Here is a 115,343-nt window from a genome sequence, read left to right as displayed (position 1 = left end):
CCCAACCCAGCGCCTCGGCCATATCCGCCACCGAAGTAAAAATCGAGGCCTTGTGGTCGCGGATCAGAAAGTTGCAGCCTTCCGATTGCGGCTCATGTATAGCACCCGGTACTGCAAACACATCCCGATGGTAGTTCTGTGCAAACTCGACGGTAATCAGGCTCCCTCCGGTACGCCCCGATTCCACTACTATGGTAACATCACTGAGCCCCGCAATAATTCGGTTGCGCGCCGGAAATCTCATAAAATCCGGCTTCGTCCCCAACGCGTTTTCCGTGACGATCCCTCCATTATCCTGCATTTCAAGAGCAGTCCGCTGGTGGACCGCCGGATAGATCACATCCAACCCGCTCGCCATAACACCCAGCGTCGCCATGTTGTTACGCAGGCAATGCCGGTGTGCAGTGATATCCACACCATAGGCCAGTCCGCTGACCACAAGCGGCTGGTACGGCGCCAGGTCGCGAATGATATTTTCCGTCACGGCCTTCCCGTACTCGCTGATTTTCCGGGTGCCTACGATACCTACCGTACGCGGCCAGTTAAAATCCGTGTTCCCTCTGGCGTACAAAGCAATTGGCGCATCGTAAAGCGGCCGGAGGCGCGCCGGGTATTCCGGCTCGTTGAAGAAAAGTAATTGCGTTCCGGTCTTGCGGCATTGCGAGAGCTCTCTTTCCGCCAGTTCCAGAGTGTTTTTACCCAAAACGGCCTTCACGATCTTGTCGCCGATACCCGGAATTTTGATAAGCTTTTTGTAATCCGCATGAAAAACCTGGGAAGCGCTGCCACAGTAGCTGATGAGTTGGCGGATCGTCACGGCCCCGATGCCGGGGGTATGCATTAATGCGAGAATGCAGATTTTCTCTGCGTCGGAGGATGGTTGCATGATATAGTGTGTTGGTTGAGTTTGTGGACGCCGACGCCTGGCATGCATTTTGCGCATATACGTCAGCAGTTCATTTCAAAAATAAAATAATAATCTGAAAACCAAATATGGAAAACCTCGAAACCGACGTAGCCGAAACCGAGCAACATTATGAAGGCATGGGCGCCACCTGCCATCCCGAAGGAGTTTATTACCGTGTATGGGCGCCACACGCCGAAAGCGTTTCGGTCATTGGAAGTTTCAACAACTGGAATAGTACCGCCACTCCACTGCAACCGGAAGAGAATGGCATGTGGGGTGCGCTGGTTGAAAATTCAAAGGAGGGGGATGAATACAAATTCGTCCTCAAAACACCTGCCGGCGAGCTCTACCGCAACGATCCTTACGCGCTGAAAATGACCAATTCCGCAGGTAACTGCATTGTTTACAACCACGAGTCATTCGACTGGCAGGATGTAAATTTCCAAATGCCCGGTTGGCATGAGCTGGTTATCTACGAGCTCCATGTTGGTACTTTTAATGTAAAGCAGCAAGGGCAGGTCGGCACATTCTACACGGCTATCGAGCGCATTCCCTATTTAAAAGACATGGGTTTCAATGCGGTAGAGCTGATGCCCTGTTCCGAATTTCCCGGTTCAAGGTCGTGGGGCTATAACCCTGCCAATCCCTTTGCCATTGAATCCGACTACGGTGGTCCGGACGGCTTGAAAGCGTTTGTTAAAGCCGCGCATGAAGCGGGTATCGCCGTAGTCCTCGACGTGGTATACAACCATTTCGGCCCGTCGGACCTCGATCTCTGGCAGTTCGACGGCTGGCAGGAAAACGATGGCGGAGGCATTTACTTTTACAACGACTGGCGCTCCGAAACACCCTGGGGCAATACCCGCCCCGATTACGGTCGCGGTGAAGTGCGGCAGTACATTCACGACAATGCCCTGATGTGGCTCCGCGATTATCGCATCGACGGCCTGCGCATGGACATGGTGCCCTACATACGCAACGTAAAAGCCAACGGCAATCCCGGGGACGACATCGCAGAAGGCATTTCGCTCATGCAATGGATCAACAAGGACATTCGCGACAGCTGTGGCAATTGCATTACCATTGCCGAGGATATGCATTCATTGGATTTCATCACCAATTCGGTCGAAAATGGCGGCCTGGGCTATGGGTCACAGTGGGATGCGGAATTTGTGCATTCTATCCGCGACGCTGTTATTACGGCAAACGACCAGGACCGCAATATGGACAGCGTCGTCGCAGCCATTACCAACCGCTACAATTCCGACGCTTTCCAGCGGATTATCTACACCGAATCACATGACGAGGTAGCTAATGGAAAGGCGCGCGTCGCAGAGGAAATTGCCGATGGTGATGTAAATAACTGGTATTCCAAAAAGCGGGCGGCATTGGGCGTTGCGTTGGTACTTACTTCGCCCGGCATCCCGATGATATTCCAGGGACAGCCATTGCTGGAAGACAAATGGTTTTCCGACAGCGACCCGATCGACTGGTCGAGGCTCGAAAAATTCAGCGGCTTCGCGGCCTTGCACCGTGACATGATCCACATCCGCCGAAACTGGTTTGGCGTCACCAAAGGCCTTCAAGGCCAGAATGTCGGTATTATCCGGCAGGATAATGAGAAAAAAGTGATCGTGATGCACCGCTGGGACGAAGGCGGCCCGAAAGACAGTGTGGTGGTCGTATTCAACTTTTCAACCGAAACTTTCTCGGATTACAAAGTCGGATTTCCCCGGGCAGGCAAATGGAACCTGCGGTTCAATAGCGACAACGAATATTACGACGCCGATTTCTCGAATCTGGGCGTTTTCGATGTAGACACTATGGACGGCGAAATGGATGGCTGCGGGCAATTCGCGTCGTTACAAATCCCGCCGTATTCGGCTTTGATCTTTTCCCAGGAAGAATAGAAGATAGAGGTAAGGGAGGAAGGAGTAAAGGGACACCATCCTCCCTTTTCTCCCTTTCCTCCATCTTCTATTCTTCCTTTAATCAATCGTTCTAAAAATTCTGTCCCATCGAATCTTTTTGAGGAAGCTGGTCGGGTTGGGATCGATGGACATCCATACGAAAACCGCCTTTCCTACAACATGGTCTTTTGGGACAAACCCCCAATAACGCGAATCGGCGGAATCGTGGCGATTGTCGCCCATCATGAAATAGTAATCCTGTTTGAATGTGTAGTTACTGATCTGCTTGCCTCCGATCGTGATTTTGTTCTTTTCCACGATCACATTTTCGTTACCATCGAAATTCCGGATAATATCGCCGTAAAGCGCAATGTTCAGCTCGGTTAATGGTACGGTCATCCCGGCTTTCGGCACCATGATAGGCCCGTAGTTATCCTTATTCCAGTCGATTGCGTCACTTGAAGGGAAGAGGTAAGGCTCTTTCAAACCTTTTTCCATAAGCACGGGCTGTACGCGCTTTACGAAGTCGTAGGTTTTTAGCTTCTCGGCCAATGCGGCGGTCGTTTTTACGATGTAGCCTGGCTCATCGTTGGAGGCAATGCTATCGCCGAATGTCTCGGTAAACTGTGCGTAGTCGACAATTCCGTTCTTGTGGAACACATTCTCTTCATTTACAGTGGTTTTTACAGACACAAAATACTCGTTCTGCATACGCGGGGGCAGCACCTGCGCCTGCCCGTTCACGTAAACCTCCCCAAGCCTGACTTCCAGTTTATCGCCTGGAATACCCACGCACCGCTTAATGTAGTTCGAACGCAGGTCTGTCGGATGGGGATGCAGGTCAGGGAGTACGTTACCATATTTCTGATACATATCCGGATGCTCGACGGGTAGATAGAACACGACCACATCGCCATTTTTAATATCCGTGAAACCCGGTAAGCGGTATTGTGGAAGCCTGATCCAGTCGAGGTAGGAAGGAATGCTGGTACCCCAGATCGTCTGATGCGTAAGCGGTACCTGCAACGGCGTAATTGGTGTGGTTGTGCCATAATGCAGCCTGCTTACAAACAGGTAATCACCTACCAGCAGGCTATTCTCCATCGAAGGCGTGGGAATTACGAATGCACTGAAAAACAACCAGCGGATCAATACGGCTGCGACGACTGCAAACAGTATTGAGTCGAACCATTCCCGGAAGGCTGATTTCCTTTTCGGAGCACTCTGGGGTTTTGAAACTATTTCTGCTACGGACATGAAACTATTGATTTAGCGAGGTATTCTATGCAATATACCCGTTATCTCTATAAACTAATAATTATTATATAATATTAATTTATATATAATATCCAAAGAAAAGGGAAGAACCTTTCAGTCCTTCCCTCTGTATGGATGCGATTCCAGATTCTTAGTTGATAACCCGGAAAATGCGGCTCCAACGAATTTTGTTAAAGAAGCTGGTCGGGTTCGGGTCAATGGACATCCAGACAAACACAGCCTTACCAACAATATGGTCCATTGGAACGAAACCCCAGTAGCGCGAATCGGCCGAGTTGTGGCGATTATCTCCCATCATAAAGTAATAGTCCTGCTTGAATGTGTAGCTGGTAATAACCTTCCCGCCCACTTTCACCGATTTTTCATCGACGACTACATCTTCGTTATCCTCGTAGTTCTTGATAACCGGGCCATACATTGCTACATTTTCAGGTGTGAGTTGTACGGTCATCCCTTCTTTGGGAACGGTAATCGGTCCATAATTATCGCGGTTCCATTTGAAAAGCGACGAATTGGGGTACAGCATCGGCTCGCTGATACCGTTATCCGTTTTCACCAGTGTAATGCTTTTCACGAAATCATAGGTTTTTAGCTTCGCAGCGATTTCCGTGGTCGTAAAAACCAGGTAGCCCATTTGCTCATTTCCTCTAATGGTGTCGTTCTCACCGTCGGTAAAAGCATTGTATTCCGAAATTCCGTTTTCACGGAACACCTTTTCTTCATTCACCGCAGTGGTAGTTGCCACAAAGTACTCATTCTCCATTCTCGGAGGATTTTCCATTGCCTGGCCGTTGGCGTATACCTGCAAATCGCGCACCTCTACCTTGTCGCCCGGGATACCCACGCAGCGTTTGATATAGTTGGTTTTCAGGTCAACCGGATGCTGCAATTCAGGCGGATAATTGAACACCACCACATCGCCCCTCTTCACTTCACTGAAACCCGGCAGGCGGTATTGCGGCAACTGGATCAGGCTGGTGTAAGAAGGAATGTTGGTTCCCCAGATCGTCTGGTGCGTGAGCGGAACCTGCAACGGCGTTTTCGGCGTACGTGTTCCATAATGCAGCTTGCTCACGAAAAGGAAATCGCCCACGAGCAGGCTGTTCTCCATCGATGGAGTCGGGATGGTAAATGCTTCAAAAAACAGCCAGCGGATCAAAGTTGCGGCGACTACCGCGAATAAAATGGAGTCGAACCACTCCCTTGCCGGTGACTTCTTCTTTTTGGATTCAACTGAACTGGAAGTCAACTCTTTATTAACAGCCATGCGATGATTGATAGTTAGAATACTTTAAATTTTGAGGAGGTCATTCATCCCGAACACTCCGAATTTGCCCGGAAGCCATTCGGCAGCTACTACCGCACCGAGCGCAAAACCCTGGCGATTATGGGCCGTGTGGGATATTTCGATGGTATCCACTTCCGATTCGTAACGAACAATGTGGGTACCAGGCACTTCCCCGCGGCGTTCGGCCAGGATTTGCAGATAACCTTCTTCATTTTCAGGAGCCAGCTTCCATCCGTCGACATTTCCCATTTCCTCGATAATGCCTTCTGCGAGCGTAATGGCCGTACCGCTTGGCGCGTCGAGTTTGTGAATGTGGTGAACTTCCGTCATCGAGCTCTGGTATTCGTGGCCGTTCATCAGCCGCGCCAGCATGCGGTTCAGCCGGAAAAACAGGTTGACGCCTATACTGTAATTGGAAGCGTAGAAAAACGAACCCGACTGGGCCTTGCAAAGCGCTTCCACTTCCGTGCGGCGGTCGAGCCAGCCCGTGGTGCCGCACACGATCGGCCAGCCTTTTTTGAGGCAGTAAATAATATTTTCAAATGCGGACTCTGGTGAGCTGAACTCGATGGCTACATCCACGTCGGCAGTTTGCAGCTTGTCCATATCCGCACGGTTTTGCACATCAATTTTCCCTACAATCGAATGTCCCCGTTCAATGGCAATCTGTTCGATCGTCTTCCCCATCTTTCCGTACCCCAGTAATAGTATTCTCATTAATCTGTTATTTGAAAATCAGTACTCTTTTAAATCACTTAAAATTGAACACCATGCGTAAACCCGGCGTAGGGGTCTGCATAGCGGGCTGGTTCAGTTTCGGGCTCACATTCAGGGTCAGGTCGTCCGAAAGGTCGAATGTCTTCAAATGCGCCGCCACATTGGCCTCGATGATCGACAATGTGTAAATCAGGCCCGTTACGATAATGGCAAAGCCACGGTTCCGGCGCCAGTAGTTCTTTTGCCGGACAATCTGGCTATGTGTCGCGTCCCGGTACTCGCTGCTCGTGTTCAGCAGGTTTCTGACCCTCACATTCACGGTGGCGTCGTCGCTTGCCAGTTCTTTTTTACGGTGTCCGTAATCCGGATCGTTCTTGTCCAGCACATAAAACGACTTATATGCATCGAGAAAATCGTGGTACTTGATCGTATTCAGGTAATAGGTATAAAGTCCTCCGCCGAATGCCAGGTATACGATAGGCGCCTTCCAGTAATCCCGGTTATAAATCTGCCCGGCGCCCGGTATCAATGCCAGCTTCGTAGCCGTTTTCGGCACCGGCATCCATTTCTTTTTAACGTTTTTTAACGAATCTGCCTGGGCCAGAGTAGTGCTGTCCAACGCGACAGCCGGCAATTTTTCGGTTTTCAGACTATCCTTTTTACCCTCTGTCTGTGCTGCAATCCGGCCTGAAACCAGCAAAATCAACCCTAACAATACCCAGTTTTTCAACGTTTACTTAAATTTCAGTGTTTCTAAAATCTTTTTCAGTTCGTCCTGAGAGCCAAAAGGGATCTTAATCTCACCCTTGTGCTGCTCATTGGCTTTTACCGATACTTTTGCCCCGAAATAGGACGAAAGCTGGAACTGTAACGACTTTATTTCCTGATTAATTGTCGGTTGTTTTTTCGACTCAATGGGGATATTACTCATCATTCCGAGCTTCCGTACCTCGTCTTCGACCTTCCTTACCGACCATCCTTCCTCGATGATCTGGTTGAAAATTTTCAACTGGCTCTGGTCGCTGTTGATCGTGATTAGCGCCCGGGCATGGCCCATACTGATCTTATCGTCGCGCAATGCCGCCTGGATCACCGGCGGCAATTTGAGTAAGCGGATATAGTTATTGACGGTCGTGCGGTTCTTGCCCACGCGCGCGCCGAGTTCTTCCTGTTTGAGGCTGCATTCAAGGATCAGTCGCTGGTAGCTCAATGCAATCTCGATCGCATTCAGGTTTTCGCGCTGGATGTTCTCGATGAGCGCCATTTCCAGCATCTGCTGGTCGTTGGCGGTACGAATGTAGGCCGGGATGGTGGTCATTCCGAGCGAGCGCGAGGCTTGCAAGCGACGTTCCCCGGAAATCAGCTGGTAGGAATCCTCCGAAAGCTGTCGTACGGTAATCGGCTGGATAATCCCCTGGACCCGGATCGAATCGGCAAGTTCTTCCAGTGATTCCTGGTCGAACTTCGTCCGGGGCTGGTAAGGGTTTGCCTCGATCTGGCTCACGTCGATCTCGTTCATCGAGCCGATGATTTCGGCTGGCGAAATGCGCGTGTTAGCCCTGGGCGTGTTGATTTTCTCGGAGTCTTGCAGAAGAGCGCCTAATCCTCTTCCCAGTCCGGTCATTTTTTTCGTCTTGCTGCTATTCTCCATTGCCTGTTCGTACTATCGTGATCAGTTCACCCTGTCGGAGAGCAAACCGTTTTTACTGAGAATCTCTCTTGCAAGGTTCAGGTAGCTAACGGCCCCTTTGCTGTCCGAATCCTGTGCCATGACAGGGATCCCGAAGCTCGGCGCCTCACTGATGCGTACGTTACGAGGGATAATGGTATTGAAAACAAGAGATTCGAAGTGATTGGTAACCTCGGTCACCACCTGGTTGGACAGACGCAGGCGGAGGTCGTACATCGTGAGCAGGATACCCTCGATGATCAGGTTGGTATTCAGTCGCGACTGAATGATCGTAATGGTATTCAACAGTTTACCCAAGCCTTCCAATGCGAAATACTCGCATTGCACGGGAATAATCACCGAGTCGGCTGCGGTAAGGCTGTTGATCGTGATAAGACCAAGCGAAGGAGAGCAGTCGATGATAATGAAGTCGTACTCATTACGCACCTCTTCGATAGCATCCTTCATCCGGTGTTCCCGGTTTTTAAGGTTAATCATTTCGATCTCCGCCCCTACCAGGTCGATATGCGACGGCAGCAGGTTCAGGTTGGGAAAATCGGTTTGCAGGATGATTTCCGAAGTCTTCGCCTGCTCCACCATGCATTCGTAAATGCTGTTCTCCATCTCCTGCGGATTGAAACCGAGCCCCGACGTAGAGTTGGCCTGCGGGTCGGCATCGATAATGAGTGTGCGGAATTCTAGCGCGGCCAAACTGGCCGCAAGGTTAATAGCAGTGGTGGTTTTCCCTACGCCTCCCTTTTGGTTTGCAATTGCAATTACTTTGCCCATGTATTCATTTGAGTTACCAATGTCAAATTTCTATTATTCGGGGCAATCTACCAAAAAATGTTCCACGGAGTTTTCAAGAAAACACCAAACTAGCTGATAATGAGATTTTTAAATGATATTATTATTTAATTAAAAATAATTTGGACTGAAAAAAGGCGAATGTTTCACGCCCACACCTGCGTTCCTTCCGTACAGTTCTTGCACATCTCTATCTCTGAACGAGATCGGATCAACGAAGCCCGGAAATCGCGGTACTTCTTCCCTTTCCAAAGCTGCCGGAACGTGGATGTTTTCATATCGCCCAGCTTGTACTCGGCGTCCTTGTCGAAACAGCACGGCACCACGGCACCGTCCCAGGTGATCACGCACGAGTGCCACATTTTCCAGCAGTGATCTACGAATTTGTTTTTGATGGAATACTTCCCGTCAGATTGCACCTGGTAGCGCGAGTATTTTTCAATGGTAGGGATCAGGTCGGAACCTTCTTCGTAATCGTAAATCTGCGCAGTTTTCAGGCCTACTTCATCCACGCCCATTTCCTCGGCCAGCTTTTTCACATCTTCAATCTGATGCTCATTGGGCTTTACGACGAGAAACTGGAATATCACATGCGGCGTCGCAGATTTAAGCTCCTTCTTCCATTTAATGATGTTGCGCGTTCCTTCCAGTACTTTTTCAAGGTTTCCACCGACGCGGTATTGCTGGTAAACGTCCTGCGTGGTACCATCAATAGAAATGATCAGTCGGTCAAGACCCGATTCCACCGTTTTGCGCGCTTTCTCGTCGGTGAGGTAATGCGCATTAGTGGAAGTGGCCGTGTAAATGCCCTTCTTATGCGCATACTGGACGAGTTCGAAGAATTTGGGGTGGAGATAGGGCTCGCCCTGAAAGTAGAATATCAGGTATAATAAAGTATCCGCGAGCTCGTCGATGGTTCTTTTATATAACTTTTCTTCCATCATTCCCGTCGGTCGCGTGAACGAGCGGAGGCCGCTGGGGCATTCGGGGCAGCGTAGGTTACAGGAAGTAGTCGGCTCGAAAGAAATCGCGATCGGCATTCCCCAGTGCACCGGGTTACCCGTCATTTTGGAATAAAAATAGCTTCCCAATATCTGCATCGCATTCCACGCCCGCTTCGGCGTCACTTTCGACATCAGGTTCAGGCCATCCTTAAAATTCTTGTTCATATGCTGTGCATTCATCGATCAGCGCGCGCCTACCGGCCTGATGATCAGTTTAAATAGCGTTGATAATTACAATACAGCGATTCCGGTGGTGTACTTGATTTCGGAAATTACGAAATAACTGCTGATGTGTAACACGCTCGACAGGGCAGAAAGTTTATGCTGGTAAAACTGATTGTAAGCCTCGCCATCCTCGACGACCACTTTCAGCATGTAGTCGAAGTTACCCGACACGACCGAGCATTCGAGCACTTCGGGCATTTTTACAATGGCCTGATTGAAGTCCTCGAAGCTCTCTTTCCGCTGTTTATCCAAAGTAACATTGCAGTAAACCACCAGACTTTTCCCCAACTTCCGACGGTTCAACAGGCACACATATTTATCGATAAACCCTTCTTTTTCAAGCTTTCGGATACGCTCATGCACGGGCGTGACTGACAAATTGATCTTGCTCGCGATCTCCTTGATCGTCATTTGGGCATTCTGCTGCAACAAATCCAGGATTTTTCGGTCGGTCAGGTCGGGTTGCATAAAGTATTTTTTGTGGCTGAACGTAGGCTGTGAACGTTCCCGGCAGGAATTTTTCTTATCAATGAGATCAAAAATAGTTTTCTTTTCTGTCTTTTTTAGCCCTCATAGTATGTTTTTCTGCCAAAAATTAATTTTGACCCATTAATCTAAACTATAAACACTACACATACCGATGATCATTGGTGTCCCAAAAGAAATCAAGAACAACGAAAACCGGGTAGCTTTAACGCCCGCAGGAGTCACAGAGCTGCGTAAGCACGGACACGCGGTGTACGTGCAGACAGAAGCGGGCAAAGGCAGCGGGTTTACCGACGAACAATACACACAAGCCGGAGCAAGCATTCTCCCAACCATCGAAGAAGTTTACGGCATCGCCGAAATGATCATTAAAGTAAAGGAGCCCATTGAGAGTGAATATCCGCTCATTAAAGAAAATCAGCTCCTCTTCACCTACTTCCACTTCGCTTCCTCCGAGCCCCTCACCCACGCCATGATCGGGCGCAAGGCAGTCTGCCTCGCCTACGAAACCGTCGAAAAAACAGACAGAAGTCTCCCGCTTCTCGTTCCGATGAGCGAAGTAGCAGGCCGTATGGCCATACAGGAAGGAGCCAAATACCTCGAAAAACCGATGGGCGGATTTGGCATCCTGCTCGGCGGCGTGGCGGGTGTGAAACCGGCGAATGTACTCGTCCTCGGCGGCGGCATTGTAGGAACACAATCGGCGAAAATGGCGGCAGGACTTGGGGCCAACGTTACGATCATGGATATCAGTCTGGCGCGACTCCGTTACCTGGAAGACATTATGCCGGCCAATGTGGACACGGTCATGTCCAACGAATACAACATCCGCGAGCTGATCCAGGGTGCGAACCTGATCATCGGCGGCGTGCTGATCCCCGGTGCCAAAGCGCCATCGCTCATTACCCGCGATATGCTCAAACTGATGAAGCCCGGTACAGTGATGGTGGACGTAGCTATTGACCAGGGCGGATGTTTCGAAACTTCGAAAGCTACCACACACGAACATCCGATCTACGAAGTCGACGGCGTGGTGCATTACTGTGTAGCCAACATGCCGGGCGCGGTACCTTACACCTCCACGCTGGCGCTCACCAATGCAACCCTCCCATATGCATTGCAATTGGCTAACCAGGGCTGGAAACAGGCTTGTTCGTCCAACGAGGAGCTACGCAAAGGCTTGAATGTCGTTCACGGAAAAGTAGTATTTAAAGGTGTTGCCGAAGCATGGCATTTACCTTATACGGACGTCAAAGAATTATTCTGAATCAGCAAACCTGACTAGATAAACCCGGCCATTTTTAATGCGCCGGGTTTTTGTTTTCTAAAAATATTACAATTACTTTCTTCAAAGCATTGCGATTACCAATTATTGTTCTTACTTTTGCGTCACGATTTGAAGGAACATCCGTTCGCTTCTCTGCTCATAAACGGTCTAGTACATTTATAGATCACCTGCCAGCCTCAAAATTTGTCCCGGCTGGACCTACCGTTCACACGCAGAGCCCCACGGATGGTTAGTGGTGGGCTTTGTGCAATCCCTTTCAATTATTTACGATTACAGCCGGAATGCCGGCGATATGGTCCGATTTCAGTCGGAACTAATGCATTTGCTGGGCTCGTCCCGCAGGATCATTGTGTTGTTTCCAGCCATCATCGCCCCTCTTCCGCAAAACCGTTCAATTCAAGAATTAATACTAAAAGCAATAGAATGACTACTGAAACTTTTCAAACTTTCGAAGAGCTTGGACTCAACGAAAACATCCTGAAAGCCTTGCAAGAAATGGGTTTTGAAAAACCCTCACCGATACAGGCACAGGGAATCCCGGCAGTTTTGCAGGGCTCTGACGTAATTGGTCAGGCTCAGACCGGTACCGGTAAAACTGCGGCATTCGGTATTCCCGTGCTGGAAAGAATAGATCCATCTGTTAATGCAGTTCAGGCCCTGATCCTTTGCCCTACCCGTGAATTGGCGGTGCAGGTATCGGAAGAACTCGGCCGTCTGTCCAAATTTATGCGTGGCGTACGCATCGAAGCCATCTACGGTGGCGACTCGATCGACCGTCAGATCCGCTCTTTGAAAAAAGGGGTACATATAGTAGTAGGAACTCCGGGCCGTGTAATGGACCACATGGAGCGCCGCACCCTGAAATTCGACGAAGTACGCATGATGGTACTCGATGAGGCTGACGAAATGCTCGATATGGGCTTCCGTGAGGACATCGAAAGCATCCTGGCCGACATGCCGGAAGATCGTCAGACGATCCTTTTCTCGGCAACCATGTCGAAGCCGATCATGTCGATCACCAAGCGCTTCCTGAACGACCCTACCCTGATCAAAGTCGTTCGCAACGAGCTGACCAACCAGAATATCGAGCAGGTTTACTTCGAGGTGAAGCCACAGGCGAAAGTCGAGGTAATGACCCGTCTGATCGATATGTACCACATCAAATCCCTACTGGTTTTCTGTAACACCAAACGTAAGGTGGACGAGATCGTCGAAGACCTGCAATTGCGTGGTTATGCATCGGAAGGCATCCACGGCGATCTCCGCCAGCAGCAACGCAGCAATGTAATGAGCAAATTCAAGGCAGGTGTTACTACTATCCTTGTTGCTACCGACGTTGCAGCGCGTGGTATCGACGTAAGCGGCCTGGATGGCGTGATCAACTACGACATTCCGATGGACGAAGAATATTACGTACACCGTATCGGTCGTACCGGCCGCGCAGGAATGTCCGGTAAGGCGTTCTCCCTTGTGGCACGTGACGAAAAGTACCGTCTGAAATCCATTGAAGGTTATACCAAAGTTAAAATCGAAAAAGGGGTTATTCCTTCATTCGAAGATATCGTGGGCGTTCGCAAGGCTCGTTTTGTGGAGAATATTTCAAATTCCATCAAAGACAGCAACGACGAAGAACTGTACAACGACGTACTCGAAATGCTGCACCACAGCGGTTTCTCTACCGAGCAAATCGTTGGCGCAATGGCGAAGCAGATCATGGGTGTTCAGAAAAACGAGTACTCCGACAGCAACCTGGCATGGGAAGAGCGTCGCAGCGACCGTCGTGAAGGTGGTAACGACCGTTTCGGTGACGACCGCCGCGGCCGTGGCGATCGTCGTGAAGGCGGCCGCTTTGGCGAACGTCGTGAAGGTAGCCGTTTTGGCGACCGTGGTGGTGATCGCGGTGGCGACCGTTATGCACCACGCGGCGAGCGCGGTGACCGTGGCGAAAGAGGTGATCGCGGCGAACGTCGCCAATCGACTCCTGAGCCAGGTATGACCCGTTTGTTCCTGAGCCTTGGCCGTAAAGACCACATTATGCCGAAAGACATCGTGGGAGCTATTGCCGGCGAAGCCAACATTCCGGGCAAGACCATCGGTGCGATCGACATTTATGACAAATTCACGTTTGTAGACGTGCCTGAGCGCGATGCGCGCGCGGTATTGCGTGCGATGGATGGCAACACCATCAAAGGCAAGCCGGTGCAAATCGACATTGCAAAATAAATTCTGACAACAATTAGTGCGATAGGGGGCTTGTAAAAAGGCCCCTTTTTCGTTTATTTTCAGCCATGCAAAACAACGACCAACTCGAAGTATGGCTCCGCGGGCCGCTTCCCGAAATACCCGATCTGCTACAACCTGTTGCGCATGCATTGTTACAGGCGCGTGAAGAACTAGGCATATTCACCCACACATTCCCTTCGAAATTGCTTTGGGAAAAACCGGCCAACGTCGCATCGGTGGGCTTCCATTTACAGCACCTCGCCGGCGTGCTCGACCGCCTGTTCACGTACGCGCGGGAGGAGTCCCTGAGCGAAAGCCAAATGGCATTTCTGAAAGGTGAAGGCCAGGAGCCGTTTGAAGACTGCACCTACAACCATTTACTGGACCAGTTCAGCAGCCAACTCGAAATAGCATTAAAGCAACTCCGCGAAACCAATCCGGATACATTAACCGAAATCCGCTACGTAGGCCGCGCGATGGTGCCTTCTACACATTTAGGATTGCTTTTTCATGCCGCCGAGCACACGCAACGACATGTCGGCCAGTTGCTCGTCACCGCTAAAATACTGATCACCAATCACGCACACTAGTACCCCGGAATGACTTGCTACCACCCGATCATATCAGGACCATTAATTATCGGGTTCCGGCCGCACATTCAGAAGCCGCTGTAACCAGGTTTGCTGCCCGGCGGCTTCGGCGTCTTGCTCCGGTTGATCGGGCCCGGCATCAGCCAACAGGCCCAGATCCGGCTGTCCGGCATCGATCCAGCAGGTATACCAGATGTCACTCACCATTTGCACGGAAGCCCGCATTCTCCTTTCCACCTGCCCGGCAAGCATGCGATGATACTTTTCGGAAAATTCGCGCGAATGCAGCCTGGTAAGCACATTGTTCCTCAGCTCGAAGCTGTACTTTTTATCGGTTTTGAATCCTTCCGTCAGTTGCTTTTCAAACAACAGCACCGAATCCATGGCCGCATGCGAGCCTTCGACAACCTTCCATATATCCCGCGCAATGTCCTTTCGATAAGCCACCGGCCCCAGCCACATCTCATAATCTTCCGCAAACAACTCCGGCAGCCTCGATTCCCAGAAACCGTGAATGCCCTCCTGACCTGTAAGCTGGCCATTGTAGTTGCGCGTGGTGTGTAGCGGCACATGGGCATCGGCAATGTAATGCCCGATGTCCGCCGAAATACGGAGAATGCGGGAAACATTCTTGTCTTTGAATGCGACTGTGAGTTGGGAAGCAGCTGTTTGAACATGCCACGGCACAATACCGTGTTTGCGCAGGCTGTCTTCTCCTATTTTCTGCACTGCGGCCTGCCAATGTTTGGGAAGCAATGCAAGCGCGCTGTCGCCATACACATCCAGGTCTATAAAATGCCGCTCCGCTTCCCCTACCACGGCATACCGCCGCTTGTCTGGATTAACAGCATTCTCCGACAGGTAGTCGATGTACTTTTTATAGAAAACCTGCATTTCTACCGGCAGCCTGAAAACCGCCAAACGGTTGATCCGCTTATGCGCCCAGAAGCCCCAATGGCCTTTTGCACCGCTTTGAAGCAGCAAAAACAGGGCAAGCAGGCTGAAATTCAACGCATTTTTGAAAAAAAATCGATTTTTTTCAGATTTTTTTTCCCGTGAAAGGATAAATGACGCCATACAATCTTCGGAAGGTGTTTTTAACAGTTTTTACACCTGTTGAGACGTCATTTGCAAAAAAAGGTAACAAAAACCGGCCTTTTTGAAACTTGTTTTTCCCAAACGGCAATTTTTTACTTCCGAACGACCCGATAGCTACCTGAGGGACAGCATTATTAGAAAATTTTACAAAAAATTACCCTCAGAATAATATTTCGAAAAGTAGATTTCCGATGGTTGTTTCTTTTCTTATTTATTAAATTTTCAAAATTATTTATATTTAATATCCAAATAATACAATAATCGATTTATATTTTACCTTTGTAGCAAGAGAAATAGATAATTGCATTTATTGAATTTGCTATAATGAAGACGAGAAATAAAACATTAGGATATTTAGTCCCCATTTTCGCGCTTTGCGTGTTCATGCTGGTTATTTACGGCGCTTACGTGCCACACAAACCGGCCGAAATTCAGCGAGTGGTTTGTATCAAGTTTAAACCTGGTACCACTCCTCAGGAAGTTGAAAAACACCTGCGCGATTTTGCGACAATGAAAAAAGCAGTAAAAGATGTCGTAGCCTACTCGGCCGGGCATGTGCAGAAGTCGGGCAACAACGGTGAGCAGTTTGATGTGATCCACTACCTGACTTTCCGTACCAACGAAGCTGCCCAGGAATACACATTGAATGCCGACAGGGTCGCATTTGTGAAGGCCAACGAAGGTCACTGGGACAAAGTGTTGGAGATGAATTCCAACATCGAGAAGTAATTAATAATAGTAATAGGAGTGAAAATCTTAAAGAGAGCCGGGCATCCCGGCTCTCTTTTTATTTGCACGATTACCAGTTGATCGGGTCGAGGCCCTTGCTTTCCAGGTATTGATTAGCCTTACTGAAATGCTTTGTCCCAAACCATCCGCCGCCATTGGCCGACATTGGCGAGGGATGCTTGGCTTTCAGCACACAATGCTTCGAAGCGTCGATCACCGCCCCTTTCTCCTGCGCGTACCTGCCCCACAGCATGAAAACGACATGGCTTTTTTCGTCGGAAACGCATTTGATCACAGCATCGGTGAAACGCTCCCAGCCTTTGCCCTGGTGCGAACCGGCAGAGGCTGCCTGCACGGTTAATGTCGCATTTAAAAGCAGGACGCCTTGCCTGGCCCAACGTTCCAGGTTGCCCGATTGCGGGAACGGTTTACCCAGGTCCTGCTGAATTTCCTTGAAAATGTTGATCAGTGAAGGCGGCATCCGCACGCCATCGTTCACCGAGAAGCAAAGGCCATGCGCCTGGCCGGGACCGTGGTAGGGATCCTGTCCAAGAATTACCACTTTGCATTCGTCGAAGCTGCAATAATTAAATGCGTTGAATATCTGTTTGGCAGGCGGAAATATCTGTTTGGTCCGGTATTCTTCCCTTACAAAAGCCGTGAGCGAGGCGAAATACGGCTTCTCAAACTCGGGGGCGAGCCGCTCTTTCCACGACTGCTCAATTTTTACATCCATGCTGTTGAATTTGTTTTGGAAAACCAAATTATGTGTTTTTTGATTTGGTTTTATCAGCAATTGATTACTATTTTCGTTCCTATTACTTTCCAACACCCTCGATCTATATGGTTTCCAAAGTTACAGATGGTGTCAAAGTCACCGTTTTGACGGAATATCAGCCCGATTACTCCAATCCGGGTCAGGATCACTTTGTGTTCACGTACAAGATTCTGATTGAGAACCATAGTGAGCACACTGTCAAGCTGTTGAGAAGGCATTGGCTCATTTACGACGCCAATGGAACCGTGCGCGAGGTAGAAGGAGCGGGTATTGTGGGGCTTCAACCCGTGTTGGAACCCGGCGATGTCCATGACTATGTATCGGGATGCAACCTGCGCACCGACATGGGCAAAATGGCCGGTACCTATCTCATGGAACGTGTCCTGGACGGCCGGCAGTTTCGCGTCGTAATTCCCGCATTTTCGCTCGTCGCCCCCTATCGCCTCAACTGAATCACCCGCCGGGTAACGGCCCATTCTAAAATTCCATTGCATTGATTGCTGCTTATATCAAGTACCTTTTGCGCTCCGGAAACGAGCATTCTATCCATTCCCCATTTCTGTTCGAGCTTTATAACAATGTGATCGCCGTCCGGAAGGACGATAATCCCGAATATGAAGCCATCCGCTCGCTGCGCAAAGAACTACTGCGTTCGGACGAGCAAATTGAAATCCTGGACCTGGGTGCGGGCTCGCGTGTAAACAAATCCAACCTGCGCAAGATCAGCACGATCGCAAAAAACGCAGAAAAGCCCGCTAAATTCGGCCGGCTTTTTTACCGGCTAATCCGGCGTTTCCAACCGGCAACCATTCTGGAACTCGGGACCTCATTGGGGTTGACTACCTTATATATGTCCAAAGCCAAGCCCGATGCGCAGCTGATCACTTTCGAGGGCTGCCCGCAAACGGCCGCGAAGGCGCAGCAGCATTTCCAGCGTCAGCATGCGGATCATATCGAAGTCGTGCTGGGCAATATCGACGAGACCCTGCCCAGGCGTCTCGAAGCGCTCGACCGTCCTATCGATTTTGCTTATTTCGACGCCAACCACCGCTACGAGCCTACGGTACGCTATTTCGAACAGTGCCTTCCGCATGTTCAGAACGGCTCGTTGTTCATTTTTGACGACATATACTGGTCTGATGAAATGACCAGGGCGTGGGAATATATCAAGGCACACCCGCAGGTAACTGTCACGGTCGACCTTTTCTGGATCGGCCTTGTGTTCTTTCGAAGCGAGCAGGTAAAAGAGGATTTCACCCTGCGCTTCTAAATATTGTGCCGTTAGATATTCCAATGCCCCTTTAAATAATTCAAAAAGCGAAGCGAAGCGTGGTTCATGGCAAAGTTTGTTAACTTTACCTTCCCTCGTCTCAGTTTCCATGACCACAAAATCAATTCTTAATTCCCTGACAAGCAAGGGAATTATTTCCGACCAGCAGGCCGACACCATCGCTTCTTTTGAAGACGAACAGGCCTTTTCCATTCACTGGGAACTACGATCGGTACTCTATTTGGGTATCCTGCTTTTCAGCTCCGGTGCCGGTATGCTCATTTACGAAAACATCGATACGATCGGCCATCAGGTGATCATTGCAGTTATTGCGCTCATTACGGCGGGTTGTTTTTACTATACTTACAAAAACAGCCTGCCCTATTCACACGAGCAGGTTTCGAACCCGAATAAGCTGATCGATTACGTGCTGCTGCTGGGCTGTTCTACATTTTTGGGGCTTGAAGGTTACCTGCAATACCAGTACAACCTTTTCGGTACCCGGTACGGCCTGGCGGTCATCATTCCCACCATTGTTTTCTTCCTCTGCGCTTACCGTTTCGACCACCGAGGCGCATTGTCCATGGCCATTACCGGGCTGGCCTCGTGGCTCGGGCTTACCATCGCCCCGCTTTCGGTACTGGCCGACAACGATTTTTCGGATGGCAAACTGATCATTCCTGCCATTGCACTCGGAGCCGTGCTTACGGCCGTCGGCTGGATTTCGGAAGAGCAAAACATCAAAAAACATTTTGCATTCACCTATATGCTGATGGGCGGCAACCTGGCTTGTATCGCGGCGCAGATCGGGCTGTTCAGCCATAGCCCTAAAATCCTCTATTTCCTCATTGGCATCGGGCTTTGCTGCTTCTTTATTTACCGCGCGCGACATGCACAATCGCTACTGTTCCTGCTGATGGGCACCGTTTATAGTTACAGTATCATTACCTACACCATTTTCGACAACCTCGGAGCCGATGCTGCATTTGGGTTGAGTATATTCTACTTCTTCTTTTCGAGCATTGGCGTGATTTACTTCCTGTTAAACTTTAAAAAATTCCTTGGGATTAAATCGGGGGTCAAAAAATGAAAAAGGCATACAACGAAACCTGGGTCGAAAACCTGCACATTCAACGCCAGGCCGCAATATGGAAATCAAAAAACCTTCTGACCGGCCAGCAGGAAGAGGAGGTAAAAGCGCAATTTCCCGAGAGATTTTACCGCCCCGGCATATTTGTCAAGATCGGACTCTTCCTTTTTGGCGTACTCGCATGCTCGTTTTTTGTCGGGTTTCTGTCGCTATTCACCTTTGATACACGCTCCGAAGCAGGGTTTTCGACATTGAGCCTGATCTGCTGCGCGTGCTTTGTTTTCACTTTGGAGTATTTAATCAAAACCAAAAACCTATTTCACTCGGGCGTCGACAATGCATTGCTATATGCGGCCATTATTGCCGCAATGGTACCTGTATTCCTGCTTTTTGAACACGCGCCGGTTTGGGCATACTGCCTGATTGCACTTGCTATCGTTGTCCCGGCCACCCTGCGCTATGCCGATCTGCTGAGTCCGGTAGCGATTTTTGGCCTGATATTCACGATCATGGCCGAATTAATGATGAAATTCCCGCTAGGCAAAGCCCTGTTGCCCTTTGCGGTGATGCTATTATCCGGGGTAATTTATGCGCTGGCCCGCAAAAACAAAGACATTTACTATCACGAATGCCGCCAGATTCTCGAAGTATTGGCTCTGGTCACCTTCTATCTCGGCGGAAATTACCTGGTGGTCAGAGAGCTGAATGCATTGATCAGCGATCTGAACGTGTCGGTGGCCCCGCAAATCGCATTCGCCCCGCTGTTCTACTTTTTCACATTCATTGTACCGGTATCCTACGTATTTTTTGGGTTAAAAAGGGCGGACCGCATCCTATTCATTATCGGATTGATAGCCTTTGCTTTCTCTGTTTATACCTACAAGCATTATTTCGGAATACTACCCGTATCGCAAGGGCTCGTACTCGTTGGCTCGCTGATGATCGCGGCGGCGATAGCGCTGATCAAATATCTGCACACGCCTAAACGTGGTATTTCCGACGAGCAAGACCGTAAAAACAGCCTGGAAAACCTGCAAGCGGTCATTGCCGCCCAACAGCTGGGTGCAACGCCAGCCAGCCGCGGGCTCGAATTCGGAGGTGGTACATTCGGCGGAGGAGGCGCTGGCGAGGCTTATTAATCAAACAAAAATTTAGATCTTGCAGCGGTTACATTACCTATCACCGAAACTTTGATCATGAAAAAATTGCTTGCCCTGACACTCCTAACCACTTGCTATTACCATACTTTCGCTCAAACCGCCGCGCAGCGGACCAGCGGTAACCCCGTCTTTCCGGGCTGGTATGCCGATCCCGAAGGTATCATTTTCAACAAGACATTCTGGATCTACCCTACCTATTCGGCGCCTTACAACAAGCAGGTGCATATGGATGCGTTCTCGTCCAAAGACCTGGTAACCTGGGAGAAGCATTCCGGTATTATCGACACGTCGGCCGTTAAATGGGCCAAGCGCGCGATGTGGGCGCCGTCGATCATCGAAAAAGACAAAAAATACTATCTCTTTTTCGGCGCCAATGATATTCAGAACGACAACGAAAAAGGAGGCATCGGCGTGGCGGTCGCAGATCGCCCCGAAGGCCCGTTCAAGGATTACCTGGGCAAACCGCTCATCGACAAGTTCCATAACGGCGCCCAGCCGATCGACCAGTTTGTTTTCAAAGACAAAGACGGCCAGCATTACCTGTTTTACGGCGGCTGGAAGCATTGTAACGTAGCCAAACTGAAAGGCGATTTTACCGGTTTCGTTCCATTTGAAGATGGCACGACATTCCGCGAAATCACGCCGGAAGGATACGTGGAAGGGCCTTTCATGTTTATCCGCAACGGTAAATACTATTTCATGTGGTCGGAAGGCGGCTGGACAGGCCCTAACTACTCCGTGGCCTATGCCATTGCCGATTCGCCGTTCGGGCCGTTCAAGCGTGTAGGTAAAATCCTGCAACAGGACCCCGCGGTGGCAACCGGCGCAGGGCACCATTCGGTAATCCAGGTTCCGGGCAAAGACGAATGGTATATTGTTTACCACCGCCGCCCATTGACAGAAACGGACGGTAATCACCGCGAAACTTGTATAGACGTCATGTCTTTCGATGAAAAAGGGATGATCAACCCTGTGAAAATCACACGGGAAGGGGTCAAACCTGTTCGATTAAAATAAATTACTAAACCCTGTGCTGAAAACTCTCCTCCCTAGGCTCTCCAAAAGGACCGCCACACACTTCTTGTTATTATCCGCCATAACGATACTATCAGTTACTTCTGGCATCGCGCAGCGTTTTAACCCGGTAATGTTCAGCAAGTTGCCGCAGGATTACCAGCTTTACCCGCGGGATGGTGCCAGCGAGGCACGCGTGCCCATAGCAGGCGTTGTGGATGCGGCAGACTGGGAATACGTGTCGGTGCAGGTATTGCGGGACGGCCAACTGTATCAATACCGGCGGGCAAATATTCAGTACCGGGCCAATGCGAAAGGTAATTTCAGTACCGAGGCGAAGATCAAAGCCGAACGGGCGAACTATGATTTCAAGGTTTTTCTTTGCAGAGACGCCGACTCGACGCTGCTCGTTACCCGCAACCGGGTGGTGAGCGGCGATGTCTATATTTTGTCGGGACAATCCAATTCCACCGGTTTTTTCGGAGAAGGCGATACGAGCATGTTTTGCAGGACGTTCGGGAAAATCACCGACAACCTCAACAACGCCAGCTATGATGCGGCCGACACCCTCTGGGCACTTTCCAACATGCATTCCTACAACAACGGTGTCGGAACGATGGGGCTTGAAATTCAGAAGCAGCTCATAGAAAAGTCGGGGGTTCCCAACTGCCTTATCAATGCCGGCTACCACTGGTCTTCGGCCTATTCGCATTCAATACGGACGGAAAGCAACCCCACCGATTTCACCAACGGCTATGGAAGGATGTTGTATCGCGCCCGGAAAGCCGGCGTCGCCGACGCGGTGAAAGCATATATTTTCAGACAGGGTGAAAGCGAGGCATATGGCGAAGGAGGCAATTGGGAAGGTCATTTCGATGTTTTGTACAAAAACCTGAAAATGGATTTCCCCAATTTGCAAAAGTTGTATGTTTTTCAGATTGACATTATCTACCATTCTTCGCTGATAGGCGTTCTGATACGGGACTACCAGCGGCGACTGCCGGCCATGTACCCCGACATTACGAGCATCGCGACTGTCGGCACCACCGGTTTCGACGGCCTGCACTACAACCGGGAAGGCAATAAACAAAGCGGCTTTGAACTTTCGCGCCTGATGCTCCGTGATTTTTACGCATCCGGTGATACAGTCAATATCACCTCTCCCAATCTCAAAAAGGCATTTTACAATTCTGCCGAAAAGAAAAACCTGACGCTTGTGTTCGACGAAGGCCAGGAATTGAAATATCCTGAAACCTACAAACACCCGGGCGGTGCGGTACTGGATTTGAAAGACCTTTTCTACCTCGACCATCAGGCCGGCGCTGTGACAGGCGGGAAAGCGGAAGGTAACCGGGTTATTCTCGACCTGAAAGCTCCGCAAAATGCCGCAACGCTTAACTACCTTCCGCCGTACGTTGAAAAAGAGAGCCCGTATCATCCTTTCACCGGTCCATACCTCGCCAATGCGAAGGGAATGCGCGCGTTTACTTTCTTCAATGTGCCCATTGCTAATGCGTTAGCGGCAACCACGCTTACCGCACGGAATGGAGAAAAAGGCGATATCAGGCTTTCGTGGCAGCCGGTTACCGGCGCTAAGGGCTACATGCTGGAACGCAGGACCGGCGATGTCACTGGCTACACCCCGGTGGCCCAGGTAGGGAGTGGAACCGTGGAATGGCTTGATCAACCCGGAGAATCGGCCGTTCCTATTATGTATAGGCTGATTGCCGTTAACGACGTGGCCGAATCCGCGCCCGCCTACGCGGAAGTAGCACCTACGTTGATTTTGGGCGCGGAGCAGGGCCGTGACGCACTTTTTGAAATATTTCCAAACCCGGCCCTGCGCGGGGAAGAGGTAACCATTAATTTTGCCAGGCCGCAATCAGGAACTATTAGCCTGATGGGCCTGAATGGCCAATATTTAATGGATCGGAATGTCTCAGGTAGTCCGAAGACCTCCTTCATGATTCCGAAACAGCTTTCGGGAATGCATTTGATCCGGTTTGAATCCAATGGCAAAATTTTCACTAAAAAACTATGGGTCAGATAATTTGAACATATAATAGTAAGCGTTGTTAATATTGGAATCCCGGACAGGGGCAACCACCTGCACATCTTCCTGACCGTCCATCGGAAATTCCCGGAATGGAACTCTATTCGGGGAATTCTTACAGGTATTTTTGACTTTAAGGGATAATGGAATGATTTTTGCTACCCGCTAGCAAGGCCAACGTTTCTCTATCCTGTCCGACATTAGCCCTGAAACGACATGCACATTAACAGTTATGAAGAGCAGATAAAACCTGAATTGACCAAATGGCAGCTGAAAATGCAGAAGCGGCCCAATTTCATCGACAGGACCTCCAAGAAATTTCAGGATAAGATCAACGACATCATTCCCGACAAAATACATGAGGTGATCACCGGCACTATCAAACAAATGGTGCGGGGCGTACTCACCGGGGCTGAATACACTACCACGCAATCGATCCCCGGCGCATCGCTGGAAGAAATGGAAACTGCGGTCCGCAAAAAGATCGAATTTTACAAAAAGGCCGGCGCCGCGGAAGGCGGCATCACGGGCGCAGGAGGTTTCTGGCTGGCATTGGCCGAATTTCCAATCCTGATAGGCATCAAAATCAAACTACTTTTCGAGATTGCAGCATTGTATGGAAGGCCCATCAACGATTACAGGGAGCGGCTTTTCATACTCCACATTTTCCAGCTGACGTTTTCGAGCCAGAAAGGCCGGCAAGAGGTGTTTTCAAAAATGATCCAATGGGATTTGCACAGCAAGGATCTACCGACCGATATTCATGAATTCAACTGGAAAACATTTCAGCAGGAGTACCGCGATTACATCGATCTGGCAAAAATGGCTCAGCTGATCCCGGGAATTGGCGCGGCCGTGGGCGTGATCGTCAACTACCGGCTGCTTGATCAACTGGGGAAAAACGCGATGAATTCCTACCGGATGCGATGGTTTGAAGAGCGGATGCTGGGAGCACAAGGAGGCCTGATGACCACAACCGCCTGATAAATAAAGTTTAATACAATTGTACCGATTGAATGAGCGCTAAAAAAAAGCAATTTGTATACGGCAAGAATCTGGATAATGCCTTACTGGCGGTTTATAATGCGTATGTTTTCTTCATCCGTTTTTTCCGCGAGGTTTTTCGGGGCCGGATGGAATTCCAGGAGATTGTCCGGCAATGCTACGCGATCGGGAACAGGTCGTTACTGCTGATCAGTCTTACCGGTTTCATTACCGGGATGGTATTCACCAAACAATCGCGTCCGTCCCTGTCCGAATTCGGGGCTACGTCCTGGCTCCCTTCGCTGGTCGCGATCGCGATCGTGCGCGCATTGGCGCCGCTGGTAACTGCGCTTATCAGCGCGGGAAAGATCGGATCAAGCATTGGCGCCGAACTGGGTTCGATGCGCGTAACCGAGCAGATCGACGCCATGGAAGTTTCAGCCGTTAACCCTTTCAAATTTCTGGTAGTAACCCGTGTGCTGGCCTGCACCATCGCCATTCCAGTACTGATGTTCTATTGCGCGCTCGTCAGTTTGCTGGGCGCATTTCTGAACGTGACTTTGAACGAAGGAACAAGTTTCATCGCCTTTTTCGAGAATGCATTCGAGCAGATCACGTTTTTGGACATCTGGACTTCCGTCGCGAAGGCAATCGCATACGGGTTCACGATCGGCATTGTGGGCAGCTACCAGGGGTATAATGCCAGCAAAGGGACCGAGGGCGTTGGTAAGGCGGCCAACTCCGCTGTCGTGACCTCTATGTTCCTCATTTTCATTGAGGAGGTGATCATCGTACAGGTATCCAATTATTTCAGAATTTAACATGGAAGAAGATTTCAAACCGGGCGAGCCGGTTATCGAGGTACGCGACCTGTACAAATCATTCGGCGATCTGCACGTGCTGCAAGGCGTGAACCTTACGGTGAACAAAGGTGAAAATATGGTGGTACTGGGCCGCTCGGGGACCGGGAAATCCGTCCTGATCAAGATTATGGTCGGTTTGCTCAAACAAGACCGGGGCGATTGTATCGTCCTGGGCAAGGAAGTTTCCAATCTGGATGGTAACGATTTGCGGGATTTACGTCTCAAAATCGGATTTTCGTTTCAAAACAGCGCATTATACGACAGTATGACCGTGCGTGAAAATCTCGAATTTCCGCTCGTGCGTAACATTCCGAACCTCAGCCGGGCAGAGATCGACGAACAGGTAGAATACGTGCTCGACGCCGTGGGCCTGCTGCAAACGATCAACCAGGTACCCGCCGAACTTTCGGGTGGCCAGCGTAAGAGGATTGGTATCGCGCGCACGCTGATCCTGAAACCGGAGGTCATGCTTTACGACGAGCCGACGGCCGGATTGGACCCGATCACCTGTCTGGAAATCAACGAGCTGATCAATGAAGTGCAAAAAAAATACCAAACGACTTCGATTATCATCACACACGACCTCACGTGCGCACGCGCCACGGGCGACCGCATTGCGATGCTCCTGGACGGCAAGTTCTTGAAAACAGGCACTTTTGAAGAAGTATTTGATACCGACGAAGAGCGGATCAAGAGTTTTTACGACTATAATTTTATTCAGTAATAATGGCAACATCAACCAAACGATCCATTAACGTAGGCCTTTTCGTCATCATCGGCATCCTCATTTTCGTGGTAGGGATCCTCACAATCGGCAGTATGAAAAAGGTCTTTTCCTCGGCCATTACCGTCAAATCCATTTTTGATGATGTGAACGGGTTGAAGGTCGGCAACAACATCTGGTATTCCGGGGTGAAGATCGGGACGGTAAAAAGCATCCGGTTCCTGGCCAATTCCAAAGTGGAGGTAATGCTGAACATCGAGGAAAAATCACAGGAGTTTGTCCGTAAGAATGCCAAGGCGAAAGTCAGCACCGACGGTCTGATCGGCAACAAGATTATCGTCATTTACGGCGGCACACAAAAGGTGCCTTCCATTGAGGACGGCGACGAAATAGCCGTCGAGAAAATCGAGAGTACCGAAGAAATGCTAGCCGTGCTTTCGGAAAACAACAAGAATTTGCTGGGCATTACCAGCGCATTCAAGACGATCAGCAAGAATATCCTGGCCGGAAAAGGCACCGTAGGGATGCTGCTGAATGACGAACGGCTTTACAATGACCTCGACCAAACCCTGGGTGCGATGAAAAAAGCTTCTGTGAATGCGCAGGCGTTAACCGCCTCCCTGGCCGGTTACACCTCTAAACTGAACGAAAAAGGAGGTCTGGCCAACGATTTCGCTACCGATACCGTAATTATGAAAGACCTTCGCGGGACAATCGCACGCCTGAACGAAACCGTTTCATCGGCCAATGTGATGGTAAATAACCTGAAAACGGCCAGCGCAGATCTTAACTCTAATAAAACCAGCCCATTGGGCGTCTTGTTGCACGACGAAGCAACGGCGACAAACCTGAAAGAAACGCTGAAAAACCTTGAAAGTACTACCGAAAAACTGGACGAAAACATGACTGCGCTTCGTTCCAATTTCCTTTTCCGCAGGTATTTCCGCAAAAAGGCTAAAGTGGATGCCAAGGAGGACGCCAAGCAACCGGCCAAAGAGGAAGTAAAAGAGCAGGAGAACCAACAATAATGTGATAGTTTTGCAGAAAGCGGTTATATTGTCGAAGTATTTCTTCGAATAATGCCTTACCAATCCCACTAATTCAGCTTCTGAAAAACTTTAACACAAACCGATGGCCTTACAACTCAACCCCGCCCTGGACCTTGCCTACATCGACCAGGCCTACGGAGAAGATCCTGTAATCCTGCACATGATTTTTGATGCATTTCTGAGCGACTCTGTCCCGCGTTGGCAGTCTTTGCAAGGTGCATTGGAGTCAGGCGACCTCAAAGAATCGGCCAGTATCGTGCATGGATTGAAACCTTCGTTCACTATGACCGGCCTCACACGCGTGCGCCCGAAGGTGGAAGTGCTCGAAAAAGCCATCAAGAACGACGATCCTGCTGAACAGCTGATGGAAATGTACCGGAACATTTCGGCGGATATCCAAGAATTGATCCCCATCCTTGAATCGGAATCCGAGCGGCTGAAACAGCTGTAAATTATTTTAAAGAATGAACGAGCGCATGGCCTAAGGCTATGCGCTTTTTCTTTTGGATTTCTCCCAGGCCGCACTCTGCGAACCTTTGAAGTATCGTCGGATACCGGCCAGCACGGCGTAATTCATCATGCAAAAGTAATAGGGCACAAAAAGCGCCTTCACTTTGATCTTTCTCGTTTCGAGCACCCAGCCCGCCAGCGCCAGTCCGTAAAACCCGACTTGTCCCGCCAGCAGAAGCTGGTAAATCATGCCGCCGGACCTGATTACAATTAAAATATTGAGTACCAAGGCAAGAATCATCAGAAACGGCGTCACCGTCCAGCGGAGCACACGGTGGCTGATATATTGGAAGGATAACAGCGGGTCATGAAACGGGTTCAACAATTTCTGTAACCGCAGGATCGACTGGATCCCGCCCGCGGCAATGCGAACTTTCCTTTTCAGCTCTTCCTTGATATTCTCCGACGATAGCTCGGAAGCGTATGCATCCGGTTCGTACACAATCCGATAACCCTGTTCGGCTATTTGCATGGAAATCATAAAATCATCCAGGATCGTGTCGGGCTCCACCGAGCGGTACAGTGATCGCCGGACGCTAAACAGCTCCCCCGCCGCCCCCACCACCGAGTACAACTCGGAATCCCACTTTTTGAGCGTCGACTCATACTTCCAGTAAAAACCCTCGCCCGCCGTCGCATCCGACAATGCGTCCTGCATTACCCGCTTTTCGCCAGAAACCGCCCCGACTCTGGCATCGGCATAGTGCCTGGCAATGAGCAGCAATGCGTCTTTGTTCAGAAATGTATTGGCGTCGGTAAAAACGACCACTTCCGTGCTTACTTCATCCATCGCGCGGTGCATGGCCAGGATTTTACCACGCCGTTCAGGCGTGTGCATGAGTTTGATCTGCGGGTAATTGGCCACCAAATCGGGTGTGCGATCGGAGGATCCGTCAGTCACAAAAATCAGGCTCAGCTTACCTGCGGGGTACGAAAGTTGCAGCGTGTTCGCGATCTTTTCCTCGATGATACTCTCCTCGTTATAGGCTGCGATCACCAGCGTCAGCGTCGGGAATTCCTGATCCAGCCCGGGCGCCAGCCGCCGCCCTTTGAGTGCCCTTCGGATAAGTACTAAAATGTACAGCACAATCCCATAACCTAGGAATGTGTAGAAAACAATAAACAGACTGAGCCAGAAAAGTATCTCCATAAATCAGCGGGTCAACGGGAAGCCAAGGTTTTCGCTATCGGGGTCGTTTTTAAAATGCCAGGTAATGGCGCTCCAAAAAACGGGAATGAAACTATATTCTTTGTTTTTGATGTACTGAATGACATTCCTTGGAACCACCGCCAGCATAAAATAGCAGCAGAACACGAAGAATTTGAAACCAGGCGCATTTCTCCGGATGAACAGAATGCGGTTGCGGTTCATAAAAAACTCCTTCAAGGCAGTCCGCTTGCCCACCGACACCGATTCCTTGTGGTAAATCAATGCATCCAGATTCACATGGACTTCGTAACCAGCCCTTTTGATGCGTTCGCACCAATCGAGCTCCTCGTAATAAAGGAAATAGTTCTCGGCCATTCCTCCCACTTTCTGCCAGGCTTCGCGGCTGATCATCATTGCGGCCCCGTGTGCATAGCCGGTCGGACCGGAGAGAAAATCGTATTGCCCCCGGTCCTGCTCGAACTGACCGATGCATGCATTACGGCAGGTATAGTAGTTCATAGGCGTGTAACCGGTGTATTGCAGCATTCCGGGCTGGTCGAAATAATGGATCTTGGGCGAAATCATCCCGATTTTCGGGTTGGCCTCCATGGTAGCGACCAGTTTGCCGATCAGGTCTGCGGTGACCTCGGTATCATTATTGATCAGGAAAAGATAATCGCCCGTGGCATGCGCCAGGCCGATGTTATTCCCTCCCGCAAACCCGGTATTAACGTCCGAACGGACGAATACGATTTCCGGGTAACGCTCCTGCCATTCAGGCACGGGGTTTGCTTTGCTACCGTTGTCGACGACGATGATTTCCAGATCGGGATAGCTATTGACCTCCGCCAGCGATTTCAATAAGTCTTCGGTAACCTTCGGCTGATTGAAATTCACTGTTACGATGGACACTTTTTTCATGCGCAAAACCGGGCCGCTTGGGTTACAGAAAAAGAAGGAATATTTGTATTGATTTGTAGAACTATTTCAAATTTAACAATAAAAACATAGCTTTAACCAAAATCCGGGAATGATCGCGGTTTTTTACAAAAATCGTCCTGAATGCGTTCCTGACAGCCTTTCTTACGAACAAAACATCCCAGCGTGCAACCCGACCGTAAGCTTAACGACCAAGAATCCGGCGCGAATCCATCCGGTCCCCAGGGACAGGATATCGCGCGGCTGGACAAGAAAGTCGCAGAGCTGATCGAAGCGATTGAGCAAACCGATGTAGAGGGGCATCTTTCAAAACAATATCAGAAACAGATCGCAGATGCCTTCCATCGCTCGGCGGCTACCCAGAAAAAACTGGCGCCGTTCAGGGAACTCGACCAGGACAACAATCTCTCGCGTGAGGAGCTCCTCGAAGGCCTTGAAAAGCTGCTGGCCGAAAACCAGTTCGATAGCCGGATCAATGCACCCAAGCAGAGCGGGATGGTTCAGAAAGGCGTCCTGTTCATCCTCGCGATCCTGCTCATCGTTGTCGGATTTGCGATGATCATCATGCCCGCGCCGCCTAGTTTCGAGCTTTTTACAGTATATTATTTCAATATCAACGACGGGGTCACAATCATGGACCTTGTGTCGCTACTGATTATTTTTGGTGGAGTGCTTTTGTTCGTATTAAACTTCAACAAAAAATGATCAGCTTCCCCGAGCCGCAAACCACCGTTAAAAAGATCCTGCTCGTAGAGGACAACCTGCTTTTCCGCAAGGTGATCGAACATGCCCTATTGAAAGCGGGATACAATTGTGTGCTGTGCGAATCGGCGACCGAGGCATTGAATATGCTGCTGGTGGAAACACCCGACCTGATCCTTTCCGACTACGACATGCCCGAAATGAACGGTTTCGATTTCCGGCAGGCCGTATTACTCAACCCGAATATCAGCGATATCCCGTTCGTTTTCCTGACTTCATTTACCGACAACAACCTGGTACTCGAAGGACTGAATATGTCGGCGTTAGATTTCATTAACAAGGAAACGCCGATCCCGGTGATCATCACCAAGCTCAACAACATCATCAAAACCCTTGAGAACGAACACTTAAGATCGGTAAGGGAATTGAAGGTAGCCGCCGAAACGCTCAATGTCAAATCCATCCCGACGCATGCTCCGGCGGTGAGCGGTTACCGTATTTTTTACTGGCACAAGGGCTACCGCGGCTATCCCGGCGGTGATTTCATCGATTTCGTGCAAGCCGACAGCCGTTTCTGCTTCGCATTTCTGGGTGATATTATGGGTAAGAAATGGAAAGCCTGGTTCTTCACTTTCGGCTTTCTGAGCTACATCCGCGCCGCCATCCGCTTTTGCGTGCTCGACCAGGATTTTGAGCTGGTGACCATCGTCCAAAAGATCAACAAGCTGATCTACCTCGACGAAAGCTTGCAAAACATCCTTTCAAGCCTTTCCCTGCTCCTGCTCGACACCCACACGGGCGAGGTGCATTACACGGGCGCAGGCGACCTTCCGCTCGTAAGCTACTCTTCCGAAACGGGCAGGGCTTCGACCATCCAATCCACCGGGCTGCTGCTGGGTTTGCTGGAAGACGGCCTTTATGACAAGCAGGTCGTTACCATGAAGCCGGGCGACCAGCTGGCTATTTTCACCGATGGGATGATCGACATCCCGTCCAACGGCTCGAAGAAAAGCGACTACCCGTTCTTTGTGGAAAAAATAACCCCATACCTCGGCAAGCCCGATAGTTTCGGGCTGATCACAAAGCATGTGCTCGACCTGATAGACGACAGTAACCAAATGGATGATGCGAGCATCATTTTTATAGAAAAACAATAGCCTTTGTATGATACTGAAAGTTGAGGAATTAAACCGCGTGGTACAGGCCACGATTTTACCGGAAGAGGCCAGTCTTTCGAATGCGGAAGCATTCAAAGAAGAAATGATCACGATTATCGGCAACGGCGTCCGGCTGGTGATCGTCAGTTTTGAAAACGTGAATTACATCGACAGCTCGTTTCTGGGCAGCCTGGTGGTGGCATTGAAATACGCCATGCCGCGCAACGTCGATATTTACCTGGTCTCTCTGAAACCGGATGTTAAGAACCTGCTCACGCTGATCCGGATGGACAAGGTGTTCAGGATATTTAACGATTATGAAGAGGCGCTGGGAACACTTAGCTAGTTTATGAGGGAGGATTCGGATCAGATCACGATAGTTTTCAAAAGCAACCGGGAGGGTATTCCGGGCACGCTGAACCTGTGCCTCGACCATATCCGGCAGAGAACGGGCACTTCCCCACTCCACGAAGACCTCATGGCCAAAATCAAATGGGTCATCATGGAGCTGCTTACCAATGCGGTGAAGCATTCAGGAGAGCGGGAATCGGTGCTCAAAATCGGGCTGACCATGGATGCGGTGATCCTCGAAAAGGAAGACTACGGCAAGCCGCTTGTGCTTACCGGTCAGGATAAGAAAAAAATCATGTGGCCGCTCGAAGAAATGGTGCGGCCGTTGGATTTCCCTATTTACCATAATGGCATGGATTCGCTTTGCGTGCGCACCGACGAATCGGGCCGTGCGATATTCTTCATCGAACAGCTGGCCGAAATGGAAATGCCCGCATTGCTTTCGGATACCAGCGAGCATTTCGGGCTGCTCATCATGACCAAGGCTTCCGACGAATTCGCCTATGAACACGAGCCCGAAACGGGCCTCAACCGGTTTATCAGTACATTCTATTTCTCCCAGCCACTCTCATGAAACACCGCTTCGAAGTTCTGGACATTTTTCGGGGCCTGTTTGCTTCACTTGTGTTCCTGTTCCACCTCGGGCCATTTGCCAATACGCCTATTCTGAACAACCGCTTCGTTGAGAATTCGGATATGTTCGTGGATTTTTTCTTCGTGCTCAGCGGATTTGTGATCGCGTACAGTTACCAGTCGCTGGCCGATTGGGCGCAGTTCAGGCTGTTTCTCAAAAAGCGCATTTACCGCATTTACCCGTTGCATTTCGTGATGCTGCTGGCATTTGTCGGTATGGAGGTGGCCAAAAACATGCTTAACCCGTACATCAAGGTCAACAACCTGGTAAACCCGGCCAACAATATCTACACTTTTTTCACTTCGCTTTTTCTGGTGAACTCCACCCCGGTGCCGGGCGTGAAGGACGTCAGCTGGAATATCCCCAGCTGGTCGATCAGCGCGGAAATGATGGCTTACCTGGTTTTTGGCAGTCTGGTTGTCTACATTCACCGGAGCAACCAGTTTCGCAGCCGCAACGCCTGGTACGGCCTGATGATCGTCGTATCGCTTACCACGCTCTGGTCGGTGTCCAATAGCTTTCAGATCAATTACAGCTTCGATTATGGCTTTTTGAGAGGTATTCTCGGCTTTTTTACCGGGGTACTTTGTTTCAACCTTTTCAGCAGCTCGCACGTCCGCGTACGTGAATGGTCGCCTGTGTTATTTTCGGTGATGGAAGTGCTGTCACTTGCCCTGATCGGCCTCAGCATTTACAACGGAGCGGTCATGAAACCCTGGGGCGCTGTTTTTGAAATACTGTTTTTCATTTGCATTTACACTTTCGCATACGAGAAAGGTATTATTTCAAAGGCGCTGAAAAGCGTAAAGGTGCTGCACAAGCTTGGCCAGTACTCCTACTCCATTTACATGACGCACGCACTGCTGATCAGCCTGTTCAACGTATTGTTTATCCGCATACTGAAATTTTCGCCCGAAGCGTATTCCTACCTGTTCATTTTCAACTTCATACTGATCTATTTCGTCTCGGCATGGACGTACAAGCATATTGAAATGCGCTTTCAATACAAGTCGCCTAAAAAGGTGCGGGAAGGAGAAGTGGCGCGGAAGTAGGTTGCGGCCCTTGTCAGCCGACCGCCGACAACGGACCATTTGTGGACTCTGCTTTAATACAATCGGCGGTCGATGGTCGGCGGTCAACACTCAGGGCTGAATCACCTCATCCAGATGGTAATGAATAATGTCCGCAATGGCGTCTATGCGGTTTTCCCACGTATTCTCGGCGGCGATCGTCACACGCCATTTGCGTTGTTCGGCATTGTCGGTCTGCAATGCGGTATTAATAGCCTGCGAAAAGCGCTCTGCATTTTCACAGAATGTAACAGCGCCTTTGGTAAACTCTTTCAGGTCCGGGTTAAAATCGATGGCCACCACAGGCTTGCCGGCACCCATATATTCAAACAGTTTCAATGGAAAAATCCTGCCGCTCAATTCATCCTTCTTGAACGGCATCAGCGCCACATCGAAGCCTTTGATCACGGCGGGCATATCTTCGTAATCGATCGGGCCGGGGAAATGGACGTTTTCGGCAGCGAAAAACCAGTCCGGTACAAATTCCCTGGAAACAGGGCCTGCAAATGCGAAGCTCTTGTCGGGGTTCGCCAGAATGACTTTTTGCAGTAAATCATAATCCATCCGCCGTTCGATAACGCCCAGATAACCGATTACCGGCTTTTTCAATACGGCAATGGCCGGGTGGACGGGCAAGTCCGGGCTCAATGCCTTGCTGCTGTGGCCCAGATCGGCTGCATTGGCCACAAAGTAGCTGGACGGATTCTGCTTTTTCTTTGCTTCATACAACTGTCTGCTACTGCAAATTACGACGTCGCTCTGTTTTACCAGAATACCCTCCGAAACCACCCCGTGGCGGTTAAACGGCAGCTCCATCGGATCCAGACAATGATACACTTTCAGTTTCGGTGTAAGGCCTTCGGTGAGCGTGGGATAATGAAAGTTGAAAGAATTGATAAAAATATAATCCCTGATCTTGCAGGCTTTGAGAATGCTTTTCAGCTTGGTACGGATCAGGTACTCGTTGAATTTCAAGGCCGCACGAAATAAGCCGTTCTCCGGAAGGAAATTTACCGACAACAATATCGGCGGAATGATCACTTTCAGATTGGGAATATCCGTTTCGATGAGCGAGCATCCGGTGAGCGAAAAATGCTCCTTACGTAACTGGTATTCCGGCGTTTTGCGCAGCCTGAGAAAGTCCCTCAGCATAAATGGGTTCTCGATATAATACACCTTGTTCTCCCGTGCGAGCAGCCTGGCTGTCGTGTAATCAACGGATTCAAAGTGTGCGTCAAATCGGGCTAGGCCAAAGATGATGATCTGATGTCCTTTCAGTTTCATTGGCAAGGCGTATTGGTGGATTTCCGTCAGAGCGTCCGCCCGGAACCGGGCACTGTCGTAATTTAGAAATTTTTACGACATATCCACCAAAGAGAATAGTGCGCCTGCCAGACTCAGTGCCTGTTCGGCCTGATGTATCATTGCGCCTTGTGAATCGCCAGTTTCCCCCACCAGACCCTGACCAGGTTGACTGCCTCGGCATAACCCGTGGTAAATACGCTAAGAATGCCGAACGGCTGAAAACGGTTAAGCCCCCAGTACCCGATGCCTACCCCGATGAGTGTCGGCACCACACCGGCAATCGCCACGCCATAAATGCTCCCTGTCAGGTAAATGCCCGTTACGGATGCCATGACGCTGCCTGCAAGCATGATCAGGACCTTGATGAAATTGATTTTGGGCTGATGAATAACATCGAGTGTCAATGCGAAAAAGCGGTCGAGCGGGTACAGCAGCGCGAATGTCATATACAGGCGCATGATGTTGGCGGCCTCGGAGTTAATGTATTTCTCCCCTCCTATGATGTGAATCGCGACATCGGCGAGGATTACCGCACCAATGCACGCAGGAAGCAATGCCATGGTAATCAGGCCTGCGTAACGCTTCATGGTTTCGATCACCTTCGGGCGGTTGCCCTCATTGTAGGCAGCGGAAAGCTCGGGCATACCGGTAGCGGCGAAGCTTCGGAGTGGGATTTCTATGATCTCCATCAGCCGCTGCCCGAGGTTGAATACCGCCAGGGCAGCCGGCCCGAGCATGAAGTTAATGATCATCGTATTAGATGTCCCGAAAAGATTGGAGCTCAATGTGGTACCTACTGAAAATTTACCAAAATGGAAGATCTCCTTAATGCATTCGCTGCTACGGTCCTTGAAATTGGCGAGCCTGGCCCAGCCCATCAAGATGGTGAAAACGCTTGTGAGTGCTGCGCCGCCTAAATACGCGTAGATGATGTTTTGCAAATTGGCCGTTTTGGTGAATGCCATCACCATTACAAAAAGGATGAAAAACCCCTGGCTCAGAAAGCGGATACAAAGTAGCTGGTCGAACCGCTGCTCGGCCTGTACCACGCATGACGCGATGAAATACGGAAGCGAAGCAATATAGATAATGCCGAACCATTCGACGAAAAGTACCACCGAAGGATTTTTAAACCAGTCCGAAAACAGGAATGCCGGAATATTGATCAGCGCCAGAATGCCCGTGATAGCCCCGCCGATAAACCAGGCCGAACCTACTACCTCGCGCTTGCGCGCCTCGACGGCGCCGGCGTAGAATTTGATGAAAGCCGTGGTAAGGAAACCCGACCGGAAGGTGTCGACCAGGAGTAATATCGACAAAAAGAACACCCACATCCCGATGCTTGCCACCGGCAAGGCGCGGTACAGGATAATCATGTTGAGCATCCCGAGCACCGACATAATGCCGTTTCCGGCCAGCGAAAGAAAATGTTTGTTCCTTAGTTTCTGTAAAAGCTGAAAGGCCATCAGGTCGTAAGCAAGATTGGAACCGAACGCAATATGCGAAGTAATTTTACAATATTTTTGCACAAAGCAGGAATAATGTTTTAACTTTCCTACTAACTGCCCGCCGCATGGGCCGGCTTGATTGTGAAGATGTACAAAACCTACTGATTGCCAGAATATGAGCTTATTGAGCTTACCTAAATGGATTTCACCGCACCTTTTTACAAACAAGCGTTTCGACGACCTTACCGAAAGTGAAATACTGGCCTTGCGGGAACGGATCAGCCGGTTCAAAGACGAAAACCCCGAAGTTTCGGTGGTAATTCCGGCCTGGAACGAAGAAAACAACATCTATCGGACGCTGTCATCACTTTCGGCAAGTAATACGCGGTATAAGGTCGAGATCATCGTCGTCAACAACAACTCTACCGACGGTACTCAGAAGGTCCTCGATACGCTGGGCGTGCGGAGCTACCTGCAAACCGTCCAGGGAACACCCTTTGCCCGCCAAATGGGCCTGGACCATGCGCGTGGCCAATTTCACCTCTGTGCCGACTCGGATACCTTCTATCCGCCCGACTGGATAGACCTGATGGTGGAGCCAATGGCAAAAAACGCGGACATTACGGGTGTTTACGGCAATTACGCATTCATACCACCCGCCGGGCAGGGACGAATGGGCCTTTGGTTTTATGAAAAATTCGCCGGCCTGATGATCCGGATCCGGAAGAAAAACCGGGAATACCTGAACGTCTATGGCTTCAATATGGGTTTTGTGACGGAGGTCGGCCGCAGAACGGGCGGATTCAAGGTAAGCGGGTCGCGGGTTTATGCCAATATCGTGGGAAGTGATTTCCAGAACGAAGCCGAAGATGGCCGCATGGCCCTGAACCTCAAAAAAGAAGGTGATCTCAAACAGGTTACCAGCTCCAAAGCGACGGTTTTCACCTCGCCGCGCCGCCTGCTCGACGACGGCAGCATTTCCAAAGCATTCTTCAATCGGGCCAGGCGACAACTGCAAGGCATGCGCGACTATCTCTCGTAATATGATGCAGCACCATTTCCCCGATACGACCTTACTGATCACTCATTACAACCGCAGCGGCTCGCTCGAACGGTTGCTGGCGACATTCGAGTCGCTCGGCTGTCAGTTTGCGGATATCGTGGTTTCCGACGACGGCAGCAAGTCCGAGCATCTGGAAAACGTGCAGGCGCTCACCGACCGCTTCCGTTTCCGGCTTATTACCACGCCGAAAAACCGGGGGCTTGGCAACAACATCAACAAGGGCCAGGACGCGGTACAATCGGAATATACTTTATATGTACAGGAGGATTTTCAGCCTTCCGATATTTTCCCAATGCATTTCCAGGACGCGCTTACGTTCATGCGCGAGGATCCCAGGTGGGACATTGTGCGGTTTTATGCCTACTTTGCCTACCCTACCCTCAAACCTTTCAAAAAGGGGTATTCTGAAATGGTATACAGGTTCTGGGACATGAACCATCTGAAATTCTACTATTACAGTGACCACCCGCACCTTCGCAGGAGCACATTCCTGCAAAAGTTCGGCCGCTATCCCGAGGGCATTAAAGGCGACCTGACGGAATACAAAATGGCTGTCAGCTTTTTACAGAAAAAAGGCAAAGGGCTGTTTTACAACGATTTCACCCAATTATTTTACCAAAAAAACTCCTCTGACGAGCCCAGTACCATGGAGCGTGCCAACTGGAAACTGAGCGAGAACCCACTGGTGAAGCTTGCCCGGCTGGGCTACCTGCGCTACCGGTGGCTGAAAAATACGCTGGACCTGGTTTTCATGAAATAGACTGCCCACATGAACAAGGAATATTTCTTCGGGGAGGTGACGCTGCTCATTACCCATTACAACCGGAGCCAGTCGCTGGAACAGTTGCTCCTTTCATTTGAAGCGCTGGGTTGCGGGTTCGGCGACATTGTCGTGTCCGACGACGGCAGCAAGCCCGAGCACGTGGATTACCTGCTCCAATTGCAAAAAAAGCATCCGTTCAGGCTCATTACCACGCCCCAGAACAGGGGTTTGGGCAATAATATCAACAAAGGCCAGGACGCCGTTCAGACGCAGCTGACTTTGTATGTACAGGAAGATTTCACGCCAACCGCCATTTTCCCGGAAAGTTTTACACACGCGCTGGACATTATGCGCGAAAAGCCGGCTATCGATGTCGTCCGGTTCTATGCCTATTTCGAATATCCTTACCTGCACAATCCCGAGCACGGCTATTACGAAATGGATTTCAAAGTCTGGAAACGGGGTTACCGCAAATTTTACGCGTACAGCGACCACCCGCATCTGCGCAGGAGCAATTTTTTTGAGAAGTTCGGAAGATATGTGGAAGGCCGGAAAGGCGACTTTACCGAGTACCGAATGATGATGTCTTTCCTTAAAAACAATGGTAAGGCTTATTTTTACAAAAACTATACAGGGCTGTTTGTACAAAAAAATTCCGAATCCGAACCAAGTACCATGTCGCGCGAAAACTGGCGGCAAACCGACCGGTTTCCGGTGAAACAAATCAGGGATCTTTACCGGCACCTGAAATTTAATTTTGATTACCTGACCTGAATATAGTCTCGGTTTATTCCGATCTTGGTTCCATAAAACCCAACGTTCCCACTCCTGAGATATGCCGACCCGTATAACAAATGACTCATTCAGATGGTATTACGCGAGCATTTACCTCGGACTGGCGCTGATCTTCGGTTCCCAGTACTTTACCTATAAAAATGTCCGTGACCTCTCGCTGAACAACGAGCGGCTGAACGTCACGATCGGCGTACTGAATCAGACAGCCAATTTCGGGCTCGTAACGAAGGATTTCCAGTCGAACATGCGTGGATACCTGATCACGCAGAATAACGACCTGCTCAGCGACAACTACCACAAAAAGATCCAGCTCGTAAGCATTACCGACACGCTCTTCAACCTGGTCAAGGACGACCATATTCAAACACAGCGTGTGAAGGATTTGCTTGAAATATCCAGCCAGATCGTCGCCTACTCCCAAAATGTAATCAGCATTTACCGCACCCAGGGTACCCAGCAGGCTTTTTCCAAAATACAGGAGGGTGAAGGGATACGGCTCAACAACCTGCTGACACGCAAGATCAACGAGATCGATGATTACGAGAACCAGAACCTGGATCAGCGGCGGAAGCTCGTCTCCGATACCCAGCATAACTCAATTCTTTTCATCTTGCTGACAGGCGCCGTGGGCTTTATTCTCACCATCCTGTCCATCGTGTTCCTGAATCTCGACAAACGCAAGCAACGGCAGTTCCAGAAGGAAATCAAGGAACGGGAGCGCACGGTGAGCCAGTACCTCGAAGCCATTCCCGACGGCGTGATGGTTATTAATAATGAAAGAAAGATCGAAGTACTGAATGAATCGGGGCGGGAAATCCTGGGTGTAGCCGGCGCGCGGCCCGAGACCCTGGAAGAGCAGGTCGAACGTATCAAGCTGCTAGATCCTACCCGGTACCACGTACGGTTTTCGGCCGACACGCTGCCGGTGGCCCGTGCACTACAAGGCGAAAAGCTGACGGGCAACAAGATCGACCTCGTTAAGAATGACAAGATATACCACCTCGAAACGAATGTACAGCCGGTGATCGGCCTGGACGGGCAGATCAAAAGCGCTATTACCGTTTTCAGGGACATTACAGAGCGCGCCAATTACGAAGCGACGCTTGAAAAAGCGCGCATCCTGGCCGAGAAGTCGGTGCGTGTGAAAGACATATTCCTCTCCAATGTGAGCCATGAGATCAGGACGCCGCTGAATGCGATCATCGGGTTCACCAACCTGCTTCTGGGCGAGGTTACCGATCAGAAAAGCCTCGAATATGTAGGCTACATTCAGTACGCAGGCAAAAACCTGCTGGAACTGATTAACGACATCCTCGACTTCTCCAAGATCGAAGCCGGGCAGATTCATCTCGAAAAAACGCCCGTTTCCATCCGCGAACTAGCCGACTCGATTTCGGCAATCATGCACCACCGCGCGGTTGAAAAAGGTATTGCTTACGAGGCCGTGCTGGAAGACGGGCTGCCGGAATTCGTAGAAACCGATAAATTAAGGCTTACGCAGATACTGCTCAATGTTTGCGGCAATGCCGTCAAATTCACCGAGCGCGGTAGCGTAAAGCTCCACGTAGAGCCGATCGGCGAACCCCTGAACGAGATTCGGAATATCCGTTTCAGTGTGGCGGATACCGGCGTCGGCATTCCCAAAGACAAACTCAAAGAGGTTTTCAATCGCTTTGTGCAGGCAACCGAGAGTACTACCAGGGTATTTGGCGGTACAGGGTTGGGATTGAGCATTGTAAAGTCGCTGGTACAACTTTTTGAAGGAACGCTCAACCTCGAAAGCGAGCTGGGCAAGGGTACGGTTTTCACGATGGACTTTCCATTCAGGATCGTGAAAGAAGCAGAGCTGGAAGAGGAGTTGGAAAAAGAGATCGACGTCAACGCGTCGGTAACTTCCCTGCACATTCTGGCGGCGGAGGATAACTCACTTAACCAGAAACTGCTGCAAGCCATTTTCGAACGGTTGAACATCCCGCTGACAATCGTAAACAATGGTCAGGAAGCGCTCGACAGGCTTCGGCAAGAGACCTTCGACATGGTGTTAATGGACATTCAAATGCCGGTGATGGATGGTTATACGGCCATTAAGGAAATTCGCCGGACCATTTCCACCACCATCCCGATCATCACCATGACCGCCCACGCGATGGTCGGTGAGAAAGAAGAATGCCTGAGTATCGGCGCCAACAGCTATATTTCGAAACCATTTAAGGAAAGTGAACTTTTATATACTATTGCGCATCTTGGAAACAAAGAGAATTACGAAGCACCACAATCCCCAAGTTTTACTCAGCAACCTCCCCAGACTAAAATGACAGACTCTATTCTAAATCTCGACTATCTCGCCGAAATCACCGGAGGGGATCAGGAACTACGCGACGAACTGATCGCGCTATTCGAAAAGGATAGCAAAGTGCAGCTTACAAATATCGCCGAAGCTTCATTGGCCAACGATCTGGAACGACTTCGCCAGGCGATCCATAAATTCCGTTCTTCGCTGTTTTCGGTGGGGCTCCTCAACACCGCCAACCAGTACAAGGAACTGGAAGCCACGCTGAAACAAGGAAACTGGACGAGCGATCTGAGCCAGAAGCTGGTCGATCTGAAGGCGGAAGCGGAAACGGGTTTGGCGCAGCTTAAACAGCTTTAATGGCTTTGTAGATTTCTCCAACGCTGTTTTCCCAGGTGTGCGAGCTGGCAAATGCGCGCCGCGCTTCGGTGCGCGCCTCCGAATTTTCAGTCAGCGCGAGATCGATCAGCCGCACGTAATCTTCCTTTCCTTTGCCAAGATACACATGGTCGGCGAATACGCTCATGGCATCCGTAGCGGTGGCGACCACCGGCTTGCCCACGGCGAGATATTCGTCGATTTTCCGGGGGTAATTACCGATTGTGACCTCGTTGAGCAGCTGCGGGTTTACACACACATCGAATGCATTGATGTAAGCAGGCAGGTCGGCAATATTGCGGGAGCCCGTGAAAGTCACGTTAGGGAGCTTGTGCAGGCTACTTTGTAAAAACTCGTTGTCTTCCGGGCCTACTAGCACGATATTCCATTCCGGGCGCTGCTGCGCGATGTATTCGAGCAACTCCATGTCCAGCCGGATGCTCTGCAGCGCACCCACATACCCGATACGCGGGCGCGCGATCGCGCCTATGTCCACAGGTTCGGCGGCCTGATTTCCCGCCATGAAAATATCCAGGTCGCAACCTTGTCCCACGTAAAACGAATGCCGGTTGTATTTGGCACAATAGTTGGCCAGGTAAGTCGAATTGGCCACGCAAAGATCGCTTTTAGCGATCAGTTCCGGTTCCAGCCGCGCACCATGTTTGCGCCAATAGTCCACAGCCAGCATATAATCGCGGGAGTAGTAAATGGACAGCCGCGGTTTAAGCAGGTCTTTTAGGAAAAAGCTACGGAACATATCATTATCATTAAAATGAATGTTATCCGTAAAGCCCAGCCGCTTGGCAGCACGGGCGATCGATCCCGCGAAGAGCTGGTTATTCCTTTTATTTAAAATATCAAACAGCATTTCCGGCAGCCAGTTGATCGACTCGATCATCTTGTCGGGATATAGTACCCAAAGGTTTTGCTGCACTTCTTCGAGGCCATCGGTCTTGCCGTACACCACTTTTTTGCGCTTCGCTATTTTAGGATCGTCGCCATTTTTGAGCAGACTGATGCGGTCAAGCGGGGAATTGACGTACAATACCCTATGATTCCGGCTGAATTCCAAAGCAATGTTCTTGCAGTTACTCCCGATTTCTACATCCCAGGCCTGCTGGCCCGTAATGACAATATCCATATTTCATTTGCTAATGCGCAGGGGCAATGCCCCCACCCTCGTTGAGATTCGGTTACTTATAGTGATGGTCCTGAATTTTCCTGTCGATCTTCCCCAGCACCGCCGGAAACCGCGCCAGATCGAATTTGCGGGCAAACAGTTTCCCCGATGTCCACATATTTTCCAGATCCTCTTCGGTGAGTACTTTCGGGCTCGCCTGACCTTTCGACCAGTCAATATACCTCAAATTATCGTTCACGAGTGAAGAGCGGAAGGGCGAATTATACAAAATAGTTTGAAACAGGATTTCATCGGGGGCCCAGGTCAGCTTGAAAAACTTCGCCACTCCGGGATGCCCATCCAGATACTCCAGTACGTAACGGACCGCATCCAGCGTCAGGCTCATCCATTGCGACCGCCCCACGGGTTCGAGTCCGGCAGGCATTGTACGCGGGGGAAGCAGCCTGTTCATCCATTTCTGCACCAGGTATTTACCCGGAAAATTATAATTGGTCAGGTGGTATTCAGTCAATCTGGGGATCGCTTCCGTCCATTCGTTGCGGACTGAATAGTATTCCATAAAATTCTCCCCGGTATTCCCGGCGAAAAAATCATGTATTTCCGACGGGGGCCGCAGCGGATAATCCGCGCCGCTAAGCAGGTTGACATAGCCAAAATCAATGCCCGAACCCACAATCGTACGAAAACCGCGCAGCGTTGCCTCCACGATGCTGTAAGCGCCCCAGCCGACGTCCACACGGCCCGACACGAGTATTACCCGCTCTTTGTTCTGCAAGAATGAAAATGCATGAATGTCCGCTTTCTGATCCAGGTGAACAAAAAACCACGCATCCCGGTGTTCGAGCGCATCTATGAGCCTGGACAGTTGGGCCGGTGCCGCGTGCGCGAGTATCAGATGGGCGATCTTCATAGGCTATGCTTCGCTTTCTGCTCCCGTTCGTCGAGAATGCGGGTAATATTAATGATAGCCGCTGCCAGGTAGAAATAGATATTGGAAGGAAACTGTACCAGGGCTTCCTGCGGATAATTGCCCACATTGTAGGCAAACACGACCAATAGCATCGCCAGGCAATAGGTTTTCAGCTCGGGATTCCTGATCAGAAAATAATTGTTAATCCCCTCCCTTAAAATAAAAAACATCAGCAGGCAGAACAGGAACAAGCCTACCCAACCCAGCTCCACCGCAATGCGGACATACCCGCTATCCGGCGGGAAATTGGCCAGGTACGATTGAGGCGCGAAGCGCTGCCCCCACGCGCCGGTCGCGCCCAGCCCGCCCCCGATCGGGTGCGTAAGAATGTAGGGTTGAATGCGTTTCTGGTTGTTTTTACGGGCCTGGAACGAAATGTCATCGTTCGGCTTAAACGCCGTCTGGAACCGGACAATGTTGGAATTGGTAGTGGGGACGAAGATCAGGAAAACAAAAAACAGCCCCGCAACACCCGAAAAAATGAGTACCTGCCGGTTGATCCGCAAAATCACGAAAAGCACCATCGCCGCAGGTATGAGCACATACGCGCCCCGCGTACCCGAAAAAAGCATCGACGAGAAAAACAGCACGATCATCAGCGCGAGCACTATTTTCTGCCAGGTTTTCTTGACGAATGTCAGCAATGCGATGCAGATGATGCTACTCACCACCATATTGTAAGAGAATGCAACCGGGTCGGAAAAGATGGAGAATTTGCGCCAGTGGCCGGCAATGAAAAGCAGGTCGGCCACACCCTCCGAGTCGAGCCAGGCCTGCTCAGCGTCGGAAAAGCCGATGTATTCCTGCTTGTAGGCGTACAATGCGGCAAACAGCGCTAATCCGAGCCAGAGTTTCAGCAAAAAGCGCAGGAACCGAACCGTGCGGATCTGGTACATGAACACGAAATAGGTCAGCATCACGATCGCCACAGCGCGAATCGTGTACACCCAGGCCAGCCGCGATTCGGCCGCCGGATTAGCGACCTGTATCAGGTTGTAAACGATCCAGATCAGGATCATTACGCTGATAGGCCCTTTGAAAACTTTCCAGTCGGGCCTGCGTTTCTGATGAATGAAGAAGCCGAGGATCAGCAATCCCTGGATGCCGTCCATGACGGTTCCAAGCGGAAAATTCACACCAAGCCGGCCTACGAAAAACAGTAAATAAGCCAGCAGTAGCAGCACGGTAATGCCAAACTCGGGAAACGCCACAATGGCGTACACCACGGGCGGGCCGAACATCAGCGCCAGAATACCTATCCCGGCCATAATACCCTGGTAGGCGATCAATGCTCCGAATACGACCGAGATCAACAGTAAAATGACCAGTCCGGTGAGTTTGCGATCAAAGAGCGCGCGCAGTCTTTCCAAACGGCTCAGCCCTTCGCTGCTTTTCCCGGGAATATGAATCTGAATGTCTTCCACTAAAAGAACAATATTTTGACAAACCAGATAAATACGCTCACCAACGCCAGCAGCAATGCCGCCTGACGTATTTTTTGCTGCATGGGCGTCAGCTCGTTGAAGCCTCTTTTCCGCTCGCTGACCTTTTTATCCGGGTAAATTTTCATAGTAACCGGGGATTTTAGCCCTGACTCTTGTTTTCCTGGCGTGTAGCTACCGAAATCTTGTTCGCGCGTCGTGCATTCACCAGCGCCGTGAGCTGATAGAAAATAAACTTCGGGATATTCACCAGCGACTGGTAGATCCTCGGATCGGTAGGCGAGCTTTTCAGGGAAATGTAAAAACCAAGCACAAAAACAACCAGCCCGATCAGCCATACCAGCGACAATACCGGCGCTATCAGCAGATTGAGCAGCATAAAAAACACCGAGAGCAGCAGGAATATAAACAAAGGTGGCCGCAGCAACACCAATCCGAATAGTATCTGATTGAGACTGAAACGGGCAATGCCCCTGAACAGAATTTTAAAGCCGTATGCAAAATACTTGAACCAGGTGTTGATCCAGCGGGCGCGCTGCTTGACCAACTGATCGGAACCTGTCGTTTTTTCGTCGTAAACAATGGCTTTCCCGGCGAATGCAATGCGGTAACCGCGGCTCACAATCCCCTCTTGAAGAACCTTGTCGAAGCCGGCGCCGGTTACGTCCAGATGGCCGAGCACTTTTTCATACAATGCGGTACTGAACGCCATCCCCGACCCTGCCAGCGTGGCCGACGAGCCCGCCCCGAACAGCACTTTCCCATCGTAGAAATGATAGTAAATATCGCGGGCGGCGTCCAGGCAGGCATAAGTGCTATCCAGGTTTTTGGCTTCTCTCACGCCCTGCACGGCCTCATAACCCTGGTTGAAATATACATTCAGCTCGTTCAGGTATTCGGGATCGGTCAGGTTATCGCTGTCGATGATCGTCAGGTGCGTGTGCGGGCGGATGAACCGGCGGATCGCGTAAAAATGTGAGCGGGTATTGCTGCCCAGAACCTGCTCAGGGCGCAGCAATGCAACCTTGTCGACTGGAAAATGCAGGTTACTGATATCGCATTTGTCGGCAACCACATAAATGTGATAGCGATCGTAATTCAATTCAAGCAGCGAACCCACAACGGCAGGCAGTTGCGCGGTGTACTCATAGGCCGTTACGATAATGCCGTAATCGGGCAGCGCGTTGCCGGCCGCCTGTTTCGGGGATGTGAGGGCCTTTCTGATACCATAAATCAGCAGCAAAAACACCGGAAATACGAGATTATACCCGATCGCCGCCTGAATCGCCAGTCCTATCCATTCCAGGATTTTCATGCCTCTACCGGTTTAGCTACTCTTCCGGCCTGTTCGGGAATGCTTTCAGTATTGGTAAGCACCCATCCTGCAAATTTCCCGTTCAAGCCGTCGAGGTACTGTATTTTAGATTGATCTTCCGAGCCGATCGAATGCCCCGCCGCGAAAACGGACACAACCATATCCGAGAAGGTCACCCATTCCTTGGCCCTGTTCATCGCGCGCAGGGAGTCGGTTTCGATCAGGATGATGTCAAAACGTGTTTTCAATGCCTGCAAGCGCTCGCCGATCACTTTTTCGTCGGCCAGTTCAAGCACGGAAATATCGCCGGTTTTAGCGCCCAGAATGGTGATCTGCCCCGGTGTCGCTTCCGGCAGGTTATTGGACTTGACAAAATTTTCAAATGGTGTGCTGTCCGGATTCAGCTTGGAAATATCCGGCTGGGCGAAGTTCCCGTCAATAATAAGTACCGTCTTGTTGATCTTTGAGAATGCCCAGGCCAGCGCGATGACGAATGGGGTCTTGCCTACCCCATAGCCGAGACTGGTGACGGCGATGATCTTGGGATCGCTCATTTCATTGTCGAGCTCGTACCGGATCGATCGCACCAGGTTTTTATAAAGCCTTACAGCCTTGTCGTCGGACGCATTCATCCCCGAAAGGCTCAGGTTCGAGTCCTTATCGAGCACGTTCAGGTAACCGAGCACGGGCTTGCCTGTTTCGTTGGCGAGTTGCAGCGGGTACCGGATCGATTTGTCCAGGTAGAAAAGGATAAAGAATACAAACACGCAGAATGTGAAGCTGATCACCCCGGATAGGATCACCAGCACCATTTTCTTCGAAGCCTGCACCTCGCCAGGCATCGCGCGCTCGATCAGACGCAGGTATACGGGGAAACTGAATTCGAGGCTGGCCTCGTTGTAGCGCTGTAATGCTTCGATGTATTCCTTGCTCGCAATATCGATGGACGTTTCATACTCCTGGATCTTGGCTTCGTTCGGCACCAGCCCGTCGAATTTGCGGTTCAGGCGATCGAGCTCGCCCTGGATCGACGCTACGCTGTTTTTCGCCAGTTCCAGCGATATTTCCATGCCTAGTTTTTGCGTTACCAGGTCCTGCTTGACAACCATCGGATTGTAAGCATATTTATCCGTCGCTTCGTTGATCTCCTCCGAAAGCCGGCTCCGCAACGAATCGAGACTGAATTTCATCCGGTTGTCGAAATTGCTCAGAATGTAGCGTTCGTTCAGCGCTTTCAGGTTGCTTTTGGTGGCAATAATCTTCTGATTAATGTCCGTCAATGCGCTCTCGAAGTACTTGCGCTCCGTCGGGTTGAACCGCCTGTCGATATTGCCGATGGCAGCAGTGTAGGCGATAATATCTTTCTGAGCTATCTGGCGGCGGGTTTCAAAATCGGCCATTTGCCCGTAAATACTCTTGGCCTGTTCGTTCAGGTTCAATACCCGGTTTTGGATCTTGAAGTTTTTCAGTGTATTCATCCGGTCATTCAGCGCCTGTAATTTTTGCTGCATGAAAGCGGCCAGAAAGTCGATCGTCCTCTTGTTGTTCCCCACCACGCGGGAAGAGTTATCGGAAATAAACTCCTGGGCGAGCGTGTTGATCACGTACGCGGCCAGATCCGGGTGTTCCGCTTCATATTGGATGTCGATATAGTCCCCTACTCCCGTGCGGTAAATGATCAGCTTCTCGCGCAGGGTATTCGCGCCGTAGCCCATCTCTGTGATGATGTCGTTCAGCTTTTTTTCTTCGGGTTTCCACAAAAAAAGCTCCTCACGCTTCTGGTACTTCTGGGTAATGAGCGTAATGGCTTTCGCTTTGTCGGCCTTGCTCATTTCTTCCAGCTCACGCACCGGCTCACGCCAGGTAGAGTCTTTCAGTCCTTTCAAGTCATTCAGGATCAACCGGTACGACACCTGATCGAGGGTTCTTTTCAGTCGCATGACCTGGATCAGGCTTTCGAACTTGCGCGCGATCTGCTGATCCTGTTCATCCCTTGCGCGGGTTACTACCTGATCGGTTTTATCGACCAGCCCGGTCGCGATACGCGCATGCGACTCGTAGGTATCCGGCAATCGCCGGACGAGAAAATAGCAGACAATAACGGTGATCAGCGGGACCAGTATAAGTGTGATCTTGTTCCTCTGCAGCAATCTTAAAAACTGTACAACCTCCGTCATTTGATATCTTCTAATTTTTGTCCCAACAATTCTTCCAGGCTGCTTTTGGCAATCAAAACCTCGCTTTCGGTATTGAGCAGGTTCTGCGCGTGATCGGTTTGCATCACCAGCACCTGGTTATATTTTTCCAGCGTCTCCTGTCCCATTTCAAAGCGCTTCTTCACACTTTCGAGCATGCTTTCGACGTCGAGCGCCGCATTCGAGCGCACCCGGTACACCGCTTTTTTCTGAATGTAAGTAAAATACCTCTTCTTGACCTCGGCTTCCATGTTCAAATCAAACGACTGCTTGTCGTACTCTGCCGAGGCGAGTTCGCTCTTGGCCTGTTTCACCATGGCCGGCTTTTGCAGGATAGCCCCGATGTTGACGAAAAACCCAAATTGATAAGTAAAAGGAAATGAAGCAGATACAGGCGTCGCACGGTCATTTTTGGGAACATACAAATAGGAGAAGTTGAAAATATCGAAATACGACAGTTTCGCCTTTCTGACGCCTGTTTCGGCGGCATTGACATGCGCCTGATACATCTTGATTTTGGGATAATTGGCCTTGCAGACGGCAATCAATTTATCCAGGTACGCATAGTCCACATCTTTGCTCAAAGATTCCTGGGCATGGGCGCTTTGGATCGTCAAAAAAAGCAGGAGCCCAAAAGCGGCATGTTTTATCGGCATATCAGGGTAAATATTTATTTAAAATCAGTTTCGCTTGACTTTGCGGCAATACAAAATATTTTTGGTAAAAATATTACTACATCTCACTAATCTAGGCAAAATGTCCTTATCCGCCCAAATCCGGAATAGTCCGGGGTTAAAAAAATTTGTCCACTGGATGCTGATCCCAACCAATCAGGCGCGTCCAAGGCTCTGGGTCCGGGTATTTCTGAACCGTTTCTTTCATAAAAGGGGCAAAAATGTCATCATCCGTCGGTGGGTAAGGATGGACGTGCTGCCTTTCAATCCCTTTTCGATCGGCGACAATTCGATGATCGAGGATTTCAGTACAATCAATAATGGCGTGGGGGCTGTAAGTATTGGTGCCAACTCGCTTGTCGGCCTGGGAAATGTCATTATCGGCCCGGTTACGATCGGCAACGATGTGATCCTCGCCCAACATATTGTTGCCAGCGGCCTGAACCACAATTATCAGGATGTCCGGCAGCCGATCCATAAACAGGGCGTCAGCGTGGCGCCCATTGTCATTGAAGACGAATGCTGGATCGGCGCCAATGCCGTTGTCACCGCGGGTGTTACCATCGGTCGGCATTCGGTAATCGCTGCCGGGGCAGTCGTGACCAAAGATGTACCGCCCTATTCGGTTGCCGTGGGCAATCCCGCACGCGTTATCAAAAAATATGATCCCGAATACAACGACTGGGTAAAGGCGCCCTGACATACGTTTCGCCCCGTCACACATTCTCCGACTGCAACAGCGCTGGGAATGTTTTCAGGATGATTTCCATATCCATTTTAAATGAAAATTCCCGGGCATAGGTAATATCGAGCTGCGTACGTTCCTCCTCGGTCATATCCGACTTACCTTTACCGCGTTTAGTCACCTGCCACAAGCCAGTAAGACCTGCTGGCCCCGCAAAACGCAGGATTTTATCGTCGGTGGTCATTTTTTCCGCTTCATACAAAGGCAGCGGGCGGTTACCTACCAGCGACATATCGCCTTTGAGAATGTTGATCAGCTGCGGCAGCTCATCAATACTCGAATTTCTCAGAAAGCTTCCCAGGCGCGTGATACGCGGGTCGTTCTGAAATTTCATGAATGCGGCCTTCTGATCCTTCTGGAACTGGTAAAGCTTTTCACAAATCTCTTTCCCGTCGTGGAACAACAGGCTTTTGCATTGATTTCCCGCACGACACTCATCGCAAAGCCCCTGTGTTTCGATCTGAGCGACGGGCTCAGCTTTGGAATACATATTCAATGCAGCCATTTTCCGGATCAGCTGGTCGGCGTCGGTCCGCATGGTTCTGAATTTGTACAAATCGAAAATCTTGTAGCCGCTCCCTACCCTTTTTGACTTATAGAAAACCGGCCCCTTTGAGTCCAGCTTGATCAGGATCGCCACAATAATGAACACCGGCAACAAAAGAATGACCGCCGTGCCGGTCGTAGCAACGTCGATCGCCCGTTTCCAAAGCGGCGTCTTGTGTCCTTGTGAACCGATTTTCTGGGATGCTTTATTGGCAACGTACCACTGCCGCTTTTTGAAGTATTTGATACGGGTAATAAGGTCCCCGTCATCGAAGTTTATGGAAAAAACGTCGTCGGCATGCCTGGCCCGCGCCAAATCGATGGCCTGCCGGGAAAGTTTGTCGACCAGTAATACGAAAGGGATGTTACCGAACCCTACACTATTCCGGATCGTGTCGAGCAGATCAACTCCGCCGCTTCCGTCGTGCGCAACGATTACATCAGCCGGATAGTTTTCCCTTAATGCTTCCAGGGCACCGGCAGGCGAATCGAAATACTCCACCTGGAGGTATTCCGCAAAACGCTCTGTAAAACGGAGGTATTCCTGAAAGTCATGATGGACATAAATAACCCTGAACTGGGCAACGTAGGTTTTGCCCGCCGTTACCGTTTCTGTCGTTGTGCCGGCCAGTTCCATGATATCGTCGTTTAAGAGAAGCGTTTACTGCGCCGCAGTACGGCGTTGATCTTCGCATGCACCTCCATCGGGTTGAACGGCTTGACCATAAAATCGTCCGCACCCAGATTAAGGCATTGGATTCGCTCGCTGCTCTCGTCCGAACCCGAAAGTATGATAATGGGTATCTCCGAATACAGATTACTGGCCTTCGCCACTTTCAGGAACTCTTTGCCGCTCAGATTGGGCATGTGAAGGTCGGCAATAATGAGGTCGGCATGGTTGCCTTCTTCGAGCCACAGCATTCCTTCGGAGCCGTCGCTTTTGATCACTACATCGAAATCCTTTTTGAGAAAATGTTCCAGTATCTTGGTAATGCTGGGTTCGTCGTCTATAATCAACAGATTCTTTCTATTGTCCATAGGTTGAGTATAAGTGGGCAATTATTCGGTATCTTACTGTAAAAAGCGGGCAATTATTTCGTAGAATTAGTCATAACACTTGCCATAACAAAATTAAACCAGAAAATTGTATCATCCGCCAGCGCCTGGAACAAGACTCGGTCTGGAAATGGCCATTAAGCGACTATTGGGAATAAACTGCAAGTTCAGATTTAGTAAAAAAGCAAGAGATGAGCAGTTAACGGCTTGTAGTAAAATTAAATACTGCGGCGTAGATCGCAAAAAATAACTGTCCTATTTTGGAAAATTTTTAAAATTACTTCTACAAGTAACCGCTTAATCGTCTGATTTGAACAGAATTATTGAGATTGCCGAAATTGAAGCCGTATTTCGGCCCGGGATGTGACAGGAATTCCTTTCGTACGCGCGGGTACCCAGGCGGGACCGTTGCTGATGATACGGATTGCTTCTTTGTGAAGCTCTTCGGGGCCGCTGGCTACGAAACCGGACAATACACCTGTGGAACTGACGAAAAATGTCACCATTATTTGCCCGGTTGTGGAAGTTGAGCCCGTATTTTTTTCGAGATAAGCACGGTAGGCCTCCCACCCCTGGGCCGGCATGGGTGCCAAAGTGTCGGAAGGGATCGTTATAGAATAGGTTTTCCTTTCGGCAGATACTGGTTGGGAAGCAACCAGATACTGCGTATCGGCATGCTCGCGCTCCACCCTGGTCCGCGCCGCCATCGACTTACCGGCGGCCTGCGCCGCACCAGGCGTCGTCAAAGTCTCAACAGGCCGTGGAGGCACATGCGTCGCCTCCATTTTAATCGGGGAAGAGTCTTCCAATACAACACCATCCACTTCCTTTTGAACGGCGACATCAGCCAGCACAGAAGGTGCCAAAGCTATTTCAGGTTTTGGTAATATGTTGGTGTCATGCGCCAATTGGGGCTGGCTCGGAACCGATGCAACCTTGGCCGGGGCCACCGGTGCAACCGCAGCCGGACTGGCCGCCTCGACTGTTTTATCTGCTTGAATGGGGGACCGTTTTACCTGCTCCTGCTTTTCCGCAACCGAGGGCTTTTGTACTTCAACCGTTTGATCGCGCAAAAACACGAACCAGTAACTGAACATTGCGAGCAGCACTGAGGCCGCCGAAGCATATGCCCATAGCGGCAGGGCTTTCCGGTCGGTGCGTTCCACGCGCGCGTGCAAGCGCTGATGTAAATCCGCGCGGACGCCTGCAATGCGGCCGTTATGCTTGCGCCAGGCTAAAAACCCATCATAAGCCTCTGCCACGAGCGGTTCGGCGAGCATCCGCCCTTCCAGCAAGCGCTGTTCGGCCGGCGACATTTCGCCGCTGTAATAGCGTTCGAAATCTTCGAAATTTGGTATGAGGTCGTTAGTAGTTGCCATTGCTTTCTATGCAGATTTTCAGCTTCCGCTTTCCGTTCTGAATGTAACTCTTCACTTTGCCCATTTCAAAACCGGTTTCTCCGGCAATCTCGCGGTAGCATTTGTTTTGCAGGTAAAACAATTCTATGCTGACCCTCTGTTCGCTTGCCAGCTTTTGAAGGCATTCATCCAATGCATTCAATTGTCCTTCCAGCATGAATACATCCTCGTCGTTAGCGGGCTCATCTACCGATTCCTGTACCCTTTCACTGGCCGGTTCCTGCCCTACCGTAACCCGCTCTGTCCTGAGTTTCATCAAACAATAGTTCCGCGCAACGCTATGCAGCCAACTCTTGAAATTCGCAACTTCGTGATGCCTTAAATCGAAGATCAACTTCTCGAATATTTGCATGACGGCATCCTTGCACTCCTCTTCATCGCGCAGATATTTGAAACACACCCCAAAAACCATATCCATATAAGGCTCATACAACGCTCCCAACAGCGCGACGTCGCCATGACGCCGGTACTCCGCAAGCCTGTCGGCTTCCGGCACCGGTTCCTTGACCTTACCCTGAAAGAATTTCAAAAATTTCACGTCGCGTGGGGAGTCTTTTCCGCCTTCTGATTACTGGATGCGGTCGAATCAAAATTCCATAAAAAAATCCTAAAAACTTTTATGGAATTACCTGCCGGCATGCATCCAGCGGATAAATATCACAATCCGAAAACCATGAAAACAAGAGTAATCATTTTGTTGGCCATCTTTTTGAGCGCCTTCGCATTATTGCCCGACCGCGTCATTAAAGGCACCGTGACCGACGGCTCGCATACACCCATAACGGGCGTGAAAGTCTCCATTCAGGGCAGCGGCGCCGGCTCGTTAACCGACCACGCCGGCCGTTTTTCGATTAGGGTACCCAACCTGGCAAGGGCGCTGGTTTTCGAAAGAACCGGTTACAAGTCTTTAACAATGCCAGTTACGTCGGATTCCGTTTTGAATGTTGTTTTAACCCAAACAATACTGAAAACAGAAGAATTAGCGGGTAAAGGATTCGATTCGCCGGTGCAACCGGGACAGGTAGAAAAATCACTGGCATTTAACAGGGTATCGGCAGCACCAGCCACATTTTCAGGAACTGCAATGCGAATGCAGCTTCCCACCGAAAGTTACAAGCCGATCAATGAAAACGGCTTCCTCTCAGTTGGACAGCAACCGGTGACTACATTCTCCGTCGACGTCGACCGAGCGGCATATAGTAATGTGCGCCGTTTCCTGAACAACGGTCAAATGCCACCGGAAGACGCTGTCAGGATCGAGGAAATGATCAATTACTTTGATTATGACTATCCTCAACCCGCCGGCGAGCACCCTTTGGCCATCACCACCGAAACCACCGATTCTCCCTGGAACCCGGGATTGAAACTCGTGCACATCGGGTTACAGGCCAAAACGGTTTCTACGGAAAATCTGCCCGCCTCCAACCTGGTTTTCCTGATCGACGTATCAGGCTCGATGAACGACCCAAACAAACTCCCCCTGCTTAAACAAGCCTTCAAGCTGCTCGTGGATCAGCTTCGTGCAGAGGATAAAATTTCAATTGTGGCGTATGCAGGTTCTGCCGGGCTGGTATTGCCCCCAACCGCCGGAAGCGAAAAGAGGGCCATTAAAGATGCGCTCGACAAACTAGACGCAGGCGGCTCAACAGCGGGCGGCGAAGGCATTGAGCTCGCCTACGATTTGGCCAAAAAGCATTTTCTTCCGAAAGGCAATAACCGCGTGATCCTCGCAACTGATGGTGATTTTAACGTGGGTATTTCCAATGAATCCGAGTTACAGAAACTTATCGAAGAAAAACGCAAAGCGGGTATTTTCCTCAGCGTGATGGGTTTTGGAATGGGAAATTATAAAGACAGCCAGGTAGAAACGCTGGCCGACAAAGGGAACGGCAACTACGCCTACATTGACAACATTCAGGAAGCCCGGAAGGAATTTGTGCAGGAATTCGGCGGTACGTTGTTCACCATTGCCAAAGATGTAAAAATCCAGATCGAATTCAATCCTGCGCAGGTGCAAGCATACCGCCTGATAGGCTACGAAAACCGTGCATTGCGCAACGATGAATTCAATGATGACAAAAAGGACGCAGGCGATATGGGTTCAGGACATACCGTCACGGCCATCTACGAAATTGTGCCAAAAGGCGCCCAGACTTCGTACATCGGAACGACCGATGCGTTGAAATACCAGCAAAATAATGCGAACCCGACCGGCCACAGCGATGAAATGATGACCGTTAAAGTCCGGTACAAAAAGCCCGACAGCGAGAAAAGCATTCTTTTCGACCTCCCGGTAAAAGCTACGTCGGTCGCTTTCGAAAAATGCACTGAAAATCTGCGCTTTGCCAGCGCAGTAGCAGAGTTCGGCTTACTGCTGCGCAGCTCTGAATACAAGGGAAAAGCCACATATGCGGATGTGATACAACGCGCGCGAAGCGCATTCGGAAAAGACGAAGAAGGCTATCGCTCCGAATTTGTGCAACTAGTAAAGGTCGCGCAGAGCCTGGACGGCTCGCGGGATACCGCAAGGAAGTAACAGGCATTCAACAGAAAAGAGCAAGGCTCAACTCAGCCTTGCTCTTTTCTGTTGAATGCCTTCCCGGGAGATATCCTGACCTCGTATCAGTCTTCTTTCAATGCCTTTAAAATCAAATCCTTGCCGATATCGCTATACTGCAACGATAAGGCCGCTTCTCGGCCCGGGTCGCTCATTTTACCCCATGTTTTACGGAGAATGTCGATCATTTTTTCTTCGGTCATTTTGGCGATCAGGTCGTCGTACTGATATTGAAGGAAAACCAGGCAGAGGGCGTTTTCCATAGTCTGTACATCTGCGTCGCTTTTGAGTCGCTGTTTAAGAACGATCTGTTTTACACGGCTGATCGTTTCCTCATCGTAACCCACATTCGTAAGAATTTCAGTGGCTACTCCTGCATGGTACTTGGAGAGGTCGCTCCGCCATTTGAGATACCCTACGCGGCCGTCCGGATAACTTTTACGCGCGATCTCCCAGCGGCCGATATGCTGGCAGCGAGATGCCAAAAGCAGACTTTCATCTGCCTCCGGATCTAGTTTCGTAACCCACTCGAAGAGTTTCAGGGCATAAAAATACTCGACCGGATATGCCACATTTTCCCACACGACCTGCCCGGGAGAGCGTTTGTTATAGTTGTCAAAAAGTTCAAAGGCTTTGTCGAGCTTGCTCATGGTGATTTGGTATAGGTAAATGTTATTTTCCCGCTTTGAATTTCAAGGCAATGGTGGTCATCCGCGGATAGTCGTAAGCGGTGCTTTGTGTTTTCATGATGAAGGAGTCTTTTCTGACGTCGTCAGGCCGCACTATCCATTCTCCTTTACCACTGCCTTCCGACGCTCCGATCGTGATATTTTGATCATTCACTTGCCATTTGAGCAAAAAAGGTGTCGATTCTCCCTTGAAAATACCCGAAAACACGCCGTCCTTTTTCACCTGGACGGTTTCCATGTACCGCTGAAAGTCGATGCCACCGAATTGCTGCGTCATTTTGCCATCTTTGAAAGTGACCGCGTCGTTGACTACGATTTCCTCTATCTTCCATTGCGGCACGGCAGTGAGCAATTCGGCCGCCTCATGGGGTGTACCCGCAGGTCGGTTACAAGAAACTGCAAAAATCATCGTAGAAGCAAAGAGTAGAAAAATGGAGAATCTTCGGAAAGACATGATAATCTCGGGTTAATGACCAAGCAAATATAGCCACAACGATACCGGACTTTCGATTTAAACTATGGGAAATTTATCAGCTGCCGCGGCCATCAAATCTGCGGAAACAAGGTATCGAACTTTTGAAGTCCCGAGACGAAAATGCTTTGCGGATTTGTGTGTGGCGGATGTACTATGATTTGAGAAGCTCCCTGAGTAGCGGTATTTCAAGGGGTTTTGGCAAGAGCTGAATGATGTAGGGGTTGGCTTCGGCTTGCTCAATGTCGGAAACATCTACCGTAGACGAAATCATAAACAGGCGAATCCGCTTTCGGACCGCCTTGGGTAGCAGGCCATACTGCTCGGTGAATTCGAAGCCGTTAAGCCCAGGCATCTGAAGGTCGAGCAGAATCACCGTATCAGGCATATCCGCGTCCTGGGTCCGGAGATGGTCTATCGCCTGCTGCGCCGAACTAAACGTCCTTACGGTTTCGGTTAAGCCACTTTTTAATAGTAGCTTTTCCTGGGTAAACTGATCGAAAACACTGTCGTCTACGATAATAAATTCCATTTTCTAGCAAGAGAAGGGTACAGAATATCACGCTACAACCCACGCCAACTGGATTATTCCTATCTCCACATGCGGTTATTATGTAGAAATAGTTATCACGAATAAGCTACAAAGGTTCTAAATCTAACTGAAAAATCAGCAAAGATGACCCAATACTTTCGTTGGACAATGGTTTTAGTACAAAATCGGTCACTTTTGCCGGGTAGTACTATCCATTGACCGGCAAGCGGTCATTGCCTTCGTTCTTCATCGGCCCATTGCATGGCCATCGTTGAGTGGTGAGATATGATGGAAGTGGGTTATTAGATGTAAAAGTTACATAATAGTTTCTTTACTCCCAAGATAAAGTGCTGATTTTGACTTAATGTAACTTCTCTTACGCGTTATGCCAGTGCTGTGCGGGCGAGGGCTGGTGCTCACTACTCCCCGGCCCGCCTTTCAAAACCGGACGCCCGCCGGATCTATTTATCGTTCCGAGATCTAGCGATTTATAAAAACAAAATTCCGAACGCACAAATATGGCGTTCGGAATAAGCACTAACACACACTTTATTTACAGAGCTCCATCAGGTCATTAGAAGTACTTAATTTTGTTTCTCAATACAACCAGATAGAACAGCCCAAACCAACGCTGAATTAATCTTTTCATCGTATGAACAAATTGAGTAGGATATAAATTAAAATAGCGTTGGAAAGATTTTAATAAATAGGTTTTGGTTTCGATGAATACAAGTTCACTGCAACGATGGATGTAATTGCTGTGATTACTAAACCTATTAAAAGTATTTTTTTCATAGTATATGTTATTTTATTTTGCCCTATTTTTTATTTAACTCTATCTGATCAACCCCCTCAATCTCCAACACAATTTGATCACATGTTCTATTGGCAACTGCGCATTCATATCGCTCGATGTTCCCATTAGTAAACCTCCCAATTAAAATAACAAATCCATTTTCTACCTCCCAGGTGCAAATAGGTTTACCAGCCGCTCCAAATATGAGCCCTTTACTTTCCTTGAGAGTGCCGTCGCTCTCGAACTTCAACTCTTGTGATTTATCTTTTTCTGAAACCAACTTGGCGTTCCAGCTATTCACAATATGTTCTGCCAACGGTGGCGGTACACATTCTTTATCTTTTTGGCATGCTGTAATGAAAAATACCAGGAATATAAAAGTAAGTTTCGCTCTCATAAATAAAGAAAATGTTTAAAGATTACAATTCAGTGACAGCGCGGCGCCTCAAAGTGACGAAGAAAGGCGCTCACGCCATCATCCTGAATGAATTCTCCACACCCCATCCACTGCTACCTAGCTATGACAACCTTGTAGCTCTGGGATGGTTGACTTTTTCGCGAAAGTTTCACTACATAGGTTCCAGAGGGGAGAGTCCTTACATCTACCTCTTTCACCGGCACTGACGGTGATGTATATACTTCAACGCCTTGTGCATTGTATATCTTAATGCTGGTCACGTTTTTCCAGTCTTCGGTGGATTTAAAATTGAGCTTGTCGCTTATCGGGTTAGGAAACAGTGTATATCCGGTTTTCAGCTCAAAGTCCACACTTTTAATCTTACTGAGAGCGAATGTTCCATCTTTATCTACCATTTTCAGACGATAGAAGTTAGTTCCGTTCATCGGGTTATCATCCACCGCTGAATAGTGTGCTTCTACTGAACTCTCACCTTTCGCTGCGATGGTTTTCAATTTTTCCCACGCTTTGGCGTCTCCGCTGCGCTGGACTTCGAAATAGTCGCTGTTTGATTCTTCTGATGTTGACCAACTGAGTGTAGCAGTATTGCCTTCACGGGCAGCGGAAAAATCAATCAGTTTAACAGGTAGTGGAGTGGAAAGCCCTGCACTCGGTCCGACTGTATTAGCAGAGTTTCCGCTTAGATCTCCCCATTTTGAACCCGACAATCCTGTTCCGAAACCAGAAGCGGCGCATCGCAATTGTATTTTTGCCCCCCCCGGACCTGTTCCCGGCGTCCCAATCACCGTGCCGGGGGCCCAACCCATCGTTGCCGTTGCGACGTGCGTTGGCGTTGTCGTTAGTGGGTCGGACATGTTGGTCCTGTATAATGTAAATTTAAAGCGGGTATCGTACCCTGCTGGAGCAGGGCCCTTCAGTAAACTCGCGGGAGCTTGGACGTCACTCAACTGATTGCTAACCTTCACAATTGTGTGGGTGGGTGGCACCCCTACATCTCCCGAAGTACCGTCAGAACCGAAATCTAGGTCAAAGGCAACATCCCCGCTTTGAAACCCATATTGAACCCCATTCGCAACAAGATAGTTCACGTAAGTTTGGCTAGCCGACATATACAGATCAAATTTAAGAGTGGGGCCGACGACAGGGTCATTCGTCACGACAAAGTTTCTCGTTTCAAATAAAATGTGTGGCCCGGGTGCAACTTGATCGATTGGGGTCGTCTGCGCACGACATAAATTCGACATAAGGCTAACGCACAGAAGGAGTGCGAAAATTTTTAAATGTTTTTTCATACAGGGTGTTCGATTAATAGTTAACAAGTGAAGAAATTGGCGCTGCCAAATTATTGGAATAGATAAGGTTAGAGTCATTAGCATCAACTCCTCCATCCATATTAAGGTCAAACATGGAGTAGACGTCAACCGGAGCTAGCTCGTTTTTATGAAACACTTGATTTACATCAGAAGCATCAACGCCAAGATCCTGAGTAGCATTTATATCACCTGCCCACATACACCAGATTCCATTTTTCAGAACCATCTGCGGTGGATCGCCAAACTCGTTGGAAGCTTGCGACAAGGCAGTTGTAAAATCATAGCTAACAACCCCCGAGCTAAAATCCTGAATCGGATTACTCATTACCGCCAAGTGGTTCCGATGTTTAACAACAATCCTTACCGCCTTCGGCTGACTGGTGAAGAAAGGCTGCGCGGTGCCGTCCAGATTAGCTACAACGCCGCTTGCTTGTAGAATTAAGCTCTTCGATTCAAGTAGAATGGACGGATCAACTGCATCTCTAACTTCTACTTTAATCCAATCAGCGATGTTGCCCATCTTTATCGGATTATTTATATCGGGACACGTCGCAGGGTCACCGTAGGGACTGTTTGTTGGTAATAATCCTGCGTTTCCAAAATAAACTTGCAAGTCATTTCGCATGATATCGTCCCCGCTGCCCGTTGACCTCGCTCCTTGCAGTACGACGCGAAGATCCAACTGTGGTCCGGCACATGGTTCGGTAACAACCGTCATTTTCTTATTAGATAAGTCGTCAATGCCGTTGTCTTGTACTCCCGATTTGTTATAGCATTGCTTAGTAGGATTGTAATAGAACGCAAAGTAGTCGCCTGCCTCTGTTACATTATCGGGTGTTGCAACCTGCGTCCCCGTGTGCTTACGATTACCGTACCATCTGAGCTCCCAGCCGTTTGGTACAGGTCCGACGTGCAAGGCGTTTAAATTCACATTACCAGTGGAACATGTCGAAAATTGACACCCATCCTCGTAAGGGCAATTTATAGGCACTTGCTTGCTCTGTAACTTAAGTTGCGAGGGAGGTGAAAAACATTGATTGGCATTGTCATAAAAAAATGCGTAGTAAACAGGTAGGTAGTCCATTGACGTCGGCATTGAAACTGGATTCCCTGTGTGCTGATCATTTGTATACCATACCACACTTGTACCTGCTGGCGGTACACCATTCACGAAATCATTTAGGTTCATCGCGGGCTCACCTACTTCACAATAGAAACCGAGTGTTTTTTTCAAGGCAACCGGTGTGGTGCCCGCATTGCAAGCCTTAGCAACATTGACAGCAGATTTTGAAAGAGGAACGTTGAAGCAACCATTAACGAGGTCGTGAGCAAATACATAGTACTTTCCAGGTCCAGCATGCTGTGGATCAGAAACTGGTGATCCAGAGTGATTTTCAGAGGTATACCACTCGATAACCGTATTGGGCGGCAACGAAATGTTTGATGGGACCAGTTTCGTCAAATCATACGTTTGGGCTGGGGCAGTAATTTTTACATCAGTGCTAAGCACCGGAATCTGATTAGATGGGTCGTTTGGGTCATTACAGCACATTGTGGATCCGGTAACAGAGAATCTTGCGCTGACAGCGGCTTTGTCTACCGAATAGCAATTATTTTTCGAATCAAAATAGAATGCAAAGTAGTCTCCCACGGGCGCTGATTGAGGATTGGCTATTGGGCTCCCTTGATGCGCGTCATTAGTAAACCAATGCACCTTGTAGCTGGTAGGTGTTACCTGAGCATTAAGATCGACACTGGTTTGATTGATGCAATTAATTGCTCTTTGATTAGCTATTAGTGATACCTGTGTTGGTGTCGACGTGAAAGAAGCTTTTGCAGTCGACACATCTGTATTGTAACAGCCGCCTGGCGTTTTATAAAATGCATAGTAATACTGGCCTGACGGTTTGGTTCCAGCAGCTTTTGCCTGTTCTTCTGTCAGCGGAGGATAGCTGCTGTTAGCATTCACGCTCCACACCGGGGTAGCCCCAGCCGGCGTAGTACTTTTGATAAGATCATACAGGTTGGTCGTCGCGCAACTAAAAGGCGTGGATTGAGAACCACCGTGGAAAAGCTCAACTTGCCCCCCAGGGACTACGCAATCAAAAGGCTTAGAATAAATATCGAAATTGACATAGGCAGTCTGTTGAGGGTTCGACATCCCTGATAAATAAAAGACAAGATTAGTAGCAGGCGCAACAAATGTTATTGTCTCTTCTATCCACTTGTTTACGTTTACCCCTTGCGAAAATGTCGTAGTCTTGCTAGAAACGGAAACAGAATTCGCAGTTTGTACCTCCATTGTTGCCGATGCAGCATAGTCCGAAGTCCCTGTCGTCAGGTCTGCTCTCGCCGTCATCACATAATAATGTAAAGTATATTTGTTCCCTGCTTCGAACCCTCCCACATCAGCCCTTAATTTATCTTTCTGAACGGTGTTATGACGAAGGCTTAAAAAAACATTGCCATAATTTTTATCAATGGCTTTGGCAGACGAAGGAGGAGGTGAAAAACTATCCAGCCATGGCTTAACTAAACTTCCACCCAAACCATTCATATTAGAAAGTGCAACAGGACCGCCCGTAACAATTGTATAACCGGGAGGCGTGCAATTTGTACACGGTGAACTTGTATATGTCTTCGGAAAATCTTGCGCAAATACTCCACCTACGCAGAGCAAAAGGCTAAATAATGTGTGTAAAAAAAACTTCTTCATAACTAATTTACGTTTGAGTGAAAATCAATTTCAAACTGAATGGAGGAGGTCTTTACGTTCTTATCTGTTTTCATTTGTTCAGCTGAGTTAAATTTCGATGAACAAATCTAAACCCACCATTCCACCCAAAAAGAATCCGATGATCATAAGGTAGCGATTAAAAAACCATCGGTATTTCTTGTAAAAACCGTTTTTCTAATACCGTAATTATCAATGAAAACCTCACTATTCATTACGTTTTCCGTAAAAAAGAAAACCGCGACAAACTTGCCACGGCCTTGCTTTCCTTACACCTATTATATACAATCTGCTACTTCGCGTGAACCTAGTTCCAGTTAGGGCGGAAAATGATGATGAGTATGATGAAGATGGCAGTGATCACGACCGGCACGGCCATTACCCACGCCAGGATCGATGCCGTGGTCAGGTCTCCCGCATATATGTAGTATAAAGAAGCAAACATGACCAGGCTGATCGAAGCCATTACAATCCAGAAGTAATGCCTGGGCTCCGCAGGTTCTTTCTTGCTTATCATATAATATAAATAATAACTGCCTACCGCCATTACCGCGGTACAATCGATTAGGAGGCCTGTCAGATAGAGTCCCATGACATGATCAGTTTTTGATGAATAGTAGGTTACCACTGGTGTCTTAAGCAAATTTTATCCAGAGGAACAGGTAATAAAAATAAGATGTGTGAACGGCGAGCTATCAGTGATTGAATGGTCAAATTAGTTGGGCTGTCCTAACTCCTGTTTCACGGCTCGCATTGAAACCCAATTCCCGTTAATCAACCCATATCTGCCATTTATTCATCAATATTTACTTTGATTTTCCTTATCGCTACCTTACATGTTCAGCGGAAAATCAACCCCTTACATGCGTCGTTTCCAGGTCATTTGGCTCGTTTGCTTTCTTTGGTCGTTCGCGTCCCAAGCGCAGGTTATCTTCCAGAACCTAAGAGAGGAAGACGGGCTCAGCGCGAAGGATGTTCGTTGCCTGTATAAGGATCCTGACGGGTTCCTTTGGATAGGCACAGTGAATGGGCTTAACCGCTTTGATGGGAACACGATCAAGTATTACGATGACTTACGAACGGCCCATAACATGGAAGTTCGTAGCATCCTTCCGATGGACGACGGCCAAAATTTGCTCGTCGCCACGTCCCGCGGCCTGAAACTCTTCCATAAGGCAACCGGCAAATACCGGCCTGATCCGCGCTGGAAGCCACTTGAAGGGAAGCCCATTCTTTCTGTCAAGGAAGACGGGGACCACCGGTTGTGGTTCATCTGCCGCACCGAAATCTTTGTTTATGATGGCGTCAAAATATGGAAACTAACAGACCTGTTTCCCTGGACCAAACGCATGGCCGATCAAAACCTAGCTTTTGCCGCCGAAAGCGCCTTTTGCTGGGATAAGACGCGAAAAGGTTTCTGGGTTGGCGGTCACCAATGCTTTTTTATCGATTTCAAAAATAAGACCGTCTATGACAGCACCCACAATCCTCACAGGTGGCCGATATTAAAGACGAAATGGGTAACAGCCATCACGCTCGATAACGATGCCAATTTGTGGTATAGCACCAGTGACGGCTTCTCGCTGCATTTCTCCAAACCCAACGTTCCGAGCGACACTTCCTACCTGTATTTAGATAAAGTCCGCTCAACGGATGGCGCCAATTACCTTTTTGTGGACAGCCAGAACAGGTTATGGATTTCGACCTGGATGTATGCGGCCTACCTGAAAGAGCCGGGAAAGCCTATTCGCAAGCTATTTTACAGCCAGGATGATGCTTTCTCTATTGGCTACGGTTTCTTTTACCATATTATAGAAGACGACGAAAAGGATCTCTGGTTCGCGACATTGAACGGTCTCAGCAAACTCACCTATAATAACCCATTCGAATCTATTTACCGGTTACCCAGCAGGCCATTCTTTCTTCAGGTCAATTTTGCAAGCAACAACACGCTGGCTGTCAGGGGCGACACCATCATCTCGATGAAAGAGGATGGTCTCGTGCTTTTTACCGAAAGCGAGAAAGTCTTCCAGCAATACGTGGCCTCGAATGATGTGCTTTTAAGGAACAGATTTTCGGGATCAGCCTATTCGGCCGGCACCTGGTGGTTTGGTGGGGATGGAGGTTTGTACAGTCTACGAAATGGTGATCAGAAACTTCGAAAGTTTATCCACAGCAAAATTCCGAAGCCCTTCCCCCCCGGCAACTTTGTGGTAATTGATAACAAAGGGAGGGTATGGTTTCAAATCTTCAATGACGCTTTGTACAGGTTTGACCCAAAGACCAATATTTGCGACCGTTTCGATGGTACGGATGACCGGTTCGGCAACTTCAACTACAAATTTTGCCGTAGCGCGTTGAAATTGCGTAATGGAGATATACTCTTCGCTGCCAAAGGTGAAGGCCTTCTCAGATATTCCGAACGGACAGAGCGGTTTTCGGTCATTCCTGTCCCCGACAAAAACAGCTTTCATGCGATGCAGCTTCTGGAAGACCAGGCAGGAAACTGGTGGGCGGCGGTCTGGGAGCGCGGGCTCTATAAACTCAATAACAAGGGCCAATACATCGACAGCCTGACACCCCGAAACGGATTTGTTACAACGCAAATCAACAGCATTGCACTTGACAAGCGGGGTGCCATTTGGGCTGCCGGCCCCAGCGGGTTATTATTCTTTTTTCCTAAAACCAAAAAGGTGACGCGCGTCCGTATCAACCTGGGAAAGACATTACAGGACTACTGGAATTACGTACTCGCTACGCCGGATCATGTCTATGCCGCGATGCTCGATCACATCGTTGTGATAGACCCAATGAAATTTGCGCGCATACCGGTCAAGAAGCCGCCGCACATTACCTCCGTCAAAGTTTTTGGAGATGAAATTTCCGACTTCCTTCCAAAATCATTCGTTCTACCGCCCGAAAAGGATTTTGTTACATTTCAATATGCTTCCTTGAAACATCGGGATATTCCTTCTTTGCAGTATAGTTATCAGATGGAAGGAGTTGACAAGGAATGGGTTAATGCGGGCAGAAATATGGCTGTCAGCTACAACGGCCTTTCAGCAGGAGATTATCTGTTCAAAGTTCGGAGCACTAACGAGCACGGGCAATGGATGCGCCAGGTTGCCATGGTAAAAATTCGAGTATTACCCTATTGGTGGCAAAGCTGGTGGTTTCTGCTACTGGTAGCTTGCGTATCGGGTGCGTTCCTTTACCTGACTTACAACAGTTACCTAAACCGGAAGCACAAACGGGCGCTTGCCAAAACAATCGAGTACTTTGTGAACTCCGTCTATGGTGAAAACTCTGTAAACGAAATATGCTGGGACATTGTCCGAAGCTGTACGGCGCAATTGCATTTTGAAGATTGTACCGTTTTCTTATGGGATGGCGAAAAACAGAAGCTTGTTCAAAAAGCTGCGTACGGCTCGAAGGACCTGGTCGAAAATGAGATCCTTAATCCCCTGGAACTCGAATTAGGTGAGGGTATTGTCGGCGTCGCAGCAAAAATCAAAAAGACATTAATTATACCGGACACCTCCCGCGATCCCAGATACATAAGACAAGACGCCAACAAATTCTCCGAAATCGCGGTCCCTATTCTCCACGAAGGAAAGCTTATCGGTGTGCTGGATTCAGAACATACCAAAAAGAACTTCTTCACCGAGGAGCAGGCTCGGACGCTGGTGACGATCGCCTCCATCAACGCGAACAAAATCGCCGAAGCGCAGGCCGAAGAGGAAGCAGCAAAGAAAGAAATCATGCTTCTGGAAACTAACCGGATGCTGGCAGAAAGCCAGTTGATGGCTTTGCGGGCGCAGATGAACCCGCATTTTGTGTTCAACTGCCTTAACAGCATTCAGGAATGCATTGTCACGCAGAAATACGGAGAGGCGAGCAAGTATCTCAACAAATTTTCGAAGCTCTTCCGAATGGTACTCAATAATTCGGATCGAAATCTGGTATCGATCGAGGAAGAGAAGAATGTACTTCAATTGTATCTGGAACTCGAACAGATGCGGTTCGAACAAAGCTTCGTGTACACGATTGATATTGACGACGATCTGGAAGCCGATGATATCCTTTTACCATCGATGCTGTTACAGCCATACGTCGAAAACGCCATCTGGCACGGGCTGATGCATAAAAATGGATACCGAGAGCTAAAAATCTCCTTTGAGCGCATGGATGATGAAATCTTCAGATGCACAATCGATGATAATGGGATCGGGCGAAGGAAATCCCTTGAAATCAAGGAGCGGAATGCTACCACGAAACGACACAAATCCAAAGGGCTTCAAATTGCCAAGGACCGCCTCACGCTGATCGACCGGCAAGGTCAACATGCCTCAGTGGAGATCGTTGACAAGTACGGCCCCAACGACATTGCTACCGGCACTATGATCGTGATCGAGCTCTCAATGTCGCTCGATCACACCTGATTTTACTTTTTAATACACCCATCTTACACTATAAAATACCCCCGAACTATGCTTAAAACACTGATTATCGATGATGAACTGAAAGCAAGGAATGTATTGAATCATTACCTCAGCAATTCGGTCACACAGGAAGTCGACGTACGGCATGCCGAATCGGTTGAAGAAGCCCTGAAAGTACTTCAAGGCTTCCAGCCCGACATTGTTTTTCTGGATGTGGAAATGCCCCATCAGAACGGCTTCGAGTTTCTGTTGGCCCGTAAAAACCCGCCTTACGACATTGTGTTTACGACCGCCTTTAACCAGTACGCCATTCAGGCGATCCGGTTCAGCGCATTGGATTACCTGCTGAAACCTGTCGACCCCGAAGAACTCCAAACAGCCATCGATCGCCATATAGAAAAGGTGAAAGGTAAGCCTAAACAAGATGCTCAGCAGCTGTACGACAACCTGGTCCACAACATTGAGAAGAAGAATATCAGGGATTTCCGGCTGGCGGTACCTTCGAGCGAGGGTGTGTTCTTTTTTACACTCGACGAAATCCTGAGGCTGGAAGCCGACAAGAATTACACATCCATTCATCTGATCGGGAAACGGCCATTTCTTGCCAGTAAAACGCTGAAACACTTTGATGAAATGCTGGGGGAATTCAATTTCATCCGCACCCACAAATCACACCTCGTAAACCCCAAGTACATCAAACAGGTTACGCATAACAACCAGTTCTTACTGTTGTCCGACGGTTCACGGATCGAGATTTCGCGTCGTAAAAAAGAACTTGTACAGCAATATCTGAAACTGAAATGACTCCTATTTTACCTGCTGTTCAAAAAGCCGCCTCAATGTCTCATCGGGATCCGTACAAAAGCCCGGGTGGACTTTGGATGTCTGCAAAACGGTGCTGCGCGTGGCAGTAAGCCATCGGAACCGTGATGCGGCGGGCAATGCGGCAATAGGGCTTCCGCATTGCCGATTGCCCTCGCAGATCTGCCTGAATGCATTGAGATAATCCTCTACTTCGGCCAAATCTGTCGCCGGGGCAAACGCACTCAGGCGATTCGCATCGATTTGTGAAACACAAGCAAGAAAACCACGTGAAGGGCAATACAACACGACACCCACGTTCATGAACTCCTCCCGCTCTACGCGCGGCACGATGCGCAAAACCGCATATTCGTATAAAAATCTATCTGGCATCCCGGGCTCCTTTCACAAAGATTTCAGATGCTGACAGGCGGGCCTGCAAATAAGAAATGTAGGCCTGCCTATGCTCGTCAGCAGACTCAAATGGCGAATCCCTCAACAACCAATCGTCGGGGATAAGCGCTACCACAGCCGGGATAATGCCGCCGGCCAAACGTTCGCTGAATTCGGCATTTACCTCTTCGAGCATGGACGCATTTCGCAATAGCACATGATCCTTTATTTGCGCAAATGGCCGTCGTGCCTGTTCCTCCCAGTTCTGCCATGAATGGTGAAAATAAAGCGCAGCACCGTGATCGATCAACCAAAGCTCCTTGTGCCACATCAGCATATTGGTATTGCGGGCGGTACGATCGACGTTGGTAAGGAAGCTATCGAGCCAGACAATCTCGGAAGCCAGCCGCGGCTCCACCTTGGTCACAACCGGGTCGAAGGTAATCGCGCCTGACAGGTAATGCATCGCCAGGTTGAGGCCCGTGCTCGCTTTGAGCAAATCCTGTATCTCCTCGTCGGGCTCGGTCCTTCCGAAACCTTCATCGAGGTTCGCGAATACGATTTCGGGGACTTTAAGTCCCAGGAAACGGGCCAGCTCCCCTCCTATCAATTCGGAAATCAATGCTTTGGTGCCCTGCCCGGCCCCTCTGAATTTCAGTACATAAAGAAAGTCGTCATCGGCCTCCGCGATTGCGGGAAGTGACCCACCCTCCCTGAGCGGGGTCAGGTAGCGAAGCACATTCACGGTTCGCAGGCAGAAAAGATCGTTGTTCACTTGAAGCTGCTAAGTCTGTTGAAAGCGCCGAAGTTAGTCATTTTGATCGCTTTTCCAGCGGAGTTGATCGTCAGGCAAAGCCCAAAAGAGATTTATCGCAACCTGACACCTTCATTTTGTAGAAATAATTTGGATATATCATCTTTGATCCTATATTTGTAGAACTAGTTATAAAACCAAAAACCTTCCTCATCATTTGACGAAACTCTACCTGAAACTGCTGCTGGCCCTGGCCTGCTGTGGAGGATTTGTGCCGTATTGCGCTGCCCAACCTTCCAATGCAGTATATCCCGACAAGCAAACCAACGGAGGTACAGCCGCAGGCGGCGGCCTCACCGGAAGCTATTCGGTAGCCAATCCCGACAATGCCAGAAATACGACCGGAAATTTCAAACCCAACAATAATTATGCGCTGCTCACGGCCACGAGTACGTTAGGAACTTCCTCAGCGTGGATCCAACTCGAATTCCCCGCGGAAGCGACCGCCAGTGCCGGAGCTCCCGTTACTGTGTACGTGCGTACGAACAACAACACCAGCGCATTGCTGGGCGGGGGCGTGGAACTCACCGCGCACGACAAAAATGGGGTGCAGGTAAGCGTCCAATCTACGGATTTCAAAACCTATTATACCCCTGATGGCTCCGTATTTCTGGCCATTACGCCCACGGCCACATTTAAGTATATCCGAACCAAGCTATCGTCCCCGGTGGCCCTGGGTACCAACACGTTGCAGGTGTACTACGCCTTTTACGGGCCGGGAGCCACCAACACATCCAACCCTTATCCTTTCAATGTCGCTGACTGCGGCAGCCCTAATGTTTCCACCAAAGACTATTCGGGCCTGACACTAGGGAGTTTCGACGTACAGAATGCCGGAAATGCCATTGATAATGATCTGAATTCCAAATCCTCATTTGTTTCGACGGGCGTAGCTTTGCTCAGTGGGCATATCAAACAGACGTTTTTCTTCAACGGGGTATCCAACAATGCAGACGCCGTCAGGGTTATCCTCTCGCAGAGCGGGTCGTTTCTGGCCGTAAACCTGGCTTCCGGCATCACCTTGCAAGCCTACAATGGCAGCACACCGGTCGGGACCTCGACGCTGGTTAATACGCTATTGGATGCGGACCTGCTAGGACTTCTGGGCGGAAATAATAACCAGGTAGCTTTCCATTTCGCTCCCAGGAATGCGGGAGGTGCATCGGTGATATTCGACAGAATAGAACTTGATCTCAACATCAGTGCACTCGGCGTCGGGCTTGGAAGTAATGGCCTCAATATTCACGACGTACGGCGTTCGCCGGATGTTCCGACGGCAACAGGCCCGAATGCCTGCAGCAATATCGGAACGGCCGCATTGTCAGCGTTGGCACCTCAGTTGGGCATTTCGGGGATCGGCAGTTTTTCTTATGCATGGTATACCACCGCACACGGCACGGGCTCTGTGTCAACCACACAAAACTGGACAGCCAGCGGACTCAACACGCCCGGTACGGCATCCTATTACGTGGACATAACCAAATCGGGTTCGGGCTGCATTGCCTCCCCGCGCAAGAAAGTGGATATCGTCGTATCGAGCCCGCCGGTTTCGCCGGGTGTAGCACTCAATCCATAATCACTCTGAATTCAAACCATCCTTTATAATTGTTCATTTTTATCATTACAATCATGAAAAAACTGTTTACCACTCTCCTCGCAGTTATGTTTTTCTCTTGCCTGGCGCAAGTTTCCAAAGCTGGCACTTACTATGTAGTCAACGGGCAATCCTTCTCGCTCTCGCCTGCTGCCGGATCGAACTTCTATCAATATCTCTGGACGCTTGATCCCGGTGTTGGCCAGGTTATCGAGACGCTCAATCAGGCAAGCGGCGGAGTGCTCACGCACACCTTTTCGGATGCTACAACTTCACCCAGTATCCACAAAATCACCCTCGGCGTTATCGAGGTACTCGACGGCTGTTTATCCGACGTCGTAGAGCACACCATCATCGTATTACCTACTCTGACAGTTAGTATTACAGCCGATAAAGAGAATTTCTGTACGGATAAGTCGGTAGCCGCTTCGCTGTCGGCGACAGTTTCGGCCACTACTGGCCTGGATACTTACGGCGTAACCATCTCGCCGTTTGCGTGGAGCAAGGGCGGATCCGTCATTAACGGACAAACAGGCTCAACGCTCAATGTGACGGAGGCCGGCATATACAGTGCCCTGGTGAGCTATGTACTCCCTACCACCGGCGGTTTTATTCCCACAGCTTCTAAATTGACGGGCTCGGTGACCGGCGGAACGAAAGAAATTCTGCATAACCTGCCGGTACCGACTGTTCCTGCCATCACGCTTAACTGATTTGGTTAACCCCAAAAAGCGAAACGCGGCAGATATGCGCTACTACTTTGTCATATGGATGCTTCTCGTATCCGGCTGGGCCTCTGCGCAAAGCCAGATCAGGGAAGTATTCATGTGCAAGGATGCCACGTTACGGATCAGGGCCGAATCTACCGGCGCGGTGCGTTACGAATGGTTTCTGGACAATCAGGTGATTTCGGGGACATCCGCGGCCGAACTGCTGGTGAAAGATGAAGGCACCTACAAAGCAGTGGGCGTCAATGCCGATGGCTGCGAATCCGGGGAGTCGGTTTATATCGTAGTCAAACATCAAAAACCCTCGGCAGTCGATGATATCGCGACGGGAAAAGTCAATACGGCAGTGGTGATTGATGTGCTGAAAAACGACCTTTCCGAATGCACGGTGTTCAATCCGGCCTCGCTCGCGGTTGTGCAGGGCCCGGTTTCGGGCAGTGCGGTAAGTGCAAATGGCCTGATAACGTATACCCCGGATCGTGACTTTAAAGGTCAGGTGACGATCAGCTATTCGGTCAGCGACCAGGCCGGGCAGCGCTCGAACGTCGCGCAAGTTAAAATCGACATCGTTTCCGACCCATTGCCCGTTAAAATGGCGTACTTCGAGGTGCAGAAAAGAGAGGCCGTCGCCTCGCTCGAATGGCGGACCACCGAAGAGATTAACAGCGCCCGTTTCGATGTTCAGCGGAGCACTGATGCCCGTGACTGGCGTGTGGTTGGCAGTGTAGAAGCAGCATTTGAAAGTAACACTGCGCGGAACTACACGTTCATCGACAGCATTCCTGAGCCGGGATTGAATTACTACCGGCTAAAAATGGTCGATGCTGACAGCAGCTTTACATTCAGCGGTATCCGTTCGATAAGCTTCCCGGAATTTTCCTGGGCGGAAGTCTACCCTAACCCGGTCGACGATCTGTTACGCATTGTCATCCGTAACCATAAGGTAAACAACGTTAGGCTGATCAGCCACTCAGGAATTGTGAGGCTCTCACGGCAGGTCACCTCGCCTTCGTTTACGATCAGTATGAAACAATTCCCGACCGGGATGTATTACATTCATTTCGAGCAGGCCGATGGAGCAGTCAAAATATTCAAGTTGATGCATAATTAAATCGGGCCCTGGCTCATGCCGGGGCTTTGATTTTTACAATGCTTCAAAAACCGGCTTACCTGCCGAGTGCAGGCTGACATTCCGAAGAGAGCCCGTGCCACGGAAACCAAATGCCAGGCCCACAATCCTGATCGGGCGGTTAGGCACAGGAAATTCAAAAGCCTGCCGACCGTTAATTGAATAGCGGATTTTTCCGCCGGAAGCCGCACACGACACCTGTACCCAATCCGAAAAATCAACTCCCAATGCCGAGAGGTCGGCCTTTTTGCCCGACACGAAGTTGTCCACGCTCATCATATTAAGTTCCGAAACACACCCTTTCGCCGATAATGGTATCAGAATGGGCGCATCATCGGTGAGTAAGGAAATATAGGTAAACTGGCACGTCGCTGCCCCCTCGTTGTATTCATTTTTAATTTCAGTCGAAAATGAAAAATCGCCCAGCGCGACTGGTTCGAAGTTGCCGACGTTGAAATACTTGATTATGGGTGGCTCGGGTTGCAAAGCGATGTTCTTCTGTTCAATGGTTGTCGTACTGGTTCCGATGCCGTCAGTATGCAGAAATTCTTCCTTTTTCAGATAAACCGGCATTTTGGGCCGGTCAATCAAACCAGACCAGCCGTCGGTGCCGACGAGGAGCTTATGTTCCTGCACAATCTGATCTCCGATTAATAACTTGGCCTTATAGCTCCCAGGCTCATAATATACCGAAGTGTGCTTATGAAGATTTTTGTCGACAAGAACACGCCGGCTATCGTCCCAGGATTGCTGGATAAATACAGAATCCGTCGGTGAAGCCGACGCGTCATAAGTAAATATGACAGAATTGGGGATCCCGCGTGTTACCGGGCGGCTTTCAAAAGAATAAGCACTTTTTTCCAGCTGCGGCTCTCCTTTATCGAATGCAAGCATACTGGCAAGAACTACTACCACAACCGCAGTCGCAATCCAGGCGAGTTTCTTCCAGCCGTCCCCTTTTTGCGCGGTAGCGGCCTGGGGTATCTCCCCGGCTGGCTCCGGAATGACATCCCTGTTTTGTTTTACAAATGTGCGCCAGTCACCCGAGCCCGCAAAACGCGCGAGGGTGTTCAGCGTAGTTCCGCTTGGCAAGTGGTTATATTCAGTTCTCCCCCAAATGCGCCGAAGTGTGCTCGTACTGAGCGACACGCCGGTTTGGTTCAGTATCAGTTCACTCAGGTTCTCGAAATCGACGGTCTGCCAGCCGTCAGCCGGGCCCCAGCCCAACTTATCTTCGATGACCGCCTTACAACGCTGCAATTCATTTATTTCAGAAACCATTGTGGATGAGCATGATAAAACTTGACAAAACTTGAACAGAACTTGAAAACGACGTTACCGGCGGCCTCATTATGTTTGAACCAACAAAGCAACCAGCCGGCCGGCCGCGTACTCGAAACGACTAACAAATATTTAAAAGATGTACAAATTAAGCTATTTATTGTCCATTATATTATTGCTCGTGTTCCGTCCGCTTCAAGCGCAAATAGTTCATGTCAATGCGGCTGTGGGCAACGATGCGGCTAATGGGAAAGTCGAAACGCCGGTGGCAACGTTGCAGCGGGCCATCGAATTGGCCAGGGCATTCAAACCGGGTGAAAGCGTTACCATCAAAGTCGCGCCCGGGCTTTATACCTTAAAGGACCAGGTGGTGATCGACAAGCGCAATACCGAAGAGGCGTGGCTCACCATCGAAGCGGCTTCCATGCCCGATGACGCAGATTGGAAGCCTGCACAAATGCCGGTGATCCAATCGGTATCGGCCAACAACAGCAAAACGCAGTTCCAGCACGCCGTCGGTTTGTTGATAGCGGCCGATCATGTACGCATTCGCGGACTCAAGTTTATCGGCAACGGCAATCCGGAAGTACAGTACTATTATCCTGTAAACCGCAAGGATTCTACTTTAACCGGGCTGGACGTTTCGCAATGCTATTTCATCGGAGAGCGTAACTCCGCACCTATTCAGGGAAGCATCTGGGCACACGGTGCAGGCATCCACGTCGACCATTGCATTTTCTATGGTACCAAAAATGCGCTGCTCCTTTTTATGGCCATCAGGGATTTTTCACTTAAAAACTCGGTGATTGTCGGCTCCTATGAATCGGCTGTGTGGTTTGGGACTTTTCACGAGCCATTTATATTCGAAAATAACATTGTGGCCGACTCGGAATATCTGTTGCTCCGCGCAGAAAAAACGTATCCGAAATACCCATTCAAAAACTGTCTTTTTACCGGAATGCGGCATGAAATGGGCTACTATGGTCAAAACGGGGCGATCCCGACAGATCGAAACGCGCATTCCGAAGAACACGTTTCACGCACAGGCAAGCTGCTGCTCAGCGAAGTGGCGACCAAAGGTTTACCGCACGACTATCTCAATCCCCTTCCTAATTCATCCGGAAAAGAGCTCAATGCCGGTATTTTCAAAAAGTAGCTCATTTTATCACGTTTGCATTATTAGCCATGAAAAAATTAATTCTAGTTGCACTCTGCGGCATTACTTTCACTGCATTTAGTCAAAAGAAAGTCAAAACCGCCGAAAAAGATCCCAATACCTGGGTAGCTCTCACCACCGAAAACTGGGATGCTCCGGGCGCCAATGCCGAATTCACGACCCACGACGGTCGTCCGGTGCTGAAAGTGCTTCCCAAGCCCGGCCAGGTCGTGTTGAAAAACACGACGTTTTCAAACGGTACCATCGAATTCGACTACATCCCCACTGATCAACGGTTTTCCTCCTTCTATTTCAGGTACAAGGACGGCAAGGAAACGGAGCTCTTCTACTTCCGTACGCAGCTTGCGGGCGATTCAACGGGTATCGAAGCCGTGCAGTATGCGCCGGCCATTGACGGGGTCAATCTGTGGGACCTGCTGCCGCAATACCAGGGAAAGGCCAATTTCCAGAACAAAAGCTGGAACCGCATCAAGCTGATCGCCTCGGGGTACCAGTTGCGGGTATTTGTGAACGACATGCAGCGGCCTGCGATGGAAGTTCCGAGAATGGAAGGTAATGTAACCGAAGGCACTCTCGCATTTGAAGGAGAAGGAATTGTCTCAAATCTGGTAATCAAGCCCGGTCAGACGGAAGGCCTTCCCGCTTACGAAGGCATAGACCCGGTTGCACATGACCCGCGCTATTTGCGCAAATGGCAGGTCAGCGAACCAGTAACGCTACCCAAAAACGTAGATTTCAGCCTGGACTCTGCGCCCAAACCCGAAACGATGTGGGAGACGATCTGGGCGGAAAGAAGGGGAATGATAAACCTCACGCGTCAATTCGGGATGAGCAAGGAACGCCGGATCGTGTGGATGAAGGTCAATATCAACTCCAAAACCGACCAGAAGAAGAAAGTGGCAATGGGTTTCAGCGACGATGTTTGGGTATTCCTGAACGGCCGTTATTTGTATGTCGACAAAAACACTTTTGCCTCACCCATTATGAAAGAGCCCGCGGGCAGATGCTCTATTGAAAACACGTCATTTGTGATACCCTTCAAAGCAGGTAAAAACGAACTGATGGTAGCACTGGCCAATGATTTTTACGGTTGGGCATTAATAGCCCGCCTCGAAGACATGAACGGGATTACTGTTGAATGAATCGAAAGGAAAAGGAAGGAAAGGAAGTTTAGTCAGATTTGGTCATGTGTGGTCAGGTCTTGTGTTATTCTAAGCAATCAAAAGCAATAGCATTACACAACACCTGACTACACATGACTGTCTTTTCTCTTCCTCCTTTCCCCCTATCTGTTTGTCAGCACAATTTTACCAAACTGCTTGCCTTCGTGCATATAATCGAAGGCCTGCTGCGCGTCCGACAATGAGGGATAGACTTTGTCTACAATGGGTTTGATTTGGTGCTCCGACGTAAATGCGAGCATATCGCGGAATTCCTGTAAAGTCCCCATCGTCGTGCCGAGGATCGAAAGGTTTCTCCAATACACTTTATTAGGGATAATATTCCCGATCGGGCCGTCGGTGCCGCCGAAGAACACGACCCTACCGCCGGGTTTCGCGGTTTCGATCAGATTGCCGAATCCTTTGCCCGAGGCGCTGTCCAGCACGACATCGAATCCGCCTGTTGCTTCTTTCGCTTTCTGGAACCAGTTTTCTTCTTTGTAGTTAAAACCATCGATTGCACCCAGCGCTTTGGCTTTTTCGATCTTGTCCTGCGAGCCGGAAGTAACATATACTTTGGCGCCGGCTGCGATCGCATATTGCAGGGCCAGCAAAGCGGTACCCGCACCTATACCGGTAATCAACACCTGCTCGCCCGGTTTCAGGGCCGCCCGCGTAAACAATGCGCGATAGGTAGTAATGCCGGCCAAAGGCAACGCTGCTGCCTCTACGTCGGTAAGGTGCGCCGGTTTCTCGTGAATGTATTTTACATCTACTGCAATGTACTCGGCAAAAGTACCCGGCTCGGGGTTACCCAGGATTTTGAAGTCGTCGCCAAATGCAGCCGGATTATCACCCCAATCATGGCTTGGGTTAATGATTACCGCTTTCCCGATCCATGCGGGATCCGCATTCGTGCCCACTCCCACAACCGTGCCAAAGCCGTCGGAACCCAGTATAAGCCCCGTTTTGGGGCCGGCATATTGCCCTTTCTGGATCCACACATCGCGGTGGTTCAGTGCAGAATAGGCCAGTTTGACCAGCACCTGATTTTCGCCAGGCGCAGGCGTTTCCACTTCTTTGATCGTGAGCGGGGCATTGGTATCGGTCAAAAATGTTGCTTTCATGTCCTAAAATGGTTTTGTGTTTAATAATGCAAATTTGTACCGATTTATAAGTACATTTACAGTATAATTTTTCCAAAATTCGGTACACTTCTTGCATCATGAAAGAAAACCTGCACGAACCCTTCGAAATCATTTACAAGGAGCTCGACGAATGTCCCAAACCGACGCACCAGCACAACTTTTTCGAGCTGATCTACATTCTGGAAGGTACCGGGGTACAGGAGATCAACCAGCACACTTTCCGGTACAATGCCGGCCATATGTTTTTGCTCACACCCGAGGACACCCATTCCTTCGACATCGAGACGACCACGAAGTTTGTTTTCATCCGCTTCAATGATGTGTATATCAAACGGAACACGTCGCTCGTGAGCGCATCACAAAGGGAGGATCTGCTGCAAAGGCTGGAATTTATTTTGCAAAATGCGAGCCACCAGCCCGGCTGCATTCTCAAAAATCAGACCGACAAGCGCATTGTAAAACCGCTCGTAGAAGCGATTATCCGCGAGTACGTCAACCGTGACATGTACAACCAGGAGCTTATCAGGCAATACGTCAACACGATGATCATCCTCGTTGCCCGCAATATTGCCATGTACCTGCCCGAAAAGATCACCGAATGCACCGAAGAAAAGGCGATCGACATCCTGCAATACATCCAGGCCAACATTTATCACCCCGAAAAGATCAAGGCGGCGCGCATCAGCAGCCACTTTGGCATATCGGAATCCTATCTGGGAAGGTATTTCAAGAAACACACCAATGAGACGATGCAGGAATACATCGTCAATTCACGGTTGAAACTGGTCGAGACCAGATTACTACACAGCGACATGCGCATGAACGAAATCGCATCCGAACTGTCATTCACCGACGAAAGTCATCTCAACCGGTTCTTCAAAAAGAGTAAGGGAATGAGTTTGGGCGAATTCCGCCGCAAGTACCGGGCAGCAGGGGCGGCGTAGGTTTTGATGGTTCTGGAACAGTATTTGAAGAGGAAGTCAAATCATCAAACGAAAAGACACTCTTCCTATGAAACTGCCTAAAACACTCTTACTGGCCCTTTTGTTGACTGTTCCGGCCTGGGGGTTCGCACAATCTGACGACGCATCGACACGATCTTCAAGACATGGGCAGAAATATCAGCGCAAATCGAAAAGACACCAAATAAAAACTGCCGATTCGTCCGATCTGAATGCTATTCTGAAAGATTCGGCCAACGCGGAAACGGGCCCGATACTGAATGATAATGGCACCATCAATTCATCCGGCAGCATTGACGGCAATCGCAGTAGCACCGGCCGGCCCCAGGCCGACACCGCCACCTCCTACACGGTAAAGCGCAAAAAGACTGTCATTAAGAAACCATAAGTCCTTGGGTACCTAAGACAAAACAGGTCTCGGATCAAAGATCACACGAATGTGCGTGATTTTGCCGTCAGGCACTTCGTACCAGCCAGCGGTGAGCACTTTCTTACCGCCCATGTCGATCTCATAGAGAACCGAAACGAAATGCTCATCGTAAAGCAAATTCTTCACATCATAGCGTAGCTTCATTTTCGCCATTTGTCTGACGTATTCGTCCCTACCCTCTACACTTCCGAGTACTCCCTCGAACTTCACCTGTTCGTCCATCAGCTCCCCCGCCTCCTTAAAGTCACCATTGTTCAATGCTTTGAGAAAAGCGGATACCGTCACCGCACTTTCTACCATACCCAAATGCCTATTTGTTTGCTCCATGGTTGCATCTAGTTGTTTAGAGCAACGCCAGCGAAAATGATGCCAGAGGATAGCATCGGAGCCGCTTGATTTTTCAAATATTCAACATGAAAACTTTTCTTGGAAATGGCGTGCCGTAACATTTATTTCCAGCCGCACCAACTTGCTTATCACAATGAACAAAAGTCCGAAGTATCTGACCGCATTCAACGATCACCTAACTGAGTAATATGGAGAGTATGGTACTCTCCGGAGAGACGACTTTGAGCGAGAATTCAAGGCGTTTTGGATGAATCAAAACAAAGATATCCCCAGAATCCCATCTACAAGCCTTTTCAACACTTTTTCAACCCGCTTGCGTTTTGATTCTTTTTCAAAATCCCCCAAACGACCGGTAAGCGTTCTGACGAATGTTGCCTTGTGCGCTCCTGCGATTACCGGCAATGCATTTTCCGCATACATGGGCAGCTGGTTGGAGGGGCAGCTCAGCATTTGTTCGTTGAGTAGCGGAAGTGTCTGATCAGCGTAGGCGGGAATGCTGCTGAGTTGAATGAGAATAGCGACAAAGTTATCGCGGGTGATCACCGAACCTTTATCTGCAACAACCGCGAGTTTAGGAATAGCGGCAAATACCACTTCCGGTTTTTCGCGGGCAAGACTATTCAGAGCCGTCATACCACCCCATTGCATACGATTATCCTTGCTGTCGAGCAAAACAGCGAATTGATCCGCGTAGGCCGCTATCAGCGAGGGCGTTCTTTCGCCTATTTCATAAAGAACCTTAATGCAGTCATGACGAATGTCCTTACTTTTATGGTTCAGGTTTTCGACCAGTTCGGCAACGGCATTACCGTTGGCATTTGCGGCAATTTCAATGGCCAGTTCCTGGTTAGGCACCTCATCACGGCGGCCCAGCGACGTCGCAAGTCTGGGTATTACGGTCATGTTCTTTTGAATTTAATGTGCCATTCCCTCACTTTTCCGCTGGCGACCCGGATAACGCGCATCGATCAGGTCGATTGCTTCCGCCTGCGTTAGCGCTGCAAAATTACGATAACGATGGTGCACATCAATAATTTCTTCGAGAGCGGCATCGACGAGCGGACGATTCTCCCAACTTGCCAAAAGCTCGAGTACCTTAATAAGACAGCCCTTTTTGTAGGCGATTTGCCCGATCACATGCACGAGCGTATTGCGCACGCGAGCGGTTCGGTCGTGTTGGAGCTCGGCCAAAAGCGGCAAAATGTCTTCGGGGTGCTTGCGGCCGCGTAGTTCAATGCCATGACAGATTTCCCTTCGGATTTCCTTGTTCTCATGATGCAGATATTCCCTGGCCCAGGCCAGGACGGGTACCGGATTTACTTCACCCATTTTCTTAACTGAGCCTATCACGGCATTCCTTGGAGAATGGTGCGGATCCTTCAATCCTTCGTCGAAATAGGACCGAACATTTTCGAAATCCCATTTACCTATTTCTCCGGCGGCATTGATCGCCGTTTGTCTGACTTTAAAATCCGGATCAGACATAAATTTGAAGAGCATTGAAAGGACCGCCGGACGCAAGGCAATGTCCTCGGAATACAGCCGCCCGGTTACCAGGTAGGCAGATTTCCGTATATAGGTATCGTCATCTGCGTAGTGCAGACGTACTTTGAGGAGATTACCGCTCAACAATGCGGCCTTTATTTCGCCTTTGATCGCACTTACGCGACCGGCTCTTTCGGACTTTGTTAAATCATAAAATGCCACGGGACGAGGACAAGCTGATCAAAAAAATCCCCGGCGAAAGCGGGGCTGCCGGGGGATGCTGTATAAACAAACGTTGAGTAAGAGACAATGGGTGCAAATAGTAGTCAACTCAACAACTACAAATTAATTCTATCAGACTACTAATTTATCGTAAAAATTGTAGATTCTGCAAAAAAATGGCCACAAACGCCTAAAAATTCGTCAAAAAACCGTCGATCCGCACTTTCTAGGCTCAAAATCTTCAAAATCGTAACCTTGGTTTTGTCCAAAAATGAAAGCCGGCCCCTGAAAAGATGGGCCGGCTTTCTGCTGCTAATGCTTTGTATTCTACTTCTTCTGCTGAGACAGGAAGGTGATTAGTGAAGCAAACTCCTCGTAGGACAACTCATTGGCCAGCCCCGGAGGCATCATGGACGTTTCCATTTCCTTGCGCGATGTAATGTTGGCTACTTTGATGGTATTCACCTGACCGGTGATGTCGCGGATCACCAGCTTTTCAGCGGATTCCTCCGAAACAAAACCCATATAGGTTTTATCACCCTTGGTTGTGATCATAACCGACGCGAAGCCTTGGGAAATAGAGGCATTCGGTTTCAAAATCGATTCCGCGATCTGTTCGCGGTTCATGATCGAGCCGATCTGGCCCATAAATGGCCCTTTCATCACCTCATTGCGGCTCAGGCTGTGGCAGGCTACGCAACCCTGCTTGGTAAACAGCTTCCGCCCTGTGGCCGGATCACCCTGGATTTTGGCGATGGCCAGCATTACATCCTCGATAGATGACTCTCCTACCTGGCCCTTTTTGTTGCGGATCTTTTCCAGGTCAACTTTCACTTCTTCTTTCGCAGCCACTACTTCCTCTCCACCGAACTCGGTAATGCCCATCCGGTTCCGTGCATTCAAGTCAGCGAAGAACTGCTTGTCGCTTGCAGCGTTAAACTCTTTCATCAAAAAGTCTTTCACCTTTGCCGACGACTCCCATTCAACGGCCTTGTAGTACGGTCCGTGGGTATCAGGGCGTGTGCTCCACCACCATGAACCGTCGTAATCAGCTTCCTTTTTATAGATTCTCCCCAATGTGGTCAGAATCTGGTCCTTCAACGCCTTGTCGCTGGTTTTGTCATACGCTGCGATCAATCCGTCTACTGCCCTTGGATCATGCATATAGCGCAAGGCCCACAATGCGATCGTCGAATTTTCGGTACCGACTGCCTTCACACAAGCATCTACCGCGTTCAGCGCCACGAGTGCACGCACTGCGATATGCGGAGTTACGATAGCCGAGTTCGGTGTCGCGTGCGGCCCCTCAGTCCCCTTCGCAGGTGCAACAAAAGAGCCCGGCACTTTCACTTTCAGCAATGCCTGTGCGCCTTCCGGTCTGCCCAAACGGCCCAACCCGATCGCCGCAGCCAGTTTCTCCCGTGCATTACCATTTTCAAGCGCTTTCAGGAATGGCTCTACCGGCACTTTGGCCACATAAGGTTTGCGATCGGCCAGCGCGCGCAATGCATATTCACACATGTCGCTTTCGGAAGCCAGTTTCACAAGATTATCAATACCTTCCGCGCCTGCCGCCTGCGCGTAGGTGTACATACCCGCCACGCGTACATATAAAGGAGCCTTCTTGTCCTCGGCAACAGCCCATGCCGCTTTCGCCGCATCTTTTGCCGGGCGTTTCAGCAATTCCTGCTGCCCCGCCAAACGCTGCACAGCACTTTCCGACCGCAACAATGCCGCCAGCTGTTTCACCGACGATTTACTGATGTCTTTGAATGCCTTATACTGCCATCCCTGAGGCACCGCACGGGAAATGAAGCCTTTACCGGGATTACCCGAATAACCGGCGCCATCCCAGGCAGCAAGGTAAACGCGTCCGGAAGCATCGATATCAAGGTCAGTAACCTGTGAAAGCTTGATAAATTCTTCCTCTTTCTGCTGGAAGGTAGGGCCATCCGGCGTTACCCGGTGTACATACACCTGGCTGCGGCCCCAGTCGGCCATCATCGGTACGCGGTTGTATTTAGCTGGCCAGGTAGGATCGTCCATAAAGAGCGAGCCTGTACCCGAACCGCCACCGAGGTCGATCAGCGCCGGGATGATCTCTTCCGTAAAATTCTTGAATAGCACCGGATAACCATATTCCCCGGATTGGATCTGATTGCTGAAACGAATATTCCAGCCGCCACCGTCGTTGGTGTTATCGCGGGTGAAAATGTTCATGTAAGGATCGATCGCCACGTCGTAAATGTTCCGCAATCCGTGGGTATAAACTTCCATTTCAGTGCCGTCAGGGCGTACGCGAACGATACCTCCGCCGAGCTGGGTCATTTTCTTGCCTGAGCGGTCGAGCGCGTCGTGGAAACCGAAGTCACCCACGGCAATGTAGATCCATCCGTCGATACCCATGCGGATACCATTGGTAGCATGGTCGGTACCACGGCTTTGGAGGAATTTAGGCGAGCATACATTCTGTATAAGCGGCTTGGCCGGCCCGTCGGCTACACCGTCGTGATTTTTATCTTCCAGCACGACCAGGTCCATTCCGGAAGCCTTGCCGGTCTCTTTGGAAAACGTAGTATGTAAAACAAACACCTGATCGCCCTGCGCGATGATCCCGCGCGGGTTATCCAGCATCGCAAAAGTGGTGTGCTGGTCTACTTTTCCGTCATTATCCGTATCAACAAGTCGTACAATACTACCTTTTCCAGGTGTTTTGCCCAGGGAGCCGATCATATCGACGCCAACAAATACCTCGCCGGTAGGCGCCACAGCCAAGCAGGCAGGGCTCGGCGTGAGATCGTGACCTGCGAAATGCGTTACATTCAATTCTGCCGGCCACGCGGCAGCGTTAGGAAGGGAGTCGGCTTTGGTCAGGTTCCGGGGTTCGGACCTTTCCTCTTTCTGAAGGGTGCTCGTCGTCGACCATAGCATCAGCAGGAACGCCGAGACGCTTAATGTGATTTTTAACATAAATAGTTTAACAAAAATAATTTCAACCCTTTCATCAAGAGTTGATTGGTACAGTACACAAATTCTTAAAATAGGATCCAGCCCGGAACTACTCGAAAAACCCGCAATATAGCCGTCTATTTTCTCTGGTAAAGTGCAAAACGCATAAAAAGCTCCGGCAACGCCTCCTGCTGCCCGTGCAGCGTGGTAAAATAAAAGTGGCGGTCAATCGATAGCCCTTCGACGTCGACAATGCGACATTCCTTGCTCTGCAATTCCTTCAATACCGCATGTACCGAAATGAATGCCATGCTATCCGAATGCAGGATATATAATTTCATGCTCTCGCTACTGCTCAGCTGCATTTCCACGTTCAAATCACCCAACCCCAACCCGATCGACTTCAATGCATGTGCGATCACTTCCAGCGTACCCGACCCCGGTTCGCGGAGCAGCAACGGTATCTCTCGCAACTGAGCGGCGTTCACTACGCCCATAGCCGCCAGCGGATTTCTGCTGTTTGCCACCAGCACGATCTCGTCGTTCAGGAATTCGGTGTATTTAATGGCTGCATTCTTGGAAAAGCCCTCGATTACCCCGAGGTCGATCTCCTTATGCTGCAAAGCCTGTTCGATCTCCTCGGTATTTTTGGTCGTCAGCGTGACCTCGATGTTATGAAACTTGCGATGGAATGCGGCCAGAATAGGCGGCAAAATGTATTGCGCCGCCGTCGTACTTGCGCCCAGCCTGAGCTTGCCGCTATTCCTTTGTGAGAGACTGTTGATTTCAAATTCGAGATTCCTGTAAATATCAAAAATCTGCTCGGCATGATGCAGCAGTATTACCCCAGCCGGCGTCAGACTGATCTTCGAGCCATTCCGCTCAAATAATTTGGTTTTTAATTGATTTTCCAACTCGTGAATATGCTTCGTCACGGCCGGCTGTGTAATGAAAAGCTCAGCGGCGGCTTTGGTGAAGCTCAAACGGCGGGCAACGGTCTGGAAAACTTGTAAGCGGAAGTCGAAAACCATGAAACAGCAGTTGGGTGAATATGCAAAAGCAAAGAAAAGGCTTTCCCGACAAATGCCCGCACGCATTGTCCGGCATTAGCTCCGGGTGTCCGCTTTCGGACAATGCAATTTTCCAAAAACTGCGTCCACGCACCGTTCAAGCCATTTATCAATAGCGGCACGCCATTTGTTATACATTTACAGAAATAATAAAACCCTTATGAAAGGAACCTATCTGGGAGAGTTTGAAGAGGTTGTGCTGCTGGCGGTTGCGATACTGGCCGGAGATGCTTACGGCGCCTCGATTACCAACGAGATCGAGCAGCAGTTGGGGCGGTCGGTGAACCTCGGGGCAGTGCATGCCGCTTTGCACCGGCTGGAAGAAAAAGGTCTGCTGTCCTCACGCCTGGGCGGGGCCACAGCCGAACGCGGCGGGCGAAGCAAGCGCTTTTTCACCGTCACGATGGCGGGCACCAAAGCACTGGACACTATCCGTGAGATCCGCAACCGCATGTGGAGCGCTATCCCCAAACCTGCCTGAGCCATGAAGCCTCCCTATCCTCCCCGATGGGCCAGTCGGCTCATGCATTGGTTCTGCGCATCGCATTTGGTCAACGACCTGGAAGGCGACCTGCTGGAACTCTTCGCGCAGCGCGTCCGTACACACGGGCCGCGTGAGGCGCGCAGGCGTTACGTACGCGACGTATTTTCGCTGATGCGGCCTTTCGTGATCAAAGAAAAACCTGAAAAATATCCGCAACCCACATTCGCACATCCCGCCATGATCCGCAACTATTTCAAAATCGCTTTCCGCAATCTGGCAAAGCACAAGATGTTCTCCTTCATTAATGTGCTGGGGTTGTCGGCAGGAATGACAGCCTGCTTCCTCATTGCATTGTATGTGCATTTCGAACTGACTTATGATGCTTTCAACAAGAAGGCCGACCGGATTTACAGGCTCTCCGCCGATATTCAATCGTCGGCGGGTACTTTACAATACAGCATCACGTCCTGGCCATTCGGCCCGAACCTGCAAAGCGATTTCCCCGAAATAGAAGCTTTTACCCGCATTAGCAAAGAGAATTACCTCTTCCGGAAAGGCGATATCAAGTTTAATGAAGAAAAAACAGTACTGGCCGATTCATCGATTTTCCGGGTATTTGACCTGAAACTGCTGCAAGGAAATCCTCAAACTGCGTTGAAAGCACCATTCAGCGTGGTACTGACGGAAAGCGCCGCCCAAAAGTACTTCGGAGAGCGGGACGCTATGGGCCAGACGCTCCTGATTGGCGATAATGGAGATGCTGCTCAGGTAACCGGCATTATGCAGGAACCGCCGGTGAATTCGCAATTAAGCGGCGAAGTCTTCCTTTCCATGACCACCCACACCCGCCATTACAACACGGCCGTGAATGAGGAATGGGGCAATTTTGGAACCACCACCTACCTGCTTTTGAAGAAGGGGGCTGATCCGGTCGCTCTTTCACGAAAATTCCCCGCATTCCTGCAAAACCACATGGGACGGCTCCTGCAACAAGAAAACATTTCGCTAACGCTGCTTCTGGACCCGCTGCTGGATATTTATCTTTATTCCAAGCGGGAAGCCGATCAGTCAGGCAGCATCACCAACATTTATACTTTCGCCATCATCGCGGTATTTATTCTGATCATCGCTTGTATCAACTTCGTTAACCTGACCACGGCGCGGTCGCTCGAACGTGCCCGGGAGGTAGGCGTGCGCAAGGCGGTTGGTGCAGGACGGTGGCTGCTTGCAAGGCAGTTTATCGCCGAATCGTTGCTGATGTCGTTTTTGAGTTTCACAGTTTCGCTGGTACTTTCGGCTGCATTTATTCCGCTGTTCAACGAGCTGTCGGGCAAGACGATCAGCAGCGGACTTGTTCAAGAGCCACGCTCCATGGCCATTTTATTTATAGCATCCATGGTCATCGGACTGGCTTCGGGCATTTACCCTGCGCTGGTACTGTCCTCGTTCGAGCCCGTCAAAGTCCTGAAAGGAAAATTTGCCATGACCGGCAGCGGGGCACTACTCCGAAAAAGCCTGGTTACCGCACAGTTTGCTATCTCGATCGCATTGATCATCGGCACACTGGTGGTGTATTCCCAGCTGGATTTCATGCGCAGCCACGAACTGGGTTTCGCCAAAGAGCAGACGGTCGTTATCCGGCCCGGCTCGGGAAATGCCCGCAATGCATTGAAGACCCTGTTGCAGAATTTGCAGGGGGTCAAATCTGTGGCTGCATCTTCTGCGGTTCCCGGCGGGGACAATTCACAGGCGCATTCGAAGCTCGAAAACAGCCGCGGCGAAATGCAGATAGCCACGCTGGACGTTTACCGTGTCGATTTTGATTTTATTCCTCAATATGGCCTGAAAGTAGTGGCGGGCAGGCCATTTTCGAAAGAATTCACCTCCGATAGCACCAAAGCGCTGGTCATCAACGAAGCGACCGTGAAACTACTGGGGTACCAATCCGCGCAGGAAGCCATTGGAAAAAAATTTAATCAGTGGGACCGTGAAGGTACAATTATCGGCGTGGTGAAAGACTTTAATTTCAAATCGTTAAAGGAAAATGTCAAACCGCTTACATTCCGCCTGCTCGATCCCTGGAACAGCGACTTGCTGTCAATCAAAATGAATGGTGGCAATGTAAAAGCGACACTGGAAGCCATCGAAACGCAATGGAAGACCCTGTTCCCTGACCGGCCTTTCAGCTATTATTTCCTCGACGAGTTTTACGATCGCCAATACCGCGCCGACGAGCGTTTTGAAGCGCTTTTCCTGAATTTTGCCGTGTTGGCGATCTTCATTTCCTGCCTGGGGTTGCTAGGCCTTGCCTCCTATTCCACCATTCAGCGTACCAAAGAAATTGGCGTCAGGAAGGTGATGGGCGCTTCTGCGGCCAGCATAGTGGGCTTGTTAACCAAGGATTTCCTGCAACTGGTAGGCCTTGCGTTTCTGATCGCCGCACCTCTGGCGTGGTTTGCGATGCACCGCTGGCTGGAAGGTTTTGCCTATAAAACAAATATACCCCTGTGGATTTTTGGCGTGGCTGCATTGCTTTCCGCGTTGGTTGCCCTGGCGACGATCAGTTTTCAAAGCATTCGCGCCGCGTTCATGAACCCTGTCAAAAGTCTTCGCAGTGAATAAATTGCCCAACACCCAACCGCCCCGCTGGCCGGGCCGACTGCTGCGGCTATTCTGCGCTTCGCATTTGGTAAACGAGCTGGAAGGCGATTTGCTGGAACTCTTCGCGCAGCGCGTCCGTACACACGGGCCGCGTGAGGCGCGCAGGCGTTACGTACGCGACGTATTTTCGCTGATGCGGCCTTTCTTGATCAAAGAAAAACCTGAAAAATATCCGCAATCCACATTCACACATCCGGCCATGATCCGCAATTATTTCAAAATCGCTTTCCGCAACCTGGCAAAGCACAAGATGTTCTCCTTTATTAATGTGCTGGGGTTGTCGGCGGGAATGACAGCCTGCTTCCTTATCGCATTGTACGTGCATTTCGAGTTGACTTACGATGCTTTCAACAACAAGGCTGACCGCATTTACAGGGTTGCGACCGATGTAAAAACCAACTCCGAAACGCTGCACTACGCCATTAGTCCCTGGGCAATGGCGTCCAGTATGCAAAACGAATTCCCGGAAGTGGAGGCATTTGCCCGCGTGCAAAAAGAAGAGACCTTGTTTCGCAAAGGCGACCTGAAATTCCAGGAAGAAAACACAGTATTGGCGGATTCTACGCTGTTTGGGGTTTTTGATCTGAAATTATTAAAAGGGAATCCCAAAACTGCCCTGACAGCACCGTTAAGCCTGGTCTTGACCGAAACTTCCGCCCGGAAATATTTCGGCGATAGCGATCCGTTAGGCCAGACCCTGCTTTGGAGCGACAAAGGAGAACCGGCCTTAATCACGGGTGTCATGCAGGACCCGCCTGTAAATTCACAAATCAAAGGTGATATTTTCGTTTCCATGAGCACCTACACGGCACATCAGGACAAAAATATTGAGAGCCAATGGGGCAGTTTCGGCGCTGTTGCATTCGTTTTGCTCAAACCTGGTACGGATCCTGCCGCAATAGCCAGGAAATTCCCGGCATTTGTTCAAAGCCATGCAGGCAAGCTAATGGCCGAGCAGCAGATGCAAATCGGCTTGGTCCTCGAACCGCTAAAGGATATTTATCTGCATTCGACGCGGCCGGCCGAAGAGTCGGGTAGTATTGATAATGTTTATATTTTCAGTGCAGTCGCGCTATTTATCATGCTCATTGCCTGCATCAATTTCATAAACCTCACCACCGCACGGTCGGTCGAGCGGGCGCGGGAAGTAGGCGTACGCAAGGCTGTTGGAGCTGCCAAAAGTACGTTGGCAGGGCAGTTCCTCGCAGAATCTGTGCTCATGTGCATGATCGCATTTGTTTTATCCGTCGCGGTATCTGCCGCATTATTGCCCTTATTCAACGAGTTGGCCGGTAAACAGATCAGCAAAGGCATTGTTTATGAAATACCCTGGGTCGGGGCCGAATTCGCCGCCACATGGCTGATCGGACTGCTCGCTGGTATTTATCCGGCATTTGTGCTCTCTTCCTTTGAGCCTGTCAGGGTCCTGAAAGGGCGTTTTACAACGAGTTTAAAGGGTATAATGCTCCGAAAAGGATTGGTGACTGTACAGTTTTCCATTTCCATTATGATGATCATCACGACTATCGTCGTCTACACGCAGCTGGATTTCATGCGCAGCCATGACCTGGGTTTCTCCAAGGATCAAACGCTTGTTATTCAAGCAGGAACTGGCCGCGCACGCGATGCTTTTGAAGCTTCTATTCTGAATTTTGCAGGCGTAAAGTCGGCGGCAGCTTCTTCGGCAGTGCCCGGCGGCTGGAACCCGCAAGCCTATTCAAAAATAGAAAGCAGCAGTGGCGAAATGCAGGCAGGCAATCTGGATGTTTACCGGGTCGATTTCGATTTTGTTGAACAATATGGATTAAAAGTCGTAGCCGGACGGGCATTTTCAAAACAGTTCAGCTCCGACAGCACCGGCTCACTGATGATCAATGAAGCAGCGGCGAAAGTACTTGGCTATCATTCGCCCCGGGAGGCCATTGGCAAAAAGTTCGACCAATGGGGCCGGCAGGGGACGATCATTGGAGTGGTGAAGGATTTCCATTTTAAATCGTTACAGGAAAATATCAAACCGCTGACCTTCCGTTTAATCGATTTTTGGAATGGCAATCTGCTTTCGGTCAAAATCGATGGCGGCAATGTGAAGCAGACGGTTTCGGGCATTGAAAACCAATGGAAAAGGGCTAACCCCGACAAACCGTTCACCTACTATTTCCTCGACGAGTTTTACGATCGCCAATACCGCGCCGACGAGCGTTTTGAAGCGCTTTTCCTCGGCTTTGCCGCATTGGCCATCTTCATTTCCTGCCTGGGGCTGCTAGGCCTTGCCTCCTACTCGACCATTCAACGTACCAAAGAGATTGGCGTGAGAAAAGTAATGGGCGCATCGGCAGCCAGCATTGTGGCATTGTTGTCCAAAGACTTTATTCAATTGGTGGGCATTGCATTCCTGATCGCCGCACCACTGGCATGGTTTGTCATGCACCATTGGTTGGAAAGTTTTGCCTACAAAACGGATATCCGCGCGTGGGTCTTCATTGCGGCAGCACTGCTTTCAACATCTGTTGCGTTGGCGACGATCAGTTTCCAGAGCATCCGCGCCGCATTGACGAACCCTGTCAAAAGTCTTCGTAGTGAATAAATTGCCCGACACCCAACCGCCCCGCTGGCCGGGCCGACTGCTGCGGCTATTCTGCGCTTCGCATTTGGTGCAGGAGCTGGAAGGCGACCTTCATGAGCTTTTCACGCAGCGTTTACGCACATATGGCGCGAAACACGCGCGTGCCCGCTACGTGCGCGATGTTTTCAGCATCGTCCGGCCTTTTGCATTCCGAAAAGAAGCATCGGAGTTCCCAAAAACATCTGTATTTCAACCTACCATGATTCGGAATTATTTTAAGATTGCCCTGCGTAACATGTGGAAAAACAAGGGTTTTTCCGCCTTGAACATTACCGGGCTGGTCGCCGGCATCACCGCCTGCCTGATGATCCTGCAATACGTAAGCTTCGAGCTGAGCTTCGACAGGTTTAACAACGACTTCGGGCGTATTTACCGGGTTACCAATGACCGCTTCCAGCAGGGTAAACTGATCCAGCACGGTACTATTACCTATCCCGCCGTTGCGGCTGCAATGGCCAGCGATTTCAACGAAGTCGAAACCTACACCACCGTGGCCAATCCGGGTACATTCAACTTGCAAAAGGATAGCCGCATATTCGCAGAAAACGGCGCTTATGCCGACGAGCGTTTTTTATCGTTTTTCACATTTCCGCTGGTGGCGGGCGACTACAAAACCGCTTTGAAAGCCCCCTATTCCATTGTCATTTCGGAAACCAATGCCAAACGAATTTTCAATGCGAGTCCGGCCGATTATACGGCCCTGCTCGGTAAATCCATTGTCGTAGACCTGGATACTAAGCCCTACCAGATTACCGGCGTTATGAAGGACTTTCCAGCTACCTCCCATTTACAATATGGTGCATTGATGTCCTTCGAAACGCTCCCTCAAACCTGGGGCGAGTGGATCAGGAACAGCTGGGAAAGCTCCGACGTATGGCATTACCTCAAACTCCGGCCCGGCTCGGATGTTGTGGCACTGGAGAAAAAACTGCCTGCATTCAGCGACCGGCATTTCCATGGTAGCAAGGTCTCAGGCAGCGTGGAGCAGTTTTTTCTGCAACCGCTTGGCAAAGCACACCTCTTTTCGAATTATGAATATGAAATCGGGCAGGTTAATAATGGAAAAGCTGTCTGGACGATGCTCATTATCGCGACGTTTATTTTGCTTATTGCCTGGATCAATTATATCAACCTTGCCACCGCCCGCTCACTGGAACGCGCCCGCGAGGTAGGCGTGCGTAAGGTGGCCGGCGCAACCCGGGGCCAGCTTATCGGCCAGTTTATGTCCGAATCGGTGGTGCTGAATATCCTCGGCCTGACACTCGGCGTTGTGCTGACCTTATTACTGCAACCGCTGCTAAACAAACTGATTGAAAAACCATTGTCGTTTGCGCTGCTGACCGGCTCAGGGTTCGGCGGTCCGGTTTTTGCGCTTGCCGTGGCAGGGATTTTCCTATTGGGGATTCTGCTTTCAGGCTTTTATCCGGCATTCGCATTGTCTTCATTCAAAGCTGTACAGGTTTTGAAAGGATCTTTCAAACGCTCAGCCAAGGGCATCTGGGTGCGGCAATCGCTGGTGGTGTTCCAGTACACTGCTTCGATGGTACTCATTGTAGGTACATTCATTGTTTTTAAACAAATCCAATTCATGCGCGAAGAGAGGTTGGGGTTTGACATGGAGCAGGTACTCGTAGTGCGCGGCCCGGAGCTCACGCGTTGGGATTCCACCTCCATCGACCGCATTAACAGCTTTAAAACCGAGCTCGAACGCATCCCGTCGGTACAAATCGCCAGTGCTTCGGGAAGCGTGTTTGGCAACCGCCTGAGCCGCAGCTTCAATTTCCGGCGAGTGGGCTCTGATGCCCCCAAAGGCGTCACATTCAGCCGGATGGCCGTCGATGCCGACTTTTTTGAAGCCTACAAAATTCCGCTGCTCGCCGGCCGCAACTTCCTGCCTACCGACTCCAACCCAATAGGTAACAAAGTCACAAGCGCCATTCTGAACGAATCAGCAGCAAAATTACTGGGCTTCAAGGATGCAGCCGACGCTGCCGGGCAGAAGTTCCTATTCAACAACAGGGAGTGGGATATCATAGGTGTTGTAAGCGATTTTCACCAGCAATCCCTGAAACACAGCATCGAACCCATCGTGTTTGCACCTTTTTATACGTTGTCCGGATTTATTTCAGTGAAAATCAACGCCTCCAACCCCGTACAAAGCATTGCCATGGTGCACAAAAAGTACGACGAGTTTTTCCCGGGTAATAATTTCAATTACTTTTTCATGGACCAGCGCTTTGACGAACAGTACAAAGACGACCGTATTTTCGGCCAGATTTCCAGCTTCTTCTCAATGCTTGCCGTGCTGATCGCCTCGCTTGGCATCTTCGGGCTCTCATCGTACACCATCGCGCAACGCACCAAGGAAATAGGCGTCCGAAAAGTCCTGGGCGCCACCGTTTCGGGCATTGTAACGCTGCTTTCCAAAGATTTCCTGAAACTCGTGCTCCTTGCCGTCGTCATCGGCGCGCCCATCGCCTGGTACGGTGTAGACTTCTGGCTCAGTGATTTCGCCTACCGCATCGATATCGAATGGTGGATGTTTGTGATCGCCGCTGCTTTGTCGATCACTATCGCATTCGCGTCCGTAAGCTTCCAGAGCATTCGGGCAGCTCTGATGAATCCGGTGAAGTCACTCAGGAGTGAGTAGGCCGTCATAAGCGGTCAAGGGTGGTCAGCGGTTGTCAAGTATCAGGTGTTGTCAAGTGTGGTGAGGTGTTGTCAGAAATGGTCATTTATTGTTTTATATTGGGTGAAATCTATGTAACACCTGATCATTAATCCATTCCTAACAACACCTGACCATCTCTGACAATACTTGGCAACATCTGACCATCCCCGACAATACCTAACCATTCCTGACAACATCTGACCATCCCGACAATGCCTAACCATTCCTGACAACACCTGACAATACCTGACCATTCCTGACAACATCTGACCGTCCCGACAATACCTAACCATTCCTGACAACACCTGACAATACCTGACTATTCCCGACGTCCCATGACAACATCTGACCTCACAAACCGACGTAGCTTCCTGGCTCAGGCCGCGCTGTCCGCCGGTGCTTTCACATTGCTGACACCTGAAATGCTCTTCGGCGCAAGCCCGAAGGCATATACCGTCCAGCAGATCATCGACCTGATTCTCAAAGAAGGTAACCTGAAACCGATCCCGGACACCGTCGACACCATTAAATCCGGCAGTCCCGACCAAGCTGTGACCGGCATTGTTACCACGATGTTCGCCACGGCTACCGTCATCGAACAGGCCGCCAAACTGAAAGCCAACCTCATCATCGCTCACGAACCCACGTTCTACAACCACCGCGACGATACGGAATGGGTAAAAGGCAACGAAGTCGTGAAACAGAAACAGGCATTGCTTGAAAAGCATAAAATCGCCGTCTGGCGCTTCCACGATCACTGCCATTCCCTCAAACCGGATGCGATACGGTACGGCGTCGTGAAAAAAGCCGGCTGGACGCAGTACTATAAAAACGAATCTCCTGCATTGACTATCCCCCCGACCTCGCTTGGAGACCTCGTAAAGCACCTCAAAACCAGACTGGGCATCCAGAAACTCCGTGTGATCGGTGACCTGAGCCAATCCTGCTCCAAGCTCGCCATTATGCCCGGCGCGGCCGGTGGCCAACGGCAAGTATCGGTGGCCGTTGGCGAAAAGCCGGATGTACTCATCGTGGGCGAAACGCCCGAATGGGAAGGTGTCGAATATGCCCGTGACGGGCGGCTACTGGGCTCAAAAATGGCATTGATCGTGCTCGGTCACGCCGTGAGCGAAGAGCCGGGAATGGAGTATTTTGTGGAGTGGTTACAGCCGAAGATTTCGGGGATTAAAGTGACGCACGTGGCGTCCGGGGATCCTTTTGTGTGGATTTAATTGATAATTCTAATGCGCTCTTCGAGCTCTTTTAACCTCTGAATCAACTTTAAAAAGGGAAGCGACTGCCCGTAAATCATATTTTCCTGCATTGATCGGTAGTCTTTCTCCCAGCTTGTTATCACGTTCTCGCCCGGAATAAAGCAAATACTCCGGCGGGAATGTGAGTCGTAATCTACTCCCTTCACTGCATTAAACTTTCTGCGATGCTCGACGATCGTCCGGTACAGCGCGTGGTCAGACAATGCATTCAAGCCAAAATCTGTATCCATAATTCTTTCCAGATCGTACAAATGTCGCGACATACGATCATGTCTGATCTTATCTGCCGGTTTGCAGAACTCCTCATGCAGCAAGAACAACTTTTCAAGAAATGTACGCTCCGGCATCACCGACAGCACATCAAAGGTCCTGCCCGCAATGGTCTTTTCGCCCAGCACCTGACTGATTATTGACGTAATCGGCGTCGGCATTGCAGGCTCCCGAAGCGACCGCGCACCAATTTCGATCAGTACTTCATTTCTCAAATAAACCCCGATCTCAAGATCCGATCGATAACGCAAATGTAAAATCTGCGGATCACGATCTGAATCTTCGGAGAACGCGGCGTCCAGCGAGAATGCATCGCTTGTAACACCTATTTCGCTAATCTGGTTATGGATTGCATCCCTGAAAGCACACGAAATAAATGCGCACGAAGCCCTCCGAAGTTTGGCGATCTGGGTTCTACTTAACTCGCCTTCAAAACCCAATGCGGATCGGTCAAGCACCAGATCAATATCTTCCGAAAAGCGTTCGATCAACCCCCAGGATTTGCTGAGCGAAGTACCGCCTTTGAAAACCAAGTGCTGTGCAAATGGAGTTCTGAATATGGCGAAAAGTGCTAGGGTGACCCACCAATCCTTTTCAACAGTTTGTGGGGGTAGTTTGGTCGCTTGACTGACAAAGTCAAGGATTTCTACACGGCGTGTCAGCGACGCCTTCAGCCGTTCATTCATAATATGTGTGTGTTAATAAATGAAAAACTATTTTAAAAGCTTGGCAATCCAGGTTGGCGCAAGTTTCAGATCATGCCGAATAACCCTCTCATCTTCACGTTGTAATAATTCTTTAACACGCTTCAAATCTCTTTCGGTAACACGATCTTGCCCACGTTCCCGCAAAGCCTGCACAACAAGCATGGTGAGATACCCTTTAAATGCTACCCGTTTAGCAGTTGTAGCCTTAAAGACAACGGTTTGCATCCCAATTTTCAATTTTCTCGGCGCTCCGTCGGTCAGGTATACTAAATTCATCGCTACCTGCGTAGACAACCCTACCAGATTCAAAGCAGCGGGCCCGGTGGGAATAATTCGCACGTGATCGCGACGGGCTATGTGCTTCACAATAGTCTCGGCTGAGGGATAAAGTACCCCAAAATCAGGATCCGTCTTAGGATAAAGATAGATCCCCTGCGCCAGCCGTTCCAGTACTCCTTCTTGCACTAACCGTGACAACGCCTTTCTGGTAGCAGTATCCCCTCCCAAGTCAGCAAATTCACTTGTCAAAAATACTCTTCCGCGCTTTGTCTTAACAATTCTATTAAATACTTTATTATGAATTGATTGACTCATAAAATATCAATTTAATTATGTCACAAATTTAATAATTTTTTGTGACACAAATTTCATTCTCAAAACATTTTAACCGGCACTTCGTATCCGCTCGATTTTCTCGAAAAAGAGCAGCAAATCTTTAAATGTGAAAAAGGTATTGGCGATCTCCGGGCAATGACCCAGTTCTTTCTGCGCGAGCATGTAGCCGCTGAACATCGTCCAGAGCTCATCCGCCATACCATCGGCGCTATCGCTGCTTAGTAATGCATTGACCTCGCGCCCGTACGCAAGGAGCCTTGAATCGGAAGATTCAAAAGTTGTTGATGATGTTGTCATTCGCTTAGAATTTAAGGATGAATGATGAGCCCTGTTTTAGGTGTCCTAATGTCGCTAAGCGGACATCCAGGAGCTTTCGCTGGCCCGCACCATAACAGGGCATTTCTTGCAAGGTTTTTCATATCGACTTAGCATCTTAGGAAGCCCCATGTTAGAGAGAATTAGCAATGAATACAAGGCGGAACTATTAGGAAAAGGACGTCTTACTGGGATAAATGTGCAAACTGAATTGCTTAATGATCAAATGGCTTCACTAGCGAATAGCAGTGTTCTCAAAAACACAAAGCGGCTCCCGATCTCAAAATCCGGAGCCGCTTTGCATTTGATTTCAACTCATTAAACAATCATCCCATGCGGGTCAATTACAAACTTCTTCGCCGCGCCCTTGTCAAAATCCGCATAGCCTCTCGGCGCGTCCTGCAAGGTAATCACCTCCACATTCACGGCCTTGGCGATTTTGATTTTATCGTACAGGATCGCATTCATCAGGTTGCGATGGTATTTCATGACCGGGCATTGGCCGGTGTAGAACGAGTGCGATTTAGCCCAGCCAAGACCGATACGGATACTCAGGCTACCTTCCTTGGCCGCTGAGTCGCGGGCGCCGGGGTCGCCGGTAACGTAAAGGCCCGGAATACCGATAGCGCCGCCGGCGCGGGTGACAGCCATGGCGGTGTTCAGGACGGTAGCGGGACGCTCTTCGACGGCGTGGGTACCGTGCCCACGGGCTTCAAAGCCGACGCAATCGACGAAGCAATCCACTTCCGGCACACCGATGATTTCAGCGATTGCTTGCTCCAATGGCGTGTCCTTCGTCAGATCAATCACTTCGCAGCCGAAGCTCGCAGCCTGAGCCAGCCGTTCGGGGATCATATCGCCCACGATCACGACGGCTGCGCCGAGCAAGTGGCAGGAGGCTGCGCAAGCAAGTCCGACCGGACCGGCCCCCGCGACGTACACGATCGAGCCCGGCCCTACCCCCGCAGTGACGGCCCCGTGGAAGCCAGTCGGAAAAATATCGGAAAGCAGGGTTAGGTCCTTAATGTAGGCCATGCCCTGGTCTTTGTCGGGGAATTTAAGAAGGTTGAAGTCGGCATAAGGCACCATTACGTATTCGGCTTGCCCGCCTACCCAGCCGCCCATGTCCACATACCCGTACGCGGCGCCCGGGCGTGCAGGGTTCACGTTCAGGCAAATACCGGTTTTACCTTCCTTGCAATTGCGGCAGCGACCGCACGCAATATTAAAAGGCACCGACACCAGATCGCCGACCTTAATAAATTCAACATCCCTCCCGGCTTCGATCACAATGCCCGTGATCTCATGCCCGAGCACAAGCCCTGCAGGAGCTGTGGTACGCCCACGGACCATGTGTTGGTCACTGCCGCAAATGTTGGTAGAAACGATTTTCAGAATCACGCCGTGCTCGCATTTGCGGTCGCCCAACGCGAGCTTCGGGTACTCGATTTCCTGCACTTCGACCTCGCCGGGCCGGATGTAAGCTACTCCATGGTTTTGGCACATAAGCTAAGATTTAAGGGTTAGTACTAAATCTTTGATCATTACAAGATCATCTTACAATTATCAAAGTCAAGCGAACAGAACCCTTAATTTACTCCTACACAAACCACAAAAAGTTACAAATCACTCTCCGGTTGAGCCAGAGGGCGATTTCAGGAGATGATTGGGAGAACGGCGTTGATCAAAGCATAACGGCCAGAATGATGCCCGTCGCCCACACCTGTTTGGTCACAGACAGGTCCGAGCGGCCATCGAGATACTCGATGAGTTTCAACGCTTTCTGATCGTGCCCTTCCGGCCAGTTGGGCTGCGGGAGCATGTCGTCGATGATATAAAATGCGCCCGGGTTGAGCATGTTGAGCACCTCATCGAGCAAAAGGTATTTCCCATGCCAGGTGTCTGCAAAAATATAGTCGTATCGTTCGCCGAGATGCGTATGCACCCAGTCTTCGCCGTCGGTATGCACGAGCGTGAGGCGCGGGTCGCCACCGAGATGGTTTTCAGCGATTTCGAGAAATCGGGCATCGTTGTCGATCGACACAAGCGTGGAATGCGCATCCATGCCGTCCAGTATCCAGGCGGTGGACAGGCCCGTTCCCGTACCCAGTTCGAGGAACTTGCCGCCAGGCTTGGACGCCGCCAGGGTTTTAAGTAACGAGCAGGTGTAAATGTCGGAAGCCATTGTGAACCCCGAGGCCTTCGTAGCCTCGTCGATAGAAAGGTAAGCGGCCGGTAACGGCTGGCGAATGTCCTGATTCATGAGCGGTTTGGTGGTGGATTTATGGATCGCAAGTTACAAACTTTACCGCTTACTCAATTCCATTGACAATGACGCATTTATACAATAGTAAAGTAAGCCAAACTCCTACTTTTGCTCACAACTCCTACCATTGTTGCTATTCTGCACTGTTCACTCAAAACTCAACCGCGATGAAAAAGCATTTCCTCTCTTTAATTGCATTTGTATTGATGGCAGGCCTGGTCGCCATCGACGCCTGTACCGACCACGGTGAACCGGTTCCCGAACCTACCCAATTCAGTGTTTCTCCCTTTGTTAGCAGCCTGCGTGCGCCCATTGGAATGGTGATCGACGAGCAGGGGCGTTTCTGGGTCACCGAAGGCGGTACTGGCAACAACGACGGTGCACTGGTGATGATCACGCCCCAAGGTGCCAAAACTACGGTCGTTACCAATTTCACATCGGTTGTCAATCAGGGTAATGTAGAGGGTATCAGTCACTTGTATTATGACAACGGCACATTATACCTGCTCCACGGCGTGGAGGGTTTACTGTATGTGATAGATGTGGCCAGCGTACTGGCAGGTAGTTTACCCAAAGACAAGGCCACGCTAACTACCGAAAATATCAGGGCATTTGTGGCAACCAAAAACCTTACGTTTGACAATAACTCCAATGCATTTGCGCTTACCAAAGGGCCGGACGGGCACCTTTACATTGTCGATGCAGGGGCAAATGCCGTGATCAAACGGGATAAGAACAACCATATTCTGGACATGTTCACCACATTTCCGCCCATTGCGCCTAACAGGGACCCTGTTCCGACCGGCATCGTATTCGACGGTACTCACTTTGTGTTGAGCAGCCTCACCGGGTTTCCATTCTCGCCGGGCTCGGCAAATCTCTACAAAGTGAACACTGCGGGTGTGATGGTCCCTTACAAATCGGGCTTTACAACGCTTACCCACCTGGTGCTGACCGTCAACAACAAGCCGCTGCTGTTGCATTACGCCGATTTCACGATGCCTCCCGGCGGCCCGGGCAATCCTCCGGGTTTCAAACCCAATACTGGCTCGGTGTTGAACGAAGATGGAGCCGTATTGTTCAGCGGACTTGACAGACCAACCGATATCAAACGTTGGGGCGACCGCACCTTCTACGTCCTCAGCCTTGGCGACGGCACGATCAAAAAACTGGATTATTGATTAATATATTCCTTAAAAAACCGGCAGGCATTCGCTCGAATGCCTGTCGGTTTGATTTTCAGAACAACGTCCGCTCTTTATCCTCCGCCTCGTTCGGATTCACCACCTTCGCGGGCGGATCATCGGGCATGGTGTCGCCCAGCAACTTACCCCATGGTTTCAGCTCGTCGATACGATCGAAAATGATTTTCAATACCGCTACGAACGGGATCGACAGGAACATCCCGCTCACGCCCCAAAGCGTTCCGCCAAGCAATACGACCAGAATGGAAATCAATGCATTGACTGATACTTTGGAAGACACGACGCGGGGTACGATGATGTTGTTATCCAGAAACTGGATCACCGTATAGGCACCGATGATCAGTAACGGTGTGGTGTATCCGTCCTTTGTGATGAACGAAATGAGTACCGGCAAAGCAATAGCGATAATGCCGCCTATGTACGGGATCAGATTCAGGATCGCACCGATCACGCCCAGCAACAGCGCATATTGTACGCCCAAAATGAGCAATGCAATGGAGTTCAGCGTCGCGATAATCGTCGTTTCGATCATCAGCCCCACAATATAGCTTTGCACCGCACCCTTGGTTTCCTGCAAAATCTCAGCTACCTGTTCGGAATTATTCTCATCAAAAACCTCAAATATAAAATTGAGTATCAATGGCTTGTAAAACAGCAGCAGGAAAATATAGAGCGGAATGAGTATAAAAAAGCTGATAATACCAAAAAGCGTATTCACCGTCTTGCCCACGTAGGCACGGCTGTTATTGATCGCTTCGTCGAGCATGGCCATTTGCTTCTCTGTCGAAATCCCGAATGTGGACGAAAGCCATTCCTGCAAATTCCCCAACAGTTTGATCGTCTTTTTTTCGAGTTGAGGGATCATATCACCGAACTGGACAATCTGCGACGACAGGAAAAACATGATCCCCCCTACCACGAGAACAGCAAGGAAAATCGTGAGCACAATCGCGACGATCTTATTGAATTTCCATTTCTGAAAACGGTTATAAACCGGATTAAGCAACACGGCTATCAGCCCGGCGAATGCAAACGGGACGATGATCTCCTGCAACAGGTTGAGAATATTGAAAAACAAATATAGCCCTATGAGCACCATCGGGGCTTTGATATAGAAGGGAAAACCGTCACGTGCGGAGAGCCATTCAGGCAATTCAGGAGCGGTTTCCTGCTTGCGACTTTTGAAAAATAATCCCATAATAAGTGTCAGTAATGATCAGTAAGGCTTACGGTGTGGGGCCCTTCTACCCGACCCCTTCATATTCTTTCACATCCTGATCGCTCAGCTCGACGATCGAAATTACCTCCTCGCGAGCTTGTTCCGGCCCGCCGCGATTGACGACGTTGGTGATATACGACCGGCTCGGATAAGTCTCCGATTCGATAATGTGTCTTTCAAAAGTCAAGATATTCTCTTCCGATGTGGAAGCAATGGTAATCATGAAATTGCGCATAACTGAAGATGTTTTTCGAGACGTTGCAACAAGAATGATGCCAGAGGAGGGAGGAATGGGAGAAGGGAAAAGGCAAAACCCCTTTCCTCCTTTCTCTGGCACATTTTTAGCATCAGTGCTTGAAAACGAAACACATTATGCCCGAGGGACCATCTATTGTTATTTTGAGGGAAGCCGTTGAGAAGCTGGGATTGAAAGGGAAGCCTGTTCGCCATGTAGAAGGCAATGCAAAAATCGATAAGGACCGGCTGGTCGGCGAGAAAGTAACCGATTTCCGGTCGTGGGGAAAACATTTCCTGATCTGCTTCAAGAATTTTACCATCCGCATCCATTTCATGCTCTTTGGCTCCTACCTCATCGACGAGCAAAAGAAAACACCACCGCGGCTCAGCCTGATTTTCGATAAACACGAATTGAATTTCTATACCTCGTCCATAAAGCTGATCGAGGTGCCGGCCGATGAAATCTACGACTGGTCGGCCGATATTATGTCTGAAAACTGGAAACCGACCGCTGCATTCAAAAAGTTAAAGGCAAAGCCCAAAATGCTGGCTTGCGACGCCCTGCTAGACCAGGACATTTTCGCCGGCAGCGGTAACATTATCAAAAACGAAGTCCTCTTCCGCATACGGACGCACCCACTCAGTACGCTCGGTGAAATCCCCGATACTAAATTGAAGGAAATGGTCAAAGAAACCCGAAACTATGCCTTCGATTTCCTGGAATGGAAGAAGGAATTCACTTTAAAGAAACACTGGCTGGCACACACGAAGAAAATCTGCCCGCGGTGTAACATCCCGTTTCATAAGGAATACCTCGGCCTTACGAAGCGGCGGAGCTATTATTGCGAGAATTGCCAGCGGTTGTATAAATAGTGCGTGCGCAGCATTTGCAGCATATCAATGCGACCACACCGCGACCATTTCATTCACATACTTCAACCATAACCGCTTCCCGCTGGCATTCCAATGGCCGTCGCTTTTATGAAACCATTCGGGATGGCACCGGAGCTGGTCGCCTAATTTCAGGAGCGGGGCTTTCAGGCGCGGGTTTTGTTCAATGCGCGGGATCTGGTTGTTATGTGGGTGGCGAGCCGGTTCGCATACGGTCACTTTATTCGGAATGAGACAGAAATATACTTCTGAGAAACCCGCATCGAGATAGTGCGCGCGAATCCGGTTCATGTTGACTACCACACTATCGATATCGGCGTCGGCCAACGGCGTGAAAGGCGACAAGCTGCTTCGCGGGTCCGCTTCAATTTCGTAGAACAGGAATTGCCTGTCGCGCGAGATGAGCGAGCCCGGATGGGTGCGACCGAACCATGATAACATCAGCCCGGCTTTTATTTCCTTACATTTCAGGGCCATATTCGAATTAAAAAGCAGAAATTCCAGGCGTTGATTGATCTCGCGATTTAATGCATTTTCCCAAAACAGCCCGCGGGCTTCGGCAACAGCAACGGGAACCTTCCTGCATTTGCCCCGGATTTGAAAACCACGCCGGATATAAAGTTCAGCATAATCTTCCCGGAGCCGTTCCTGAATCGTTCTCTCAATCACCTCGATCACGAGGATAGAATGCACATCGGGATCGAGCGAAACGGTATCCACTTCGGTACCGAGCCAGATGTGACGGTTACGGCGACCGGCGTAGTAACTCGTGTCCATTGTCGTGAAGCTATCGCCTATCGTATACAGATCAACGTTCTTTGAACGGTGCACCGGCTTATCCCAATCGGTTAACCCGTCGGTTTTAACCCATCGTGTTTCCTTGAATTGTTTCAAATTGGAAATATTATAGAGGTCGCCGAATCGGTATTGGTCCGGTATGAAGCCGCGGGTATGTAACTTACGTTGCAATCGGTCCGACAGGCCTATCCAGAGCACCACGCCAGACACCACCATAATGGATATACGCAAACAAAAAGACAGGATTTTCATGACTCAAAACTGAAAGTAAATGAATTGGTTACTCCCAAACACGCCCCACAGATAACATAGCAAGGTTGCCACGCCGAGTGACGGCCAGAATGACTTCGGCGCAGGTACGTAATCTGGAAGCAGATATTCCTTAGAAAATAACAGCACTATCAGCATCAGGCTGAAAACCGTTTCACCATTACTGATCGGTAGAACAGGCAAAGCCCATAATGCAGGCGTCGCCAGCGTACGCATGATCAGGAGCGCGTCACTTATGCTATGCGCGCGGAAGAAAATCCATGCGAGCGTCACCGCCGTGAAGGTAAGCGCTGTTCGAAGCCACCCTGGCCAGCGTGCAAAATCAAATACCCCTGCGCCCGTTACGCGCGTGAAGATCAACAGTACGCCGTGGATCGCTCCCCATACCACGAATTTCCAGTCGGCACCGTGCCATAACCCGCTCAACAGGAAGACGATCAGCAGGTTTGCATAAGTCCGGATGTTCCCACACCGATTACCGCCCATCGGAATGTAGACATAATCGCGAAACCACGTTGAGAGTGAAATATGCCATCGCTGCCAGAACTCGGCAATGGAGCGGGCAAAATAGGGCGAGCGAAAATTGACCATCAACCTGAACCCCATGGTTCTGGCCGCGCCCAGCGCAATGTCCGAGTAACCCGAAAAATCACAGTATATCTGGATACTGTAAAACACAGCGGCAATGGCCAGGCTGCCCGCATGCTGTGTCTCGGGATGGGCGAATATCGGATCGGTTACCAATGCAAGCCTGTCGGCGATCACTACTTTTTTGAACATTCCCCAGACCATCCACCACAGCCCCGTCCGAAGATTGCCCCAGTCGAAATCCATCCGCTCCCTGAACTGCCACAACACATTCTGCGGGCGCTCGATCGGACCTGCCACCAGTTGCGGGTAAAAGAGCACATACAATGCATAGATACCAAAATGACGCTCTGCTCGCTGATTTCCCCGGTACACCTCGATGGTATAGCTCATCGATTGAAATGTGTGAAACGACAGGCCGATCGGCAATGCAAGTCCGGGATACCAGTCCGTCAATGCCTCCGATGTATAACCGATTCCTGCAAAGCCAAGCACTTCGGCAACGTTGGCATTCAGGAAATCGAAGTACTTGAAAAAGCAAAGAAACCCGACATTCGCTAAAATACTCATCACAAGCATTCCTCTCCGCAGCCTGCCCGAAAGCGATTCAATACAAATTCCTGCCAGGTAATCGAAAACAATAATAATACCCAGCAGCAACAGGTAAGCGGGAATAAACGAGGCATAAAAATAGGCGCTGGCCGTCAGGAGTGAAAACCAACGCCAGCGCCCGGGCAGTGTGTAGTAAGTAGTCGTAACAAATAAAAAGAAAACAATAAAGTGAAGGGAGTTGAAAAGCATGTGTATACAGCCCTGAATAATTAACCTGGCATAAAACAAGGCATAATCAAGGCTCTTCAACAAAAAAAATGTGCATGAGGATTCCGGCGATTATCAAAAGGAATTAGTTACTGCACCAGCTCAGAAATTTTGTCTTAATTTGCAGATAGTTTAATAACAGTTACTTACTCACCTCTCTATCTTTAAAGTTTTAATATGCATTCATTTTTCTACCTACTTAAAAGACCTCTCTTCCTTTTATCATTTATTTTACCGGCCTCTGTATCCTTCGGCCAGAATTGGCAGCCCGGAATGAAAGTCGTTGCAAATGACAGGACTACACTCGGCGCGTTTGGAAATGATATCTCCATTTCGGGAAATTATGCAGTAATAGGTGCCTTTGTCGACGATGGTGCCGGTGATGGCAAGCCTGCGTTAGAGTCGGCCGGCGCCGCCTACCTGTTCTTCAACGACCACGGTACATGGAAGCAGATCAAAAAAATCTATCCTCCTACCAGAGCCGCATTTAACTATTTTGGGAGGTCTGTTTGCATCAAGGGCGACTACATGATCATCGGATCCGAATCCAAAACTGACGCCAACGAACAAAACCCGGTGCAAGGTGCCGGCGCTGCTTACTTGTATGCGAAAGATCAGGGCGGCCCGGGGAATTGGGGATTCGTTAAGAAAATTACGTCTCCCAACCGACAATACGAATACTTTGGCGGCAGCGTGGCCATTGACGGCGATCATATAGTTGCCGGCGCATATTATGAGGCCAGAGCCTACGTATTTGAAAAAAATGCGGGTGGAACCAACACCTGGGGCCCTGTGGCAACTTTGCTTCCGCAAGCCGGAAATAGTTTCAGCTCTTTCGGCGGGAAAGTAGCCATAAGCGGCGAATACGTGGTCGTAAGCGCTTATTCCGACGATAACTCGGGAACTGGCCCGGCACTCCAGCACTCCGGTTCTGCCTACATTTACAAAAAGAGCCAGGGCGGAGCAGATAATTGGGGGCTGGTGAAAAAATTTACCGCTCCGGTTAAAATGGAAAACGCAACCTTCGGCTCCGGCATTTCTATCGATGGGGATCGGGTTGTCATAGGCTCTCCGAATGAGAGAATCAATACTGAGTCATCAGATTATGGTGTAGGTGCCGCATATCTTTTCTCCAAAGACAATGGAGGCGTTGACCAATGGGGACTAGAAAAGACATTGACCGCAAATGTGAGAAATCATTCCTCCTATTTTGGCGTTTCAGTTGCCGTTAAAGGAAGTTCGGTTTTAGTAGGCGGCTATACTGAAAGTTTTGATTACAAAAACGAGGACTCTGTGAAAAATGCAGGTGCAACATGGGTTTTTTCTGAAAACCGTGGCGGCATAAGAAATTGGGGGCAAACAGCAAAAATTCACGCCCCCGATAGAGATATCGATGAGTATTTTGGAAATGCGGTGGCATTAAATGACTCGTTGATCCTTGTAGGTTCCGTCCAGGAGCACAATGGCGGCCCGTATGCATTAGCCTATCCCGGCGCCGCGTACAGCTTCTCTCTCGAAAGCGCCCTGCCCGTAAAACTTGCCAGCTTTTCGGCAAACCAAAACGAAGGGCAGGCACATTTGAAATGGACCACTACCGAAGAAACCAATTCAAGCCATTTCGACATCCAGCGAAGCGCCAACGGACGCAATTGGGTAACTCTTGAAACGGTAAAAGCCGCCAACGAAAGCCGCGTCACCACGCCCTATTACATTTTTGACAAGTCACCACTCGCCGGCCAGAATCTCTATCGCCTCAAAATGGTGGATAATGACGGTACATTCGCATACAGCAAAATTGAAGCGCTGACCTTTGATGGCGCTCAAAACGCATTGTTTTATCCAAACCCTGCCACAGACCGGTTACACCTCAGCGACGCCGTTTTGAGGACGACTACCTCTCTAAAACTTCTGGATCAAACGGGTAAAGCAGTTTTTCAAACGTCCCGCCCGACAGCTGTCATCCAAACCAGTCACATTTTGGGCGGGTTATATGTTTTACAGATCACAAAAACGGACGGTAGCATCACCAGCAGTCCGGTGATCATAGGTCAACGGTAAATCGGTAAACATCCGGTGGCAGGGAGGTTATTGCTATACTCCCTGCCACTGGTGTTTTATGTGCGCATACGCGCTCGCGGCGCAAAGGCATTGGCAATTAAACCACCGGCTGATCATCATAATTGGCTTCTTGATCATTTCCTTGCAGCAATAAGACGAAATCTAATCAGTTTCAAACTCTAATAAGTTCTTCATAAACGGCAGGCCTTGTTATGTCGAACCGTAGTTTGTAAATTTGATATAGGTAATCAATGACCCTCTTCGAACTCAAAATGATGAGAGCTGCACTAAAACAGGCTCTTAAAGACCAGTCTGAGTCGCTTTCACGAGAAGAAGTTGACAAAATATTAGATACAATTTTATTATTGACAGAGTTGATCAACGAACTCGAACGGGGTGCCTGACATAAAACACTTTTGATATGGAAACCAAAGAAGAATTCCGGGCAAGAGTCCTCAATTTAATGCAGCAGGCCGACCGCGCGATCAAAGAAACCAGCGAATATCTTTTACAGCAAGGAGTGGCCGTTGATATGACCGAGTGGGTGACAGTTAAGGAATATTGCCGCAGATTTGGAATAGATAATACCGAAACAGTCTTGCAATGGATCGCGCAGGGTATTGTACCAAAAGAAGATACGGCCGTCGTCGAAGAGTACGACAATGTTCAAATGCTCAGAGCAAAGCCATATTTGAAAAGCGTCGCTCACGACGTATAGTGACCAGTTAGATTAAAACAAACTAATCTGCTCACCAATCGCTGATCGTCCCAGCAACGGGATCGTATCAATCACTTCATACTGCCGGCGCTTCTCGTTGTACTTCCGGATCGCGAACGACTCGCATAGAAAGCCTGCTTCATACTCCGTAAAGATCGAATACGCCAATGCAATCCACTCCTGCGTGAGCCTGCGACCGATGGACATGTGCGGGTTTTTCGATTCGTCGGCCCACTTCTGCATGTACTGCTTTTTGAATTTCTTGTCGAAACCCTTCATGATCGCTTGCGTGCGCTCACGGATGGCGTCGCACGAATCTTCGGTCGGTTTGATGTAAAATGCGGAGAAATTGGCCCGGTCGAAGTCGGAGAAGCCGGAGAAATTGAGTTGGAAAGGGGTTAATGGGGAAATCAGCCTGGTATATTCGGCGAGGATTAATGGGTAATCAGCCTCTGCGGCGTCGAAGCCGTCCAGCGAAATGTGGCCATCGGCGTTGGCGCTGCCGTAGGATTTACCGATGGCGTCTCGGAGGTTTAGTTTAAAACCACGAACATCCTCAGCGATGATTGGCGGGGGCATAATGGCGAGGGAATAAGCGCAAAGGTTTGACATAGCGATTACTTTAATTTTCTGCGAATAAACACAGTTCTATCCATTTTTTGCCCAGGTTTCAGTTGTTGGTTAACCAGAAAAGTGACCGCCGCAATTCTTTCCTGTGGTGTTTTGGTAAGCCAGTATTCTAAATCTTCATTGGCTTGATCATGCGTCTTCATGTCAAATTGCCGCTTCACCATTGCGATTTTTCTGTTCATAGCCTTTTTGGTTTTATAATCCAGTAAATGCTTCACCCCTTGGTTGCGCTACAAAATTAAGTGATCATATTTCCTGAACTTCCTCCATTTACCATTCGCCTGCTTCTGGTATACGATCGTGGTCGATCCAAAGTCGCCATACCAAGCACCGTCGATCTGATAATGCCCGCCGAAGTAAACTAAGAGTCTGATAAATGCGTAGCGCCCATCCGAAGTGAAAATGGGTTTAGTGGTTGACACACAAAAGCCCTTCACTTCTTCGATCGACGCCACCGTGTGATAATTAGTGCCTTTCAAATTAATCTTTTCAGATGTGGAAACAAGGGTACGCTTTCGAAGCGACTTGCGTTCGGCGGTACTGATGGCTTTCAGCATTTCCGGATCCCTGAACAAATACGCTGGGTCATAAGACTCGTGGCGACTTGTTTTGGTCTCCGTATCAATCTGCTCCTGCGTCTCTCCGCCCACAAACCCGTTCCAGAAAACAGTATAATCCCAACCATCCGTGATGTTCGAAATCAAGATCGTCTTCGGTTGCTTGTGCGACAGGCTGTTCATGATATCAAAGTTTGACGGATCGCTGAACGTCAATTTGTAAATCTCGTCGGCCTGTCCGAATGCTCGAACACCGATCGCAAGGCAGAGCAGCAGAGAAAGGAGGTGATTTTTCATGAAGATGAAGTGTAGATGGTTTACACTAATAACGCGTTTTTCAGCACTATTTCATTACAAATTTTCACAAACGTCGGATCCCGCGATGGATTCTTTGTCTATTTTCAAAAAACATTCCCAATACAGAGTATCACACCCGGCAAATCCAATCTTTCCAAAAAGACCTCACAAAACAATGCGCCTACGACTCTTAACCTTCTTCCTCCTGCTCGGCCTCGCCACCGGCAGCTATGCCCAGCAAACCACCAACAAACCCGACCGTGTCAAATGGTTTCAGGACCTGGGTTTCGGGATGTTCATTCACTGGAATGTGGACGTGTCACTCGGGACGGTGATCAGCCACTCGCTGGCCGGGGCTTCGGAGGATTATATCAATCGGTACATGAAGGAGCTGCCGACGTTTTTTAACCCCAAAAAGTTCGATCCAGACGAATGGGCCACGATGGCGCGGCTGGCGGGAATGAAGTACGTCGTTTTCACGACCAAGCACCACGCCGGTTTCTGCATGTTCGATACCAAAACGACGGCTTTCAATGTGATAAATACGCCTTTCAAACGGGATGTCACGAAAGAGATCATTGAGGCATTCCGTAAGCAGGGCATTGCTATCGGACTGTATTTTTCGCCGGAAGATTTTCTGTTTTTCCACCAAAACAATATTCCGCTCGGCCGGTTGCAGGATAAGCGACAGTTCCCGATGAATAATCCCAAACTGATGGAATACGACAAGGCGCAGATCAGGGAACTGCTCACCAACTACGGCAAAATCGACATTATGTTCTTCGATGGCCCCGGCGACGGCCTGCGCGAGTACGCGTGGAGCCTGCAACCCGAGCTCGTGATCACGCGCGACGCTATGAACACGCCTGAACAGAACATCCCCGACAAAGCGTCGCCCCGCCCGTGGGAGGCCTGCTACACGATGGGCACCGACTGGCAATACAAACCGACCAACGACCCGCACAAATCCGGCACCGAGATCATCAACATGCTTATTGAAATCCGGGCTAAGGGCGGTAACTTCCTCTTGAACGTCGGCCCGAAACCAAACGGCGAAATTCAGATCGAACAGGAAGCGCTCCTGCGCGAAATCGCCCTGTGGAACTTCGCGAACGGAGAATCCATATACGCCGTCAAACCATTGCCCATCATCCACGACAAGGACATCTGGTTCACGCAATCCAACGACGACAAAGCTATCTACGCATTCGTAACAAAGAAGCGCGACGACGAATGGAAATACGGCCAGCGCCGCGAATTCCTCTTCCCGATGATCGAGGGCAATGCCTCTACCAAAGTCGAGGTACTCGGCTACGGCAGCGAGCTGGTGGAATACGTCAACAATTTCGACGCTTCGATCCGCTCCGCTCCCACCCCGCTCGGCCTGGCCGTGAGCGCGGTGAATGGGCAACGATTCTACACGAACCGGACTTGGCCTAATGCGGTAGTTTTAAAGATTTCGAATGCGAAGTTCAAGGCGCCTGAGGAGAAAAAGACTTCGAAATCGGGCATCGACGGGGCGCAGTAGTACTTTGCGCGGCTAATGGATTTACATGGAGGCTACCCGGATGGTCTCCATTTTTCGTATTTGAGGAAATAGCGGAACGTGAGTGATTCAAATGTGCTTTACGGATTATCCTTCGGTGTTACGCCGCTGCTTTTCGCTCTTCGAGCTTTTGGAAGAAGAACACCAGCTCACGGAATGTGCAGAAAAGGTCGCTTGCATGCGGGTTATGCCCGAGCTCGCTTTGCGCGACCATGAAACCGGTGTAAATCGTCCAAAGATCCTCGACCCATTCCTTGGGATCGTTCATGGTTAGTAAGGTTTTGACGTGTTCGCCGTAGGCGAGTGCGGCCGAATCCTGGGATTCGGGGGGTGTTTGTTTGTTCATGAGACTTACGATTTAAGGGATTAAAAAAAGCCCTGTCTAAGGTGTCCTAACGCTCGTAAGGGCGTCCGGGGGACTTTCGCCACACCCACACCATAACAGGGCAACTCTTCTAAGATTTTTCATATGCTTACGATTTATAGGGAATGCGAATATTCGGAAGTTTTGTCGAAGAAAGCAAATTTGGGGTGAAACCTAAGTTTCTTGTGGTTTAGTTACTTAACTTACACAAACTAGTTCGTAATTTGCGACGTTGGTTGGTTAAGTCCGCAGTACAGTGTTTGAGTTACTTCACCTTAGGTTGAAGATACCCTATCTAAATGTGGTAGGTGGTACTTATATCATTCGGGTTCCACATTGGAGCGCCCGTTAAGAAATAAAGTGAAACGGTTATCATGGTGCTCAGGTTGATCTGGGTGTTCATATGTGTAACGAAGTTCATGTTCCAAAAGACGTGCCCGTAAGGGCGTTATGACACGAACTGGCTGCATTCAGATAATGAATAAAGGATAGCGTCGCTTTTAACCAACCAACACTTTTATTCCAGCAAATGAATTATGAAAGATTGGCTACGTCTAAGACCCTATATTCATATTTCACCGAGACTTGGTCGTAAATCAAAAAAGAGAACCAAACATTACATTTCGACCTACGTCAATAATGACGAGAACGTTGCAACCCATCGCTTCTCTCCATTACTTCACTATAAAATAGTTAATCACCGTTACAAGCGTGATGGCTCCCAAAAACTAGAAAGCGGTAAAATTGGAAGAGCTTATAAAGCAAAAATTAGGCCTATTTACTACGCAAACCATCTTGATGCGCAGATTTTCGCATTTTACGCAGACAAAATAAGTAAAAGGTTAAATGAGTTTTATGAATCAGACATAAATCTCAGCAATTCAGTAATTGGCTATCGCGCAATTCAGTCCAACACTCGTCGAAATAAATGCACGATCGATTTCGCAAGAGAGGTTTTCGAGTTCATTTCAAATCAGAATGCGAATAACGTTTCTGTGGTGTGTCTTGACGTAGCGAGTTTCTTTGATACTCTTGATCACTCTGTCCTAAAATCAGCTTGGGGTCGGTTGTTTAACCAATTGCTGCTTCCGAAAGGTGACTACCAAGTTTTTAAAGCGATTACTAGGCCATATTACATAGATTTAGAAGAACTGATCCCATTGCTACCTAACTTTGACAAACGAAGTTTAAACTTAGTCAATAAATCAAAAAGGGCGTCTTTATTTGAGTCCTTTCAACAGTTTAGATCAATAGTATACTCGAACAAATTACTACGAAGGTATGGATCTAAGGATGACAAAAAAGGGATTCCTCAGGGAACTCCGATAAGTGCAGTCTTGTCCAATTTATATTTTCTTCAATCCGACATCGAAATCCTTAAAATTATCTCACCGCTTGGAGGCCAATACCGTCGTTATTCTGACGACATTCTACTCGTTTGCCCAACAGATCAAGTTGAGAATGTCATAAATGCAGTCAAAGATATTGTTGAGAGGCAGCTAAACTTGAAAATACAGGACGACAAAACTATCATAGCTAACCTTAGCCGTAGCTCATCTACCGACAGTTGGACCATAAACGCCGCTGATTCGCAAGGGCAAACCGTAAGTAAATCCATTGGCTATCTTGGTTTCGAGTTTGATGGAAGTCGCATTAGAATTAGAAACAGTAGTATTTCCAAATACTACCGCGGTCTCAAACGAGCGATTCGTCGAAGAGCATTCTATGCAAAAGTGCAGTTAGAAAAAAATAAACTCGCAAACATCAAAAAGGATGATTGGATATTTAGAGCAGGGATATTTAGAAAAAAGACCCATTTAGGTGCAAAAAGAAAGAAAATAGATGGAAAGGTTTTTTGGGGGAATTATATATCGTACGCAAAAAATGCTGGTCATATGATGGGAGATGGCCATTCAAAATCCATTAAAAAGCAGGTACGAAATCACTGGAAAATAGTAGCAAATGAAATTGAAAGACATGAAAAACGATATGGTCTACCAAAAGCTCCTAAATCAAAGGTGAATTGACGGGTTTGTTGAATATCGCATCTTTTATACTAGTGTATGACCGCAACCGATGATATTTTTGCTTATGTATGCAGTCATTGACTGCTTATCGCTACACATTTGAGTATATTTAACACCATGAAACTATTCGAAAAATACGCCAAACTCCGTCAAAAAGCCTACGTCACCGCGATGGTTACCAAATCGGTAAGTGGCAGCATGGCTCTGGAAAATCAGCAGGTGCCAGAGTCGCAGGTTAAAGCCATCGTGATCGCCTTATTGAGGGAAGCAGAGTTAAAAGGGCGTGAGTTCTCGAAGGATTAGCGCAGTAAGTACCTCAATATCTCCTCCATCGGCCAATCTCAATGCGTCGATGTATTTTACCCTCGCCTCCCCTTCCCGATGATACAGTTGTATCGGCTCGAACCCTTTGATCATCGCAGCAGCATTCAAAAGCAAACGCGCAGTACGGCCGTTACCGTTATTAAACGGGTGAATCCAGACAAATCGGTGGTGTAAATAAGCCAGTAAATCAGCGAAAAACTTGTCCGAAAAACAATGATACTCAGTGCACCTAAGAAAATCAAACAATGATCGTGCACGCTCGCGAGGCCAAACGATATTGAAAACCATTATATTGCCGCTAACTACTACTTGTACATTCCCCCCATGACCACCGAAATCCAGCAAGAACTATCCCGCCTCGAAGCCCAGCACGACATCCGAATCCTCTACGCCGTCGAGAGCGGGAGCCGGGCCTGGGGGTTTGCTTCGGTGAATAGCGATTGGGATGTGCGGTATATTTATGTGCACCGACCGGAGTGGTATTTGCAGATCGACGATAAGAAGGATAATCAGGAGGAGATTTTGCCGAACGACATCGATTTGGCCGGCTGGGAGCTGCGGAAGGCATTGCGGCTTTTCAGGAAATCGAACCCGCCCATGCTCGAATGGCTCGATAGTCCAATCGTTTACCGCGAACAGTTTTCGACGGCGGCGAGGTTAAGAGAGTTGAAGCAGCAATATTTCAGTCCGCGTTCCTGCCTGCACCATTACCTCAGCATGGCGGAGGGGAATTATAAGGACTACCTGCTCAAAGACATGGTGCGGGTGAAAAAATACTTCTACGTACTGCGTCCCATCCTCGCGTGCGACTGGATACGCGCAACGGACACAATGGCGCCTACCGAGTTTATCAAACTCCTCGACAGCCAGGTAACGGACGCCCGCTTGCGAAGCGAAATCGACAGTTTGCTAATCAGAAAATCATCCGGCGAAGAACTGAGCGAAGAACCCCGCATTCCCCTGTTACACGATTTCCTGACCGAACGGATCGCATTTTTTAAAGAGCATGTCAAAGACCTCCCGCCGCCGACCTTGCCTGACACGGCGTCACTGAACGCCCTCTTCCGGGAAACGATGACAGAAGTCTGGAATTTTAACTGCTAAGGCCCTTTTTCACCGTTTGATAATTGTATAACCGTTTGGACATTCGGTTACAATTTTCTTGCTTTTAAAGAGCGAATCCGTTTGTATTGCAACACACTTGATGGTCATTAATTCTACCAGCCAGGACTCAACTACTTCTTCTAGTATCTGTATCAGCAGCGGTAATGCTAGCCTGTATTAGGGGCAGTATTGACGTTGCTGCCCGCGGGCCTCTGTTCAATTCCTTTTCTGCATGTTTTACCCAAAACAAACCAGCTATGAAGAAAATGTTGTTCCTGCTAACCCTTGCCGCGTGCAATCAGCCCAGCAGCGGCTGGCCTGAACCGGTTCCCGGCGAACCATTCGTAACAGCTACGGCCGAAGATTCGGCACGGACAAACGGGCCTTTTATGCGCATTCATCCGATGGGCCAGCATCCGGAGATGATCCATGATAATATTGAGCGGCAACCGAAGCTCAAAATCGAAGAATGGCTGTCGGTACCAAACCCATTGGCCGATTTTGGACGTATCCTGAAACCGGGACAAGCGATGGAGATGGTCGCATTCGGAGGAGGCCTGACCGCCGGCGTGATGAATGGCGGTATTACTCGCGAAAGTCAGCAAACCAACTACACCAATTTGCTGGCGCATCAAATGGGCATCAAAAATTTTGAAATGCCGCTATTTGATAAGGAGCATTATAACGGGACCGGCTATTACGTATATCGTAAAACGGAAACCGGGTATCCGCAATGGGACCGGGTTGTAAATAACACGATTTCGGCTGTGCCGGGCAATCCGCCGACGATGCCCGAGTATCTGGGGAAGGTTTCGAATTATGCATTTCCCGGAGGGGCGGCCGAGTGGCTTGTACTGGGTACATGGTGTGACAATTGTGCATTGGTTCAATCCTTTGTTC

At 49.6% G+C, this 115,343-nt stretch carries 105 protein-coding genes and 1 pseudogene (1 of these 106 running past the window's edge); 50 read left to right on the top strand and 56 right to left on the bottom strand.

All coding sequences use genetic code 11. The annotated features are described in order from the left end of the window. A protein-coding gene (gene dprA / locus J7619_RS18870; protein WP_291201975.1) for a DNA-processing protein DprA crosses the window boundary here: on the bottom strand, positions 1-886 show its 5' portion. It extends 242 nt beyond the left edge of the window; the window shows 886 of its 1,128 coding nt (coding positions 1-886); its start codon is at positions 884-886; its stop codon lies beyond the left edge, outside the window. 107 nt (positions 887-993) lie between these two features. On the opposite strand from dprA, the gene J7619_RS18865 reads away from it, so the two are divergent. Next, positions 994-2,817: an alpha-amylase family glycosyl hydrolase gene (locus tag J7619_RS18865; protein ID WP_291201971.1), complete on the top strand. Its 1,824-nt coding sequence runs from the start codon at positions 994-996 to the stop codon at positions 2,815-2,817. 78 nt (positions 2,818-2,895) lie between these two features. On the opposite strand, the gene lepB (J7619_RS18860) is transcribed toward J7619_RS18865, so the two are convergent. The 8 genes from lepB (J7619_RS18860) to J7619_RS18825 all read right to left on the bottom strand — a co-directional run bounded on the left by lepB (J7619_RS18860) (position 2,896) and on the right by J7619_RS18825 (position 10,273). Continuing rightward, a complete protein-coding gene (gene lepB, locus J7619_RS18860; protein WP_291201968.1) occupies positions 2,896-4,074 on the bottom strand; it encodes a signal peptidase I in 1,179 nt (392 codons plus the stop codon). Positions 4,075-4,225: 151 nt separating this feature from the next. Beyond that, positions 4,226-5,362 carry a signal peptidase I gene (gene lepB, locus J7619_RS18855; protein ID WP_291201965.1) on the bottom strand — a complete coding sequence of 379 codons (1,137 nt, stop codon included), beginning with the start codon at positions 5,360-5,362 and terminating at the stop codon, positions 4,226-4,228. Positions 5,363-5,386: 24 nt separating this feature from the next. Next, positions 5,387-6,100 (bottom strand): 4-hydroxy-tetrahydrodipicolinate reductase, encoded by a 714-nt coding sequence (dapB, locus tag J7619_RS18850; RefSeq protein ID WP_291201962.1) that lies wholly within the window; start codon positions 6,098-6,100, stop codon positions 5,387-5,389. Positions 6,101-6,134: 34 nt separating this feature from the next. Further along, positions 6,135-6,830 (bottom strand): DUF5683 domain-containing protein, encoded by a 696-nt coding sequence (locus tag J7619_RS18845; protein WP_291201958.1) that lies wholly within the window; start codon positions 6,828-6,830, stop codon positions 6,135-6,137. A gap of 3 nt (positions 6,831-6,833) precedes the next feature. Beyond that, positions 6,834-7,751, bottom strand: coding sequence for a ParB/RepB/Spo0J family partition protein (locus J7619_RS18840; protein ID WP_291201955.1), 918 nt, complete (start codon positions 7,749-7,751; stop codon positions 6,834-6,836). 21 nt (positions 7,752-7,772) lie between these two features. Continuing rightward, positions 7,773-8,558 (bottom strand): ParA family protein, encoded by a 786-nt coding sequence (locus J7619_RS18835; protein WP_106595109.1) that lies wholly within the window; start codon positions 8,556-8,558, stop codon positions 7,773-7,775. A gap of 164 nt (positions 8,559-8,722) precedes the next feature. After that, positions 8,723-9,745, bottom strand: a complete 1,023-nt coding sequence (locus tag J7619_RS18830) for an SPASM domain-containing protein (protein ID WP_291201949.1) — start codon at positions 9,743-9,745, stop codon at positions 8,723-8,725. Between the two features lie 66 nt (positions 9,746-9,811). Next, positions 9,812-10,273, bottom strand: coding sequence for an Lrp/AsnC family transcriptional regulator (locus J7619_RS18825; protein ID WP_291201946.1), 462 nt, complete (start codon positions 10,271-10,273; stop codon positions 9,812-9,814). 172 nt (positions 10,274-10,445) lie between these two features. Here J7619_RS18825 and ald point away from each other — a divergent pair, with 172 nt between their 5' ends. From ald to J7619_RS18810, 3 genes are all read left to right on the top strand, one after another. Beyond that, positions 10,446-11,558, top strand: coding sequence for an alanine dehydrogenase (gene ald / locus J7619_RS18820; RefSeq protein ID WP_291201943.1), 1,113 nt, complete (start codon positions 10,446-10,448; stop codon positions 11,556-11,558). Positions 11,559-12,002: 444 nt separating this feature from the next. Next, positions 12,003-13,802 (top strand): DEAD/DEAH box helicase, encoded by a 1,800-nt coding sequence (locus tag J7619_RS18815; protein ID WP_291201940.1) that lies wholly within the window; start codon positions 12,003-12,005, stop codon positions 13,800-13,802. Positions 13,803-13,867: 65 nt separating this feature from the next. After that, positions 13,868-14,392 carry a DinB family protein gene (locus J7619_RS18810; RefSeq protein WP_291201937.1) on the top strand — a complete coding sequence of 175 codons (525 nt, stop codon included), beginning with the start codon at positions 13,868-13,870 and terminating at the stop codon, positions 14,390-14,392. A 42-nt stretch (positions 14,393-14,434) separates the two neighbouring features. Here J7619_RS18810 and J7619_RS18805 read toward each other — a convergent pair whose 3' ends face one another. Then, on the bottom strand, positions 14,435-15,403 hold the full coding sequence (locus J7619_RS18805; protein ID WP_291201934.1) for a zinc dependent phospholipase C family protein: 969 nt from the start codon (positions 15,401-15,403) through the stop codon (positions 14,435-14,437). 411 nt (positions 15,404-15,814) lie between these two features. On the opposite strand from J7619_RS18805, the gene J7619_RS18800 reads away from it, so the two are divergent. Beyond that, positions 15,815-16,219 (top strand): Dabb family protein, encoded by a 405-nt coding sequence (locus tag J7619_RS18800; protein WP_291201931.1) that lies wholly within the window; start codon positions 15,815-15,817, stop codon positions 16,217-16,219. Between the two features lie 70 nt (positions 16,220-16,289). Here J7619_RS18800 and ung read toward each other — a convergent pair whose 3' ends face one another. Next, complete coding sequence (gene ung / locus J7619_RS18795; protein WP_291201928.1) at positions 16,290-16,955, bottom strand: uracil-DNA glycosylase; 666 nt, start codon at positions 16,953-16,955, stop codon at positions 16,290-16,292. Positions 16,956-17,062: 107 nt separating this feature from the next. Between ung and apaG the strand changes: the two genes are divergently transcribed. From apaG to J7619_RS18740, 11 genes are all read left to right on the top strand, one after another. Continuing rightward, positions 17,063-17,449 carry a Co2+/Mg2+ efflux protein ApaG gene (gene apaG / locus J7619_RS18790; RefSeq protein ID WP_090386807.1) on the top strand — a complete coding sequence of 129 codons (387 nt, stop codon included), beginning with the start codon at positions 17,063-17,065 and terminating at the stop codon, positions 17,447-17,449. A 41-nt stretch (positions 17,450-17,490) separates the two neighbouring features. Further along, a complete protein-coding gene (locus J7619_RS18785; RefSeq protein ID WP_291201925.1) occupies positions 17,491-18,267 on the top strand; it encodes an O-methyltransferase in 777 nt (258 codons plus the stop codon). 109 nt (positions 18,268-18,376) lie between these two features. Further along, entirely contained in the window at positions 18,377-19,357 is a 981-nt protein-coding gene (locus tag J7619_RS18780; RefSeq protein ID WP_291201922.1) for a DUF2157 domain-containing protein, read from the top strand. Beyond that, entirely contained in the window at positions 19,354-20,496 is a 1,143-nt protein-coding gene (locus J7619_RS18775; protein ID WP_291201920.1) for a hypothetical protein, read from the top strand. The genes J7619_RS18780 and J7619_RS18775 overlap by 4 nt, the downstream gene beginning before the upstream one ends. Positions 20,497-20,553: 57 nt before the next feature. Then, positions 20,554-21,534 (top strand): glycoside hydrolase family 43 protein, encoded by a 981-nt coding sequence (locus J7619_RS18770; RefSeq protein WP_291201917.1) that lies wholly within the window; start codon positions 20,554-20,556, stop codon positions 21,532-21,534. A 130-nt stretch (positions 21,535-21,664) separates the two neighbouring features. Further along, positions 21,665-23,581, top strand: coding sequence for a sialate O-acetylesterase (locus J7619_RS18765; protein WP_291201913.1), 1,917 nt, complete (start codon positions 21,665-21,667; stop codon positions 23,579-23,581). A 219-nt stretch (positions 23,582-23,800) separates the two neighbouring features. Further along, on the top strand, positions 23,801-24,568 hold the full coding sequence (locus J7619_RS18760) for an EcsC family protein (RefSeq protein ID WP_291201910.1): 768 nt from the start codon (positions 23,801-23,803) through the stop codon (positions 24,566-24,568). 32 nt (positions 24,569-24,600) lie between these two features. Continuing rightward, entirely contained in the window at positions 24,601-25,389 is a 789-nt protein-coding gene (locus tag J7619_RS18755) for an ABC transporter permease (RefSeq protein ID WP_223404177.1), read from the top strand. A gap of 1 nt (position 25,390) precedes the next feature. Beyond that, positions 25,391-26,155, top strand: coding sequence for an ABC transporter ATP-binding protein (locus J7619_RS18750; RefSeq protein WP_291201903.1), 765 nt, complete (start codon positions 25,391-25,393; stop codon positions 26,153-26,155). A gap of 2 nt (positions 26,156-26,157) precedes the next feature. Then, positions 26,158-27,183 carry an MlaD family protein gene (locus J7619_RS18745; protein ID WP_291201900.1) on the top strand — a complete coding sequence of 342 codons (1,026 nt, stop codon included), beginning with the start codon at positions 26,158-26,160 and terminating at the stop codon, positions 27,181-27,183. 103 nt (positions 27,184-27,286) lie between these two features. Next, on the top strand, positions 27,287-27,655 hold the full coding sequence (locus J7619_RS18740) for an Hpt domain-containing protein (RefSeq protein ID WP_291201897.1): 369 nt from the start codon (positions 27,287-27,289) through the stop codon (positions 27,653-27,655). 36 nt (positions 27,656-27,691) lie between these two features. On the opposite strand, the gene J7619_RS18735 is transcribed toward J7619_RS18740, so the two are convergent. Together J7619_RS18735 and J7619_RS18730 are read right to left on the bottom strand one after the other, a co-directional pair. Continuing rightward, a complete protein-coding gene (locus tag J7619_RS18735) occupies positions 27,692-28,864 on the bottom strand; it encodes a glycosyltransferase family 2 protein (protein ID WP_291201894.1) in 1,173 nt (390 codons plus the stop codon). A gap of 3 nt (positions 28,865-28,867) precedes the next feature. Beyond that, positions 28,868-29,785, bottom strand: coding sequence for a glycosyltransferase family 2 protein (locus J7619_RS18730; RefSeq protein WP_291201891.1), 918 nt, complete (start codon positions 29,783-29,785; stop codon positions 28,868-28,870). Between the two features lie 183 nt (positions 29,786-29,968). Between J7619_RS18730 and J7619_RS18725 the strand changes: the two genes are divergently transcribed. Genes J7619_RS18725 through J7619_RS18705 form a run of 5 tightly spaced genes read left to right on the top strand, consistent with a single transcriptional unit; the run spans position 29,969 to position 33,699 of the window. Further along, positions 29,969-30,508: a hypothetical protein gene (locus J7619_RS18725; RefSeq protein WP_291201888.1), complete on the top strand. Its 540-nt coding sequence runs from the start codon at positions 29,969-29,971 to the stop codon at positions 30,506-30,508. Then, a complete protein-coding gene (locus J7619_RS18720; RefSeq protein ID WP_291201885.1) occupies positions 30,505-31,662 on the top strand; it encodes a response regulator in 1,158 nt (385 codons plus the stop codon). The genes J7619_RS18725 and J7619_RS18720 overlap by 4 nt, the downstream gene beginning before the upstream one ends. Positions 31,663-31,669: 7 nt before the next feature. Beyond that, the gene (locus J7619_RS18715; protein WP_106595091.1) at positions 31,670-32,008 is read left to right on the top strand and encodes an STAS domain-containing protein; all 339 of its coding nucleotides are present in this window, start codon (positions 31,670-31,672) and stop codon (positions 32,006-32,008) included. Positions 32,009-32,011: 3 nt separating this feature from the next. Further along, positions 32,012-32,587, top strand: coding sequence for an anti-sigma regulatory factor (locus J7619_RS18710; protein WP_291201879.1), 576 nt, complete (start codon positions 32,012-32,014; stop codon positions 32,585-32,587). Further along, positions 32,584-33,699, top strand: a complete 1,116-nt coding sequence (locus J7619_RS18705) for an acyltransferase (RefSeq protein ID WP_291201876.1) — start codon at positions 32,584-32,586, stop codon at positions 33,697-33,699. The genes J7619_RS18710 and J7619_RS18705 overlap by 4 nt, the downstream gene beginning before the upstream one ends. A gap of 90 nt (positions 33,700-33,789) precedes the next feature. Here J7619_RS18705 and J7619_RS18700 read toward each other — a convergent pair whose 3' ends face one another. Both J7619_RS18700 and J7619_RS18695 read right to left on the bottom strand, forming a co-directional pair. Beyond that, complete coding sequence (locus J7619_RS18700; RefSeq protein WP_291201875.1) at positions 33,790-35,001, bottom strand: glycosyltransferase; 1,212 nt, start codon at positions 34,999-35,001, stop codon at positions 33,790-33,792. A 137-nt stretch (positions 35,002-35,138) separates the two neighbouring features. Further along, a complete protein-coding gene (locus J7619_RS18695; protein WP_291201872.1) occupies positions 35,139-36,551 on the bottom strand; it encodes a lipopolysaccharide biosynthesis protein in 1,413 nt (470 codons plus the stop codon). A 94-nt stretch (positions 36,552-36,645) separates the two neighbouring features. Between J7619_RS18695 and J7619_RS18690 the strand changes: the two genes are divergently transcribed. The 4 genes from J7619_RS18690 to J7619_RS18675 all read left to right on the top strand — a co-directional run bounded on the left by J7619_RS18690 (position 36,646) and on the right by J7619_RS18675 (position 41,741). Then, positions 36,646-37,512 carry a glycosyltransferase family 2 protein gene (locus J7619_RS18690; protein WP_291201869.1) on the top strand — a complete coding sequence of 289 codons (867 nt, stop codon included), beginning with the start codon at positions 36,646-36,648 and terminating at the stop codon, positions 37,510-37,512. A 4-nt stretch (positions 37,513-37,516) separates the two neighbouring features. Continuing rightward, the gene (locus tag J7619_RS18685) at positions 37,517-38,293 is read left to right on the top strand and encodes a glycosyltransferase (RefSeq protein WP_291203046.1); all 777 of its coding nucleotides are present in this window, start codon (positions 37,517-37,519) and stop codon (positions 38,291-38,293) included. A 9-nt stretch (positions 38,294-38,302) separates the two neighbouring features. Next, on the top strand, positions 38,303-39,070 hold the full coding sequence (locus J7619_RS18680; protein WP_291201866.1) for a glycosyltransferase: 768 nt from the start codon (positions 38,303-38,305) through the stop codon (positions 39,068-39,070). A 61-nt stretch (positions 39,071-39,131) separates the two neighbouring features. Beyond that, positions 39,132-41,741: an ATP-binding protein gene (locus J7619_RS18675; RefSeq protein ID WP_291201863.1), complete on the top strand. Its 2,610-nt coding sequence runs from the start codon at positions 39,132-39,134 to the stop codon at positions 41,739-41,741. Here the strand turns inward: J7619_RS18675 and J7619_RS18670 are convergent. Genes J7619_RS18670 through J7619_RS18640 form a run of 7 tightly spaced genes read right to left on the bottom strand, consistent with a single transcriptional unit; the run spans position 41,728 to position 49,478 of the window. Next, positions 41,728-42,900, bottom strand: a complete 1,173-nt coding sequence (locus tag J7619_RS18670; RefSeq protein WP_291201860.1) for a glycosyltransferase — start codon at positions 42,898-42,900, stop codon at positions 41,728-41,730. The genes J7619_RS18675 and J7619_RS18670 overlap by 14 nt on opposite strands. A 52-nt stretch (positions 42,901-42,952) precedes the next feature. After that, positions 42,953-43,810 (bottom strand): beta-1,6-N-acetylglucosaminyltransferase, encoded by an 858-nt coding sequence (locus J7619_RS18665; RefSeq protein WP_291201857.1) that lies wholly within the window; start codon positions 43,808-43,810, stop codon positions 42,953-42,955. Beyond that, entirely contained in the window at positions 43,807-45,294 is a 1,488-nt protein-coding gene (locus J7619_RS18660; protein WP_291201854.1) for an O-antigen ligase, read from the bottom strand. The genes J7619_RS18665 and J7619_RS18660 overlap by 4 nt, the downstream gene beginning before the upstream one ends. After that, positions 45,294-45,440: a hypothetical protein gene (locus tag J7619_RS18655; RefSeq protein WP_291201851.1), complete on the bottom strand. Its 147-nt coding sequence runs from the start codon at positions 45,438-45,440 to the stop codon at positions 45,294-45,296. Before J7619_RS18655 ends, J7619_RS18660 begins: the two co-directional genes overlap by 1 nt. 14 nt (positions 45,441-45,454) lie before the next feature. Further along, complete coding sequence (locus J7619_RS18650) at positions 45,455-46,627, bottom strand: glycosyltransferase (RefSeq protein ID WP_291201848.1); 1,173 nt, start codon at positions 46,625-46,627, stop codon at positions 45,455-45,457. After that, a complete protein-coding gene (locus tag J7619_RS18645) occupies positions 46,624-48,804 on the bottom strand; it encodes an exopolysaccharide transport family protein (protein ID WP_291201845.1) in 2,181 nt (726 codons plus the stop codon). Before J7619_RS18645 ends, J7619_RS18650 begins: the two co-directional genes overlap by 4 nt. Then, on the bottom strand, positions 48,801-49,478 hold the full coding sequence (locus J7619_RS18640) for a TolC family protein (protein ID WP_291201842.1): 678 nt from the start codon (positions 49,476-49,478) through the stop codon (positions 48,801-48,803). Before J7619_RS18640 ends, J7619_RS18645 begins: the two co-directional genes overlap by 4 nt. 100 nt (positions 49,479-49,578) lie before the next feature. Between J7619_RS18640 and J7619_RS18635 the strand changes: the two genes are divergently transcribed. Further along, entirely contained in the window at positions 49,579-50,196 is a 618-nt protein-coding gene (locus J7619_RS18635) for a DapH/DapD/GlmU-related protein (RefSeq protein ID WP_291201840.1), read from the top strand. 16 nt (positions 50,197-50,212) lie between these two features. On the opposite strand, the gene J7619_RS18630 is transcribed toward J7619_RS18635, so the two are convergent. The 4 genes from J7619_RS18630 to J7619_RS18615 all read right to left on the bottom strand — a co-directional run bounded on the left by J7619_RS18630 (position 50,213) and on the right by J7619_RS18615 (position 53,799). Continuing rightward, positions 50,213-51,424, bottom strand: a complete 1,212-nt coding sequence (locus J7619_RS18630; RefSeq protein WP_291201836.1) for a sugar transferase — start codon at positions 51,422-51,424, stop codon at positions 50,213-50,215. Positions 51,425-51,435: 11 nt separating this feature from the next. Continuing rightward, the gene (locus J7619_RS18625) at positions 51,436-51,825 is read right to left on the bottom strand and encodes a response regulator transcription factor (protein WP_291201833.1); all 390 of its coding nucleotides are present in this window, start codon (positions 51,823-51,825) and stop codon (positions 51,436-51,438) included. 338 nt (positions 51,826-52,163) lie between these two features. Then, positions 52,164-53,222, bottom strand: a complete 1,059-nt coding sequence (locus J7619_RS18620; RefSeq protein WP_291201830.1) for a hypothetical protein — start codon at positions 53,220-53,222, stop codon at positions 52,164-52,166. Beyond that, positions 53,209-53,799 carry an RNA polymerase sigma factor gene (locus J7619_RS18615; protein WP_291201827.1) on the bottom strand — a complete coding sequence of 197 codons (591 nt, stop codon included), beginning with the start codon at positions 53,797-53,799 and terminating at the stop codon, positions 53,209-53,211. Before J7619_RS18615 ends, J7619_RS18620 begins: the two co-directional genes overlap by 14 nt. A 135-nt stretch (positions 53,800-53,934) precedes the next feature. On the opposite strand from J7619_RS18615, the gene J7619_RS18610 reads away from it, so the two are divergent. Continuing rightward, positions 53,935-55,797, top strand: coding sequence for a von Willebrand factor type A domain-containing protein (locus J7619_RS18610; RefSeq protein WP_291201824.1), 1,863 nt, complete (start codon positions 53,935-53,937; stop codon positions 55,795-55,797). Between the two features lie 86 nt (positions 55,798-55,883). On the opposite strand, the gene J7619_RS18605 is transcribed toward J7619_RS18610, so the two are convergent. The 7 genes from J7619_RS18605 to J7619_RS18575 form a co-directional block, all read right to left on the bottom strand. Beyond that, positions 55,884-56,468 (bottom strand): DUF4202 domain-containing protein, encoded by a 585-nt coding sequence (locus J7619_RS18605; RefSeq protein ID WP_291201821.1) that lies wholly within the window; start codon positions 56,466-56,468, stop codon positions 55,884-55,886. Between the two features lie 22 nt (positions 56,469-56,490). Next, a complete protein-coding gene (locus tag J7619_RS18600) occupies positions 56,491-56,961 on the bottom strand; it encodes a hypothetical protein (protein ID WP_291201818.1) in 471 nt (156 codons plus the stop codon). Positions 56,962-57,133: 172 nt separating this feature from the next. Then, positions 57,134-57,511 (bottom strand): response regulator, encoded by a 378-nt coding sequence (locus J7619_RS18595; RefSeq protein WP_291201815.1) that lies wholly within the window; start codon positions 57,509-57,511, stop codon positions 57,134-57,136. An 818-nt stretch (positions 57,512-58,329) separates the two neighbouring features. Beyond that, positions 58,330-58,704: a hypothetical protein gene (locus tag J7619_RS18590; protein WP_291201812.1), complete on the bottom strand. Its 375-nt coding sequence runs from the start codon at positions 58,702-58,704 to the stop codon at positions 58,330-58,332. 113 nt (positions 58,705-58,817) lie between these two features. Next, positions 58,818-60,017: a T9SS type A sorting domain-containing protein gene (locus tag J7619_RS18585; protein ID WP_291201809.1), complete on the bottom strand. Its 1,200-nt coding sequence runs from the start codon at positions 60,015-60,017 to the stop codon at positions 58,818-58,820. Between the two features lie 13 nt (positions 60,018-60,030). Next, a complete protein-coding gene (locus J7619_RS18580) occupies positions 60,031-62,754 on the bottom strand; it encodes a hypothetical protein (protein ID WP_291201806.1) in 2,724 nt (907 codons plus the stop codon). 325 nt (positions 62,755-63,079) lie between these two features. Next, complete coding sequence (locus tag J7619_RS18575) at positions 63,080-63,364, bottom strand: hypothetical protein (protein WP_291201803.1); 285 nt, start codon at positions 63,362-63,364, stop codon at positions 63,080-63,082. Between the two features lie 271 nt (positions 63,365-63,635). Here J7619_RS18575 and J7619_RS18570 point away from each other — a divergent pair, with 271 nt between their 5' ends. Both J7619_RS18570 and J7619_RS18565 read left to right on the top strand, forming a co-directional pair. After that, positions 63,636-67,214 carry a histidine kinase gene (locus J7619_RS18570; RefSeq protein WP_291201800.1) on the top strand — a complete coding sequence of 1,193 codons (3,579 nt, stop codon included), beginning with the start codon at positions 63,636-63,638 and terminating at the stop codon, positions 67,212-67,214. A gap of 48 nt (positions 67,215-67,262) precedes the next feature. Further along, the gene (locus J7619_RS18565) at positions 67,263-68,018 is read left to right on the top strand and encodes a LytTR family DNA-binding domain-containing protein (RefSeq protein ID WP_291201797.1); all 756 of its coding nucleotides are present in this window, start codon (positions 67,263-67,265) and stop codon (positions 68,016-68,018) included. Positions 68,019-68,021: 3 nt separating this feature from the next. Here the strand turns inward: J7619_RS18565 and J7619_RS18560 are convergent, their stop codons facing one another. Next, the gene (locus tag J7619_RS18560) at positions 68,022-68,408 is read right to left on the bottom strand and encodes a DUF3037 domain-containing protein (protein WP_291201794.1); all 387 of its coding nucleotides are present in this window, start codon (positions 68,406-68,408) and stop codon (positions 68,022-68,024) included. Next, the gene (locus tag J7619_RS18555) at positions 68,398-69,183 is read right to left on the bottom strand and encodes a HipA family kinase (protein WP_291201791.1); all 786 of its coding nucleotides are present in this window, start codon (positions 69,181-69,183) and stop codon (positions 68,398-68,400) included. The genes J7619_RS18560 and J7619_RS18555 overlap by 11 nt, the downstream gene beginning before the upstream one ends. A 196-nt stretch (positions 69,184-69,379) precedes the next feature. Between J7619_RS18555 and J7619_RS18550 the strand changes: the two genes are divergently transcribed. Genes J7619_RS18550 through J7619_RS18540 form a run of 3 tightly spaced genes read left to right on the top strand, consistent with a single transcriptional unit; the run spans position 69,380 to position 72,655 of the window. After that, the gene (locus tag J7619_RS18550; protein WP_291201788.1) at positions 69,380-70,798 is read left to right on the top strand and encodes a hypothetical protein; all 1,419 of its coding nucleotides are present in this window, start codon (positions 69,380-69,382) and stop codon (positions 70,796-70,798) included. Positions 70,799-70,851: 53 nt separating this feature from the next. Continuing rightward, positions 70,852-71,529 carry a hypothetical protein gene (locus J7619_RS18545; RefSeq protein WP_291201785.1) on the top strand — a complete coding sequence of 226 codons (678 nt, stop codon included), beginning with the start codon at positions 70,852-70,854 and terminating at the stop codon, positions 71,527-71,529. Between the two features lie 34 nt (positions 71,530-71,563). Continuing rightward, positions 71,564-72,655: an Ig-like domain-containing protein gene (locus J7619_RS18540; RefSeq protein WP_291201782.1), complete on the top strand. Its 1,092-nt coding sequence runs from the start codon at positions 71,564-71,566 to the stop codon at positions 72,653-72,655. Positions 72,656-72,688: 33 nt separating this feature from the next. Here J7619_RS18540 and J7619_RS18535 read toward each other — a convergent pair whose 3' ends face one another. After that, positions 72,689-73,954, bottom strand: a complete 1,266-nt coding sequence (locus J7619_RS18535) for a hypothetical protein (RefSeq protein ID WP_291201779.1) — start codon at positions 73,952-73,954, stop codon at positions 72,689-72,691. 139 nt (positions 73,955-74,093) lie between these two features. On the opposite strand from J7619_RS18535, the gene J7619_RS18530 reads away from it, so the two are divergent. Then, on the top strand, positions 74,094-75,110 hold the full coding sequence (locus tag J7619_RS18530; protein WP_291201775.1) for a hypothetical protein: 1,017 nt from the start codon (positions 74,094-74,096) through the stop codon (positions 75,108-75,110). Between the two features lie 29 nt (positions 75,111-75,139). Continuing rightward, the gene (locus J7619_RS18525) at positions 75,140-76,273 is read left to right on the top strand and encodes a family 16 glycoside hydrolase (RefSeq protein ID WP_291201772.1); all 1,134 of its coding nucleotides are present in this window, start codon (positions 75,140-75,142) and stop codon (positions 76,271-76,273) included. Between the two features lie 143 nt (positions 76,274-76,416). Here J7619_RS18525 and J7619_RS18520 read toward each other — a convergent pair whose 3' ends face one another. Beyond that, positions 76,417-77,418: a zinc-binding dehydrogenase gene (locus J7619_RS18520; protein ID WP_291201769.1), complete on the bottom strand. Its 1,002-nt coding sequence runs from the start codon at positions 77,416-77,418 to the stop codon at positions 76,417-76,419. 98 nt (positions 77,419-77,516) lie between these two features. Here J7619_RS18520 and J7619_RS18515 point away from each other — a divergent pair, with 98 nt between their 5' ends. Together J7619_RS18515 and J7619_RS18510 are read left to right on the top strand one after the other, a co-directional pair. Further along, on the top strand, positions 77,517-78,383 hold the full coding sequence (locus J7619_RS18515) for an AraC family transcriptional regulator (RefSeq protein WP_291201766.1): 867 nt from the start codon (positions 77,517-77,519) through the stop codon (positions 78,381-78,383). Positions 78,384-78,450: 67 nt separating this feature from the next. Next, positions 78,451-78,789, top strand: a complete 339-nt coding sequence (locus tag J7619_RS18510) for a hypothetical protein (RefSeq protein ID WP_291201763.1) — start codon at positions 78,451-78,453, stop codon at positions 78,787-78,789. Positions 78,790-78,801: 12 nt separating this feature from the next. Here J7619_RS18510 and J7619_RS18505 read toward each other — a convergent pair whose 3' ends face one another. The 5 genes from J7619_RS18505 to J7619_RS18485 form a co-directional block, all read right to left on the bottom strand. Beyond that, on the bottom strand, positions 78,802-79,158 hold the full coding sequence (locus J7619_RS18505) for a nuclear transport factor 2 family protein (protein WP_291201760.1): 357 nt from the start codon (positions 79,156-79,158) through the stop codon (positions 78,802-78,804). Positions 79,159-79,431: 273 nt separating this feature from the next. Then, complete coding sequence (locus J7619_RS18500) at positions 79,432-80,082, bottom strand: hypothetical protein (RefSeq protein WP_291201757.1); 651 nt, start codon at positions 80,080-80,082, stop codon at positions 79,432-79,434. Between the two features lie 12 nt (positions 80,083-80,094). Then, entirely contained in the window at positions 80,095-80,808 is a 714-nt protein-coding gene (locus J7619_RS18495) for a HEAT repeat domain-containing protein (RefSeq protein ID WP_291201754.1), read from the bottom strand. Positions 80,809-81,213: 405 nt separating this feature from the next. Beyond that, entirely contained in the window at positions 81,214-83,856 is a 2,643-nt protein-coding gene (locus tag J7619_RS18490) for a c-type cytochrome (protein WP_291201751.1), read from the bottom strand. A 116-nt stretch (positions 83,857-83,972) separates the two neighbouring features. Further along, a complete protein-coding gene (locus J7619_RS18485) occupies positions 83,973-84,866 on the bottom strand; it encodes a LysR substrate-binding domain-containing protein (RefSeq protein ID WP_291201748.1) in 894 nt (297 codons plus the stop codon). A 199-nt stretch (positions 84,867-85,065) separates the two neighbouring features. Here J7619_RS18485 and J7619_RS18480 point away from each other — a divergent pair, with 199 nt between their 5' ends. The 5 genes from J7619_RS18480 (at position 85,066) to J7619_RS18460 (ending at position 94,576) form a co-directional block, all read left to right on the top strand. Next, positions 85,066-85,386 carry a PadR family transcriptional regulator gene (locus J7619_RS18480; RefSeq protein ID WP_291201745.1) on the top strand — a complete coding sequence of 107 codons (321 nt, stop codon included), beginning with the start codon at positions 85,066-85,068 and terminating at the stop codon, positions 85,384-85,386. A gap of 3 nt (positions 85,387-85,389) precedes the next feature. Then, positions 85,390-88,011, top strand: a complete 2,622-nt coding sequence (locus J7619_RS18475) for an ABC transporter permease (protein WP_291201742.1) — start codon at positions 85,390-85,392, stop codon at positions 88,009-88,011. Continuing rightward, positions 88,004-90,634, top strand: coding sequence for an ABC transporter permease (locus J7619_RS18470; RefSeq protein WP_291201739.1), 2,631 nt, complete (start codon positions 88,004-88,006; stop codon positions 90,632-90,634). Before J7619_RS18475 ends, J7619_RS18470 begins: the two co-directional genes overlap by 8 nt. Continuing rightward, the gene (locus J7619_RS18465) at positions 90,627-93,323 is read left to right on the top strand and encodes an ABC transporter permease (protein ID WP_291201736.1); all 2,697 of its coding nucleotides are present in this window, start codon (positions 90,627-90,629) and stop codon (positions 93,321-93,323) included. The genes J7619_RS18470 and J7619_RS18465 overlap by 8 nt, the downstream gene beginning before the upstream one ends. Positions 93,324-93,679: 356 nt before the next feature. Further along, on the top strand, positions 93,680-94,576 hold the full coding sequence (locus J7619_RS18460) for a Nif3-like dinuclear metal center hexameric protein (RefSeq protein ID WP_291201733.1): 897 nt from the start codon (positions 93,680-93,682) through the stop codon (positions 94,574-94,576). On the opposite strand, the gene J7619_RS18455 is transcribed toward J7619_RS18460, so the two are convergent. The 5 genes from J7619_RS18455 to J7619_RS18435 all read right to left on the bottom strand — a co-directional run bounded on the left by J7619_RS18455 (position 94,573) and on the right by J7619_RS18435 (position 98,788). Then, entirely contained in the window at positions 94,573-95,574 is a 1,002-nt protein-coding gene (locus J7619_RS18455; protein WP_291201730.1) for a nucleotidyl transferase AbiEii/AbiGii toxin family protein, read from the bottom strand. The genes J7619_RS18460 and J7619_RS18455 overlap by 4 nt on opposite strands. A 27-nt stretch (positions 95,575-95,601) precedes the next feature. Next, on the bottom strand, positions 95,602-96,189 hold the full coding sequence (locus J7619_RS18450) for an AbiEi antitoxin N-terminal domain-containing protein (RefSeq protein ID WP_291201727.1): 588 nt from the start codon (positions 96,187-96,189) through the stop codon (positions 95,602-95,604). A gap of 69 nt (positions 96,190-96,258) precedes the next feature. Beyond that, on the bottom strand, positions 96,259-96,507 hold the full coding sequence (locus tag J7619_RS18445) for a hypothetical protein (RefSeq protein ID WP_291201724.1): 249 nt from the start codon (positions 96,505-96,507) through the stop codon (positions 96,259-96,261). 336 nt (positions 96,508-96,843) lie between these two features. Next, positions 96,844-98,031 carry a formaldehyde dehydrogenase, glutathione-independent gene (fdhA, locus tag J7619_RS18440; RefSeq protein ID WP_291201721.1) on the bottom strand — a complete coding sequence of 396 codons (1,188 nt, stop codon included), beginning with the start codon at positions 98,029-98,031 and terminating at the stop codon, positions 96,844-96,846. A gap of 178 nt (positions 98,032-98,209) precedes the next feature. After that, entirely contained in the window at positions 98,210-98,788 is a 579-nt protein-coding gene (locus tag J7619_RS18435) for an O-methyltransferase (RefSeq protein WP_291201719.1), read from the bottom strand. A 170-nt stretch (positions 98,789-98,958) separates the two neighbouring features. On the opposite strand from J7619_RS18435, the gene J7619_RS18430 reads away from it, so the two are divergent. Continuing rightward, positions 98,959-99,972, top strand: coding sequence for a ScyD/ScyE family protein (locus tag J7619_RS18430; RefSeq protein WP_291201716.1), 1,014 nt, complete (start codon positions 98,959-98,961; stop codon positions 99,970-99,972). A gap of 58 nt (positions 99,973-100,030) precedes the next feature. Here the strand turns inward: J7619_RS18430 and J7619_RS18425 are convergent, their stop codons facing one another. Both J7619_RS18425 and J7619_RS18420 read right to left on the bottom strand, forming a co-directional pair. Next, positions 100,031-101,194, bottom strand: a complete 1,164-nt coding sequence (locus J7619_RS18425) for an AI-2E family transporter (protein ID WP_291201713.1) — start codon at positions 101,192-101,194, stop codon at positions 100,031-100,033. Between the two features lie 46 nt (positions 101,195-101,240). After that, complete coding sequence (locus tag J7619_RS18420; protein WP_291201710.1) at positions 101,241-101,450, bottom strand: hypothetical protein; 210 nt, start codon at positions 101,448-101,450, stop codon at positions 101,241-101,243. Between the two features lie 137 nt (positions 101,451-101,587). Between J7619_RS18420 and J7619_RS18415 the strand changes: the two genes are divergently transcribed. Continuing rightward, the gene (locus J7619_RS18415; RefSeq protein ID WP_291201707.1) at positions 101,588-102,325 is read left to right on the top strand and encodes a DNA-formamidopyrimidine glycosylase family protein; all 738 of its coding nucleotides are present in this window, start codon (positions 101,588-101,590) and stop codon (positions 102,323-102,325) included. A 24-nt stretch (positions 102,326-102,349) separates the two neighbouring features. On the opposite strand, the gene J7619_RS18410 is transcribed toward J7619_RS18415, so the two are convergent. Together J7619_RS18410 and J7619_RS18405 are read right to left on the bottom strand one after the other, a co-directional pair. Continuing rightward, the gene (locus tag J7619_RS18410) at positions 102,350-103,372 is read right to left on the bottom strand and encodes a hypothetical protein (protein ID WP_291201704.1); all 1,023 of its coding nucleotides are present in this window, start codon (positions 103,370-103,372) and stop codon (positions 102,350-102,352) included. A gap of 24 nt (positions 103,373-103,396) precedes the next feature. Next, positions 103,397-104,800 (bottom strand): MBOAT family protein, encoded by a 1,404-nt coding sequence (locus J7619_RS18405; protein ID WP_291201701.1) that lies wholly within the window; start codon positions 104,798-104,800, stop codon positions 103,397-103,399. Positions 104,801-105,091: 291 nt separating this feature from the next. Between J7619_RS18405 and J7619_RS18400 the strand changes: the two genes are divergently transcribed. Both J7619_RS18400 and J7619_RS18395 read left to right on the top strand, forming a co-directional pair. Then, entirely contained in the window at positions 105,092-106,876 is a 1,785-nt protein-coding gene (locus J7619_RS18400) for a T9SS type A sorting domain-containing protein (protein WP_291201698.1), read from the top strand. Positions 106,877-107,297: 421 nt separating this feature from the next. Continuing rightward, positions 107,298-107,594: a hypothetical protein gene (locus J7619_RS18395; RefSeq protein WP_291201695.1), complete on the top strand. Its 297-nt coding sequence runs from the start codon at positions 107,298-107,300 to the stop codon at positions 107,592-107,594. Between the two features lie 12 nt (positions 107,595-107,606). Here the strand turns inward: J7619_RS18395 and J7619_RS18390 are convergent, their stop codons facing one another. From J7619_RS18390 to J7619_RS18380, 3 genes are read right to left on the bottom strand one after another with little or no spacing between them, the layout of a single operon-like run. Beyond that, a complete protein-coding gene (locus J7619_RS18390; RefSeq protein ID WP_291201692.1) occupies positions 107,607-108,206 on the bottom strand; it encodes a 2'-5' RNA ligase family protein in 600 nt (199 codons plus the stop codon). 5 nt (positions 108,207-108,211) lie between these two features. Beyond that, positions 108,212-108,406 (bottom strand): hypothetical protein, encoded by a 195-nt coding sequence (locus J7619_RS18385; protein WP_291201689.1) that lies wholly within the window; start codon positions 108,404-108,406, stop codon positions 108,212-108,214. 48 nt (positions 108,407-108,454) lie between these two features. Further along, complete coding sequence (locus J7619_RS18380; protein ID WP_291201686.1) at positions 108,455-109,078, bottom strand: hypothetical protein; 624 nt, start codon at positions 109,076-109,078, stop codon at positions 108,455-108,457. Between the two features lie 175 nt (positions 109,079-109,253). On the opposite strand from J7619_RS18380, the gene J7619_RS18375 reads away from it, so the two are divergent. Continuing rightward, on the top strand, positions 109,254-110,606 hold the full coding sequence (locus J7619_RS18375) for an alpha-L-fucosidase (protein ID WP_291201683.1): 1,353 nt from the start codon (positions 109,254-109,256) through the stop codon (positions 110,604-110,606). Positions 110,607-110,724: 118 nt separating this feature from the next. Here the strand turns inward: J7619_RS18375 and J7619_RS18370 are convergent, their stop codons facing one another. Continuing rightward, entirely contained in the window at positions 110,725-110,970 is a 246-nt protein-coding gene (locus J7619_RS18370; RefSeq protein WP_291201680.1) for a hypothetical protein, read from the bottom strand. 554 nt (positions 110,971-111,524) lie between these two features. Between J7619_RS18370 and J7619_RS18365 the strand changes: the two genes are divergently transcribed. Next, entirely contained in the window at positions 111,525-113,015 is a 1,491-nt protein-coding gene (locus tag J7619_RS18365) for a reverse transcriptase domain-containing protein (RefSeq protein WP_291201677.1), read from the top strand. A gap of 117 nt (positions 113,016-113,132) precedes the next feature. After that, positions 113,133-113,318, top strand: a complete 186-nt coding sequence (locus tag J7619_RS18360; protein ID WP_291201674.1) for a hypothetical protein — start codon at positions 113,133-113,135, stop codon at positions 113,316-113,318. On the opposite strand, the gene J7619_RS32290 is transcribed toward J7619_RS18360, so the two are convergent. Next, positions 113,289-113,627, bottom strand: coding sequence for a Fic family protein (locus tag J7619_RS32290; protein ID WP_409012746.1), 339 nt, complete (start codon positions 113,625-113,627; stop codon positions 113,289-113,291). The genes J7619_RS18360 and J7619_RS32290 overlap by 30 nt on opposite strands. Before the next feature lie 36 nt (positions 113,628-113,663). Here J7619_RS32290 and J7619_RS18355 point away from each other — a divergent pair, with 36 nt between their 5' ends. Both J7619_RS18355 and J7619_RS18350 read left to right on the top strand, forming a co-directional pair. After that, positions 113,664-114,443 (top strand): nucleotidyltransferase domain-containing protein, encoded by a 780-nt coding sequence (locus J7619_RS18355; protein WP_291201671.1) that lies wholly within the window; start codon positions 113,664-113,666, stop codon positions 114,441-114,443. Positions 114,444-114,700: 257 nt separating this feature from the next. Further along, positions 114,701-115,343: pseudogene (locus J7619_RS18350) on the top strand (hypothetical protein); the annotation flags it as partial.

Source organism: Dyadobacter sp., from assembly GCF_017744695.1.
Classification (GTDB): Bacteria; Bacteroidota; Bacteroidia; order Cytophagales; family Spirosomataceae; genus Dyadobacter.
Note: the sequence above shows the minus strand (reverse complement) of the source record. Positions and strands in the feature narration are given on the sequence as shown.

Coding starts and splice junctions, on each gene's coding strand:
- J7619_RS18450 (WP_291201727.1), bottom strand. CDS start 96,189: ATGAGTCAATCAATTCATAATAAAGTATTTAATAGAATTGTTAAGACA.
- J7619_RS18455 (WP_291201730.1), bottom strand. CDS start 95,574: ATGAATGAACGGCTGAAGGCGTCGCTGACACGCCGTGTAGAAATCCTT.
- ald (WP_291201943.1), top strand. CDS start 10,446: ATGATCATTGGTGTCCCAAAAGAAATCAAGAACAACGAAAACCGGGTA.
- J7619_RS18360 (WP_291201674.1), top strand. CDS start 113,133: ATGAAACTATTCGAAAAATACGCCAAACTCCGTCAAAAAGCCTACGTC.
- J7619_RS18800 (WP_291201931.1), top strand. CDS start 15,815: ATGAAGACGAGAAATAAAACATTAGGATATTTAGTCCCCATTTTCGCG.
- ung (WP_291201928.1), bottom strand. CDS start 16,955: ATGGATGTAAAAATTGAGCAGTCGTGGAAAGAGCGGCTCGCCCCCGAG.
- J7619_RS18580 (WP_291201806.1), bottom strand. CDS start 62,754: ATGAAGAAGTTTTTTTTACACACATTATTTAGCCTTTTGCTCTGCGTA.
- J7619_RS18355 (WP_291201671.1), top strand. CDS start 113,664: ATGACCACCGAAATCCAGCAAGAACTATCCCGCCTCGAAGCCCAGCAC.
- J7619_RS18865 (WP_291201971.1), top strand. CDS start 994: ATGGAAAACCTCGAAACCGACGTAGCCGAAACCGAGCAACATTATGAA.
- J7619_RS18690 (WP_291201869.1), top strand. CDS start 36,646: ATGAGCTTATTGAGCTTACCTAAATGGATTTCACCGCACCTTTTTACA.
- J7619_RS18390 (WP_291201692.1), bottom strand. CDS start 108,206: ATGTCAAACCTTTGCGCTTATTCCCTCGCCATTATGCCCCCGCCAATC.
- J7619_RS18665 (WP_291201857.1), bottom strand. CDS start 43,810: ATGAAGATCGCCCATCTGATACTCGCGCACGCGGCACCGGCCCAACTG.
- J7619_RS18675 (WP_291201863.1), top strand. CDS start 39,132: ATGCCGACCCGTATAACAAATGACTCATTCAGATGGTATTACGCGAGC.
- J7619_RS18570 (WP_291201800.1), top strand. CDS start 63,636: ATGCGTCGTTTCCAGGTCATTTGGCTCGTTTGCTTTCTTTGGTCGTTC.
- J7619_RS18595 (WP_291201815.1), bottom strand. CDS start 57,511: ATGGAATTTATTATCGTAGACGACAGTGTTTTCGATCAGTTTACCCAG.
- J7619_RS18385 (WP_291201689.1), bottom strand. CDS start 108,406: ATGAACAGAAAAATCGCAATGGTGAAGCGGCAATTTGACATGAAGACG.
- J7619_RS18780 (WP_291201922.1), top strand. CDS start 18,377: ATGACCACAAAATCAATTCTTAATTCCCTGACAAGCAAGGGAATTATT.
- J7619_RS18420 (WP_291201710.1), bottom strand. CDS start 101,450: ATGCGCAATTTCATGATTACCATTGCTTCCACATCGGAAGAGAATATC.
- J7619_RS18520 (WP_291201769.1), bottom strand. CDS start 77,418: ATGAAAGCAACATTTTTGACCGATACCAATGCCCCGCTCACGATCAAA.
- J7619_RS18605 (WP_291201821.1), bottom strand. CDS start 56,468: ATGAGCAAGCTCGACAAAGCCTTTGAACTTTTTGACAACTATAACAAA.
- J7619_RS18375 (WP_291201683.1), top strand. CDS start 109,254: ATGCGCCTACGACTCTTAACCTTCTTCCTCCTGCTCGGCCTCGCCACC.
- J7619_RS18380 (WP_291201686.1), bottom strand. CDS start 109,078: ATGAAAAATCACCTCCTTTCTCTGCTGCTCTGCCTTGCGATCGGTGTT.
- J7619_RS18620 (WP_291201830.1), bottom strand. CDS start 53,222: ATGGCAACTACTAACGACCTCATACCAAATTTCGAAGATTTCGAACGC.
- J7619_RS18735 (WP_291201894.1), bottom strand. CDS start 28,864: ATGGAGATACTTTTCTGGCTCAGTCTGTTTATTGTTTTCTACACATTC.
- J7619_RS18425 (WP_291201713.1), bottom strand. CDS start 101,194: ATGGGATTATTTTTCAAAAGTCGCAAGCAGGAAACCGCTCCTGAATTG.
- J7619_RS18825 (WP_291201946.1), bottom strand. CDS start 10,273: ATGCAACCCGACCTGACCGACCGAAAAATCCTGGATTTGTTGCAGCAG.
- J7619_RS18765 (WP_291201913.1), top strand. CDS start 21,665: ATGTTCAGCAAGTTGCCGCAGGATTACCAGCTTTACCCGCGGGATGGT.
- J7619_RS18545 (WP_291201785.1), top strand. CDS start 70,852: ATGAAAAAACTGTTTACCACTCTCCTCGCAGTTATGTTTTTCTCTTGC.
- J7619_RS18505 (WP_291201760.1), bottom strand. CDS start 79,158: ATGGAGCAAACAAATAGGCATTTGGGTATGGTAGAAAGTGCGGTGACG.
- J7619_RS18635 (WP_291201840.1), top strand. CDS start 49,579: ATGTCCTTATCCGCCCAAATCCGGAATAGTCCGGGGTTAAAAAAATTT.
- J7619_RS18755 (WP_223404177.1), top strand. CDS start 24,601: ATGAGCGCTAAAAAAAAGCAATTTGTATACGGCAAGAATCTGGATAAT.
- J7619_RS18710 (WP_291201879.1), top strand. CDS start 32,012: ATGAGGGAGGATTCGGATCAGATCACGATAGTTTTCAAAAGCAACCGG.
- J7619_RS18835 (WP_106595109.1), bottom strand. CDS start 8,558: ATGGGCAAAGTAATTGCAATTGCAAACCAAAAGGGAGGCGTAGGGAAA.
- J7619_RS18670 (WP_291201860.1), bottom strand. CDS start 42,900: ATGGATATTGTCATTACGGGCCAGCAGGCCTGGGATGTAGAAATCGGG.
- J7619_RS18405 (WP_291201701.1), bottom strand. CDS start 104,800: ATGCTTTTCAACTCCCTTCACTTTATTGTTTTCTTTTTATTTGTTACG.
- J7619_RS18430 (WP_291201716.1), top strand. CDS start 98,959: ATGAAAAAGCATTTCCTCTCTTTAATTGCATTTGTATTGATGGCAGGC.
- J7619_RS18500 (WP_291201757.1), bottom strand. CDS start 80,082: ATGACCGTAATACCCAGACTTGCGACGTCGCTGGGCCGCCGTGATGAG.
- J7619_RS18830 (WP_291201949.1), bottom strand. CDS start 9,745: ATGAACAAGAATTTTAAGGATGGCCTGAACCTGATGTCGAAAGTGACG.
- J7619_RS18705 (WP_291201876.1), top strand. CDS start 32,584: ATGAAACACCGCTTCGAAGTTCTGGACATTTTTCGGGGCCTGTTTGCT.
- lepB (WP_291201968.1), bottom strand. CDS start 4,074: ATGTCCGTAGCAGAAATAGTTTCAAAACCCCAGAGTGCTCCGAAAAGG.
- J7619_RS18680 (WP_291201866.1), top strand. CDS start 38,303: ATGAACAAGGAATATTTCTTCGGGGAGGTGACGCTGCTCATTACCCAT.
- J7619_RS18575 (WP_291201803.1), bottom strand. CDS start 63,364: ATGGGACTCTATCTGACAGGCCTCCTAATCGATTGTACCGCGGTAATG.
- J7619_RS18585 (WP_291201809.1), bottom strand. CDS start 60,017: ATGAAAAAACATTTAAAAATTTTCGCACTCCTTCTGTGCGTTAGCCTT.
- J7619_RS18720 (WP_291201885.1), top strand. CDS start 30,505: ATGATCAGCTTCCCCGAGCCGCAAACCACCGTTAAAAAGATCCTGCTC.
- J7619_RS18650 (WP_291201848.1), bottom strand. CDS start 46,627: ATGAAAATCCTGGAATGGATAGGACTGGCGATTCAGGCGGCGATCGGG.
- J7619_RS18700 (WP_291201875.1), bottom strand. CDS start 35,001: ATGAAACTGAAAGGACATCAGATCATCATCTTTGGCCTAGCCCGATTT.
- J7619_RS18610 (WP_291201824.1), top strand. CDS start 53,935: ATGAAAACAAGAGTAATCATTTTGTTGGCCATCTTTTTGAGCGCCTTC.
- J7619_RS18560 (WP_291201794.1), bottom strand. CDS start 68,408: ATGCCAGATAGATTTTTATACGAATATGCGGTTTTGCGCATCGTGCCG.
- J7619_RS18445 (WP_291201724.1), bottom strand. CDS start 96,507: ATGACAACATCATCAACAACTTTTGAATCTTCCGATTCAAGGCTCCTT.
- fdhA (WP_291201721.1), bottom strand. CDS start 98,031: ATGTGCCAAAACCATGGAGTAGCTTACATCCGGCCCGGCGAGGTCGAA.
- J7619_RS18400 (WP_291201698.1), top strand. CDS start 105,092: ATGAAAGTCGTTGCAAATGACAGGACTACACTCGGCGCGTTTGGAAAT.
- J7619_RS18365 (WP_291201677.1), top strand. CDS start 111,525: ATGAAAGATTGGCTACGTCTAAGACCCTATATTCATATTTCACCGAGA.
- J7619_RS18535 (WP_291201779.1), bottom strand. CDS start 73,954: ATGGTTTCTGAAATAAATGAATTGCAGCGTTGTAAGGCGGTCATCGAA.
- J7619_RS18645 (WP_291201845.1), bottom strand. CDS start 48,804: ATGACGGAGGTTGTACAGTTTTTAAGATTGCTGCAGAGGAACAAGATC.
- J7619_RS18770 (WP_291201917.1), top strand. CDS start 20,554: ATGAAAAAATTGCTTGCCCTGACACTCCTAACCACTTGCTATTACCAT.
- J7619_RS18655 (WP_291201851.1), bottom strand. CDS start 45,440: ATGAAAATTTACCCGGATAAAAAGGTCAGCGAGCGGAAAAGAGGCTTC.
- J7619_RS18640 (WP_291201842.1), bottom strand. CDS start 49,478: ATGCCGATAAAACATGCCGCTTTTGGGCTCCTGCTTTTTTTGACGATC.
- J7619_RS18590 (WP_291201812.1), bottom strand. CDS start 58,704: ATGAGAGCGAAACTTACTTTTATATTCCTGGTATTTTTCATTACAGCA.
- J7619_RS18715 (WP_106595091.1), top strand. CDS start 31,670: ATGATACTGAAAGTTGAGGAATTAAACCGCGTGGTACAGGCCACGATT.
- J7619_RS18625 (WP_291201833.1), bottom strand. CDS start 51,825: ATGGACAATAGAAAGAATCTGTTGATTATAGACGACGAACCCAGCATT.
- J7619_RS18815 (WP_291201940.1), top strand. CDS start 12,003: ATGACTACTGAAACTTTTCAAACTTTCGAAGAGCTTGGACTCAACGAA.
- J7619_RS18475 (WP_291201742.1), top strand. CDS start 85,390: ATGAAGCCTCCCTATCCTCCCCGATGGGCCAGTCGGCTCATGCATTGG.
- J7619_RS18565 (WP_291201797.1), top strand. CDS start 67,263: ATGCTTAAAACACTGATTATCGATGATGAACTGAAAGCAAGGAATGTA.
- apaG (WP_090386807.1), top strand. CDS start 17,063: ATGGTTTCCAAAGTTACAGATGGTGTCAAAGTCACCGTTTTGACGGAA.
- J7619_RS18760 (WP_291201910.1), top strand. CDS start 23,801: ATGCACATTAACAGTTATGAAGAGCAGATAAAACCTGAATTGACCAAA.
- J7619_RS18510 (WP_291201763.1), top strand. CDS start 78,451: ATGAAACTGCCTAAAACACTCTTACTGGCCCTTTTGTTGACTGTTCCG.
- J7619_RS18415 (WP_291201707.1), top strand. CDS start 101,588: ATGCCCGAGGGACCATCTATTGTTATTTTGAGGGAAGCCGTTGAGAAG.
- lepB (WP_291201965.1), bottom strand. CDS start 5,362: ATGGCTGTTAATAAAGAGTTGACTTCCAGTTCAGTTGAATCCAAAAAG.
- J7619_RS18600 (WP_291201818.1), bottom strand. CDS start 56,961: ATGTCTTTCCGAAGATTCTCCATTTTTCTACTCTTTGCTTCTACGATG.
- J7619_RS18515 (WP_291201766.1), top strand. CDS start 77,517: ATGAAAGAAAACCTGCACGAACCCTTCGAAATCATTTACAAGGAGCTC.
- J7619_RS32290 (WP_409012746.1), bottom strand. CDS start 113,627: ATGGTTTTCAATATCGTTTGGCCTCGCGAGCGTGCACGATCATTGTTT.
- J7619_RS18485 (WP_291201748.1), bottom strand. CDS start 84,866: ATGGTTTTCGACTTCCGCTTACAAGTTTTCCAGACCGTTGCCCGCCGT.
- J7619_RS18745 (WP_291201900.1), top strand. CDS start 26,158: ATGGCAACATCAACCAAACGATCCATTAACGTAGGCCTTTTCGTCATC.
- dapB (WP_291201962.1), bottom strand. CDS start 6,100: ATGAGAATACTATTACTGGGGTACGGAAAGATGGGGAAGACGATCGAA.
- J7619_RS18460 (WP_291201733.1), top strand. CDS start 93,680: ATGACAACATCTGACCTCACAAACCGACGTAGCTTCCTGGCTCAGGCC.
- J7619_RS18685 (WP_291203046.1), top strand. CDS start 37,517: ATGCAGCACCATTTCCCCGATACGACCTTACTGATCACTCATTACAAC.
- J7619_RS18750 (WP_291201903.1), top strand. CDS start 25,391: ATGGAAGAAGATTTCAAACCGGGCGAGCCGGTTATCGAGGTACGCGAC.
- J7619_RS18775 (WP_291201920.1), top strand. CDS start 19,354: ATGAAAAAGGCATACAACGAAACCTGGGTCGAAAACCTGCACATTCAA.
- J7619_RS18840 (WP_291201955.1), bottom strand. CDS start 7,751: ATGGAGAATAGCAGCAAGACGAAAAAAATGACCGGACTGGGAAGAGGA.
- J7619_RS18730 (WP_291201891.1), bottom strand. CDS start 29,785: ATGAAAAAAGTGTCCATCGTAACAGTGAATTTCAATCAGCCGAAGGTT.
- J7619_RS18395 (WP_291201695.1), top strand. CDS start 107,298: ATGGAAACCAAAGAAGAATTCCGGGCAAGAGTCCTCAATTTAATGCAG.
- J7619_RS18370 (WP_291201680.1), bottom strand. CDS start 110,970: ATGAACAAACAAACACCCCCCGAATCCCAGGATTCGGCCGCACTCGCC.
- J7619_RS18740 (WP_291201897.1), top strand. CDS start 27,287: ATGGCCTTACAACTCAACCCCGCCCTGGACCTTGCCTACATCGACCAG.
- J7619_RS18810 (WP_291201937.1), top strand. CDS start 13,868: ATGCAAAACAACGACCAACTCGAAGTATGGCTCCGCGGGCCGCTTCCC.
- J7619_RS18435 (WP_291201719.1), bottom strand. CDS start 98,788: ATGAATCAGGACATTCGCCAGCCGTTACCGGCCGCTTACCTTTCTATC.
- J7619_RS18540 (WP_291201782.1), top strand. CDS start 71,564: ATGCGCTACTACTTTGTCATATGGATGCTTCTCGTATCCGGCTGGGCC.
- J7619_RS18525 (WP_291201772.1), top strand. CDS start 75,140: ATGAAAAAATTAATTCTAGTTGCACTCTGCGGCATTACTTTCACTGCA.
- J7619_RS18530 (WP_291201775.1), top strand. CDS start 74,094: ATGTACAAATTAAGCTATTTATTGTCCATTATATTATTGCTCGTGTTC.
- J7619_RS18480 (WP_291201745.1), top strand. CDS start 85,066: ATGAAAGGAACCTATCTGGGAGAGTTTGAAGAGGTTGTGCTGCTGGCG.
- J7619_RS18490 (WP_291201751.1), bottom strand. CDS start 83,856: ATGTTAAAAATCACATTAAGCGTCTCGGCGTTCCTGCTGATGCTATGG.
- J7619_RS18630 (WP_291201836.1), bottom strand. CDS start 51,424: ATGGAACTGGCCGGCACAACGACAGAAACGGTAACGGCGGGCAAAACC.